Source organism: Chryseobacterium sp. BGARF1 (genome assembly GCF_001677955.1).
Taxonomy (GTDB): Bacteria; Bacteroidota; Bacteroidia; order Flavobacteriales; family Weeksellaceae; genus Chryseobacterium.
Genome location: NZ_LELA01000055.1, coordinates 1 through 115,343, shown reverse-complemented (window position 1 = coordinate 115,343; position 115,343 = coordinate 1). Strand labels below are relative to the sequence as shown.

General features: G+C 33.6%; 111 protein-coding genes, 5 tRNA genes and 1 pseudogene (1 of these 117 running past the window's edge). 68 read left to right on the top strand and 49 right to left on the bottom strand.

The window, feature by feature from the left end; all coding sequences use genetic code 11:
• From AB671_RS10855 to AB671_RS10720, 27 genes are all read left to right on the top strand, one after another.
• A protein-coding gene (locus AB671_RS10855; RefSeq protein WP_066679327.1) for a primase-helicase family protein crosses the window boundary here: on the top strand, window positions 1–2,359 show its 3' portion. The gene continues 605 nt to the left of window position 1, outside the view; the window shows 2,359 of its 2,964 coding nt (coding positions 606–2,964); its start codon lies beyond the left edge, outside the window; it ends in the stop codon at window positions 2,357–2,359.
• Window positions 2,359–2,754 carry a hypothetical protein gene (locus AB671_RS10850; RefSeq protein WP_066679328.1) on the top strand — a complete coding sequence of 132 codons (396 nt, stop codon included), beginning with the start codon at window positions 2,359–2,361 and terminating at the stop codon, window positions 2,752–2,754. The genes AB671_RS10855 and AB671_RS10850 overlap by 1 nt, the downstream gene beginning before the upstream one ends.
• A gap of 468 nt (window positions 2,755–3,222) precedes the next feature.
• On the top strand, window positions 3,223–3,681 hold the full coding sequence (locus AB671_RS10845; RefSeq protein ID WP_066679330.1) for a hypothetical protein: 459 nt from the start codon (window positions 3,223–3,225) through the stop codon (window positions 3,679–3,681).
• 27 nt (window positions 3,682–3,708) lie between these two features.
• Window positions 3,709–4,164, top strand: a complete 456-nt coding sequence (locus AB671_RS10840; RefSeq protein ID WP_066679332.1) for a hypothetical protein — start codon at window positions 3,709–3,711, stop codon at window positions 4,162–4,164.
• A 115-nt stretch (window positions 4,165–4,279) separates the two neighbouring features.
• Window positions 4,280–5,035: a S49 family peptidase gene (locus AB671_RS10835; protein ID WP_228390950.1), complete on the top strand. Its 756-nt coding sequence runs from the start codon at window positions 4,280–4,282 to the stop codon at window positions 5,033–5,035.
• Between the two features lie 3 nt (window positions 5,036–5,038).
• Window positions 5,039–5,482 carry a hypothetical protein gene (locus AB671_RS10830; RefSeq protein WP_066679336.1) on the top strand — a complete coding sequence of 148 codons (444 nt, stop codon included), beginning with the start codon at window positions 5,039–5,041 and terminating at the stop codon, window positions 5,480–5,482.
• A 2-nt stretch (window positions 5,483–5,484) separates the two neighbouring features.
• Window positions 5,485–6,501, top strand: a complete 1,017-nt coding sequence (locus AB671_RS10825) for a hypothetical protein (protein WP_157444188.1) — start codon at window positions 5,485–5,487, stop codon at window positions 6,499–6,501.
• Between the two features lie 9 nt (window positions 6,502–6,510).
• Window positions 6,511–6,939, top strand: a complete 429-nt coding sequence (locus AB671_RS10820; protein ID WP_066679339.1) for a hypothetical protein — start codon at window positions 6,511–6,513, stop codon at window positions 6,937–6,939.
• A gap of 4 nt (window positions 6,940–6,943) precedes the next feature.
• Window positions 6,944–7,519 carry a hypothetical protein gene (locus AB671_RS10815; protein ID WP_066679342.1) on the top strand — a complete coding sequence of 192 codons (576 nt, stop codon included), beginning with the start codon at window positions 6,944–6,946 and terminating at the stop codon, window positions 7,517–7,519.
• Window positions 7,520–7,522: 3 nt separating this feature from the next.
• Window positions 7,523–7,831 (top strand): hypothetical protein, encoded by a 309-nt coding sequence (locus tag AB671_RS10810; protein WP_066679344.1) that lies wholly within the window; start codon window positions 7,523–7,525, stop codon window positions 7,829–7,831.
• A 35-nt stretch (window positions 7,832–7,866) separates the two neighbouring features.
• On the top strand, window positions 7,867–8,547 hold the full coding sequence (locus AB671_RS10805) for a hypothetical protein (RefSeq protein WP_066679348.1): 681 nt from the start codon (window positions 7,867–7,869) through the stop codon (window positions 8,545–8,547).
• A 54-nt stretch (window positions 8,548–8,601) separates the two neighbouring features.
• Window positions 8,602–8,850: a hypothetical protein gene (locus AB671_RS10800; protein ID WP_157444187.1), complete on the top strand. Its 249-nt coding sequence runs from the start codon at window positions 8,602–8,604 to the stop codon at window positions 8,848–8,850.
• A 140-nt stretch (window positions 8,851–8,990) separates the two neighbouring features.
• Window positions 8,991–9,803: a hypothetical protein gene (locus tag AB671_RS10790; RefSeq protein ID WP_066679353.1), complete on the top strand. Its 813-nt coding sequence runs from the start codon at window positions 8,991–8,993 to the stop codon at window positions 9,801–9,803.
• Window positions 9,804–10,028: 225 nt separating this feature from the next.
• Complete coding sequence (locus AB671_RS10785) at window positions 10,029–11,342, top strand: DNA modification methylase (protein ID WP_066679355.1); 1,314 nt, start codon at window positions 10,029–10,031, stop codon at window positions 11,340–11,342.
• Between the two features lie 163 nt (window positions 11,343–11,505).
• The gene (locus AB671_RS10780) at window positions 11,506–12,429 is read left to right on the top strand and encodes an amidoligase family protein (protein WP_066679357.1); all 924 of its coding nucleotides are present in this window, start codon (window positions 11,506–11,508) and stop codon (window positions 12,427–12,429) included.
• A 28-nt stretch (window positions 12,430–12,457) separates the two neighbouring features.
• On the top strand, window positions 12,458–12,703 hold the full coding sequence (locus AB671_RS10775; RefSeq protein ID WP_157444186.1) for a hypothetical protein: 246 nt from the start codon (window positions 12,458–12,460) through the stop codon (window positions 12,701–12,703).
• Window positions 12,704–12,798: 95 nt separating this feature from the next.
• Entirely contained in the window at window positions 12,799–13,422 is a 624-nt protein-coding gene (locus AB671_RS10770) for a hypothetical protein (protein ID WP_228390951.1), read from the top strand.
• Between the two features lie 388 nt (window positions 13,423–13,810).
• Window positions 13,811–14,977, top strand: coding sequence for a hypothetical protein (locus tag AB671_RS10765; RefSeq protein WP_228390952.1), 1,167 nt, complete (start codon window positions 13,811–13,813; stop codon window positions 14,975–14,977).
• A gap of 387 nt (window positions 14,978–15,364) precedes the next feature.
• Complete coding sequence (locus tag AB671_RS10760; RefSeq protein ID WP_228390953.1) at window positions 15,365–15,670, top strand: hypothetical protein; 306 nt, start codon at window positions 15,365–15,367, stop codon at window positions 15,668–15,670.
• A gap of 3 nt (window positions 15,671–15,673) precedes the next feature.
• Window positions 15,674–17,005, top strand: coding sequence for a hypothetical protein (locus AB671_RS10755; protein WP_066679365.1), 1,332 nt, complete (start codon window positions 15,674–15,676; stop codon window positions 17,003–17,005).
• Between the two features lie 34 nt (window positions 17,006–17,039).
• Window positions 17,040–17,930 carry a DUF6712 family protein gene (locus AB671_RS10750; RefSeq protein ID WP_066679367.1) on the top strand — a complete coding sequence of 297 codons (891 nt, stop codon included), beginning with the start codon at window positions 17,040–17,042 and terminating at the stop codon, window positions 17,928–17,930.
• A 63-nt stretch (window positions 17,931–17,993) separates the two neighbouring features.
• A complete protein-coding gene (locus AB671_RS10745) occupies window positions 17,994–18,554 on the top strand; it encodes a hypothetical protein (RefSeq protein WP_066679371.1) in 561 nt (186 codons plus the stop codon).
• A gap of 3 nt (window positions 18,555–18,557) precedes the next feature.
• The gene (locus tag AB671_RS10740) at window positions 18,558–18,821 is read left to right on the top strand and encodes a hypothetical protein (protein WP_066679373.1); all 264 of its coding nucleotides are present in this window, start codon (window positions 18,558–18,560) and stop codon (window positions 18,819–18,821) included.
• A 6-nt stretch (window positions 18,822–18,827) separates the two neighbouring features.
• The gene (locus AB671_RS10735) at window positions 18,828–21,083 is read left to right on the top strand and encodes a hypothetical protein (RefSeq protein ID WP_066679375.1); all 2,256 of its coding nucleotides are present in this window, start codon (window positions 18,828–18,830) and stop codon (window positions 21,081–21,083) included.
• Between the two features lie 98 nt (window positions 21,084–21,181).
• A complete protein-coding gene (locus AB671_RS10730; RefSeq protein ID WP_082987282.1) occupies window positions 21,182–21,742 on the top strand; it encodes a phage holin family protein in 561 nt (186 codons plus the stop codon).
• The gene (locus AB671_RS10725; protein WP_185116240.1) at window positions 21,711–22,274 is read left to right on the top strand and encodes a hypothetical protein; all 564 of its coding nucleotides are present in this window, start codon (window positions 21,711–21,713) and stop codon (window positions 22,272–22,274) included. The genes AB671_RS10730 and AB671_RS10725 overlap by 32 nt, the downstream gene beginning before the upstream one ends.
• 8 nt (window positions 22,275–22,282) lie before the next feature.
• Complete coding sequence (locus AB671_RS10720; protein ID WP_066679379.1) at window positions 22,283–22,846, top strand: N-acetylmuramoyl-L-alanine amidase; 564 nt, start codon at window positions 22,283–22,285, stop codon at window positions 22,844–22,846.
• 63 nt (window positions 22,847–22,909) lie between these two features.
• Here the strand turns inward: AB671_RS10720 and AB671_RS10715 are convergent, their stop codons facing one another.
• Window positions 22,910–23,659: a hypothetical protein gene (locus AB671_RS10715; RefSeq protein ID WP_066679381.1), complete on the bottom strand. Its 750-nt coding sequence runs from the start codon at window positions 23,657–23,659 to the stop codon at window positions 22,910–22,912.
• 138 nt (window positions 23,660–23,797) lie between these two features.
• On the opposite strand from AB671_RS10715, the gene AB671_RS10710 reads away from it, so the two are divergent.
• The 12 genes from AB671_RS10710 (at window position 23,798) to AB671_RS10655 (ending at window position 36,243) form a co-directional block, all read left to right on the top strand.
• Window positions 23,798–24,574, top strand: coding sequence for a hypothetical protein (locus tag AB671_RS10710; RefSeq protein WP_066679383.1), 777 nt, complete (start codon window positions 23,798–23,800; stop codon window positions 24,572–24,574).
• Window positions 24,575–24,611: 37 nt separating this feature from the next.
• The gene (locus tag AB671_RS10705; RefSeq protein ID WP_157447952.1) at window positions 24,612–25,061 is read left to right on the top strand and encodes a hypothetical protein; all 450 of its coding nucleotides are present in this window, start codon (window positions 24,612–24,614) and stop codon (window positions 25,059–25,061) included.
• Window positions 25,062–25,163: 102 nt separating this feature from the next.
• Window positions 25,164–25,448, top strand: a complete 285-nt coding sequence (locus tag AB671_RS10700; protein ID WP_066679386.1) for a hypothetical protein — start codon at window positions 25,164–25,166, stop codon at window positions 25,446–25,448.
• A 3-nt stretch (window positions 25,449–25,451) separates the two neighbouring features.
• Window positions 25,452–26,006 (top strand): hypothetical protein, encoded by a 555-nt coding sequence (locus AB671_RS10695; RefSeq protein ID WP_066679387.1) that lies wholly within the window; start codon window positions 25,452–25,454, stop codon window positions 26,004–26,006.
• A gap of 238 nt (window positions 26,007–26,244) precedes the next feature.
• On the top strand, window positions 26,245–26,541 hold the full coding sequence (locus AB671_RS10690) for a hypothetical protein (protein WP_066679392.1): 297 nt from the start codon (window positions 26,245–26,247) through the stop codon (window positions 26,539–26,541).
• Window positions 26,525–26,776: a hypothetical protein gene (locus AB671_RS10685; protein WP_157444185.1), complete on the top strand. Its 252-nt coding sequence runs from the start codon at window positions 26,525–26,527 to the stop codon at window positions 26,774–26,776. Before AB671_RS10690 ends, AB671_RS10685 begins: the two co-directional genes overlap by 17 nt.
• Window positions 26,769–27,071, top strand: a complete 303-nt coding sequence (locus AB671_RS10680) for a hypothetical protein (protein WP_066679396.1) — start codon at window positions 26,769–26,771, stop codon at window positions 27,069–27,071. The genes AB671_RS10685 and AB671_RS10680 overlap by 8 nt, the downstream gene beginning before the upstream one ends.
• A gap of 159 nt (window positions 27,072–27,230) precedes the next feature.
• On the top strand, window positions 27,231–27,695 hold the full coding sequence (locus tag AB671_RS10675) for a hypothetical protein (RefSeq protein ID WP_066679397.1): 465 nt from the start codon (window positions 27,231–27,233) through the stop codon (window positions 27,693–27,695).
• Between the two features lie 71 nt (window positions 27,696–27,766).
• Window positions 27,767–31,900: a hypothetical protein gene (locus AB671_RS10670; protein ID WP_066679399.1), complete on the top strand. Its 4,134-nt coding sequence runs from the start codon at window positions 27,767–27,769 to the stop codon at window positions 31,898–31,900.
• Window positions 31,884–32,267 carry a hypothetical protein gene (locus AB671_RS10665; protein WP_066679401.1) on the top strand — a complete coding sequence of 128 codons (384 nt, stop codon included), beginning with the start codon at window positions 31,884–31,886 and terminating at the stop codon, window positions 32,265–32,267. The genes AB671_RS10670 and AB671_RS10665 overlap by 17 nt, the downstream gene beginning before the upstream one ends.
• A 1-nt stretch (window position 32,268) precedes the next feature.
• Entirely contained in the window at window positions 32,269–34,329 is a 2,061-nt protein-coding gene (locus AB671_RS10660; RefSeq protein WP_066679403.1) for a hypothetical protein, read from the top strand.
• A gap of 72 nt (window positions 34,330–34,401) precedes the next feature.
• Complete coding sequence (locus AB671_RS10655; protein WP_066679404.1) at window positions 34,402–36,243, top strand: hypothetical protein; 1,842 nt, start codon at window positions 34,402–34,404, stop codon at window positions 36,241–36,243.
• An 11-nt stretch (window positions 36,244–36,254) separates the two neighbouring features.
• Here AB671_RS10655 and AB671_RS10650 read toward each other — a convergent pair whose 3' ends face one another.
• The 6 genes from AB671_RS10650 to AB671_RS10625 form a co-directional block, all read right to left on the bottom strand.
• Complete coding sequence (locus AB671_RS10650) at window positions 36,255–37,430, bottom strand: site-specific integrase (RefSeq protein WP_157444184.1); 1,176 nt, start codon at window positions 37,428–37,430, stop codon at window positions 36,255–36,257.
• Window positions 37,431–37,580: 150 nt separating this feature from the next.
• Window positions 37,581–37,653 (bottom strand) — tRNA-Met (locus AB671_RS10645).
• Between the two features lie 38 nt (window positions 37,654–37,691).
• Window positions 37,692–37,764 (bottom strand) — tRNA-Met (locus AB671_RS10640).
• Between the two features lie 38 nt (window positions 37,765–37,802).
• Window positions 37,803–37,875, bottom strand: a tRNA-Met gene (locus tag AB671_RS10635).
• Window positions 37,876–37,908: 33 nt separating this feature from the next.
• Window positions 37,909–37,981, bottom strand: a tRNA-Met gene (locus AB671_RS10630).
• A 39-nt stretch (window positions 37,982–38,020) separates the two neighbouring features.
• Window positions 38,021–38,093, bottom strand: a tRNA-Met gene (locus AB671_RS10625).
• A 100-nt stretch (window positions 38,094–38,193) separates the two neighbouring features.
• Here AB671_RS10625 and AB671_RS10620 point away from each other — a divergent pair.
• The 5 genes from AB671_RS10620 (at window position 38,194) to AB671_RS10600 (ending at window position 44,066) form a co-directional block, all read left to right on the top strand.
• A complete protein-coding gene (locus AB671_RS10620) occupies window positions 38,194–38,805 on the top strand; it encodes an L-threonylcarbamoyladenylate synthase (RefSeq protein WP_066679406.1) in 612 nt (203 codons plus the stop codon).
• A gap of 13 nt (window positions 38,806–38,818) precedes the next feature.
• Window positions 38,819–39,526, top strand: a complete 708-nt coding sequence (locus AB671_RS10615; protein ID WP_066679407.1) for a CPBP family intramembrane glutamic endopeptidase — start codon at window positions 38,819–38,821, stop codon at window positions 39,524–39,526.
• On the top strand, window positions 39,523–40,281 hold the full coding sequence (gene yaaA, locus AB671_RS10610; RefSeq protein ID WP_066679408.1) for a peroxide stress protein YaaA: 759 nt from the start codon (window positions 39,523–39,525) through the stop codon (window positions 40,279–40,281). The genes AB671_RS10615 and yaaA overlap by 4 nt, the downstream gene beginning before the upstream one ends.
• Entirely contained in the window at window positions 40,281–41,129 is an 849-nt protein-coding gene (gene prmC / locus AB671_RS10605; RefSeq protein WP_066679409.1) for a peptide chain release factor N(5)-glutamine methyltransferase, read from the top strand. Before yaaA ends, prmC begins: the two co-directional genes overlap by 1 nt.
• A 438-nt stretch (window positions 41,130–41,567) precedes the next feature.
• Window positions 41,568–44,066: a T9SS type A sorting domain-containing protein gene (locus tag AB671_RS10600; protein ID WP_066680868.1), complete on the top strand. Its 2,499-nt coding sequence runs from the start codon at window positions 41,568–41,570 to the stop codon at window positions 44,064–44,066.
• Between the two features lie 185 nt (window positions 44,067–44,251).
• On the opposite strand, the gene AB671_RS10595 is transcribed toward AB671_RS10600, so the two are convergent.
• The 4 genes from AB671_RS10595 to AB671_RS10580 all read right to left on the bottom strand — a co-directional run bounded on the left by AB671_RS10595 (window position 44,252) and on the right by AB671_RS10580 (window position 49,908).
• Window positions 44,252–44,914 carry a rhomboid family intramembrane serine protease gene (locus tag AB671_RS10595; RefSeq protein WP_066764777.1) on the bottom strand — a complete coding sequence of 221 codons (663 nt, stop codon included), beginning with the start codon at window positions 44,912–44,914 and terminating at the stop codon, window positions 44,252–44,254.
• Window positions 44,911–47,496: a DNA gyrase/topoisomerase IV subunit A gene (locus tag AB671_RS10590; protein ID WP_185114081.1), complete on the bottom strand. Its 2,586-nt coding sequence runs from the start codon at window positions 47,494–47,496 to the stop codon at window positions 44,911–44,913. The genes AB671_RS10595 and AB671_RS10590 overlap by 4 nt, the downstream gene beginning before the upstream one ends.
• A gap of 3 nt (window positions 47,497–47,499) precedes the next feature.
• Entirely contained in the window at window positions 47,500–47,952 is a 453-nt protein-coding gene (locus AB671_RS10585; RefSeq protein WP_228390910.1) for a hypothetical protein, read from the bottom strand.
• A 72-nt stretch (window positions 47,953–48,024) separates the two neighbouring features.
• Window positions 48,025–49,908 (bottom strand): DNA topoisomerase IV subunit B, encoded by a 1,884-nt coding sequence (locus AB671_RS10580; RefSeq protein ID WP_066677191.1) that lies wholly within the window; start codon window positions 49,906–49,908, stop codon window positions 48,025–48,027.
• A gap of 173 nt (window positions 49,909–50,081) precedes the next feature.
• Here AB671_RS10580 and AB671_RS10575 point away from each other — a divergent pair, with 173 nt between their 5' ends.
• On the top strand, window positions 50,082–51,230 hold the full coding sequence (locus tag AB671_RS10575; protein ID WP_066677193.1) for a methionine aminotransferase: 1,149 nt from the start codon (window positions 50,082–50,084) through the stop codon (window positions 51,228–51,230).
• An 18-nt stretch (window positions 51,231–51,248) separates the two neighbouring features.
• Here the strand turns inward: AB671_RS10575 and cls are convergent, their stop codons facing one another.
• The 7 genes from cls to AB671_RS10540 form a co-directional block, all read right to left on the bottom strand.
• Window positions 51,249–52,718, bottom strand: a complete 1,470-nt coding sequence (gene cls / locus AB671_RS10570) for a cardiolipin synthase (protein ID WP_228390911.1) — start codon at window positions 52,716–52,718, stop codon at window positions 51,249–51,251.
• A gap of 81 nt (window positions 52,719–52,799) precedes the next feature.
• On the bottom strand, window positions 52,800–53,564 hold the full coding sequence (locus tag AB671_RS10565) for an SDR family NAD(P)-dependent oxidoreductase (RefSeq protein WP_066677196.1): 765 nt from the start codon (window positions 53,562–53,564) through the stop codon (window positions 52,800–52,802).
• 86 nt (window positions 53,565–53,650) lie between these two features.
• Window positions 53,651–54,589 (bottom strand): helix-turn-helix domain-containing protein, encoded by a 939-nt coding sequence (locus AB671_RS10560; protein ID WP_066677198.1) that lies wholly within the window; start codon window positions 54,587–54,589, stop codon window positions 53,651–53,653.
• Window positions 54,590–54,636: 47 nt separating this feature from the next.
• A complete protein-coding gene (locus tag AB671_RS10555) occupies window positions 54,637–55,737 on the bottom strand; it encodes a hypothetical protein (protein WP_066677200.1) in 1,101 nt (366 codons plus the stop codon).
• Between the two features lie 87 nt (window positions 55,738–55,824).
• Complete coding sequence (gene ychF / locus AB671_RS10550) at window positions 55,825–56,916, bottom strand: redox-regulated ATPase YchF (RefSeq protein ID WP_066677202.1); 1,092 nt, start codon at window positions 56,914–56,916, stop codon at window positions 55,825–55,827.
• Between the two features lie 155 nt (window positions 56,917–57,071).
• Window positions 57,072–57,623 (bottom strand): ferritin, encoded by a 552-nt coding sequence (locus AB671_RS10545; protein WP_066677206.1) that lies wholly within the window; start codon window positions 57,621–57,623, stop codon window positions 57,072–57,074.
• Between the two features lie 215 nt (window positions 57,624–57,838).
• The gene (locus tag AB671_RS10540; RefSeq protein WP_066677208.1) at window positions 57,839–58,543 is read right to left on the bottom strand and encodes a class I SAM-dependent methyltransferase; all 705 of its coding nucleotides are present in this window, start codon (window positions 58,541–58,543) and stop codon (window positions 57,839–57,841) included.
• 141 nt (window positions 58,544–58,684) lie between these two features.
• Here AB671_RS10540 and AB671_RS10535 point away from each other — a divergent pair, with 141 nt between their 5' ends.
• The 4 genes from AB671_RS10535 (at window position 58,685) to AB671_RS10520 (ending at window position 63,020) form a co-directional block, all read left to right on the top strand.
• Window positions 58,685–59,341 carry a hypothetical protein gene (locus tag AB671_RS10535; RefSeq protein ID WP_066677210.1) on the top strand — a complete coding sequence of 219 codons (657 nt, stop codon included), beginning with the start codon at window positions 58,685–58,687 and terminating at the stop codon, window positions 59,339–59,341.
• 135 nt (window positions 59,342–59,476) lie between these two features.
• A complete protein-coding gene (locus AB671_RS10530) occupies window positions 59,477–60,619 on the top strand; it encodes a vWA domain-containing protein (RefSeq protein ID WP_066677211.1) in 1,143 nt (380 codons plus the stop codon).
• Window positions 60,620–60,776: 157 nt separating this feature from the next.
• On the top strand, window positions 60,777–62,231 hold the full coding sequence (locus tag AB671_RS10525; RefSeq protein WP_066677212.1) for a sigma 54-interacting transcriptional regulator: 1,455 nt from the start codon (window positions 60,777–60,779) through the stop codon (window positions 62,229–62,231).
• A gap of 231 nt (window positions 62,232–62,462) precedes the next feature.
• Window positions 62,463–63,020 (top strand): DUF4956 domain-containing protein, encoded by a 558-nt coding sequence (locus AB671_RS10520; RefSeq protein WP_066677213.1) that lies wholly within the window; start codon window positions 62,463–62,465, stop codon window positions 63,018–63,020.
• A 198-nt stretch (window positions 63,021–63,218) separates the two neighbouring features.
• On the opposite strand, the gene AB671_RS10515 is transcribed toward AB671_RS10520, so the two are convergent.
• The 6 genes from AB671_RS10515 to AB671_RS10490 all read right to left on the bottom strand — a co-directional run bounded on the left by AB671_RS10515 (window position 63,219) and on the right by AB671_RS10490 (window position 71,920).
• Window positions 63,219–65,102, bottom strand: a complete 1,884-nt coding sequence (locus tag AB671_RS10515; protein WP_066677215.1) for a PEP/pyruvate-binding domain-containing protein — start codon at window positions 65,100–65,102, stop codon at window positions 63,219–63,221.
• Window positions 65,103–65,492: 390 nt separating this feature from the next.
• Window positions 65,493–67,085, bottom strand: a complete 1,593-nt coding sequence (locus AB671_RS10510) for a transporter (RefSeq protein ID WP_066677217.1) — start codon at window positions 67,083–67,085, stop codon at window positions 65,493–65,495.
• Window positions 67,086–67,195: 110 nt separating this feature from the next.
• Window positions 67,196–68,302 carry an HlyD family secretion protein gene (locus AB671_RS10505; protein WP_066677220.1) on the bottom strand — a complete coding sequence of 369 codons (1,107 nt, stop codon included), beginning with the start codon at window positions 68,300–68,302 and terminating at the stop codon, window positions 67,196–67,198.
• 289 nt (window positions 68,303–68,591) lie between these two features.
• The gene (locus AB671_RS10500) at window positions 68,592–69,902 is read right to left on the bottom strand and encodes a TolC family protein (RefSeq protein WP_066677225.1); all 1,311 of its coding nucleotides are present in this window, start codon (window positions 69,900–69,902) and stop codon (window positions 68,592–68,594) included.
• Window positions 69,903–69,994: 92 nt separating this feature from the next.
• A complete protein-coding gene (locus AB671_RS10495) occupies window positions 69,995–70,846 on the bottom strand; it encodes a helix-turn-helix domain-containing protein (RefSeq protein ID WP_228390912.1) in 852 nt (283 codons plus the stop codon).
• Between the two features lie 6 nt (window positions 70,847–70,852).
• Window positions 70,853–71,920 carry a DUF2891 domain-containing protein gene (locus AB671_RS10490; protein WP_066677227.1) on the bottom strand — a complete coding sequence of 356 codons (1,068 nt, stop codon included), beginning with the start codon at window positions 71,918–71,920 and terminating at the stop codon, window positions 70,853–70,855.
• 68 nt (window positions 71,921–71,988) lie between these two features.
• On the opposite strand from AB671_RS10490, the gene AB671_RS10485 reads away from it, so the two are divergent.
• On the top strand, window positions 71,989–72,906 hold the full coding sequence (locus AB671_RS10485) for a DUF4349 domain-containing protein (protein ID WP_066677316.1): 918 nt from the start codon (window positions 71,989–71,991) through the stop codon (window positions 72,904–72,906).
• A 148-nt stretch (window positions 72,907–73,054) separates the two neighbouring features.
• A complete protein-coding gene (locus tag AB671_RS10480) occupies window positions 73,055–73,393 on the top strand; it encodes a GxxExxY protein (protein ID WP_317040113.1) in 339 nt (112 codons plus the stop codon).
• 96 nt (window positions 73,394–73,489) lie between these two features.
• Here the strand turns inward: AB671_RS10480 and AB671_RS10475 are convergent, their stop codons facing one another.
• From AB671_RS10475 to dnaA, 3 genes are all read right to left on the bottom strand, one after another.
• Window positions 73,490–74,188, bottom strand: a complete 699-nt coding sequence (locus AB671_RS10475; RefSeq protein ID WP_066677235.1) for an SAM-dependent methyltransferase — start codon at window positions 74,186–74,188, stop codon at window positions 73,490–73,492.
• A 24-nt stretch (window positions 74,189–74,212) separates the two neighbouring features.
• Window positions 74,213–74,683: a low molecular weight protein-tyrosine-phosphatase gene (locus tag AB671_RS10470; protein WP_066677317.1), complete on the bottom strand. Its 471-nt coding sequence runs from the start codon at window positions 74,681–74,683 to the stop codon at window positions 74,213–74,215.
• Window positions 74,684–74,786: 103 nt separating this feature from the next.
• Window positions 74,787–76,241, bottom strand: a complete 1,455-nt coding sequence (gene dnaA, locus AB671_RS10465) for a chromosomal replication initiator protein DnaA (RefSeq protein ID WP_066677318.1) — start codon at window positions 76,239–76,241, stop codon at window positions 74,787–74,789.
• A 134-nt stretch (window positions 76,242–76,375) separates the two neighbouring features.
• Between dnaA and AB671_RS10460 the strand changes: the two genes are divergently transcribed.
• The 3 genes from AB671_RS10460 to AB671_RS10450 all read left to right on the top strand — a co-directional run bounded on the left by AB671_RS10460 (window position 76,376) and on the right by AB671_RS10450 (window position 79,611).
• Window positions 76,376–76,795, top strand: a complete 420-nt coding sequence (locus tag AB671_RS10460) for an acyl-CoA thioesterase (RefSeq protein ID WP_066677237.1) — start codon at window positions 76,376–76,378, stop codon at window positions 76,793–76,795.
• A gap of 65 nt (window positions 76,796–76,860) precedes the next feature.
• Window positions 76,861–79,062 (top strand): DUF2339 domain-containing protein, encoded by a 2,202-nt coding sequence (locus AB671_RS10455; protein ID WP_066677239.1) that lies wholly within the window; start codon window positions 76,861–76,863, stop codon window positions 79,060–79,062.
• Window positions 79,063–79,176: 114 nt separating this feature from the next.
• Window positions 79,177–79,611, top strand: a complete 435-nt coding sequence (locus tag AB671_RS10450; protein WP_066677241.1) for a hypothetical protein — start codon at window positions 79,177–79,179, stop codon at window positions 79,609–79,611.
• A 57-nt stretch (window positions 79,612–79,668) separates the two neighbouring features.
• Here the strand turns inward: AB671_RS10450 and AB671_RS10445 are convergent, their stop codons facing one another.
• Window positions 79,669–80,946 (bottom strand): replication-associated recombination protein A, encoded by a 1,278-nt coding sequence (locus AB671_RS10445; protein WP_066677243.1) that lies wholly within the window; start codon window positions 80,944–80,946, stop codon window positions 79,669–79,671.
• Between the two features lie 149 nt (window positions 80,947–81,095).
• On the opposite strand from AB671_RS10445, the gene yidD reads away from it, so the two are divergent.
• Together yidD and lgt are read left to right on the top strand one after the other, a co-directional pair.
• Window positions 81,096–81,338 (top strand): membrane protein insertion efficiency factor YidD, encoded by a 243-nt coding sequence (gene yidD / locus AB671_RS10440; RefSeq protein WP_066677245.1) that lies wholly within the window; start codon window positions 81,096–81,098, stop codon window positions 81,336–81,338.
• Between the two features lie 448 nt (window positions 81,339–81,786).
• Window positions 81,787–82,635, top strand: coding sequence for a prolipoprotein diacylglyceryl transferase (lgt, locus tag AB671_RS22775; RefSeq protein ID WP_066677320.1), 849 nt, complete (start codon window positions 81,787–81,789; stop codon window positions 82,633–82,635).
• A gap of 26 nt (window positions 82,636–82,661) precedes the next feature.
• Here lgt and AB671_RS10430 read toward each other — a convergent pair whose 3' ends face one another.
• Window positions 82,662–84,179 (bottom strand): bifunctional ADP-dependent NAD(P)H-hydrate dehydratase/NAD(P)H-hydrate epimerase, encoded by a 1,518-nt coding sequence (locus AB671_RS10430; RefSeq protein ID WP_066677247.1) that lies wholly within the window; start codon window positions 84,177–84,179, stop codon window positions 82,662–82,664.
• A gap of 126 nt (window positions 84,180–84,305) precedes the next feature.
• On the opposite strand from AB671_RS10430, the gene mscL reads away from it, so the two are divergent.
• Window positions 84,306–84,749, top strand: coding sequence for a large conductance mechanosensitive channel protein MscL (mscL, locus tag AB671_RS10425; RefSeq protein WP_066677248.1), 444 nt, complete (start codon window positions 84,306–84,308; stop codon window positions 84,747–84,749).
• A gap of 69 nt (window positions 84,750–84,818) precedes the next feature.
• Here mscL and AB671_RS10420 read toward each other — a convergent pair whose 3' ends face one another.
• Both AB671_RS10420 and AB671_RS10415 read right to left on the bottom strand, forming a co-directional pair.
• On the bottom strand, window positions 84,819–85,778 hold the full coding sequence (locus AB671_RS10420) for a D-2-hydroxyacid dehydrogenase (protein ID WP_066677249.1): 960 nt from the start codon (window positions 85,776–85,778) through the stop codon (window positions 84,819–84,821).
• A gap of 97 nt (window positions 85,779–85,875) precedes the next feature.
• Entirely contained in the window at window positions 85,876–86,280 is a 405-nt protein-coding gene (locus AB671_RS10415) for a phosphoheptose isomerase (protein WP_066677251.1), read from the bottom strand.
• Window positions 86,281–86,521: 241 nt separating this feature from the next.
• On the opposite strand from AB671_RS10415, the gene idi reads away from it, so the two are divergent.
• From idi to gcvT, 3 genes are read left to right on the top strand one after another with little or no spacing between them, the layout of a single operon-like run.
• On the top strand, window positions 86,522–87,031 hold the full coding sequence (gene idi, locus AB671_RS10410; RefSeq protein ID WP_066677253.1) for an isopentenyl-diphosphate Delta-isomerase: 510 nt from the start codon (window positions 86,522–86,524) through the stop codon (window positions 87,029–87,031).
• Between the two features lie 10 nt (window positions 87,032–87,041).
• Complete coding sequence (locus AB671_RS10405) at window positions 87,042–87,518, top strand: hypothetical protein (RefSeq protein WP_066677255.1); 477 nt, start codon at window positions 87,042–87,044, stop codon at window positions 87,516–87,518.
• A gap of 14 nt (window positions 87,519–87,532) precedes the next feature.
• Complete coding sequence (gcvT, locus tag AB671_RS10400) at window positions 87,533–88,609, top strand: glycine cleavage system aminomethyltransferase GcvT (RefSeq protein ID WP_066677257.1); 1,077 nt, start codon at window positions 87,533–87,535, stop codon at window positions 88,607–88,609.
• Window positions 88,610–88,821: 212 nt separating this feature from the next.
• Here the strand turns inward: gcvT and AB671_RS10395 are convergent, their stop codons facing one another.
• The gene (locus tag AB671_RS10395; protein ID WP_066677259.1) at window positions 88,822–89,028 is read right to left on the bottom strand and encodes a hypothetical protein; all 207 of its coding nucleotides are present in this window, start codon (window positions 89,026–89,028) and stop codon (window positions 88,822–88,824) included.
• Between the two features lie 195 nt (window positions 89,029–89,223).
• The gene (locus tag AB671_RS10390) at window positions 89,224–89,577 is read right to left on the bottom strand and encodes an arsenate reductase family protein (RefSeq protein ID WP_082987279.1); all 354 of its coding nucleotides are present in this window, start codon (window positions 89,575–89,577) and stop codon (window positions 89,224–89,226) included.
• Between the two features lie 79 nt (window positions 89,578–89,656).
• Between AB671_RS10390 and AB671_RS10385 the strand changes: the two genes are divergently transcribed.
• A complete protein-coding gene (locus AB671_RS10385) occupies window positions 89,657–90,124 on the top strand; it encodes an acyl-CoA thioesterase (RefSeq protein WP_066677263.1) in 468 nt (155 codons plus the stop codon).
• 89 nt (window positions 90,125–90,213) lie between these two features.
• Here the strand turns inward: AB671_RS10385 and AB671_RS10380 are convergent, their stop codons facing one another.
• From AB671_RS10380 to AB671_RS10345, 8 genes are all read right to left on the bottom strand, one after another.
• Window positions 90,214–90,405, bottom strand: a complete 192-nt coding sequence (locus tag AB671_RS10380) for a hypothetical protein (RefSeq protein ID WP_066677265.1) — start codon at window positions 90,403–90,405, stop codon at window positions 90,214–90,216.
• 142 nt (window positions 90,406–90,547) lie between these two features.
• Entirely contained in the window at window positions 90,548–90,736 is a 189-nt protein-coding gene (locus tag AB671_RS10375) for a hypothetical protein (protein ID WP_066677267.1), read from the bottom strand.
• 216 nt (window positions 90,737–90,952) lie between these two features.
• On the bottom strand, window positions 90,953–92,521 hold the full coding sequence (gene rny, locus AB671_RS10370) for a ribonuclease Y (protein WP_066677269.1): 1,569 nt from the start codon (window positions 92,519–92,521) through the stop codon (window positions 90,953–90,955).
• 226 nt (window positions 92,522–92,747) lie between these two features.
• Window positions 92,748–93,035 carry a cell division protein ZapA gene (locus AB671_RS10365; protein ID WP_066677271.1) on the bottom strand — a complete coding sequence of 96 codons (288 nt, stop codon included), beginning with the start codon at window positions 93,033–93,035 and terminating at the stop codon, window positions 92,748–92,750.
• Window positions 93,035–93,337, bottom strand: a complete 303-nt coding sequence (locus AB671_RS10360) for a hypothetical protein (protein WP_066677273.1) — start codon at window positions 93,335–93,337, stop codon at window positions 93,035–93,037. The genes AB671_RS10365 and AB671_RS10360 overlap by 1 nt, the downstream gene beginning before the upstream one ends.
• A gap of 137 nt (window positions 93,338–93,474) precedes the next feature.
• Window positions 93,475–94,257: a porin family protein gene (locus tag AB671_RS10355; protein WP_066677275.1), complete on the bottom strand. Its 783-nt coding sequence runs from the start codon at window positions 94,255–94,257 to the stop codon at window positions 93,475–93,477.
• Between the two features lie 3 nt (window positions 94,258–94,260).
• Entirely contained in the window at window positions 94,261–94,992 is a 732-nt protein-coding gene (ubiE, locus tag AB671_RS10350) for a bifunctional demethylmenaquinone methyltransferase/2-methoxy-6-polyprenyl-1,4-benzoquinol methylase UbiE (protein WP_066677280.1), read from the bottom strand.
• Between the two features lie 3 nt (window positions 94,993–94,995).
• A complete protein-coding gene (locus AB671_RS10345) occupies window positions 94,996–95,565 on the bottom strand; it encodes a hypothetical protein (RefSeq protein WP_066677283.1) in 570 nt (189 codons plus the stop codon).
• Between the two features lie 101 nt (window positions 95,566–95,666).
• Between AB671_RS10345 and AB671_RS10340 the strand changes: the two are divergent.
• Window positions 95,667–96,732, top strand: a pseudogene (locus AB671_RS10340) (3-oxoacyl-ACP synthase III family protein).
• A 74-nt stretch (window positions 96,733–96,806) separates the two neighbouring features.
• Window positions 96,807–98,012: a metallophosphoesterase gene (locus AB671_RS10335; RefSeq protein WP_066677287.1), complete on the top strand. Its 1,206-nt coding sequence runs from the start codon at window positions 96,807–96,809 to the stop codon at window positions 98,010–98,012.
• Window positions 98,013–98,151: 139 nt separating this feature from the next.
• On the opposite strand, the gene AB671_RS10330 is transcribed toward AB671_RS10335, so the two are convergent.
• Window positions 98,152–98,904 carry a polysaccharide deacetylase family protein gene (locus AB671_RS10330; protein ID WP_066677289.1) on the bottom strand — a complete coding sequence of 251 codons (753 nt, stop codon included), beginning with the start codon at window positions 98,902–98,904 and terminating at the stop codon, window positions 98,152–98,154.
• Between the two features lie 176 nt (window positions 98,905–99,080).
• Window positions 99,081–100,046, bottom strand: a complete 966-nt coding sequence (locus AB671_RS10325; protein WP_066677291.1) for an NAD-dependent epimerase/dehydratase family protein — start codon at window positions 100,044–100,046, stop codon at window positions 99,081–99,083.
• Window positions 100,047–100,136: 90 nt separating this feature from the next.
• Here AB671_RS10325 and ggt point away from each other — a divergent pair, with 90 nt between their 5' ends.
• From ggt to AB671_RS10310, 3 genes are all read left to right on the top strand, one after another.
• Window positions 100,137–101,816 (top strand): gamma-glutamyltransferase, encoded by a 1,680-nt coding sequence (ggt, locus tag AB671_RS10320; RefSeq protein ID WP_066677293.1) that lies wholly within the window; start codon window positions 100,137–100,139, stop codon window positions 101,814–101,816.
• A gap of 173 nt (window positions 101,817–101,989) precedes the next feature.
• The gene (locus AB671_RS10315; RefSeq protein WP_066677295.1) at window positions 101,990–103,270 is read left to right on the top strand and encodes a dicarboxylate/amino acid:cation symporter; all 1,281 of its coding nucleotides are present in this window, start codon (window positions 101,990–101,992) and stop codon (window positions 103,268–103,270) included.
• Window positions 103,271–103,281: 11 nt separating this feature from the next.
• Window positions 103,282–103,749 carry a VOC family protein gene (locus AB671_RS10310; protein ID WP_228390913.1) on the top strand — a complete coding sequence of 156 codons (468 nt, stop codon included), beginning with the start codon at window positions 103,282–103,284 and terminating at the stop codon, window positions 103,747–103,749.
• 152 nt (window positions 103,750–103,901) lie between these two features.
• Here AB671_RS10310 and AB671_RS10305 read toward each other — a convergent pair whose 3' ends face one another.
• The 5 genes from AB671_RS10305 to gyrB form a co-directional block, all read right to left on the bottom strand.
• Window positions 103,902–104,792 carry a diacylglycerol/lipid kinase family protein gene (locus tag AB671_RS10305; protein WP_410492658.1) on the bottom strand — a complete coding sequence of 297 codons (891 nt, stop codon included), beginning with the start codon at window positions 104,790–104,792 and terminating at the stop codon, window positions 103,902–103,904.
• Between the two features lie 5 nt (window positions 104,793–104,797).
• Entirely contained in the window at window positions 104,798–105,622 is an 825-nt protein-coding gene (locus AB671_RS10300) for a DUF3298 and DUF4163 domain-containing protein (protein ID WP_066677296.1), read from the bottom strand.
• Between the two features lie 75 nt (window positions 105,623–105,697).
• Window positions 105,698–107,635 carry a transglutaminase domain-containing protein gene (locus AB671_RS10295; protein WP_066677298.1) on the bottom strand — a complete coding sequence of 646 codons (1,938 nt, stop codon included), beginning with the start codon at window positions 107,633–107,635 and terminating at the stop codon, window positions 105,698–105,700.
• The gene (locus tag AB671_RS10290) at window positions 107,636–109,531 is read right to left on the bottom strand and encodes a DUF3857 domain-containing protein (RefSeq protein WP_066677300.1); all 1,896 of its coding nucleotides are present in this window, start codon (window positions 109,529–109,531) and stop codon (window positions 107,636–107,638) included. It abuts the gene before it with no gap.
• Between the two features lie 141 nt (window positions 109,532–109,672).
• A complete protein-coding gene (gene gyrB, locus AB671_RS10285; protein ID WP_066677302.1) occupies window positions 109,673–111,607 on the bottom strand; it encodes a DNA topoisomerase (ATP-hydrolyzing) subunit B in 1,935 nt (644 codons plus the stop codon).
• Between the two features lie 233 nt (window positions 111,608–111,840).
• Here gyrB and AB671_RS10280 point away from each other — a divergent pair, with 233 nt between their 5' ends.
• Together AB671_RS10280 and AB671_RS10275 are read left to right on the top strand one after the other, a co-directional pair.
• Window positions 111,841–113,184, top strand: a complete 1,344-nt coding sequence (locus AB671_RS10280; RefSeq protein WP_066677303.1) for a cytochrome ubiquinol oxidase subunit I — start codon at window positions 111,841–111,843, stop codon at window positions 113,182–113,184.
• A complete protein-coding gene (locus AB671_RS10275) occupies window positions 113,181–114,188 on the top strand; it encodes a cytochrome d ubiquinol oxidase subunit II (RefSeq protein WP_066677304.1) in 1,008 nt (335 codons plus the stop codon). The genes AB671_RS10280 and AB671_RS10275 overlap by 4 nt, the downstream gene beginning before the upstream one ends.
• 169 nt (window positions 114,189–114,357) lie before the next feature.
• On the opposite strand, the gene AB671_RS10270 is transcribed toward AB671_RS10275, so the two are convergent.
• Window positions 114,358–115,176, bottom strand: coding sequence for an OmpA family protein (locus AB671_RS10270; protein ID WP_066677306.1), 819 nt, complete (start codon window positions 115,174–115,176; stop codon window positions 114,358–114,360).
• Between the last annotated feature and the right edge of the window lie 167 nt (window positions 115,177–115,343).

Below are 115,343 nucleotides of genomic sequence, written 5' to 3'. Positions count from 1 at the left end.
ATACATGCCAAAAGGCAGTAAAAAATTATCTGATGACGGTAAAGATAGACGCTTTCGACATGTTGGGGGTCGTCCTAAAGGTTTTGTTTTTGGGTTAGAAAAAATTAGAAAAATCTATCTTGATAAATTTGAAGAAGAGAGACAGCGAATTGCAGATACTCAAAAGAAAAAAATTGAAGATGTAGATTCTAGGGATGTAAATTTCAAATTAGAAAGAATTTGTATTGCTACAGGTGGAAGCGACGGTTTGAATTTATTAAGTCTGGGCGAATTTGTTATTTGGTTTAATTCAGAAACTGAAAAAGTTGATAAATTCTTGATGAAAGAATTATTAAGCTTAGCACATGATGTTGTTTATATTCCGGATTCAGATGTCACCGGAAAGCGTGAAGGAAAGGAACTCGCGCTACAGTTCCTACCAATGAAAACCTTATGGCTTGATAAATATTTTAAATTCCCCGGACAAAAAGATGTTAAAGACTATGTTAGATCTAATCAAAGCAAAACTATTGAACAGCTCCGATATGAAATTAAAAAGATGTTAAGTCTTGCAATGCCGGCGCAGTTTTGGGAGGCTTCAGTGTCTGATAAAGGACGTGTGACCTACAATTTTCATCACATGTATGCATTTTATTTTTTGCGACTTAATGGGTTTTGTAGAATTGATGATCACTCTAGAAAAGATGGTTACTACTTTGCCCGGGTGCATGGCCATGTTGTCGAAGAATTGAAAACAACGCAGTCAATAAAAGATTTCTTTCGGAACTTTCTCCTGGAGAAGCAAGACCAACTTGGAGTGAGAGAAATCCCTTATGCTTTGCTAAATATGCTGATTACTTCTCAGAAAATCACAGACGGACATTTAGCCAATATGCACAACCGTACATTAGATTTCACAGATTTCACGCCCACAAAACAGTATTTCTTTTTAGGAAATCGAGCATTTAATGTTTCTGCAGATGGTATTAAAGAAGCCGGAACAGAACAGGAACCACATTTTGAAAATTATGTTCTGCAGTCTCAACTAATTGATAATTTAATTAAAGAAGAAACTGATCATGTAATCACAGCAAAAGAAATTAAAAACTTCAAAATCGATAATCCTTACTTCAAAATTTGGAAAACCGGAGACGGTCTCTATGATATTGAAATTTTATCAAAAGAATGTGATTTTTTAAATTATCTGATTCAGGTATCAAGAATTTATTGGGAAAAAGAAAGGACAAGTTACATCGACAATGGGTATAAAGAAGAGGTTTTCTTTGAACAAACGCTTTTCCAAATCACAAGTAAGTATTTGGATGATAACGAAAATACTGAGCAAAAACAGCATTTAATTAACAAAATTTTTGCTTTTGGTTATTCCGGACACAGATTTAAGGATCCTACAAAACCATGGGTATTATTTGCTGCAGATAATGCTGTGATTGAAGATGATGTTGCAGAAGGAGGAGCTGGTAAATCTTTGTTTTTCGAAGCAATGAGATATTTCATGAATCGTCATGACATTGATGGTAAAGGCGACATAGAAAATGATAAGTTCTTATTTGAAGGCGTGAATCAACATACTGATTTTATTCTTTTTGATGATGTTCGGAGGAATTTTAACCTGGAGAGTTTCTTTTCAGTCATCACATCTAAATTGACTGTTAATGAAAAGTTCGAGGCAAAAGTAAATCTCGCTTATAGGAACTCTCCAAAATTTGGAGTTTCAACAAATTATGCAATCAAAGATCAAAGAGGATCATCGACTCGTAGAAGATTGATTATGGGCTTTTCCGATTATTATCATGCTTCAAATGACGAAAGGGATAAGAGAGATCCAAAAGACGACTTTAACAACTCCTTATTCTTGGATTGGAAGACTGATCAGTGGTTTAAATTTTTAAATTTTGTCTTTCAATCAACAACTTTCTACATGCAACAGGATGTAAAAATAGAAGCTCCGGATGGTAACATTAAAATGAGAGCCTATTTAACAGATATGGGTCAATGGTTTAAAGAATGGGCTGATGAATTTTACCCAAATATTATTGGTCAAAAAATGATTAAGCAAGATGTTTTAGAAAAAGCAAAACTGAAGAACTTCAAGTATCTCGGAAATATGACATCCAATGCTTTCAAAAAGAAAACAAGCATTTGGTGTAAGGTTAATGGCTATCAGTTCGAAGAAAGAATTATGGAAAATCTCGACGAAAAAGATGAAAATGGAAATATTAAAATGGATATTAATGGAAAGCCTAAAAAGAAAACCACCGAGCATATTAAAATAATTGATCCTAATGCAATTGAAGAACTCACATCTTCTTTGCAAAAGAGTTTAAGATTTGATACAACTGACCCTTATGAAGTAAAATAATGAATACAAATCATGCTCAATTTCCTCCATTTAAATCTGATTTAATAAAACACTTTGGCTACCTCAGTTTTCATCTTAATCTGATCAATACTGATCTCATTGGGATAAGACTGGTTGCATCAGGAGAAATAATTGTAATCACCTATAGGGCTAACAGGAAGACTGGATTTATTTACGAAGGTGAAAAACTAAATTCACAGCAAGTCTTTCATGTCTATTGTGATGTTCCTGACACATTTAATGAGTTAGAAATTTATGAGAATCAATGTAATCAGGAAAAACAAAGAATTGAAGTTCTAGCTCCACCAAGAGATCAATATGTTTTCATTAATGAGACGGAAATTCGAAAAACCAAAATTAAAAGATTAGCTTCCACGATAATTAACCAGAAATAAAATTTTTTAGGCGATTCTCAGGCACTTTGGCTGACTCTCTGCCCTTACATACTTACAGAAAAAAATAAATAGGTCATCCCCGGGCGAAAGCACGGGGATTCCTTTTTTATATACACACGGGGAAGCGCTGCACCTCCCCCTCCTCTCCACCACTTTTTAAAATGATATTTGAAAATGTAATTCTGTAATGATATTGGCAAAGGTTTGATTATACATTTATTACACTTTTTTTTTAAAAGTGTAACTAGAAAAAGAATTACAGAATTATCTGTAATAAAATAAAGGTTTACACTTTCCAAAAAAATGGAAAATTGGCGTTACAGTTTGCTAAATCTCTCCAAACGCTTTATTGATGATGGGTTTACACAATTACAAAATTACATGTACATTTTAAGCATTATTTTTCTCAAAATTGTACTCCCACTGTAAGCAGATTTATTATTTATTTGCAGCCTATTAATCAACTGAATGCAAAAAATTACTTTCCAACTACCGGTTCCCCGGTACCTTAAAAAAATTCTAGAGATCAAATATGGAAATGAGTATCAAGCCAAAGAAACAACGCTGTTTGGAATGGTAGTGATCAACACTTTGCAAAAGAAGTCGGACCGAAAATATACGTTCGATAAAATGCAGAGTCAAAATGATTACTTCTCAATCACCCTGGGAATGGACAAGGCTCAACGAAATGGCTTCCAACATGGCCAAAAACGAGCTTTCCAATTGTCGCACCTGATTGAAAGAAATATAAGGGAGGAACTTTACAATGCATGTATTTTTAATCAGATCAATTATGGAATTGAATTTCAGACGACAATCCTTGATTTTCTTACTATGTATGACATTACCGAAGATGAATTATCCTACGAAACTCTGAGAAAAGATTTTAATCGTTACAAACTTAAAAATCTGCATAAGTTCAAATAAATTTATGTAGAAAATTGCGCCGAAAATATGGAAGAATTTAAAAATCAATCTGAGTCCTTTTTTAGAGAGGTAAGATCAATCGAAATTTACCGAGCCTCAGATGTTTCATACATCAATGTTTTTAATGGAGTTTTCCCAGATCCAATTAAAGTTCTTTATGTATTTCATTTAGTTCCGGAGAGATTATCCAGAAGTATTTCTTCAAAGAGAAGGCTGGGCAATGATTTTACTGCTGTAGATGTTAATTTTCCGCTGTTGGATTTGTCTTCAGAAAATATAAAAAAATGTGAAGAATACTTTAATCGTAAAGGATTCGCCATTATTGAAGTAACGAATGTCGATAAGATATTGTACGGAAATAGCCTGGAATCTTTGAAAATCGATTTCATTGACAATCGGTTAAATAATAATTCTGGAGACGATGAATATACCATTGCAATCTCTGGAGAGACTATTATCAAACCAAAAATTCAGAATTTGTAAACAAATACTGTCCTTTCTCAACCTTCAACATTAAAACAATTTTGTCCGTGAAATCAACAAGATGCACGGACTTAATTTTTTTAACACTCCCCTGGCAATAGATAAAAATTATCTAATGTCATTTTTAACTGAAATGATTATTGGCTTCAAAACCAATACTCTTGTTTCTGCAGAAAAAGTGCAGGAAAAATTCATCAAGTCTCTTGATCTTCAAATGAGCGCCAATTCTAATGGTGCTAGCAAATATCCAGTTGTATTTAACATTATCGGTCCGATTATAAAGTATTCAACATACAATATCCTCGGAACCTTGGACATGCAGAGTATTCTCCGAAATATTGATGCTAATCCAAACATCTCCGGAGTTCTTTTCAATATTGACTCTGGAGGCGGACAAGTTTCCGGAACTGCTGAGTTTGCAGACTTCATCAAAAATATGAAGAAACCAACCATTGCTTTCACTTCAGAAATGCAATGTTCAGCTGCTGAATGGATCGCTTCAGCTTGTGACCTAAAAATTGCCAGCCCTTTTGCGAGTCATATTGGTTCCATCGGAACTTATTTATCATTTCAGGACTTCTCAGCAATGTTCGAAAAATGGGGTGCGAAGATTTACGAAATCTACGCACCTCAATCCACAGAAAAAAACGCCGACATCAAAGAACTGATCGACGGTAACGAAGCGCCTTATAAAGAGCGCCTTAAAATAATTACAGACGAATTTATCTCGACCATCAAGGCCAATTACGGCGAAAAACTCACGGATGACGGTCATGTTTTCAAAGGAAAGACATACAACGCTACTGAGGCCCTAAAAATTGGCCTGGTCGACGAGATAATGACATTGGAACAAGCCCTTTTAAAATTTTAATTTATGAATAAACATACTGCAATTCTAGGTGTTTTAGGTCTTACTGTTTTGGAAACTCATTCCGGAATTATGTCTACTAAAGCACACGTTCGAATGACAGAGGAAGACTTAGATAAAATCGAAGCTCATCTGGAGGCCAATGATGTGAGTGGTCTTAATACTCAGATCACAAATTTGACTACAACTGTATCAGAAAATACAGCTTCTCTAGGCTCCATTAATTCTGCTATTGCTTCAGCATTTGAAACTAATGGATTGGAGCTTCCTGAAGGAACTTCTGCTGCTGACGCAATCGCCACACTTTCTACTAAGTGTAAAGAATATGGTGAAAAAACCAACACTCACTCATTCATTAAAAATGATGGAAAAGATAATGAGACTTTGTTGGAAGGTTACATGGATCCAAACGCCGAACACAATCAATTACTAACAAAATTATTTTCTTAAAAATGAAAATTGACGAAATCAAAATCGAAGTTTGGAGATATCTATTAAAGAATCCAAAAGTTTTACAAGCGGCCGTATTGTCGTCTTCAATCGCTCTTAATGCCCATGCAACCACGATCACAAAAGTAAGAGGTGAATATCCTTCTCTACACTCATTAATCGGACATGTTGTTCAAGGTTTTGACTCTAAAAAAGTAACTCCATTCGGAGAAGTACAGTTTAGAAAAAAAACTATGAAGAATTACCATCAAAAATTTGACTTCAGGTTAAATCCCGCCGAAATCATTGGTACGGTTCTTCAGGAAATGTACGATGAAACAAAAAGTTTGAAAGACAAATCAATTTCAAAACTTTCAATTGATTTGTTATTAAGCAAAATCATTGATGATGTGAACATTCTTTCGGTACAAGGAGTTTACAACGCTGCAAAAGTAGGACTTAACAGTCCTGAATTTGGTTTTTCTATGGATGGTCTTAATGAGATTATCAGAAAGCTTTTGCTAAACACTGAAAACCCGGCTTTCCTTATTCCTGGAGACGCGATCACTCAATCAAACATTGTTGATGTATTTACCAAATACGAAAGAGGTCTTCCAGAATTGATGAAATCTAAAGTGAAGAAAATTTTCACGTCTGTCACTGACGCTGAAGATTATGCGATTGCTTATGAAGATCAATTTGGTAAAAATACTATTTACAAAGATGGCGATAAGTTAGTTACCAGACTTGGAAAAAGAGAAATCGTAGGAATCGACGGTTTAACAAGAGGTACTATCATTTCTACTGTTGACAATGGTTTTGTAAAAATGGTAGATGCTATCGATAACCCTGCCACTATCACTTCTGTTCAGGAATCAGGAAGAGAATTAGATATTCTAGGAGAATTCACTTTAGGATATGACTTCGCAATTAATGAGCTTACGTACGTCCACACTCCAGATGCAACCAAAAACAGAGGTCTAAGGGAGGCAGAATTGAATAAGTTGTATTACCCATCAGAAAAAGGTTTAGTCGCTTAATAAAATTATATGTCTGAAAAAAATAAAAAAGTTCCTTTTGCTGAATTACCAGCAGAGGAGCTTCAGAAAGTAGCAATTGAGCTGCAGGAAAAAGAAATTCAACTTCAAGAAAAAGAAAAGTCTTTAGAAAAAAAAGACAATGATCTTGACGAACTGATGAAAAAAAACTTGGAGATGGCCGGAAATCTAGTAGAGAAAAGAGCTAATCTCGAAAAAAGAGAAGCTGCTGTTGCAAAAAAAGAAGCTTCTCCTAAAAGTTCAAAACCCGAACCAGGGTTAGAATTTGAATTCGATGGAGGCAATTATCAATTTAGTGATGATGCGCCTAAAACAATCTCAATTAACGGTAAAGGTTACACTCAAGAAGAAATTGCTGCAGATGAAAATCTAGCACTTGCTTTAATTGGAGGTAATAGTGGTTTAATCATAAAAAAATAAAACAATGCCAGAAGAATTAGATGAATGTTCTTTCAAAACTGTAAGAACCGAAAACATGGGTTATTGCCCAAATCAAGAAGTTGTAGGAGGTGTAAAAGCTGACTTCTATTATATTCCCATGGATCAGCTTAAAACTGTTACCAAACCTGTTGTTACTGTTAATACTTCTTACGAAGCAGGTGTAACACTTTTAGCTTTAGTTCCAGAGACTGACAAAGGATTCAAAAAAACCACCTGTATGATCGATGAAAATGAATTGAAAAACAATTTAGTCGGAACAGTAGGAAATATGAAAGACCAAGCTCAATTTGACGGAATGCTTCCCAACTTCATTAAAAAGAATGTTGGTTTCATTAAAAGACACAAAAACACTCCTATGTGTTATGTTGTAGTTGACAGTACAGGTCAGAAATGGGTTGTTCTGGATGCTTACATGACTAAAGCCGATGCTACAACTGCAAAAAAATATGAGGAAAATGCAGGTACAGCCTTTAACGTTACAGCTCGTAGCGGGCTGTATGCTTTTGACGGTGAAATTGTAGTAATTCCAGATACAGCTCCAACGCCGCAAACTCCTTAGCAAATGATTGCAAATGATAATTTTTTATTAACTGTTGCTGTTGGATCCATCATCATTGGATCCAACAACTCTCAGACGAAAATCACCGAAGTTCCAGTTAATGCTTTACAGCTTTGGGAAAATGGTAATCATGCGCTTTGCTTGAGGAAAAAAGGTATAGAACTGCTAAAAGATTATCCGAAGGAAAGAATTCAAAAATTAATTGAAATCAGAACTCCAATAAATTTCAAAGCAGAATTAGAGCTTTTAAAATCTTTGTTGAAAGCCAATGTAAAAAAAAACGCAGCGGATAAGCCGACAGTTACAAAATAAGATCAAAGCTCCTAGAAATAGGAGCTTTTTTATAAATGGAAAAGCATATACTTAATTTAGAGATTTATCTTACTTACGGAGGAGATTCAAAACTGGCGATAAGATATAAAGCTCCTACTTTAGAAAACCGGGCAAAGATTGCGTACCTAATTTCTCGGCTTCCGAAAACAGTTACTCCAGAAGTTTCTGAAAATTCTCCAATAACTTCTCCAGGAGAAAAGAAAGAAATACTTAAAAGAGAAAGACCAAAATTTATCGGTGTTATTGCACAGTATCCTCAGGAACTGCATAAAACTTATCAGCAAGTAGATTCTTTATGGTTTGAGTTCTGTGAGCTCAAGCTTGAACTTAACTCAGTTCCTGCAGATCAGAATGAAGATGCCTATGATCTGCAGAAAGACATTTTATCAGTGATGGAAAAATTCGATAGTCAGAAGAAAGTTTTAGATTATTATCTTGAGCATAAGCGAGTTTTACCGTTGGCTAGCAAGAAAGATTTTTCAAATATGAATATACTGCAGCTAGACCAAAAGTTTAAAAATCTTGAATCTCTTATCTGCAGAAGGAAACAAACCATTGTAAAAATGCAGAACGAATTACCTCCGGATGATGATCAGAATTATAGAAAAAAAGCTGCTGCAGTTCAGAGAAAAATTGAGCAGCTTCAGGAATATATTCTAGACCAGGAAAAGATTCAGGAATTGTTGTCTGATTAGCGGACAATTATTTTATTTGTTCCCATGAAAAAAGAAATACAAACTTTTTTAGAAATGTTAGGAGCTCATGTGAGTGATCATAGTCCTGAGATATACAGTTTCGTAGGTCAGAGAGAGATAGATGTTTATTTCGCTTTTTTTGAAGATAAATTATTCATCGACCTACAATACAACCCTCTTACTGAAAGACTTTATGACGGTAAAACGCCCAGTCTTAAGAAGTTTAAAAAAATAATTTCTGGTTCAAAACTCAATTATTTACTTGAACATTATTTAAAAAGAGATGAAAAAATTCTACAGTAGGAGACGATTAAAAAAAATGATTCGGTTAAGCCGGCGAAACGAAACTTCAGTGAGATTAATTATTATGCAAAAATTGATTGATATGATACAGGACGATTTTAATAAAATGTATGAGCTAACAAGATACAGCATTCATCAATATGACAAACAAAAAAAGGATCAGTAAACTTCTGAAGAAAAAATACAGACCTTCAGAAAGACCTAGAAAAGTAAAATATTTCAAAGATTTTAAATTTGGAATCGACTTTGGCAGCTTGAATTCCGATATGGCAGCGGCTTTTAATCAGCTTGCAGAGGTTGCGGCCGAGTTTACGACAATTGATTTACGTGGTTGGCAACCGCCGGTTATCCATCCAATCAAACCACCTTCTCCAATCTATATGCGGAATCCTTTTCTAGTTTACCCCGATAAACCAGAACCAACGCTTCCAGAGTTGAAAAGAAGAGTTGACGATTTAGAATATATATTAAAAAATACACGAGTTGGCACTGAAAGATGGTTAGAAAATTTAAGGCGATTACGAAAAGCAAGAATAGACTTTGAATCAATGTGGGAAAAGAAAGGAAAACCAGGAATAGCAGAAATGCTGAAAGATGTAACTGATAAGTTCGTAACCGATCTAGAGAGGTATAGATCAAAAATATTTGAATATAATTTTGAAAAAGAATATCTCAGTAGGCCGATACCAAAAAAACCTATAGTCGATATGCTGGAAAATTCTTTATTGAAAACAAAACAATATCGTGACTGGCGATATCCACGAAACATTTTTAAAGAAGGTCTAACAACTTTTGAAAAAAAAGGTGAAACGATGTCCGGGGATATTATCTACACTTGTAAATTAACTGAAGACGGTTTTCGTTATGAGATTGATTTTATAAATAAAATTCATCACACCGAAATAATTGGTGAACGGCGAATACGACTTCCAAAATATAAAGCATTTTGGTAAAACAGACTCTCAGCAATTGTTGAGAGTTTTTTTGTCCTTTACTCAGAGTGCTGATCTCACTTCATTTGAACAAATTCTCTAGGAGGAAAAAACGTCCTCCGCAAAATTCAAAAATCTCACCTTTCAAATATTGGATACAAAGACCCCATGCGGAGGACTATAAAAAGTCTTCTGTTTGGGGTTTTTGTGTATTTGAAAAGTGAGATGAGCAAATTTAGTTATAAAATGAGAACTGACAAGTTAAGTGATGAAAAAATTATTTCATCCCCGTTAGAATGGTACACCGTGCAAAGGAAGGTGTCCGAATTAATCCCTTGTGATTTTAATCCAAGGCAAATATCTGAAGAGGAATTATTACGGCTTAAAAAAAGCCTGGAGAAATTTAACCTGGTTGAAATACCGGTGATTGATTTCGATAATGTTTTACTTGCCGGACATCAGCGAGTCGCTGCTTTATTTATCCTGGAAAGAGGCGAAGAGCTGATCGATGTGAGAGTTCCAAACCGGAAATTATCTGAAGAGGAATTCAAAGAATACATGCTGAGATCAAATATTCACAATGGTGAATTCGACTGGAGTAAGATCGAAGAGTTTTTCCAGGATATTGATCTGGAAGATATCGGTATGGATTTAGGAGCATTTGAAGAATTTTTGAAAGACAATGCATTTGTTCCGGATGAAGAGGAACAAGACTTTAATCCGGAACCACCTGCAGTTCCCAAAACCGTGGAAGGTGATGTTTATGAACTTATATCGGTTCAGAAAGGAATAAAACATATTTTTACTTGTGGAGATTCTACACTTTCAGAAAATTACAAAAAGATTTTAGGTGAAGACAAATTCAACCTAATCGTTACAGACCCGCCTTACAACGTAAACTACGAAGGTGGAACAAAGGATAAATTGAAGATAAAAAATGATAATATGTCGAACGATGAGTTCTTCAGTTTCTTATATCTTTTCTATCAGGAATGTTTTATTAACGCCGAGCTTGGAGCACCAATTTATGTATTTCATGCAGATTCTGAAGGTGCTAATTTCCGAAATGCCCTGAAGCAATCCGGATATAAATTATCTCAATGCTTGATTTGGGCAAAGAATTCAATTGTGATGGGTCGTCAGGATTATCACTGGAAGCATGAGCCGATTCTGTACGGTTGGAAAGAAGGCGCTTCGCATCCATGGTTTTCGGACCGAAAACAATCCACAATCTTAGAATTTAACAAGCCGCTGCGCAATGCCGATCATCCAACAATGAAGCCTTTGGATATCGTGAGCTACCTGATTAAAAATTCATCAAAACAAAAGGATATCGTCGGAGATTCTTTCCTTGGATCCGGATCAACTTTGATCGCATGTGAAATGACCTGGAGACAATGCCGCGGAATTGAGTTGGATCCAAGGTTCGCAGATGTGATCGCCCGTCGTTGGATCCAGTACATGAAAGATAACAACCTTGCGTATGAAATCAGAAGAAATGGTGCAAAGCTCACAAATGAGCAAATTGACGAATTATTGACTCAGATAGTAGCAGAATAACTTGCTTCTGCACCTTATTTTATTTATCTTAGACATGGTCTTTAAGACAATCCGAAGCCTGACATTAGTCAGGCTTTTTTATTGAAAATAAAGCACTTATGACTTGCGTGTTTGACGGTTTAGAGCGTACTTAGACTTGTAAATAATTAGAAAACAATACGATATGACACGCGAAGAAATTTTAAACAGCAACTGGACAAAAACGAAAAAAGGAGAAGCATTATTCGACTTAGGCTTCACCAGACTTCAGGTCGCTGATTTAATTTGTAACGGTAACAGAGGCTTTTCTTACAACATCTGGAAAAAATGGAACGAAGCAAGAACCGCCAACCCACAACCAAGTGCACCGATAAATTTTGAATTTGAATTTACAAGAAAATTCGGAGTAGAAATAGAATTTTTCGGGGCAAATCCAAGCCTAACGCAAAACTTTAGAAATTCAGGCCTTGAAGCAAGAACCGAAAGCTACAACCACTCAAGCAGACCACACTGGAAATTTGTATCGGACGCTTCAATAAGAGGAATCAACGCTCAAGAAATGGTAAGCCCAATTTTACAAGGAAAAGAAGGCCTATCGGATTTTAGAAAAGCCTGCAAAGCCTTGAGACAAAGCAACGCTCAAGTAAATACAACCTGCGGAGTTCACGTTCACCTTGACGCAAATGATTACTCAATAGAAAATTTCAGAACACTTGTAAAAAATCAATTTTTCATTGAGGAGCAAATAGACAAAATAATGCCATCAAGCAGAAGAGCAAACGCCAATAGATACTGCAAAGGATTTAAAAGCCTTGGAAGAACAACGCTTTTTGCAAAAATAGACAACTGCCAAACGGTAAATCAAATGGCTCAATATTTCGGAAGCAGATACTATAAATTAAATTTACAAAGCTTTCAAAGACACGGAACGGTAGAATTTAGACAGCACGGTGCGAGCACTAATTTTTTGAAAATAAAAAATTGGATTTTGATTTGCGCTAGGCTTGTAGAATTTTCTAAGCAAAATATTTTAATAACCGACTTAAACCAAATACTAGATGAAAATTTACAGGAATTTTTCGAAGACAGAGAGCTTTCGCTTGCATAGTAAAAATGATTACCTTTACCCTCAGATTATGAGGGTAAAGATTATCACTGACGACAAAGAATTTACGGCAATATCAAATTATGATATCGTGCTTTTTCTTTGGCAGAATTCATTTCAAAAAGAAAAAACGATTGAAGAATTTATGGTTAATTATTCCCGTCGAGCAGTTTTGACAAATGATGAAAATATCAGAGCAAATTCGGTCACAGATTTTGTAGAGGATTTGATAAAAGAAAATCACATAAAAATTACCGAAACGGCTGGTCTTAACTAGAAGAGACCATGTCTAAGATAACACTATAAATTTGCAGTTGCAAGTTTAAATTCAATTATTTACACGCTGAAGCCTGACTCTTGTCAGGCTTTTTTATGTCCTTTAATTACCTGATTTGCGATGATATTTTCGCTGTCATGGATATTGTAAAATTTACCAAAGACAACACGTTTCAGAGAATTAAAGCCTGGTACATCGATGAAGATTCGGTGGAACTGACACCTGAAGAAATTCTCCGTAAAGACAGACTCGTCCACATCTGGAGTCTCCGACTTAATAATAAATATTCTCCGGCGCAATCTGTAAAGATTCTAATTCGCGACCACAATATATCACAGGCCACCGCTTATAGAGATTATTCTCTGGCAATGGAGCTATTTGGGTCGATTGATCAAATAAATCTCGCTGCAGAAAGAATGGTACTAGTAGAGAATTACTGGAATCTCTACCAGATGGCCTTAAAGAAAGGAAACGAAGAATCTGCACGAAAAGCCTTGGATTCTTACACCGCCCTATTCGACTTTGATCACAAAGAATCAACTGTTGATCCTAAAAAACTTGAAGCTTCAGTTTACAAACTTAATCTTCCAAGAGGTGCTAATAACATGCTTAAATCAATGTTTGAAGGTGGCGTTGTCGATTTTAACAAAATCGGAGCTGAAGATGTTTCCTGGAAGGAAGTTGATGAAAATGTAGAAGAGGCGGAGGACGATGAGTAATTTTTCAAAATACAATCTTCCGATTCGAGAAATTGAACTGAACCTCATGCAGGTTGCAGTTGATTTTGCAATTAATACGGTTAAGATTCCCAATATTACCGTCAAGGCAGCCAGGGGAACCGGAAAGTCTACAATTCTAGGCGATGCAATCATGACAGCTGTAAAATGGCTTCCTAGATCAACCGGCGTAATTGTAGGTGAAACCTTCGTTCAAATCAAGACAAGAACTCTTCCATCGACGAAAGAAGGGATGGAAATGTTCGGACTCTATGAGGGGATCGATTATGTTGTGGGGAAATGTGGTAAAGATTTAGGCTTCGAGATGCCTTTCCAAGCCCCGGACTCTTGGGGTAATGTTATTCACTTCAGCAACGGTACAATTGCAGTTATGGTGTCGCTCGATAACAAAGATTCTGGTCGTGGTATTAATGCTTATTGGGTGATTGGAGATGAAGCAGCGCTATTAACTTATGAGCGTCTCTACAACAACGTTATTACGACTAACAGAGCGAAGAAAGCAATTTTTAAAAACAGACCGATGTTGCACGCTCAAATCTTTGTAACATCGGTTCCGATGACAAAAAAAGGTGAATGGATTCATCATAGAGAAAAGCTTCACTTGGAGGAAGTGAGAAACAAAGTTCCGGTGCATTTGAAAAAACATTTGTTCATCAAAGCAAATGCTTATGTGAATGCTCACAACCTGAAGGACGGATGGATTAATGATATGGAGAAGGAAGCTTTATCCAAGACATTGTTTAATGCCGAGATTCTAAATATTGATCCTATTGGAGTCCAGGACGGATTCTATGCTCAGCTGAAGCCATCGCTGCACTATTATAATTACAAATATAATATTGAGATGGTTGGCTTGGAACTTAACGAAACATTCAAGCCGAGCTGTAAGTATGATGAAGATCTTGTACGTGGACAACCTCTCCAGGTCAATCTTGACTTTGGTGGAAAAATCAACTGTCTGACCGTATCTCAGTACCTGAAGTCTCAGAACAAAGTAAACTTTATTAAAGAATTCTTCCGGAAGAATCCTGATATTCTGGATGAATTGGTACAGGACTTCATTGACTACTACGAGCCACACAAGGCCAGCTCTAATGAGATTCATTTGTATTATGATAAGTATGGAAATAAGAAGGAAGCTAACTCAAAGACCACATTGGCCGAGGATGTTATGAATAAGCTACGAAAGGCCGGATGGAAGGTTATCAATAAGACTCCTAATACCAACAACCCAGCTCATGCAGATAAATATAAGCTTATCAACGCAATCTTATCTGAAACTAATATAATGCTACCATCTGTAAGAATAAATAGTGATAACTGTCCTAACCTGATTATATCAATGGAGAATGCACCTCTGAAAGGTAATGATGCATTTGAAAAAGATAAAGGTTCTGAGCGAAGTACAACTACGCTTCAGGAACATGCAACTCACTTCAGTGATACACTTGACTACTGTCTGTTCTGGCAGTTCTGGCATCTCATCAATCTGCGAAGGCAGTCATCATTCCCCATTACCAACCTGGTACTGAAATAAGCCTGCATAATGCAGGTTTTTTTGTGTCTCCGACATCAATGTCGAGGACATCCCCTCCTAGGGGTTCGAATTCAATGCAACCCAAACCATGGTTTTTGGCAAAAACGCCCCCACACGCTCTGTGAGGGCGTTTTTCAAGATTTTACCCTGGCATATTTCGTAAAAATCGAAAACTGCAATTGTAGAAAGGCATAAGGCGACTGTGTGGGTCAACCTCATTCAGTGAGAAAAAGCATTGAGAATGCCCCCTCAAAATTTTGCTAAAAAATTGAATTATTGATACTTAAAAAAAATTACCATGAGAAACCCAGGTGTAAATTCTCACTTTTAAATAGTGTCCTTTATTTCATCAGGTGTCAGGTTGATATTCGCAGTATGCAAAATGAGATGCTTTTGAGTGATGTTCTCAAGGAAATGAGGAGATTGGATGAACATAAAAATCCAGTTCCTTTTGATATTACTATCAGAACTTACAACAGTCAAAATAAATCCGGCGGTCGATTGGTCACTTATGAAAATGCAGTACTAATGCAACCACCGAAAAAGCCCGGACTTATTCGCTTATCGCAAAAAATTGATTTTAAAAATCCTAATCATTTTGCCAACCGTACCCGGAATCTTAAAACGAATGAAGGTATAAAGAAAATTCACATTTTATTCATCATTAAATTCAACGGCGTTGATGTCGTTTAGACTATGAAAATTTCTCAGGGAATTTATTCCGTTGGAGGGCGCTCTAATCAGACAGCAATTTTTTTTAATAAGGTCAAAGGCGAACCACAACACTCAAATTTAAAAATCACCAATACAGAAACCCTTATTGATAATAAGTGGTTGCCTTGGGGTGATAATAATTTGTATCCTCAAGAGTTCGCAGCCAAATTAAAAATGACCGGTGTTGCAGTTGGTGGTCTTGAAGTTCTCACAGCTGCTCACTTTGGAACTGGGTTTCGTCTTTACCAAGGTCAGGAAACTGAGGAGGCGATAATCTTTAAAGAAAGATTAGTGAGCTCTTTTCCGGATATTGCCGCTTTCTACTACCGTACAAAATTCGACATATTTAATTCTGAAATTATCACAGATTTTGAAACTTTCAGAGTCGCTTTTCCTGAATACCTACTTTCGCCTAATGGAGATAAAATAATTTCTGTTAGACGATTAAAAGCAGCCGAATGTCGTTTTGAAGTTCCTGATAAAAATGGGATTATCAATAATATCGGTGTTAATACCGACTGGGGAAATTATAAGACAGAAAATACTGCAGTAATTCCATGTTTTGGAGCTAACATACCTATCGAGGAAGTCAAAGCTTACTGTAAAGAAAAAGGAATTGTTCGATTCACAATTCCGGTTATTGATACTCTTCTTATTGAAAAATCTTATCCGTCCGTTGGGTGGCATGCCTCATTTAAAAACGGATGGGTTGATGTAGTTCTGGCGATTCCGGCTTTTAAAAAAGCAATGTTTGAGCAGCAGCTCAGTGTAAAATATCTGATTCATATTGCTGATGATTATTTCAAACATATCTATCAGGAAGATTGGGACGCCTTTTCACCACTGGAAAAACAGGCGAAACGTACTCAATTGGTCGATCTTATTGATTCGGAATTGAAGGGTTCTAAAGGTGGTGGAAAGTCTATTATCTCGCCATTCTTCCGAGATGAAAATGGAAAAGAAATCAAGGGTATTCAGATCGATGAGATTAAGCAGCCTCAAGGTAACGGTGATTTCCTTCTTGATAGTTCTGCAGCTAATTACGAGCTTCTAACCGCAATGGGTGTTGATCCATGTCTGATTACCGGTGGAGCTTTCGGAGGAAAAACATTATCCGGTTCCGGATCCGACAAGCGTGAAGCCTGGACAATTCTTTGCGCAAAACTTCCAATCAAACAAATTAGAACTCTTCAGATCTTTGAAAATATTAAGTTCTGGAATTCTTGGGATCCTACTGTTTTTGGAAAATTTCCAAATATAAATCTTACAACCTTGGACAAAAATAAAAACGGTCAAGAAAAAGTAGTTAATTAACAAAAAAACTTATGCAGAAAACTGCGCCGAAAATATGGAACATTATATAACCCCAGAAAATATAAATGAGTATCTGATTTTACCACAAAATTTTGACTGGGATCTAGTTGATCAAGAACTTGGATTCGGAGAAATTTTTGAGTTTATTCCTATGCAAATTTATCTAGAGCTTAAAGATTCAGAAGTTGCTGGAGAAGTTGAAATTTTTAGATTATTAACGAAAGCTGCTACTCACTACTCTTTCGCATTATCTATTCCAAAAATAAAAGTGCATATCACAAATTATGGTGTACAGCAAGTTAATGAAGATAAAACAAAAACAGCACCATGGTGGGACGTTCGTGATTTAGGGCTGTCATTACTGAAATTTGCCGACAAATTATTTTCTGAAGCAATCACCAAACTTTCATTTTTAGAAGCCTTAAAAGAAAGGATTCCATTTTTTGAGAATGTTTCTGGAGATATTAAAACTCCGGATGAATTTGAAAAGATTTATTCGATAAAAAATTCTCCAAAAGTTTTTTCATTACTGCAGAGTTTTTTGGAACAAGCTTATGCCCTCAATATTTTAGATAAAATTCAGCCAGATTGTTTAGATCAGATTAAAACAAAACCTAATCTTTACAAAATTTTAAAACAAGCGAATGTTTATTATTCGCTTTACTACGCCTCGCTACTACCAAATTTCGTTTTTCTTCAAAATGCTGTAGCAATACAATACGAGGAACTTCCGTGGCAAAAATCACAAGTTCTAAGCTTTGATGAGAAAGCGATGTCCGGAAAACAATTTCTGAAACTTGGAGACTCGACTGTAAAGGTTATTACTGATTATATAAAAACTCATATTGATGAATTCCCTTGTTATTCAGGTCCTATTCCAGATCGACAAATTCAGGCAAAAGCTTCAGGAATTTATTTAACATAAAACGTCCTTCTGAACAAATTTCTATAGAGGTTATTTTGTGAAATAATAAAAACTTTCGAAGGAATGAATATACAGAGTGTCAATGTTTATCCAAGTATGGAATATTATTCTGGGCTAAAAACAAAATTGTACTACGCTCCAGCATCATTTTTTCTCACAATTGATCTGCCAACTTCAAAAAATACATATCAAGAAGTAGTCACGATCAATAATGATATTAAGTTTAAAAGTGGTTCTTGGGAAAGTTTTGATATTCTTATTGATGAAAATGAATTGAAAGTTTTGCTTTCAGGAGCTTCTGGAAAAAAAAAAATAAAATCGGAATTGAGCATTTATATACTTGGTATGCGTCCTGAAATTTTAGGGTTTCTATCACTGCATTCTCAAACACCCTTTGTTTTTGCTTTTATTGATTCAAACGGCAATAACTGGATTCTAGGTAACTTAAGAAATAGAGCATTTCTTCAAGAAGCAGAAATTTCTTCAGGAAAAAAATATGAGGACTTATCTGGTGCGGCTGTTAAAATATCAAGTAATTCACAACTCTATTACTACCCAAAATCTATTAAAGAAATTGAGATTGGGGGATTTACAAAAGGGTTTTCAATAGGATTTAAAAGTTAATTTATGACTGAATTAGATAAGATATATGAGCTTATTCCCGATAATACGGAAGGAGCGGTTTCTGAAAAAGATTTGAGAGACTCTTTTAAAATTTCCTTTGATTATTTTGATAATTTAAATGAAACTAAAGTCGATGGAACGATGAAGGATTTTTTGGATGTATTCCAGGATGCAACAGATTCTGAAAAAGCGCAATTTAAAGACATTATTGGCATTGATGGAAATTTTAATGAAGCTAAAGGTTTCGATTTAACACTTATAGATTAGATTGATATGGCAAACACAAGAGTAGAAGCAGGAAGATTAATTGAAAATAGCGGATTTTTTAAATCCGTTGCAGTATTTGATACTGCAATAACTTCTGTAAGTGGTAATTTATATTTAGGCTTGTCAAATATAGCTTCTGCACCTAGTAGTTCAGATATCGTTTGGGGGCCTGCGCAGCCAATAACTGGTTTTGTGAATGGTCCTACTAATTATGCTTATTCAGGCGCAGATATTCCATGGGCAGATGCTTGGAATAAATATATATTTATTCGTTTTGATGGAATTATAGATGGCACTGCAGTAGATTCTAAACATGGATTTAATTTTGTAGGAAATGAAATAAAAGCTCCTCATGATAGACTTGCATCAAATTTAGGCAACGGATTATTCAAAGTTCCCATAGATTTTGAAGCTCAAATTTTTAATCCCGGTAACTTATTAAGCTATTCTTTTGTGTCTCGATTAGAGTGGCGTATTACCTACTATGATGGTGACGTACTTCATAATGTTACTAGGGTAATTAATCGAGGTCAGAATAACACAGATTACATGAATTTTCAAACAACGGATTACAATATAGTAATCAAGAAAATTGAAAGTGTAATTGTTGGTCCTTCAAATGAAGAAACGAAATTTGTTTATAATAAGAATTTTATAATATTAAAAAATCCAATTAAAGACATAGCGCTTTTGAATATTAAAAACTTATCATTATCAGGTGTTCATGGATCAACATTATTTAATGGATTTATATTTGGCAGTGCAAGAAATAAGGATGCTACAAATAATAATATTGTCAAGATATCTGCTACTGATTCAAGTAATATTACTTATTTAAGCCTTTTAGATACCGCAGGGGCTATAGCATATGGATTTGATCAAATAATCGAATGCTCAGGCTATCTATACGCTCTGGGTTCAAATGAACTTTTCCAGATTAATCCTACTACTTTAGAATATAGAAGTTTCAAGTTTACAGCATTTGGAAGTATTGCATTAAGCCCAATTTTAGGAGATCAGGAGTTCCTATATGTAGTAAGTACTACTAAAATTTGTAAAATAAGAGCGACTGATTTACAAAATTCTTTACCTGGTGTGACTGATATTATGCCGTATATTCTTTACAGCACATCATTAAGTCCGGCAATACCGGGAACACCCAACAACTATATTCACTCGGGCGTTGTTGATGATAGTCATGTTTTTATAGCGACAACAAGTGGATCCTCTAATAATCCATATAGTTTTGCTAAAATACTTAAAAGTAATTTAAGTATTTTAGGATCTGTTCAAGTGCCAAAAGCAACTGATGACATGACGCAAAACACAGAATTTTGTTATTTGGGAATTGAGTTAGGTCCTTCTGATACTGTTGGAATTGGTTATGGAACTTATGCTGTGAGAAAATCTAATTTAGAAGTACTACCATTGGGTGCGTTATCGCTGCAGGATTATGGTTCATACCCCCAAACTATAGTATCGTATGCTTCTTTATTTTTTGGTGATTTCTTATTTGACTTTAAAGTAAATCGGAAAATTTATCAATTGAATACTTTAACAACAAGTGACTGGACTTCCGAGAAACCAGGTATGGCGACCATTCAGCAGTATAATTATAATGCTGAGGGCATTATGAATGAGGTTTTGTTTGATCCGGACACGCAAACTTTTCATGCTTTTTTTTGGAAAAATAACGGAATAGCACGTTCTGATTATGCGACTTTCAAGATACCTGATTTAATAATTTTCACAAATCCCGTAATTGTAAGTTTGCCAATAACAACTTTAGATAATAATAATAATTATATTTTGAACGCAAGTATTACATCTTCAGGAGGTACACCGGTCACGGAAGCATACTTTGAAATTTTGGACCTTCAAAATAATCAAATTGAAACGATTCCTGTGTTCACTTCAAATGGTGCTAAATCAACCCCATATTCAAGTCAAACATCATTTAGATATAGATTTGTTGCAAAAAATTTGAAAGGAACTTCTACAACAGCAACTCAAACTGTTGTAATTGTGATTACTGAAATATACAAATTTGCAGGTACTGTTTTTTACGACGAATTACCCGCTTCAGGTGTGTCATTATTCTTAGTTGAAAAAAATAAAGATACTATTTTAAACACAACATTAACTTCACTTGATGGTGCCTATGAATTTTCAAACTTGGAAAAAGATAAGGATTATGCAATTTTTGGCTATAGAGGTAGTCAAAGAATCATAACGAAAATAAAAAAGCCTTTTTTGTCGTAAATAAACCTTGAAAGCAATAATAATGATATTGGCGGTCCTGCTTAAAACCAGGAGAAAGAAACTATTAGAAAACAATTTAAATTTTACTCTTTAAGGTAATGAAAACAATAAACTACTTTCTTCAACTCATGGGATTCCTGAATATTGAAGATTTTTTCGGAAAGTACCATCCGTTATTCGGAAGTATTTTTGCGAGCTCTCTTACTTTCGGAATTTTCTCCGGATTTATAGAAACTCACAGTGGAATTTCAATGTTACTGTGGGTTTTCTTTGCAGCGGGAACTGTTGTGGATCTACTTGTGGGTCTTTATGCAAATCTCGTCTACCTGGACCGAAAATTTGAAAGTGATAGGTTCTTCAGGGGAATCTTCAAACCTTTTGTGATGTTCACTGTTATTTTCCTAACAAACACTTTTAAAAGAGGTCTTGAAACGTCGAATATTGCTCCTGAATGGATAAAGGATATGACCGTCGGAACAGTAGCTACAATTCACTATTCTTTTGTCTTAACAATTGGAATCTTTATTCTTCTGAGCATTGCCGAAAATATGGCAAAAATGGAGATAAGAGCAGCTGTCACTTTTACAAAAATTTTAAACATGAAAATTAAAAAAATCGAAAAATTAAATGATGAAAACGATCTTAATAACGCTGCTTAGTTTATTACTCATCTCATGCGGTTCTGTAACAAAAAACAAATATAAAAACTCTGAAGAATTATCAGGAAAAACTATTCTGCAAAAAGATGAAAATTTATCTACAGCAACTCAATCTTTTGAAAATGGTTCTGTAAGAATTGAAAATAGTGGGTATAAAATTGCTGTAAAACCAATAGCCGGGCAAAACTCGTTTTTCAATTTTACGTCTCCAGATGGTCAGGTTTTTAAAGGCGAAACCAACGCAGAACTCAATTTTGAAAAAGTTGCGGAGAAAAAAGAAATTAGGATTGAAAAAATTTTTTTCTCTCAAATAATTTACAAAAGCCAAACGACCTATAAAAGCCATACAACTTACAAAACTGTAACGAAACATTCTGAAAAAGTGAAAATTTACAGTTCTTGGTACCTATTTTTAATTGCAGGTTTTTTACTCTCCTACTTATTAAAGTTATTTTGGAGTTGGGTTAAAAAAAGCAATTGGTTCACAATTATTTACAACCGTTTAAGTTTAAAAAATAAAACCGAATTTTAAAAACAACTATGATACAATTTTCTCCGTTAAGAACTTACCTTTCTGCAGGTCATAATAATGCAGATCCTGGAGCTGTAGCAAATGGCTACAAAGAAGCTGATATCACCAAGATTATTCGTGATTCTATTGTCGATCAAAGCGATGATAAAAATATTGTTTTAGATAAAGATTGGGAAACGAACAAACAATATCAGACTAGAATCAAGCCGGCTTCAGGATCGGTCGTTTTTGATATTCATTTGAACGCTGCAGTAAGTAGCACAACTCGTGGAGTTGAGTGTTATGTTAACAAAAAAGATTTTGAAAATAAGAATTCAAATTCATATAAGATGGCCAACGAGGTCAACGAATTTTTAAGTCAAACATTAGGAATTAAAAACAGAGGTGTAAAACCTGAAAATAATTCTCAGCATTCTCGTATTGGAATTCTCAATCTTGGATCTGGAATATCGGTTCTTGTAGAAGTTGATTTCATTACCGGAACCGGAGCTGTTGAAAGTATTCTTACAAATAAAGATATTATCGGGAATGGATTATCTAAAATTTTAAAGAAATTCGACGATTTAGTTTAAAACTAAAATAGGTATCAATTAATTTGATACCTATTTTTAGTAAATGATTTAAAAAAATTAAATCTACTCTTTTAAATGTCCGACTTTTACAGCAATAAATATAAAGAAAACTAACAAGAAACTACATAATAATACTCCTTCAGTAGCTGCGATATTCAAATATGCATTCCGTTTGAATTTTTCCTGTGTTTTATTAAATTCAATTTGATGCTTCTTATCCGCTTTTCGTTTTTGTAGATCTTTCAATAGTCTTTTATTACTGATTATAACAAAATCATTCATCTTCTTAGAGCTGAAAATATAATCATTTATTATGTTATTTATAGTTTTATCAACAATTGGATTTTCCTTAAGACTGCTTAAAATCTGTTTTTCCAATTTAAGAGCATCCTCAAGCTGTTTGTCCTCCTCCATTTTGTAGTCAGCAACAATTGCTGAATTTAATCCCGAATCAAGCAAATTTTGTTTGAAAAATTTATTCGCTTTCTCTCTATCAACAGATGTTAAAGTAAATGCATTATCTTGTTCAAACCTTTGTGATAATGAAATAATAAATTCTAATCTATTAGCAAAATTGTCAAACGTATTATCACCTGCCTCAAAATGATCACTAATTTTTGACATTTGGTCTATCTCTTTTTCTATATTCTCAATATGTTCAGCAAATTCATTTTCGATTTTCTGCTTTTCTGGAAAACTATCAAAAAGTATATATCCACCTAATGTAATTAATGCCCCGACTAAGGCTCCAATAATAGTTTTCGTAACGGTCTTTCCAATGTTGTCTTTATAAAGTTGTAAAAATGTACTCATTTAGTTTTTTTTGCAAAAATAATTAATTTTTTTTTTTAATTTTTCGCTTTAGGAAAACTGTTTTTTCTAAAAGCATCTAGTATTGTTTTGTCCTTTTATAGAAATGCTAGAAGGTGCATTTTGCTGTCAAATTAAAATATGGCAGAACATATCAGAATCGCAAAATCCTGGGACGAACTCAACGAATGGCAACTGCAGGAAATTGCACATTTATATCTAAATACCCCCATCGAAAATTTTCCTGAAGCTTATTTTCAGATGATTTTGATTGTTTATCAAAAATCAACTTCTCAAGCAGATTTATATAACTTTGACAAGCTTAGAAAAAATGTACCCATATCGGAACTGGGTAAATACACTAATTTTCTGAAGGATAAAGCAGACTACTACTCTTTTCCTGAAATCCCCGGACTTTTTAAGCCTGCCGATGCTCTCGGAAATATTACCGTTAGACACTTTTCGACAATTGACACCTATTTTTATTTATGGAATAAAGAAAGGTCGGTTTTAAATTTAAAGAGATTGGTAGCCTCTCTTTACCGAATCAAAAAAGAATTTGATGATTTAGATATCGCTGCAGTTGATGAAATCACTAGAAAGCTTCCAGTAAAACAAATGGAAGTAATTGCATTAGCATTTTTATTTACTCGTCAACAAATTTCTAAAACCTTCCCTGTTGTTTTTCCAAAACCGAAAGAAGAGACTGAAGAAAAAAAATTACAGCCAATTTTCACTAAAAAAGATAATCAATTTATCCCTTTCGATAAGATAATCATTGGGATGTCGATGGATGAGCTTCAGCCATTAGGAAAGAAACAGGACGTTAACCAGGTCCGAGTTTATGAATTCCTGAGCGTACTGTCAGAAAGTATTTTATATCACCGAGCAAAAGCCAAAGCAAATGAAAGAAAATAGTTATTTAGAAGTAAAAAATTACTTTGAAAATTTAGTAATGCAATCAACATTTCTCAATGATTTCGTTGGTTTTTTTGAACGTGAATGGAGCTCTAAAAAATCATCTGTAAAAGGATTAAAATCTCCCATTCTTGCTCTTTTCAGATATACTTTAGGCTTCGATGGTCAAGGTGAAAATTCGTTGGCTGTAAGAAAGATTGGGTTTGCTATTATGTTTAATAAAATTAAGCCCGGCGATTTGGATGCTCAATATCAGGCGATACATGATGCTGAGCAATTAGCCATTAAGATTATATCTCGTATGCGCTACGAGTCTTTTAATTCTGATCATTTTCTTTACAATGCATTTTTAAAAGATTCTGTAGAAATCAAACCTGTTGAGTTATCTTCAGGAGATTTTGGAGTAGATGTTTTATTTAATATGAAAAATAAGCAACCTCTCAAAGTAGATTTTTCTGACTGGAAAGACTTAGAAAGTACATGTTAACCCATATTAATAAACCACCTAACAAATAGTTTTTTTTGTTGGTTTATGGGTTCCCGTAAAATATAAACTTCGAATTTAATTATATTTGCCAAAAACCATAAAATGAGTAAAGTAGATCCTTATACTTTTATGTCGACCGAGTTCGACGGATTCCCAAAAACAAATGAGATAAAACCTTTAATGAGAATGGTTTTAACAAAATATAAACTATCTGAAAGCGATGATAATCTGCATCAAATAGGTACTACGTTAATTACTTTGAAAAGAGCTCACTTAGTAAAAGAACTAGATATTTTAAAGCATATTTCAGAAGCCGGAGACGCTTCTATTGATTTAAAAAAAATGGCTGTTATTTCGGCTATATATCTTTCAAAATATAAAAAATAGTATATGAAATGTTTATTATTTCTTCTACTGCCAATTTTTATCTTTTCTCAAAACTTCGAAAAAACTGATTTAGAGTTTAAAGAAGCTATGAGGTTGGCTGACTCTTTAAATTATAAATCAGATTCATTAAATTACAATTTAGAGATGATTAAAAAAGCTGATTTTTTCAAGGATAAATTGCTCATAAATGATAATTATAAAAGTAGTGAAAAGGCAAGTGATATTTTTAACGATTTTAGTAATCTAACAGGTAAACGATACAATTATTTAAAAATAAGTAGTGATGATAATTTAATTAAAAGATTTTTTAATTTACAAAAGGCTTTTTATCAAGTTCAAGTACAAAAAGAAGTCATCACTTTTTACTATGATATGAAGTTGGAGAATGCGGCAAATGATATGTTAAAAAAACATCTACAGAAAGAATCGGAAGAAAATAAATTAATTGAAATTTTGAGAATTGCTAAATTCCCGATTGAAAAATATAATAAGCTTACGGATGAAGAAAAAAATAAACTTTTAGATTCAATTTATCGAGGATATAAGTATCAAGAATGAAAATAATCCACCTTTTATTTGGTGGATTATTTTTTTTAGCTACTTTTGTAGTGCGAAACCCAATGACCTGAGGAAGTCTTAAAAAATCTTCAACTAACTTTTACGTATATTATAAAGACTTAGGTCTTGATGAGTATTGGATATCTTCTTCGGATGATTGGGTTTCGCGACTACCAAGAAAATCAAGGCTTTCTTTTTTTTCTTGGTTTATTTGAAAACAATTTTTAAATAAAATAAAATGCGAAACCCAATCAAAAACACTAAAAACAGAAGCGCTAGTAAGTTTTTAGGTCTACGAAGAAAATCAAGACTATTAACCGAAAGACCAATTCTATCAAAGAATTTCGACTTTCTAAAAAAAAACAAGGGAACAGTTTCATCAACTTATTTAGAGTCTGGTATTGTAAAATGTACCTTTAGTTCCTACTCTACCAAAAGAAAAGCTTTTGCTTTCGGTCCTACTTTCGACCTTGCGTATGTTAACATGATTAAAAAATTTAATGAAAAATATGCAGATCATGGCAAAGCAATTTAATCAGGCATTATCAGAGTGGTTAGATGATTTTCATTCCACAATGACCGTAGAAAAAAGAGCAGATATGAATGAGGTAATTGTGAATGTAGGATATGATAATCAGATTATCGAAAATCATGGAGATTTAATAAAAGTAAATCTTACAAATCTCGTTTCTTTGTACCATATTTTAAACCGATATCCAAAAAAGTTCAAGTCATTAATCGAATTATTAAAGCCTGAAGACAATGAATGATTATAAAGAAACAATGCAGAAAATACTTCTTGAATATTACTCAAATACTCCTGAAGGCAGTAAAATACAAATGCAAACATCTGCAGTGCTTTCATGGTTTAAAGGGGTAATTCCTAGTCAACCAGTGAATGAACATGATGTTTTTGAAGTCTTAACAGATCTCGGATTTAAGCACTCACAGAAAATTATTTATGAAAAAAATGTGATTAAAAAAGCGACAAAATGGGAGGAAGAAATATCTGAAGAAATAGAAGTAGGCAGAATTTTAGTTTGGAATTTATACGAAAGAATTTAGTTTACACTTTAAAAAATTTCAAAAAAAATACGATTACACTTTTATATTTTAGCTTATATCATTAAAAACCAATTAGTTTACAGAATTACACTTTAACACCTAACTCCGGAGTCCTTTACAGGTTTTTCCGGAGTTTTTATTTTCGTTCAAAATTCAATTATGTACAATAACGAAAAAGAAGTTGCTGAAAAAGCAGAGCAAATGCTTGAAGCTTCCTTAAGAAGTAAAACTTCATCTTTTGCGGACCATGTAAACCGAAGAGAAGGACAAGCTTCATTGAAAGATGCAGCTGCAAAATCTACCGTAAAAAAATACGGTACCGTCAGAGGCGGAAGTCAAAAGTTTTATCTGAGAAGCTTAGCGATTAAAATGACTAAGCACGGTTTTATTCAAAATTTCGGGGTTGATGGTGTAAGAGATGCCGGAACCAGGACTCGTCATCGCCCTCAGGAAACGACATATAATTTTAAATCTCATGTAATGAAAATGCAAGCGAGACCCTTTATTGATGAAGCCGTGGAAGCTTCAGGAGTAAAAGATTTTGTAATGAGCGAAATTACAAGATTGAGATCTGAAGCAATCATGGTCGATATTAGAAGAATAATTTCAAATATTAGCACTTAATCAAGTGCTTTTTTTATGTCCTTTCTCAAAATATTCCGGAGTAACATATTGCAGGAAATTCTTTCAGCAAAATGGCAGGAAATACCATCTCCACAACCGGAGTACTCTATATAAACGGAAATCAGGTACAAAATACCTTTCAGAATGTTCAGCGAATAACACGAAGTCTTGAGAGAGATCTACGTCGCCTTCCTGTTGGAACACGAGAATTTAATGCCACTGCAGCTGAACTGGTAAGAGCAAGAGCTCGCTTCCAGGAAGTAAGAAATGAAATCAATACACTCGATGGGGCTCTTAACAGATCTAGAGGATTTCTGGGATTGTTTCGTAATGGTCTATTGAGTTTCGGAGAAACATTTAAAGAGGTTTTTAGCGCCAATACAGCTTCTATGTTTTTTGAAAATATGATTTCAAAAGGCAAAGCAACCGTAGATCAGTTATTGAAAATTGCAGATGCAATGTCTGATGTTCAGAAAACCACTGGAATGTCAACTGATGAAGTTAAGAATCTGTGGACACAGTTTGACGAAATGGACACCAGAACAGCAAAGATTGAACGATTGAAAATTGCTGAAGTTGGAGGTCGATTAGGGGTTCCAATCGAAGAAATGAAAGACTTTGTTCAGGAAGTAGATAAGGCCTATGTCGCTTTAGGTGATAGTTTCGATGGTGGACTCGAAGGTGTCGTTGATTCTTTAGGAAAAATCAAAGGACTTTTTAACGGAACAAAGGAGCTTACATACGCAGATGCTATAAATCAGATTGGTTCGGCTCTTAACACATTGGCAGCTCAAGGAACAGCCTCAGAAGGTAATATTGCGAATTTTGCATTAAGGGTTGGAAATTTACCGGAAGCTTTAAGACCTGCAATTGATAAAGTTTTAGGATTAGGGGCTGCATTTGAGGAATCTGGTATTGATGCACAAATCGCATCTTCAGGAGTTTCGAACTTTCTTTCTACTGCAGGAGGTAATATTGAAGGGTTTGCAATTTCAATGCAAATGTCTGTAGCAGAAGCTGAAAAATTATTGAATACAAAACCTGAAGAATTCTTCTTACGATTCGCTCAGGGAATGAAAGGTGTTTCCGGAACTCAAACCTCAAAGATATTTGACAGTTTAAAACTTAACTCTTTAGAAGTTCAAAAAGTTATTGGTGCAGCTGCCAACAGAACAGATGATTTCAGAAAATCTATGAAAACAGCTGGCGAAGAGATGGAAAAGATGACCTCTCTTACCGATGAATTCAACACAAAAAACAACAATGCTCCTGCAATTTTAGAGAAAATTAAGAATGCATTTGGTGATATGTTTACGTCTACCAATGTCATCAATAAATTTGAAAGTCTAGTTCAGGCTGTTGGATGGTTAACTGGTGTGACGGATGAATCCGGAAACGGGATGATTATTTTCAAAGAACGATTAAGCCTGCTTTACAAACTATTTATTGTTGCTATTTCAGCTGTAATTGGCTACAATGCTGCTCTATTGATATTGGTTTTGACAACAAGAACTGTTGCTCGTGAGACTCTGATTTATAATGCCATCCAAAAAATAAAAGTTGCATGGGACACAACAGCAAGAGCTGCTACTCTACTTTATGCGGCAGCTAAAGCATATTTGACAGGAAATACAGTTCGAGCCACAATTGCGATGAGAGCTTTCAATACAGCAACAAAAGCAAATTTAATCGGCGTTTTGTTAGCTGTGATAACCGCGGTCGTTACTGCAATGGTCATGTTTTCAGACTCTATAGATGAAGCTGCTGAAAAACAAAAAGAACTTAATTCTATAAATAAAGAATCTGAAAAAGGAATTATTGCTCAGAAAAATGAGCTCAATCAGTTAGTAAAAATAGCTCAAAACGATAACTTCTCAAAAGAAACTAGGGCTAATGCGATTAAAAAATTAAATGCATTATCTCCAGAATATTTAGGTAATCTAACTACTGAAAATATAAAAACTCAAGAAGCTACCAATGCAATAAAAGCATATACTGACGCTCTTTTGAGAAACTCAAGAATAAAGGTTTTAAATAAAAAACTTGAGGAAGCTCAAGAGAAACAGCTCGATTTAGAAAATCAAGATATTAAAGATTTTGCAAAGCAAGGTGGAGATTGGATTGATAAGAATATGTCATTTTTATCTCCATCTGAATTAAAAAGATTAGACAAAAGTCAAATAAAGCAATTCTCAATCTGGAGGGAAAAATTTGGAGATGAATATGCTAAAAGTTTGATGGAGACCTATGGCTACATCTATGAAAAAAGAAATCAAGCGATACAAAGTGGTAATAATTATATCAATGCTTTAGGTGATGAGATTACAAAAGCTTCAACTATTGAAAATACAAATGAAATTGTTGGAACTCAAAATATAATTGCTCCTGAAAAACCTAAAAAAGAAAAAGACCTTGAAAAACAAAAAAATAATGATCTTGAAAAATCTCGAGATGCTATTACCAAATCTTTAGATGTTAAAAAAGAAACTGATAAAAAATACCTGGAACTTGAGCGATTAAAAAGAGAAGAGGAATTTAAGATTATTCAGGAAAGTAAGCAGAAAGAATTTGATTTAGAATTAGCAGATTATGAAAATCGTAAAAATGAACTTAATCAACAGACTGAGGATATAAAAGGGCAAATTCGAACGACTCAAAATGAAATAAAAAAGCTACAGCGGGATAGAAAAGAAACAAAATCTCCAGAAGCTGCGAAAAACTTTGATACGGCAATAGCTGGATTACAGGCAGCCAATGACAAGCGGTTGATACTTATCACTCAAAATAATTCAATCGAAGAACAAATTTTAAAAACCCATGGATTTAATCTCTTAAGAATTGAGGAACAGTGGGAAACATTGTCCTACGAAAAAAAGGTTGAAGCTCTCCAATCTAAAATTGATATTGAAAGAAATGCAGCTGAAGATACAATTAATGAAATAACTACAATGGATCAGGCTCGTCTTGCATTATCCCAAATGCAACACTTGAAGCTTACTGATCTTGAGCTTAGAAATATTACAACACTTGAAGATGCTAAGAAAGCCCTTCGTGAAAATGCTGATCGTGCTTATTTAAAGTCACAGTTGAAAATGTTGGAAGAACAACAGAAGCTTCTCAATCAGCTAATAAATGACCCTTCTCTTTCTTCTGAGGCTACCGAAAAACTTAAAAAGGATTTAGATGAATTAAACATCAAAATCACCGGGGTTAAGTCTGCAATGAAAGGTGGTGAAGAGACAGATAATAAAAAAGTAGTTGAAGAAAGTAGCGAGAAGAAAGGAAATATTGACATTCTTGGTTTTTCTGCAGATGAATGGGAGAAAACATGGAAGAATCTCAAAACTACAGAAGACAAGTTAAAAGCTGTACAGATGGTTATTAAGGCTTTAGGGAATGGTTTTCAGGCTTTCGCTCAGCTACAGCAAAACCTTGCTAATAAAGAAATGTCAAAGTTTGAAAAAGACAATTCTAACAAGAAAAAAGAACTTCTAAAACAACTTAATGAGGGCTTAATTAATCAGACCGAGTATAATAAGCAGGTTCAACTAATTGAAGCGGAAACGGCTAATAAAAAAGCAGCGATAGCCCACAAACAAGCTAAAGTTGAAAGAGCTCTTAAAATTGCCGAAATTATTGTAGCAACTTCTTTAGCTATTATGCAGTCCTATAGTCAGCTTGGCCCGATTGGTGGAACCGTTGCAGCGGCAATAATTGGAACTTTAGGTGCTGTGCAAATTGCTACGGTTGCGAGTACGCCTCTTCCTGATCAGCCTACATTTTACAAAGGAGGGTTTACCGGTAATGGTTTCGGTTCTCCTGATGAATCGGGTTCAAAACCTGCAGGAATTGTTCACGCTAAAGAATGGGTTGCTCCGGAATGGATGACTGCTCATCCTCGACATGCTAAAGTTATTGACTATTTAGAAAGTGTTCGACAAGGTAAAAATACTGGTTATGCTGAAGGTGGAATTGTAACATCTGAAAACACGAAAAAAGATGTCGCTCAATCACCAGCACCGACTCAAAACAATAGTGATTTTATTCAATATTTAGCAGTTTTATCTGATGTTAGAAGCTTACTGCAAAAATTAGATGAAGAGGGAGTAACTGCGGAAATGGTTGATAGTGAAATCAACGGTAAAATGTTCAAAAAAGCGATTAAAAAATTTGATAAATACGAAACCCGTGCAAGTAGAAAATAATTTTGAGGAGCTTCATATTTTTGAAGATAAGGATATGAATAAAGTTTGCGATGCATTATTCAATTTTGTAAAAAAACATTCTGGAGAAGAAATATCAATTTGTGGATCTATTGCTAAGATATTTTCAGATAAACTTCCCAGTATATATAAACCGAAAGATGTTGATTTTGTTGTGAGCAAATCTGCTTTTGTACAGCTTACAAGAATGAAAATAAACATGAATAATATAGTGACTATTGAAAAACAGCCGAATAGATTAATATTTTACACACTCGGATCAGCGTGTGTTGAATTATGGGCATTCGATAGTGAAGACGAAAACAAAGTAAAAAAATATTATAAAAATAAAATTTCTTATTTAATTTGATATGGCAATTAGATTTAAAGACGTTGAAGTATGCAATGCTTGGCAGCCTACTTCACAAGGAGGTCATGAATGTTCAGAATACATTTATGTTCAAGTTCCTATCGGTGATTGGAATGCGACCCCAATGCAGATAGTAGCTCCATCGTGGACTGTAGGAGCTGCTAATCCAGTTCCAATATCCCTTCAGATTATTTTTCCGGAATTGGAGTTTATTTATTCTGGTTTTACAAATTTTCGATATAAAATAAAAAAAACAGTTAATGGTGTAGATTTTATTAATATTACCGGTGCTGGGTTAACAGGTGATGTTTTTGATGATTTTAATATTAGAAATAAAACGGTTCAAATAAATTTTCAAAATATGGGAAATCTTTCGGTAGGTATCCACACTATTAATTTAATCATTGAAGCTTATAGTGTTGAAACTGACGGGACCGAAACTTTTAAAGAAGATTCTTCTATCCAAAATATTATTATACCTATAAAAATAACCGTATTGTCTGGAAATGGATTTAATACAGATTCAAATGTTTATCAACTTACTTATAATAAAGCTGACGATTCTCTTTCTGGTGATTCTAAAATAACAGTTTATTCTGCAGAAGCGGTAATGGCAAATGTGACAGATCCTTTTATTGAATTAATTCAAACATCGGGAGCAACAGAAAAGTATTTAACGTTTCAAAATAATGCTACTATACAAGGCAAGCCTGTTGGAAATTATTCTGGAAATGTAACTATTACCAAAGGAACTCAAAGTAAGACTGTAAAGGTGAATTTAGAAGTTATTAATGATTCTACACAATTTTACTTAAATCCTACAGCTTTTAATATTTCGCTTCAGAAAAACTTATCAGAGGCAAAAACGGTAACAGCTATCATTTCGAACCTAAATAATCTCAATATTTCAGCATATTTTTTCCCGTCATTTATTGAATCTGTTACTATTTTGAATAATGAAGTTACGATTCTAACAAAGAATTCAAGCAATTTAATATTAGGAAACTATTCTGGAGATATTATATTAAAATCTGGAAATGTTCAAAAAGTGATTTCTGTAAATCTCACCGTTTTACAGGGCATAAAACATGATTTTTCAGGAGCTTCTTATTATTTTGCCCTGGATAAAAATAAAGTAGTGGTGAATAAAACGAATGTAGAATCTGCCTATGTTAAAATGACTCTTAGCATGTATTTTAAGGGTTTTGGAAGTGAATATCAAGAAAATCAAACTTACACTTATCCATTTTTCAAAGGTTCAGCAGAAATTTATCCTGGAGAAGAAATTCAAGATTTTTTTATTAAGGCTAAAAATCCGTTAGCAGCACAAAACCCCAATTATCAATACGATTTGGCTTTAGTTTCGGTTACTTTTCAAGAAATGAGCGCTACGGATAGCATTGTAACAGCCTACACATTGGATAATCTTAGATTCGCTCCAGGAAAGAAACCAAAATGTTTTCCGTTTTTCACAGATTATTCTGTGAGAAAAACGTTTTCTGATTCATTAATAAAGCTTTCTCACGATTCTTTGTCAGAAAAAACAGAATCAAAAATTCTTTATGATCAGTATCTTTTGCCCAAACCAATATTCACTCCAAAATTTACTATCGATCAATATGTTTTTAACAGAAAAGAATTTAAAGCGGTTTATGAAAAAAATATTGTTTCAAATAATATTTTGCAATTCTTACCTTTCCCGAATCCTCAAAATGTCGTGCATATTGAGTGGGAAAATCAAAATTTAGTGTTTGATTGGTTTACGGCAGTTGAGACAATCAGAGAAACTTCAGAAATAGAATCAATCACTGGAGAATCTAAGTATTACAAGGAGGAAAAATTTGATAGCAGCTATTCTAAATTGCTTACTGTAAATTCCGGTTGGATTCTTGAGGAAGAAATTGATTTAATTACCGATTTATTAATGTCGAGACTTTGTTTTGTTACGATTAGAGAAAAAACTTACAAAGCTTTTCCGATTGGTAAAAAAAATGAACTGTTTGATACCGACAACAATAGTTATTCGATGGATTTGGAATTTAAAATCTTAATTGAAAAATAATATAAACCGCTTTTAAGCGGTTTTTTTGTCCTTTAAAACTTTTTATTAAGCTTTCATATTGCATGAAAAAATATGAAAGATAAGTTTGTTACGGAAAATTTCGAAATTGACTTAACCGGTATAAAAACGAATTTCACTGAAGAAAATCCAAGATTTAAAGATAGTATTTGGACAAAATATACTTTACCTGTAGATATCAATTATGATAGAAATTTTTTAAGTAAAGTAGCACAATATTCCTCCTTTTCCAATGCTAATTTACCCTTAATTCATAAAGGACAGCATGTCTTTGAGGGGCGTACAATGCAAGGAACTTTGACCTTTTCAGATTTTAGAAATAAAAGTGCAAAAATTCAGATTGAGTCAGGTTTTGAAGAACTTCCAAATTTTGACAAGATGCTTTCTGAACTACCATTAGAATATAAGGAAGTTTCAGATATCTATGATCACGCTAATGAAATTGTCACCAAAAAATATCCTGAAACAAATTACAATTTTCCGAAAATGTACACTGAAGAATTTGATCTTGAAAGTGAGGGATGGAAATATTTCGGATCATTTTTAAATGATAGAGTACGACCTGCAGGAAATTCCGTAAAAATATTCACAAGAAATGAGATTCAGGAAAATGCGAATGGGTGGGATTGTGTCAATCGAAATATTATTCATCCAGTACCTTATTTATTGCATGTTTTAAAGCAGGGTTTTTTAGATGCTGGGTTTAGATTGACTGGAGATATTCTTGAAGATCCAAAATTAAAACAAAGAGGAATTTATTCTTCTGAACAGTACTTTACGACTGCTGATCAGGAATATCAAAAGTCTTATGTTTATACTAATGAATTTTACGACAATCAGGATTATTTTGGACAACCGTTTGGGCGTTGGCAAAAATCGTTTACAATCGATGCACCAGGGAAATATAGAATTCTGGGAAAATGCTTCAACAACAATGATTCTAACTGCACATTACAAATAAAAAAAAACGGAGTTGTTTTGAATGTTTACGGAAGTGCTGGAACTCCTTATTTTAATTTTGATAAAGTTATTGAAATAGGAATAAATGAAGCTGAAACAAGTCCGGTAATTACACTTGAATATTTCGGACATGTTTTTAACGATCAGTTGGGTTCTGATAATATTAACATTGGAATTGCAGAAATCAACATTAATCCAATGCGACAAAATACAACTTCTGGAGATCCAATTCCTTTTATTTTTAACTTAAATCGTGTTAATCTCAAGCGAGCTGTTCCAGAGATGACATTTGGTGAACTCGTCAATATTATTAAAAACTGGAGAAATTACGATTTGACATTTGAAAATGGCATTGCAATTATGAATAGAATTGTGATTGACAAGACGAAAGAACCGGAAGATTTTCAGGAATTTGAAATAGAAGACCCATTTCGAAGTAAAAATGACAAGAAATATTTTAATCTCAAATTTCCTGAAGTTAAAGGAGTTAATATTGAAAATATTTTCTTCGATGAAAGCGGATATCAACTGAATGTTTCATCAGTTCCTAAAGACACTACCGAAATTTCAATCAATGGTTTTTGTTTACCAACTACAACATTCAGATCAAATACAACAGTAAAAGTCTTTGATGAAGGTGCCGCTTTAATGCTTATATATTACGATGGATTAAATAATAACGGCGATAATCATGCAAAGAATCCAGATGGAATGCACGGAATAGCACTTGCTGAAGAATTGAAAGATTATTTTTTATCCAGGTTGACAAATTTTATTTTCAAATGGGGGTTTATTGCCTTAAAATCAAAACTTAGAAAATTTAATATTCGTAGTGAAATTTATGCTTACAAGAAAAAACACTTTATAAAATCCTGGGTGAAAAATTCTTTATCTGACAAATATTATAGTGTTGAAATTGAAACGGAGACTTATTAATCTCCGTTTAATCATTGCATAAGCATCATACTACGAGCTGCAGTATCTTTGGCAACATGTACATATTTCATAGTTGTCATAATTTTAGTATGTCCCAAAATTGTCTGCAGGTTTTCAATTTGACCTCCTTTTATAAGATAGTTGGTGGCGAATGAGTGTCTGCCAACATGAAAATAGAGACGTTTTCTAATTCCACATGTGTTAGATATTTTTTTTAGATGCTTATTCATAGTAACTTCTGTCCAGAATGTCGAGAATAAATCCGTATTTGAATTTATGATATCGTGCACTTTGGGAATGAGAAAAAGTGTTAAATCTTTACCTCCCTTAAATGATACTACTCGAAGAAACTCCTCAAGCATTTCTTCTCTTTTCCTTGCTTTCACATCTGAAATTCGTAACCCTGTGTAACATGCAATTAAAAAATAGCCAAGGGAAAGTTTATAATTTTCAGGAATAAAGCTCGAAAAATAATATTCATGTAATTTGCTAATCTCCTTCTCATCCAGCCAAACGATTCTTCCTCCGGTATCACCAACCTGAACATCGTCTAAATCAAGACCTAGCTTAATTCCATACTTCTCAGCAAGTGATAAATATTTCTTCAGAACAGCCACATTTGAATTTATTGTTGACTGAGCATTTTTATATTGGGTTTTTAAGTGCGCTCTAAATTCATCAAAAAATTTATAATTGATATCTTGAAATGCAACAAGTGCTCTGAAATCCTTCAGTTTTTCAAACACCGAATCATGCTTCGCCAGTGTATTTTGTTTCATCGGTTGAATGTCCCGGATACTTTTATAAAATTGGCCAAAATCAACCGTAGAAGGAGCTGTTTTTAGCTGGTCCAAAAAAGATTGTAATGTCAATGGAACTTCAGAAAGACGATGCTTCATTCTTATAGATGTAATTTTTGCATCAATTTGTTTTAAAAGTAGATGCTCATCACGGCTTTCTGCAGTATCAATAATTCTCATATTTTTAGAATCCCAATACTTCTCTTCAATTTTTACTGCAGCAGGAATTCTCTTTCTCCGACCTCCTACATTAATATTAATGTAAACGGGCTTTCTCCCTCGCTTATCAGGTTCATTTTTTAAATAAAATGTATAATCCATAGGTGCAAATATGTTGTTAACATCTCTGCTCTTAATAAATGGTAATAATTGATTTTGTCCGATCATAAGTAGAATTTTATAACCGACTGTCACGACTTTTTTTTTAACGTGACGAGATTCGTGACAAAGAAAAAGAGAATAGATACATTTCTAATCAAAATTGTTTTGAAGCAAATCTTAATAGCGTTAATGTATTTATTCTCTTAAAAAAAATAGTAGCGGGGACACGACTCGAACGTGCGACCTCCGGGTTATGAGCCCGACGAGCTACCTACTGCTCTACCCCGCGATATATCTTTATAGTGCTAATCGACAGCACTTTATTAGTAGCGGAGACACGACTCGAACGTGCGACCTCCGGGTTATGAGCCCGACGAGCTACCTACTGCTCTACCCCGCGGTGTATCTTTATAGTGCTTACCGAAAGCACTTTTTTAGTAGCGGGGACACGACTCGAACGTGCGACCTCCGGGTTATGAGCCCGACGAGCTACCTACTGCTCTACCCCGCGATGTACCATTTTAAGCTTAAAAAAGCTTCGTAGTAGCGGGAACCGGACTCGAACCGATGACCTTCGGGTTATGAGCCCGACGAGCTACCTACTGCTCCATCCCGCGATATTTCTTTATAGTGTTTATCGAAAACACTTTGCTTAGTAGCGGGGACACGACTCGAACGTGCGACCTCCGGGTTATGAGCCCGACGAGCTACCTACTGCTCTACCCCGCGATATTGGATTGCAAATATACGAATATATTTGAAAATAGCAAGCAATCCTTTTAAATAAAGCACTTTTATGAAATTTATTTAAATATTCGTACATTTGTTTATGGCAAAAATTTTGAAAATTTATCCCGACAATCCTCAGGAAAACCTTATCAATGAGGTTATTAAAACCCTGAATAATGGCGGACTGATTATTTATCCGTCTGACACGATTTATGCTTTAGGCTGTAATATTTTTGATATCAAAGCCATGGAAAAACTGGCACAAATAAAAAAACAGAAACTGGAGAAATCAAAATTCTCGATTATCTGTAATGATTTGAGCCATTTATCAGACTTTACAAGACCTATTGATACTTCTGTTTTCAGATTTTTGAAAAGCCATCTTCCTGGTCCGTTCACATTTATTCTGGAAGCGAATAAAAGTTTACCTTTAGCATATAAGGGTCATAAAACGATTGGTATTCGTGTACCTGATCATTCAATTCCACAATTAATCGTTGAAAAACTGGGACACCCTATTGCATCAACTTCCATTAGAGATGATGATGAAATCCTTGAATACTCTACAGATCCGGAACTGATTGCTGAAAAATATGACCACTTGGTTGATATTGTAATAGACTCAGGTTATGGAGACAATATTGCCTCAACCATTGTAGACCTTACATCGGGCGAGCCGGAAATAATTCGTCAGGGAAAAGGAGAAATTTAGAACGATTGGTAAAATGAGTCTTAACGGAAGATATTCTTTAGGCATAATCCTTACTTTCGTATTGCTTGCCGCTTCAATGTTGTTTTCAATCCCAACAATTAATTCATTTTTGAATTATAAAACCTTAACGGTTGATCTTTTTTTTTACGACAGACTTTCTCTGTGGTTGATTTTAATTTTGGTTGTAGTCTATAATTTTTTTATTGAAAACAGGTCGTTCTTTGTTTGGGAAGAAAAGAAGTATCCCCCTTTATTTTATTTGGGTGCTGTAATCGCTTTATACTTTATTTGTGTATTTGGCGGAGCTTTTCTCAATGCAATTATTATTTTCTTAACCGAAGAAAAAGCAAGCAAAAGACTTCTAGAGTTCAAAATTTTATTTAATAACAACTATTTTCTCATCATTTTCACTTGTCTTACCGCTGGAGCTATCGAAGAATTACTGATGCGGGCTTACATTCAGCCAAGAATTGAAAAAATATACAACAGTCCGATGTTGGGTGTGGTTGTTTCAGCACTTTTATTTGGCATTTTACACAGCACTTACGGAACAATCGGTCAGGTTGTAATTCCTTTTTTTATTGGGATTGTATTTGCTTTATTTTATAAAAAATATTCAAACATTAAAATTCTAATTATCTGCCATTTCATGATAGATTTTATCTCGATGATGGTCATGAATTTTATTGATTCTAAACATTTATCTTTACTTACCTTATGAAAATCATAACTTCTCCTGCAAAATTAATGAACATAGAAAACTCAACAGATTTATTGAGAACTTCTACCCCAAGATTTATTGAAGAAGCAGAATTAATTCAATCTCATTTAAAACATAAATCGCCAAAATATCTTTCCGAATTAATGGAAATTTCGGCAAAATTAGCAGACGAAAATTGGGAAAGAAACCAAAAATGGAAATCTAAACCCACCGCAAAAGAATCTGCTCCCGCAATGTTTGCTTTTACAGGTGAAGTATATCGTGGTTTGGATGCAAAAACATTAGACAAAAATGCGGTTGATTATCTTCAGAAAAACTATAGAATACTTTCCGGTCTGTATGGTTTGTTGAAACCTTCAGATAAAGTAATGTTGTACCGTCTTGAAATGGGAAGGCCATTTGAATTTGAAAATTACAAAAACCTTTACGGATTCTGGACAGAAAAAGTGACTGAGTTACTTAATTCTGAAATGAAAAAGAACGAAATTCTTCTGAATTTGGCAAGTAACGAGTATATAAAAGTGGTTGACCGAAAAAAACTCAATCATCAGGTTGTCGATTTTGATTTCTACGAAATAAAAGAAGGCAAACTGAAAACAATCGTTGTTTACACAAAACATGCAAGAGGCTTGGTCGTAAGATTTTGCGCCGAAACCAATGCAAAAACTTTGAATGACGTGAAAACATTCAACTATGAAGGTTACAGAATTGATGAGGAAAAATCGACAGATACTAAACTCGTTTTCACAAGATAATGACGCTATCACAACTTAAAAAGCATTTTTCAGATTCACTTTCGGAAGTTTATACAGGTCCTGAAAGTGTTTTTATATTTCAGATCTTTGCTGAAGATATTTTAGGCTTAAATAATTTTCAGCAAAGACAATCCGCAAATCTAGAATTGTCTGATGAAAACGAAAACAGATTCCTGCAAATCATTTCAGAATTAAAAACAGGAAAACCTTATTTACAGATCTTAGGTGAAACCGAATTTTATGGAATGAAGATTTTTGTTGATGAAAATGTGCTTATTCCACGCCCTGAAACTGAGGAATTACTTGAAATTACGATTCAGAAAATCTCAAATCTCAAATCTCAAATCTCAAATCTCCAAGTTTTAGACATCGGAACCGGAAGCGGAATTATTCCTTTGGTTTTAAAGAAACATTTCCCAGAAGCGGAAGTTACATCGATTGATTTTTCGAAAAAAGCTTTAGAGGTTGCCAAAAAAAATGCAGATCTTCACCAGCTTGAAATCAATTTTATTCATGCTGATTATTTGAGTTTGGAGTTAAATAAAAACTTTGATATTATCATATCAAATCCACCCTATATCGGGATTGATGAAGAGAAAGAGATCGCAAACTCTGTAAAGGGATTTGAGCCTACGATGGCACTATTTTCTCCCACCTCTGATGCTTTGATCTTTTACCGAAAAATTGCAGAAGATTCTAAAAAACATTTAAATAAAAACGGTTTGCTGTTCTTAGAAATCAATCAGAAATTAGGACAAGAAACTTTAGCATTATACAAAGACTTTTCTCACAGTGAGCTTATTAAAGATCTCAGCGGAAATGACCGTTTTATTTTTGGTATAAAATAATATCTCAACAAATTTTAAGTATTGGTTAAAAAGCATTGCAGATAATCATTTAAAAAGAAAAATTTCTAATTTTCATGATTATCTGTCTAAATCCGTAACATTAAATTAACATCCTTTAGAAAAAGCAATTACATTATTTATTATTTTCAAACAAATCTATTCATAAATAGATAAAAAGAAAAATTTTTAATAAAGCTATAAATAATTAATTTTCGTTGCAATACAAAACATTCAATACAGATAAAAACTATTTTATCAATTAAATCATTTCAAAAATAGAAAAACCGATTCAAAACAAAGGTTATTAAAAACTTATTATAACAAGTATTTTTTAAGTTATTAATAATTCAATTAATTGTATTAATTATTTATATATATTTAGTGCAATCGATTACATTTTATCATATTAATATGCTATTAACTTAAACTATTAACGTCATGAAAAAAATTTTAACTTACTTACTGTGCTTTTTCAGTTTTCTGAAAATAGCAGCACAAAACACAACTATTACGCAAGCAACAGGCTGGATGGAGACCGCCTATATTAAATGGACACCCGTAATTGGGGCCGATAGCTATAAAGTCTATTATACCGGTGGAAATTTTACTGATCAAATTATCGACACACAACTGATCCGTAATTATGGATCATATTACAGAGCAGATGCATTAGGACTCAGCCCAGGAGTCTATACCATGAAGGTGGTTCCTGTCATCGGGAACGTAGACGGGCCAGCGACCGTATCGGCACCAATAACCGTAACAGCACACGATAGAACCGGATTTGCACATCATAACGGAAGAGTACCCGGAGCATACAATCTTGATGGAACATTAAAGGCGAATGCTGTCGTTTTATACATTACTCAGGATACCAAAAATACTGTTTCGATGAATGTTACAGGAGCTAATTCTAATCCCTGTGTTGGTTTACAGTCTATTTTAGATGGATTCAAGAAAGGTTTAGATTTCCGACCACTCGTTATCAGATTAATTGGGAATGTTACAGATCCCAACTATATGCTCAATGGAGATATTGTGATTGAAAACAAAAAAATTGCAGCAAGCTCTATCACTTTTGAAGGGGTTGGTTCTGATGCGCTGGTAAACGGCTGGGGGATCAGAATAAAAACAGCAACGAATATTGAAGTTCGTAACTTAGGATTTATGCTTACTGATGCTTCTGAGGGAGATAATCTTAGTTTGCAACAAGACAATACTTATATATGGGCTCACAATAATGATCTCTTTTACGGTGCACCAGGATCAGATGCCGATCAGGCAAAAGGTGATGGCGCCCTTGATGCAAAAAAATCTACGTATGTAACATTTTCATATAATCACTTTTGGGATAATGGGAAGAGTTGTCTTTTAGGTTTAAGTGAGGGTACCACTGCAGATCTATACATTACTTACCATCACAATTGGTTTGACCATTCAGACTCTAGACATCCTCGTGTACGTTTCTTTTCAGCCCATGTTTATAACAATTATTATGATGGAAACTCAAAATATGGTGTAGGATCTACATTAGGTTCGTCGGTATTTGTAGAGGGTAATTATTTCAGAAACTGTAAATATCCTATGTTGATTTCTAAGCAAGGTACAGACATTGCAGGAGGTGCACCCGGAACTTTTTCTAATGAGAACGGAGGCATGATCAAAGCTCACAACAACTATATGACTGGCCAGACCGCTTTTATTCCATACAGTTCAACGGCACTTACTCAGTTTGATGCTTATGTTGCAACAAGCAGGAACGAAGTTTTGGGAAGTAGTATCACTGCTGTACAAGGGGGTGCCACTTATAACAATTTTGACACTAATCCTTCATTATATATTAATTCTTTGGTTGTAGACAGCCCTGTTGTAGCAAGAGATAAAACGATGCAATATTCAGGAAGAGTTTCTGGTGGTGATATTAGCTGGACATTCAACAATGCAGGAGATGATACAAGTTCTGCAGTCAATTTAGGATTAATGGCATTATTACAGAATTATACATCATCTCTTATTTCAGTTCAGGGAATCGCTTCACCTACAGTAAGTTCACAGACATTAAGCATACCTTCTAATAATGACCAAACAGTGATCACTGCCACAGCAATGGCACCGATGATATTTACATGGGGCGGAACAGCCACTGATGTAACAGTATCTGGATTGCCTGCTTCAGGAGTAAATTTCGTGAAAAATACGACCAATAAAACAGTGACGATATCTGGAAATCCTACTGACGATGTGAGTTTCACTGTAAATACTGTCGGATCAGCCGGAACATCAGTTTCAGGAACTGGCAGTATTAGTGTGATTGCGCCGGGAACCCCTCAAGGTAACGAAATCCATAATTTTACTACATCTGCTTTAAACAGTACGTTCTATACATTCACATCAGCAAACATGAACTCTACCGACGGATCTGCAACCTATGATGGAGCAACTCTAACAAAACGTTTAAAATTAGAATCAGCAACATCCATAACGTACAGCACTTTACAAACTTCTACTTTAACGTTAGTTCTGGACCCCACTTTTAACGGCACTGTAAAATTTGACAATGTAAATTATACTGCTACAGCAGGTATTATAACAATTCCGAATATTGCTCCCGGATCACATACTATAACAAAAGGAAGTGTTGCCAATCTATTTTATTTTAAAACAGTATTTAATACTGCAGGAGTTTTAGCCACCCAGGAAAACAGATTAGAAACATTAAATGTTTATCCAAATCCTGTCAATTCTATACTTACTATTTCTACACCAAAAAACAGTTCAGTTGAGCAGGTAATTATATCAAACTCAGTCGGACAAGTTGTTAAAACAATAAATGAAAACATTTCAAAAATTGATATGACAAGTTTAAAAAGTGGTGTTTATTTCTTACAGGTCAAAACTAAAGAAGGAATATTCAATCAAAAAATCATGAAAAAATAATAACTAGTTTTTAAAATTTATTTGATATCCGTCTCGCAATTGTGAAGACGGATATTTTTATTTAATCATAAAATCCCAAGAATTGTTCGAATGATTACAATCTATTTTGAGACGATATTTTGACAAAAAAAACAAAACCAATGAAAATATCCATTGGTTTTTAGTATTTAAGAATTTAGAAATTTCTAGCCAATTCTTTTCCTTATAAATATTTCGTACGCCAAATAAATCAGTGGAAGTGACATGATGAGTAGGTAAAACATATTATGAATTGCATCTTCAGGATAAATAATTACGGTATAAATCAATCCAAAGAAAGCACCTCCTAAATGAGCAGCATGTCCCACGTTATCATTTGACCTTGGTTTTAGCATACTGTAAACAGAATATCCAAAATACAGTAAGCCGAAAAGATACCCCGGAATACTAAGAAAAGGAATAAATATAATTCCAATTTTTGAAAATACTGGATTCAGAGAAACGCTTGCAAAAATAATTCCGGCAACACCTCCACTGGCTCCAATTGCAGAATACCAAGTTTGATTTTTATAAATTAACAAAGAAAAAAGATTTCCCAGCAAAATAGAGGCAATGTATATGATTAAAAACCCAAAAACTCCAAATGCAGCAATTATCGGCGGATAAAACATATAAAGAACGTACATATTAAGCAATAAATGCATGAAATCTGCATGCAGAAAACCAGCAGTCAAAAGTCTGAAATATTCTCTTCTATGCAGAATTGCTCCCACATTAAATTTATATTTCTCAAACATTCTCATATCATTTAAAGCTAAATAGCTAATGATACAGGTAATTGCAATTATAATGATAACTATTGTATTCATTCTGTAGTATTTTCGTTATCATCACTTCCAAACAAATTTCCGATTGTTCCATCATCGTTTGAAGCAGTAAAATCTGGTTCTTCATACACTTCAGGCTCCTCTTCTTCAGGTTCAGGAATAGTGATATTAATGTTTTTAACCTTGAATTTTGTAAACTGGTTTCCGATGGCTTTAATTCCTTTTACAGCAATAAATTCATCGATATTTACAGTTTCAGATTCTCGGTCTTTTCCTTTATCTTTTGCAAAAATAATTTCGGCTGTCGTATTATTAGCGACAATAATTCTTTCAATAAATGATTTAGGATGCTCTGATGGCATAAAAGTTTGGGGATTGGTATTGTTTTCAAGCAAAAATCTTTTGATGAAATACATATCCTTTTCCCCGTCGTAATAAATACAAGTTACCGGCTGATGAGGACGCCATTTTTCAAGAATAATATATTCGTCATCAAAACGATTTCCTAAATCAAAGCTTACCAGTTTTGCTTCACCCTGAGCATTAATGATTAAGATTTTATCGTCCCCTTTAAAACTTCCCAATAAAGTGCCTCTTGCATCTGCGTTGAGTCTTCTTACGGTTTCATCAAACCATATTTTTCTCGGAGCTAAAGTAGAAACACCTTCTTCTTTCAGGTCGACTTTCTTTACAGAATATTTGGTCACCAAATTTCCTCTTGAATCTCTGCCTTTAATGGCTAATTCAGAGAAATCGATTTCCATTTTATTTTTTCTGATTCTAGGATTGGGCTTCAATAAAACAGTTACCACTTCAGCTTCACCATTCGGGTTTGCCGAAAAATAAAGCATATCAGAACCTCTTTTATCAGAACCTAAAGCATAATCTGTATTTCTGGTAACCGCAGTTACCGAAAAACGTTTCATATAATAGGGGCCATCTCTTCCTTCACGGTAAATCATGTTGTAGACGGTGCGTTTATCATTCTTTTTCCAGATAGCAACGTGTTGAATATCTTTTCCGATGAAAGTTTTAGCTTCCACTTTTACGACTTTCATGCTTCCGTCTTTTCTGAATGTAATAATATCATCAATATCCGAACAGTCAAATAAATATTGGTCTTTTTTCAAAGAAGTTCCAATGAAACCTTCTTCAAAATTAGCATAGAATTTTTCGTTGGCAACGGCTACTTTTGATGCATCAATAGTATCAAAAATTCTTAATTCCGTTTTTCTTTCTCTGTCTTTTCCGTATTTTTTCTGAATATTCAGATAATAATCAATCGCATAGGCAATAAGGTTGGCCAAATGGAATCTTACCTGCTCTATTTTCCCTTCTAAAGAAGCTATATTTTCTTTAAATTTATCTAAATCGAATCTTGAAATTCTTTTAATTCTTATTTCGGTTAGCCTTAAAATATCTTCTTCGGTAACTTCTCTTAAAAGATGGGCAGTGTGAGGTTTTAAACCTGCATCAATTGTTTTCAGAACTTCTTCCCAGCTTTTTACCTCTTCAATGTCGTGGTAAATCCTGTTCTCGATAAAAATTCTTTCCAATGATGAAAAATGCCAGTTTTCCTGCAATTCATGAAGTTCGATTTCCAGTTCTTTCTTCAACAAAGAAACTGTATGATCAGTATTCATTTTAAGAATGGTAGAAACATCCAGGAACATTGGTTTGTCTCCAACAATTACACAGGCATTTGGCGAAATGGTAACCTGACAGTCGGTAAATGCATACAAAGCATCAATCGTTTTATCTGGCGAAACTTCGTTGTGAAGATAGATTAGAATCTCTACTTTATCTGAAGTATTGTCTTCAATTTTTTTGATTTTAATCTTCCCTTTTTCATTCGCTTTTAAAACAGAGTCAATTAAGTCTGTTGTCGTTTTAGAAAAAGGAAGCTCAGAAATCATCAACGTATGTTTATCAACCTGAGAAATTTTGGCTCTCGCTCTTACTTTTCCTCCTCTGTGGCCATCATTATATTCTGAAACATCAAGAAATCCTGCTGTAAGAAAATCAGGAAAAACCTGAAAACTCTTTCCGTTTAAATAAGCAACAGAAGCCGAAATCAGTTCGTTAAAATTATGCGGAAGAATTTTAGTCGAAAGCCCCACTCCGATTCCTTCAACCCCTTGTGCCAAAAGCAACGGAAATTTTACCGGTAAATCTACAGGTTCGTTATTTCTCCCGTCATAGGATTTAGACCACTCTGTAGTTTTAGGATTAAAAACTACTTCCAAAGCAAAGGGTGTTAATCTTGCCTCAATATATCTTGCTGCTGCTGCAGAATCTCCTGTATAAATGTTTCCCCAGTTTCCCTGAGTATCAATCAGCAATTCTCTCTGCCCAATTCCCACCATTGCATCGGTGATTGATGCATCACCATGAGGGTGATATTTCATCGTGTTTCCTACGATATTAGCTACTTTATTGTAGCGCCCATCTTCTAATTCTCGCATAGAATGCATGATTCTACGCTGCACAGGCTTTAAACCATCATAAACAGATGGAATGGCTCTATCTAAAATTACATAAGATGCATAATCCAGAAACCAGTCTTTGTATAGTCCTGAAACTTTTTTTAAGCTTTCGCCTTCGTGAGAGTTGTCTTCTATCATTACTTATTCTTGATGTCTTTTCTCTTTATTAGCTATAATTATTTTGTTGAGAGATGTCTTTAAGTCGTTGACTTCTTTTCTCGTTAAATATGAAATTTCATATTTTAAGGTTGTTGTACCAGAATTTTTGCTTGAAATGGTTATGTAAAGTCTTTTGAAAAACAAAACAGAAAACACATCAAATTTTACCAGTTTATATTTTGGAAATTCATCACTTTGAGGTTTATTTAAAAAAGGAATAATATTTCTATTTCTAAAATGAATCGCTTCCCCTTCACTGTCATATTCAAAAATCTGTCTCCCATGTAAATGAATAACAATCAATAATATAATAGGAACAATGATTAAAAAACAACTTTTTTCATCTAAAATATTAAACCTTATCTTATCTACAATAAAACCGATGCATCCGCCCAATAGTATCATCAATAATATGATATTAAAAAAACGATACAAAGGCGTTTTTTTCTTATTACTTAGCCTTATCATATTTATTTTAGTTTTGTACAGGATTAATTTTTATATTTATTAAACCCCTGCTTCATCCAAAATCTCTTTTTTGTTAATATCCTGATCTTCAACTACCAAATTTTCAAGAATGAATACTTGTCGATCAGGTGTATTTTTACCCATATAAAATTCTAAAAGCTGCTCAATCGTCTGATCTTTTCCTAAAACTACGGGTTCTAAACGGATATCTTTTCCAATAAAATGTTTGAACTCATCTGGTGAGATTTCTCCCAGCCCTTTAAATCTGGTAATTTCAGGGTTTTTGCCCAACTCATTTAAAGCTTTCACTCTTTCAAGCTCAGAATAGCAATATCTCGTTTCTTTTTTATTTCTAACTCTGAATAATGGAGTCTGAAGAATAAATAAATGTCCGTTTTTAATTACATCCGGAAAAAACTGAAGGAAGAATGTAATCATCAAAAGCCTGATGTGCATACCGTCGACATCGGCATCGGTTGCGATAATCACCTGATTGTAACGTAAATCTTCAAGACTTTCTTCAATATTTAAAGCAGCTTGCAGCAAGTTAAATTCTTCATTTTCGTACACCACTTTCTTCGTTAAACCATAGCAGTTTAATGGTTTACCTTTTAATGAAAATACAGCTTGCGTATCGACATCTCTTGATTTTGTAATTGATCCAGATGCAGAATCTCCCTCGGTTATAAAGATTTGGGTTTCTGCTTTTCTTTCTGCTTTTTGGTCATTGTAATGCTGTCTGCAGTCACGAAGCTTTTTATTGTGAAGCGATACTTTTTTTGCTCTTTCTCTTGCCAGTTTTTGAATTCCCGAAAGTTCTTTTCTTTCTCTTTCTGAAATTAAAATTTTTCTCTGAATCGCTTCTGCAATTTCAGGATTTTTATGCAAGAAATTATCTAATTTATTTTTTAAGAAATCAATGATAAACGTACGAACTGTTGGCCCGTTTGGCCCCATATCATTCGAACCTAATTTTGTTTTCGTCTGAGATTCAAAAACCGGTTCTTCAACGTTAATCGAAATCGCTGCAACAATTGATTTTCTTATATCAGAAGCATCAAAATTTTTATTAAAAAATTCTCTGATGGTTTTTACATATGCTTCACGGAAAGCATTCAAATGCGTTCCACCCTGCGTTGTATTTTGTCCGTTAACGAATGAAAAATACGTTTCTGTCTGCGATTTATCGGTATGTGTAATCGCTACTTCAATATCATTATCTTTCAGGTGAATAATCGGGTAAAGTGTTTCGTTTTCAAGCTCTTCATCCAACAAATCTTTCAAACCGTTTTCGGAATAGAAAGTTTCGCCATTAAAAATAATTTTCAATCCCGGATTCAGGTACGCATAATTGCGGAGCATTCTTTCGATATACTCTTTTCGATATTTATAGTGAAGAAAAATTTCAGAATCAGGAGTAAATAAAATTTCAGTCCCGTTTCTGTCTGAAGTTTCTTTTTCTTCGTATTCTTCGGTTATTAAACCTCTCGAAAATTCTGCAATTTTCATTTTACCGTCACGGAAAGAACGCACACGGAAATAATCTGAAAGTGCATTCACTGCTTTTGTGCCGACACCATTTAAACCAACAGATTTTTTAAACGCCTTGCTGTCATATTTACCTCCGGTATTCATTTTTGAAACAGCATCGACCACTTTCCCTAGAGGAATTCCACGACCAAAATCTCGAATCATTACTTTTCCGTCATCGACTTTTATTTCAATTCTTTTACCCGATTTCATTCTAAATTCATCAATCGAATTATCCAGAATTTCTTTCAGTAAAATATAAATACCATCATCAGCAGACGAGCCATCGCCAAGCTTTCCGATATACATACCGGGACGCAAACGGATATGTTCCTGCCAATCGAGGGTTCTGATATTATCTTCAGAATAGATAGGTTGTATTTCTTGTGACATATATTATTTCAGCAAACATACAAAAGTACAAAAACGCCGAAAAATATCCGAATTTTTAAGTTTCTATTTATTATTATTTTTTACTAAAGTTTAAAAATTGAGCTACACATTTTTACTCATTTAATCTGAATATTTGAAAATTTGCTTTAATTTAGATTCATAAAGAATTTTAAATGATACAACTTCCTTCTTCGAAACTTCCCAATGTGGGAACAACTATATTCACCCAAATGTCTCAATTAGCTAATCAACATCAGGCAATCAATCTTTCACAGGGATTTCCGGATTTTGAAACTGATTTTGAATTACTGAATTTAGCAAATGATTTCATCAAAAAAGGGTTTAATCAATACTCACCTTTGGGAGGAATTATAGGTTTAAAAGAAGAAATCGCTAGGAAAATAGAGAACAGCCACAGTGCAATTTACCACCCCGAATCTGAGATCACAATTACCGCGGGCGGAACTCAAGCGATCTTCACAGCAATTGCCACTTTCGTACAAAAAGATGATGAAGTGATTATTTTTGAACCAGCTTATGATTGTTACGAACCAACCGTAGAACTTTTTGGTGGAATTGTAAAACGTTTTCAAATGAAAGCTCCAGATTACGAAATCGATTGGAATGTTGTAAGAAATTTGATTTCAGAAAAAACAAAAATGATCATTCTGAACAACCCGAACAATCCTTCAGGAAAGATTTTAAAAGAAAATGACATTCAGGAATTAATTAAAATAGTAAAAGACACCAATATTTTAATCTTAAGCGATGAAGTCTACGAAAACATTGTCTTTGACGGAAACCAACATTTAAGCATTTGTAAATATCCTGAACTCAAAGAAAGAAGTCTATTAGTTGCCTCTTTCGGGAAATTATTCCACATCACAGGTTGGAAAATAGGATATTGTGCCGCACCAAAAGCTTTGACCGATGAATTCAGAAAAGTACATCAATACAATGTTTTTTGCGTGAACACTCCTCTTCAGATGGCTTTAGGAGAATACATGAAAAATAACGAACACTACAATCAACTGAATCAGTTTTTCCAGAAAAAAAGAGATTTTTTAAGACAAGGTTTAGCTCAAACTTCTTTTGAACTCCTCGGTTGTGAAGGAACTTATTTTCAGGCGTTGAAATATGATAAAATTTCAGATAAAAATGATTTTGATTTCGCTACAGAATTAACGATTGATTACAAAGTGGCAAGTATTCCGTTTTCGGCTTTTTATAAAGATAAACTCAATGAAAATGTAATCAGACTATGTTTTGCAAAAAAGAATGAAACTTTAGAAAAGGCGATTGAAAATTTAGCTAAAATTTAATTTCAAATTCTATTTAAATCAGATGAGTGGAGAAAGCAGTCTCGCCAAATGTTCGAAGAAAACTTTATATTTTGACCGTTTTTTCCATTCATTCAATATAATTTCATCACAATCATCAATATCTCCGAGAAATACACTTTGTAGTTTCTGATTAACTTCTTTATCAAAAATAAGTGTATTTACTTCAAAATTAAGTTCCTGACTCCGAACATCCATATTGGCAGTTCCCACACAAGAAAAATCATCATCTATTACCATTGTTTTAGCATGAATAAACCCTTTTTTGTAAAAGAAAATACGAACATTATTTTCGAGCAATTCTTCATAATAAGAGTAAGCAGCTGCGTTTACAATCACAGAATCTCCTGATTTCGGAACCATTAATCTCACATCGAGACCAGAAAGAGCAGCTTGTTTTATTGCATTCAAAACCGTTTCTACAGGAATAAAATAAGGTGTCACGATATATACTTTTTCTTTAGCCGAAAGAATGGCCGAAGTTGTACTCAGCATGATAGAAGGTTTTGTATCGGGTCCACTGGCTGCAACCTGAACTATTTTATTTTCCGAACCTAAATTTTCATATTTAAAATATTCCTGTGATAATTTGGGGATCTTTTCAGTAGCAAAGGTCCAGTTACTTAAGAATAAATACTGAAAATAAAAAGCACCATTTCCCTTAATATACAAATGAATATCGCGCCAATATTGTTTGGAATTAGGATTAATATACTTATCCGAAACATTGATACCACCCGTAAAAACCTCTTTTCCGTCTACAATAATAATTTTTCTGTGATCTCGATAATTTACTCTGTTGGCAAAAACTCGAAAAGTAATTTTATTAACGGGAGAAGTTTCTACACCCGCTTCTTTTAATCTGTTTAATAACTTTTTCCCTATTTTCCCACTGCCCATATCATCATAAAGAAAACGAACGACTACTCCATTCTTTGCTTTTAGCACAAGTAGATCAGCCAGTTTATTTCCAATATCATCATTTTCGTAGATGTAATATTCTAAATGGATGTGATGTTTTGCCTTTTTGATGACCTCAAACACTTTAGCAAACTTTTCTTCTCCATTCACCAATACTTCCACTTCGTTTTCCTGCGTTAAAGGCGAAAACCCAGAATGATAAAGAAAATTAATCGTGGTTATAAAATGATCCAGCTCGTCTTTCCGACTGTTTAGTGTTGCGTAATGAGTTTCTTTAACATATTGTAAACCTCGTCTGAAAACTTCATCATTCCCTTCAATTTTAAAAGTGTAAAATTTATTCTTTCGATAATTGACGCCAAATACAAAGTAGATGATAATCCCTACAAAAGGAAGGAAAACAATCAGCATAAGATAAGCCAGCGTCTTACTCGTGGTCTTTGTATCTATAATAATTTTAGCTGCAAGAAAAAAAACACCTGCAAAGTATAAAATTTCAATCCCAACCAAAATATAAGGAAACTGATCTAAAAACTCTTTAATCATCATAAAATTATCGCTGAATCTAATGTCATTTCATCTATTAAAGATAACAAAAAGGAGCCAATATTTTCGACTCCTTATATTATTTTAAAAAAACATTCCGCCGGAAGCTTCAATTCTTTGAGCCGTAATCCAACGTGCATCTTCGGTGCATAAAAATGCAACCACTCCGCCAATATCATCGGGAAGCCCTGCTCTGCCTAAAGCTGTATTGTTTGCCACCAATGCATTCATATTTTTATCGTCACGGGTTCTTCCGCCTCCAAAATCAGTTTCAATAGCGCCCGGAGCGACCACGTTTGCTTTAATTTTTCTTGAGCCCAATTCTTTTGCCAGATATTTAGTCATCATTTCGACTCCAGCTTTTAACGAACCATAAACAGATGAACCCGGCAAGGCAAATCTCGCCAAGCCTGAAGAGATATTTACAATTCCGCCATCATCATTAATGAAAGGCAAAAATTTCTGAGTTAAAAAGAAAACTCCTTTGAAGTGAATATCCACCATTTCGTCCAACTGTTCTTCCGTAGTATCTGTGATGGGAGCATATAAAGCGGTTCCGGCATTATTAATTAGAAAATCTATATTTCGGCTTCCTGTATTTTTCTCCAAATGATCACCTACATTCTTTACAAATTCCTCAAAACTTTTTGTATTTCTTGTATCCAATTGGTATGCGATTGCTTTTTGACCTAAAGCTTCAATTTCTGCCACCACTTTTTCAGCTTCTTCCTTGTTGCTGTTGTAAGTAATGATTACATCAAGACCTTTTTGTGCAATTTTTAACGCTGAATTTTTTCCTAATCCACGACTTGCTCCTGTAACAAGGGCAATTTTTGTTCTGTTTTCCATAATTGATTTTTTTTGATGGTACAAAGTTGAGTCAATTTCAGATTTATTTATTTACTCCAATCAATCTGAAATTTGCAAAATTCAAATCACGCCCTAAATTCCATGGGTGTAAATGCAGTTTTCCGTTTAAAGAAATTAGAAAAATGAGCAATCTCTTCAAAACCTAAAGCGTAAGAAATTTCGGAAATATTCCAATTGGTTTGTTTTAATAATATTTTAGCCTCCTGAACCAATCGGTCTGCAATAAATTCGGTGGTCGTTTTTCCTGTATTTTCTTTTAAATTCTTATTTAAATAATTGACATGAATGGATAATCTTTCTGCAAAATCATTGGCTACTTTCAGCTGAATTCTTTGACTGGGAGATTCGATTGGAAACTGTCTTTCTAACAATTCGATAAACAGAGAAACCACTCTCACTGCTGCATTGTGTGAATTTCCCACTTTTTCTGCAGGTTGTAATTTTTGTCCGTAATGAATCAGTTCTGAAACATAATTTCGAATTAAATCATATTTAAATTCATAATCAGAATCTATTTCTTTTTTAATTTTCGAAAATAGAAAATCAATTTCATCCGCCATCGCATCCTCAATTTCAAAAACAGGAATCGTACCCGGCTGAAACAAAGGCAAGTCTTCAAGAATATTTTTCGAAGCATTTTTAGTAAAAAAATCCGCTGTAAAAACACAAAAATTTCCTGACTGATTCTCGTCTTCTGGCACATAATGATAAGGAACTTTCGGGGTTGCAAAAAGCAAAGCATTCTTTTTTATGGAGATTACTTTATCTGCATATTCTGCCCTATTTTTTCCTCTAATTAAACTAATCTTATAATATTTCCTTCTGTTGTAAGGCATTTCGGAGGTCTTTTTAACATTGGCAATGGTCTGCGCAATATCAAACACATTAAAATGGCCAATATCTTTGTGAAGACCTTTCGGAAAGATACTTTCCATATCCTTTCCCAATCCTTTAGTCATTTCAAGATAAAAATCTTCCAGAGAAGCATGAGCTAATTTTTCCATAATGCGGAATTTGTATAATTCAAATATAGGAATTTATGAAATATAAGTTAAGTTACATATCCTCCAGCAATTTCTAAAATCCATTTTCCATTTTTATATTCGGCAGAATAATCCGTAGAGCTACTGTTTCCCCACTCTTTTATATAAAAAATATTAGGATTATTTTTATTTCTTTTAATTTTTCCTATTCCGTGTGATGAGACATCGGTAACTTTTAAAAAATCAGTTTTTGATTTTGAATCTTCAGGACTAAACAAAACATGATATTTAGGGCTTATTTGATGAAAATAATCACAATCACTAATGAAAATTTCAAAATAGTAGTTTTTATTACTAAGATTTTCAGATTGGTAATCAGGTAACAACGTTTCATAAAGCTGGGTAAACTTATTCTTTTCAGATTTAAACATTGGATTCAAATCATTAAAATCATCCATTCCATCTCCATCGGTATCTTTATTATTAGGATTTAAACCAAAGCTTTTTTCAAAAATATCGTTATAACCGTCGTGGTCAGAATCTTTTACTAAATCTTCTAATTTTATTTTGAATAGTTTTCCATCTTCAATTGCTGAATAACCATCATAACCTGGCAAACCTGGAACTTTTACGATTTTAACAAAACTTCCTTCAAGCTCTAAAAAACCATTATTAACAATCGGCTTTTCCTGAATTTCATTAATATAATAATGACTAAAGCTTAATCCTAAAAAATAAGCAGAAGGTTTTTCATTTTCTATTTTACAAAGCCAAAATCCGAGCTGGTTTCTACCAAAAGCATACATTACATTTACGATTTTTTGCTGATTAGAAAAAGTAAATTGTTCTGAAAATTTATTATTAAATGTTTTGAATTCCGAATCATATTCTTTCCATCTCTTTTCCATAATCTCTTCCGATTTCGATCCTAGACTGTCTTTTTTAAAGCTTCTAAATTTTTTGAGATTAACAACCTGCAAATAATCCGGCTTTTCTGCAATAATCTTTTTTACATCATTTTTCTGTACTTGCATATCGTGATTATCAATTATTAGATTTTCATCATTTTTAAAATGTTTAGCCCAATGATTATCAGAAGGTATAAAACACCTTTCTTCCAAGCTTTTTGAACACGAAACAATTAGAAGTAAGAAAAATAAATATCTCATAAAATGTTTTTACTAATATATAAAAAAAACGCTCCCAAATTCATGGAAGCGTATTTTAAAATACTATATAACTAACTTTTAATATTTTTAAACATTAAATCTGAAGTGCATGATATCACCGTCCTGAACGATGTATTCTTTACCTTCTACAGAAAGCTTTCCAGCTTCTTTTACTTTTGCTTCAGAACCATACGTTACATAATCATTGTATCTGATTACTTCTGCACGGATGAAACCTTTTTCGAAATCTGTGTGAATTACTCCTGCAGCTTGAGGAGCCGTCCAACCTTGTCCAATCGTCCAAGCTCTTACTTCTTTTACACCTGCTGTAAAATACGTTTGTAGCTTTAATAAATCATAAGCTTTTCTAATCAAACGGTTTACTCCAGGCTCTGTAAGACCTAATTCTTCCAAGAAAATCTCTCTTTCTTCGAAAGTTTCAAGTTCATTAATATCAGCTTCGATTTGAGCTGCCAAAACTACTGTTTCAGCACCTTCACCTTTAGCCATTTCTTCAATCTTTGCAATCCATTCGTTTCCGTTTTTAATAGAATTTTCATCCACATTACAAACGTAAAGAACTGGTTTATTAGTTAAAAGTTGAACTTCACCAATTACCGACTTTGCAAAATCATCCATTGCAAATTCTCTTGCATTTCTACCGTCTTCAAGATGTTTCTGAAGATTTTGAAGTGTTTCGTAGGTTAATAAATCTTCTTTCTTACCAGATTTGATGAATTTTTTCGCTTTTTCAACAGCTTTACCCACTGTTTCCAAATCTTTTAACTGAAGCTCGATATCGATAATATCTTTATCTCTCAAAGGATCTACTGAACCTTCAACGTGGATAATATTTCCGTTTTCAAAACATCTTAAAACATGAATAATCGCTTCACACTCACGAATGTTTGCCAAGAATTGGTTTCCTAAACCTTCTCCTTTACTCGCTCCTTTTACAAGACCTGCAATATCTACGATCTCTACAACAGCTGGCAAAACTCTTTCAGGATTTACCAATTTTTCAAGCTCAAATAATCTCTGATCCGGTACAGAAACCGTTCCCAAGTTAGGCTCGATAGTACAGAAAGGATAATTAGCTGACTGCGCTTTAGCATTGCTTAAGCAGTTAAAAAGAGTTGATTTACCTACATTCGGTAAGCCTACGATTCCACATTTCATAACGTTAGATTCAAAGTTTAAGGTTTAAAGCTCAAGATGATATTACCTTTCGCTTTCAGCCTGCAAATATAGTGATTTTACGGTGGAATTCATAATAAAAAAATCCGCCAATAATTTGACGGATCTTCAGAAATATTTTTTTTTGCTATTTGCATTTATGGATTGGTTCCCGTTGCATCCTGAGCCAGCGGAACATCATTCGGAGCTGATGCCATTGCACTGTCTAAGTTGAATAATGATTCATCTGTAGCTCTGTCACCACCCGCAATTTTCAGTTTATCTATTAAATTGGAAGCTAAAGTTTCTTCTTCGATTTGTTCCTGAACAAACCATTGCATAAAATTCCATGTTGCCCAGTCTTTTTCTTCCAAAGCCAAATCTACAAGCCTGTAAATAGAGGTCGTATTATCTACTTCATGTTGAAAAACACCATCGAAACAAGCCGATAAAGTTTCCGGATCTGCAGGCGGAGCCGGAATGGCATCCACTTTTGGTTTTCCACCCCTGTTTAAAACGTACTCCATAAATTTTATGGAATGATTTCTCTCTTCCTGCGAATGACGGTATAAAAAATTGGCAATTCCCTGATAACCTTTATCATCTGCCCAAATTCCGTACGATAAAAATGTGTGTGAAGCGTGAATTTCTTTATTCATCTGGTCGCTCAATGCTTTTTCCAGCGCAGGTGAAAGTCTGTTGGTATTCATAATTGTATATTTAAGTGTGATTATAGTTATAAATACAAAAATGATTCCGTGAAAAGTTCAGTTCTTTACTCTTAAAAAAAACTACAATACAATCAATTATAAATCAATTGATTAAAAACACAATTTGGATTTAATCTAAAATAAAAAGTCAAAACCTCATCGGAATTGACTTTCAATTTATTGTAAAAATAAAGACTTATGATTTAAAAATCAAATTATTTCTTCGTCAGTTTTGCCAGATAAGAATCTTCATCCTGAATAACTTTTTCTATTTTAAAACCGTTATTTTCCGCAGCATTTTTTAAAGTATTAAAATCAAGATACAGCCATTTGATAGGATCTTCAGACTCCCCTTTGTAATGAACAATATAATCCAATTCACCATAATATCCTTCTGCAGGAATGTAAACTCCGCCGTCTTCATCGGCATCGAACATATAGAGAATATCGGTACTGTCAATAAGAATTTGTCCGTTTTTATTTAATAAAGAATGAAGTTTTTTAAGATAAATATCAATTACTTTCAAACTTTGAAAAATTCCGGTTCCATTCATTAATAAAAGAATTGTATCAAAAGTTTCACCAGAAAACTCAAGCATATTCTGAGCAACCGCCTTTTGAATTCCTCTTGATTGACAAACCTCAATTGATCTTGGCGAAATATCTAAAGCAGTAACCTCTAAATTTCTTTCATTTTGAAGATATAAAGAATGTGAACCCGCTCCTGCTCCGATATCTAAAACTTTTCCGTCAGCTAGTTTTAAAGCTTTCTTTTCGATTTTATTCATTCCTTCAAAATCTCTGAAAAGATATTCTACCGGAAGCTCATCGAGTTCGGAAATTGAAGTTTCAGTCTGCAGATCTTCAGGATTTTCATTGTGAAAATAATCCCAGATTGCGCGTCCCATTAAGTCTTTCATGCTGAATTTTAATGGGGCAAAGATAAGGGTTTTGGAATTTACAAATAGACTTCCTTTATATTTAATTCTAAAACCAAAACTATTTAAATTCGTTTCAATGGCTCGAAATGTTTGTATCTTTGAATTTAAACTTTTAGAATAATGAATCTTCAAAAAGAAATAATTGAAACAATAAAAAGTGATAATTTCATAGAACTAATAAGCGAAATTGGTGATATCACTTTCGAAAATTTTCTTGAAAATGATTCTTTTAAAGATATTCCTATTTTAGGATTTTTAATTAAAGGGAAAAATATAATTAATGAGATTCAAGATAAATTATTTGCAAAAAAAATTCTCTCATTTTTAAAACAATTGGAAGGCACTTCAAACCAATCAAGATCAAAACAAATTAATAAGATTGAACATGATTCCGAATACAAAATCAAAGTTGGCGAGAAATTACTCTATTTATTGAATGATGCGGAAGATTATGAAAAATCAGAATATATTGGTAAATTATTTAAATCATTTCTTGAAGAAAAAATTGAATACAATGATTTTTTAAGATGTGTTAATAGTATTAATAGAATAAACATTGTAGATTTTAAAGACTTTTTAAAAAGAGGGATGAGTAGAAGTGATAGAAGTACTGATTCTTATCTTAACTCTGGACTTATTACATTTGAATTTACAAAACCACAATATATTAGAGGAAGTCACATGAGTGGTGATTATGGAATTGAATTTAAAATTTCTAAAATTGGTACTTTAATTTTAACATGTTTGAAAGATGGTGATATTTATAGTAGCTACTAATAATCATTCAATCTTTCATTAAGCTTTATTGAATATCATTTACAAATCGCCATCATCCATATTTTCTATTTTTAAAACCATTCCATTCCTTCAAAATTTCCCTAACTTGTCTTTTCTAAAAACGAGATTCATCTCATGACAGATAAACATTTAAATTTTCAACAGGGATTTACATTCAGCAAATACATTCCGGAAGATATTTCGCATTTTGACCGGGTTTTTGATGTGTTTAAAGATTTGCTGACCCACACTTCCGGAGATATTGAGGAAGCTTTTGAATGGCTCGATATGCTCGATAAAGAATACGATATTTTCACCGACGAATATACGCTTGAAGATTTTGAAGAAGACCTCAGAAAGCGAGGTTACATCAAAAAAGAAGACGATTCCGAAGACGGAAATTCTGGAAAAGGAAAAGGTAAAAACATTCTTACCGCCAAACTGGAAGCCGCCTTACGAGAATATGCCTTAGATCAGATCTTCGGAAAGCTTAAAAAAAGCGGCATCGGAAATCACAGAACCAACAAATCTGGAGTCGGTGATGAGCGTGATGGCGAAAACAGAAACTTCCAATACGGCGACGATCTTTCTACCGTCAATATGACCGAAAGCTTGAAAAATGCACAGATCAACAACGGAATTTCAGATTTACGAATGACCGAAGACGACCTCATCGTAGAAGAGACCAAACATAAAGCTCAAATGAGTACGGTTTTGATGATCGATATCAGTCACTCGATGATCTTGTATGGTGAAGACCGCATCACACCCGCCAAAAAAGTGGCAATGGCTTTAGTGGAATTAATTAAAAGAAAATACCCAAAAGATTCCATCGATATTATCGTTTTTGGAAACGAAGCATGGCCAATAAAAATCAAAGACCTTCCCTATTTGCAAGTTGGCCCGTATCACACCAATACCGTTGCAGGATTAGAATTGGCAATGGATATTCTTCGTAGAAAAAGAAATACCAACAAGCAGATTTTCATGATTACCGACGGAAAACCGAGTTGCCTGAAACTTCCAACCGGTGAATATTACATGAACAGTGTAGGTTTAGACCAGAAAATTGTAACCGAATGCCTCAACAAAGCGGCACAAGCCAGAAAATTGAAGATTCCAATTACCACTTTTATGATTGCCCAAGATCCTTATCTGCGACAATTTGTGAATGCATTTACCGCTCAAAATAAAGGAAAAGCTTTTCTTACAGGACTTTCAGGTTTGGGACAAATGATTTTTGAGGATTACGAGAAGAATAGAATTAAGAGAATATAAAGCTGGGTGATGGAAGTTGGATGTTGGGTGTTTGTAAAGTTTGCAGTTCAATATTTGGCAAAATTTCAATAAAGTCATCAATTGATTTCTTAATTAGTTTAACTTCCAGCTTCAATCTTCCAACACCCAACCATTAATAACAACATCATTACAAAAAATGAAAAACGATACAACATTCAAAGAATTAAAAAAATCAGGATATACAGATAAAACCATCAGTCAGGAAATCCAGGCGAATTTGATTGCAAAAATTAAAGCAAAAGAACCCGTTTTTGAAGGACTTTGGGGGTATGAAGATTCTGTAGTTCCACAATTGAAAAAAGCAATTTTAGCCGGACATCATATTAATCTTTTGGGATTACGCGGACAGGCAAAAACCAGAATCGCAAGAAGCATGGTGAATCTTTTAGATGAATATATGCCGATTGTAAAAGGTTCTGAAATTAATGACAATCCTTTCAATCCAATTTCAAAATTTGCGAGAGATCTGATTGCTGAATTGGGTGATGAAACTCCAATTTCTTGGGTTCACCGTTCGAATCGTTTCTTTGAAAAACTGGCAACTCCGGATGTAAATGTTGCCGATTTAATTGGCGATATCGACCCTATTAAAGCCGCAACTTTAAAGCTACCCTATTCCGACGAGCGCGTTTTACATTACGGAATGATTCCGAGAGCGAATCGTTCGATTTTTGTGTTGAATGAATTACCCGATCTACAGGCTAGAATTCAGGTTTCTCTATTTAATATTTTGCAGGAAGGTGACATTCAGATTCGTGGGTTTCAATTGAGAATGCCTTTGGATATTCAGTTTGTGTTTACGGCAAATCCAGAAGATTATACCAATCGTGGAAGCATTGTCACTCCGTTGAAAGACAGAATCGGATCGCAGATCTTTACGCATTATCCAAAAACCATTGCGCTTGCTAAACAGATTACCGAACAGGAAGCTCAGGTTTCTGCAGAAGATAAATCAAAAATCCAAATTCCTGATCTGGCAAAAGATCTTTTGGAAGAAGTGGCTTTTGCAGCCCGTGACAGCGAATATGTAGATGCGAAAAGTGGCGTAAGTGCCCGTTTGACGATCAGTGCAATGGAAAACTTGGTCGCAGCAGCAAAATTACGATTAATAGAAACCGGAACCGATAAAACTACTGTTCGTCTGCTTGATTTCATGTCGATTATTCCATCAATTACCGGAAAGATTGAATTGGTCTATGAAGGCGAACAGGAAGGCGCAGATTATGTTGCCAAAATATTAATTGACAAAGCCGTTATGGTACAGTTTGAGAGTATTTTTCCACGCATTTCAAAATTAGAAAAAGAAGGCATCAAAACTCCGTATACCGATTTAATCAAATGGTTCAACAAAAATCATTTGGAGCTCAATTATACCGATACCGACGAAGAATTTTATAATAAACTCAACAGCATTACTCCATTGACAACCGTTATTGAAGAAAATGCATCAGAATTGAGCCAAGAAGACAAAAACTTCTGCAAAGAATTGGTTTTATGGGCTTTGACGATTAGCAAAAAATTAGATAAGTCTGAAAACAGTGCAACTTATACTTTTGATTCTGCAGATGTAAGACAGTTATTCAGAAATTAATTTTTAAAACAATAATTAAAGAAATATAATTACTCAATAGTTTGAGAATTTATATTTGTCTTTTTCACCTGCTCCGATGGAGCAGAATCTGTGTAGAATAAATTGATACAATTACAAAGTGGCGCTCCGTAGGAGCGCTATCTTTATTTTCAACCTAAAAATAACAACATTATTTTTTTCTAAAAATCATTCATTCTAAATTGTATATTTGCCAAAACTAAAAGCACAATTTTGGAACTACAGGAACTTTTTGAACGTTTAGCGATACTTTGTATATCGATCTTTACTCTTTATTATTTTTCAAACAGAAACCGTAACATCAGATTACATCCTCTTTTGGGATTGATCAGTGTCTGTACATTTTTCATGTGTCTGGTTTTTACGAAAGCAGAATATAGTCTCGGGGTTGGTTTTGGCCTTTTTGCCATCTTCTCAATCCTGCGTTTCAGAACGGAAACCTTTACTATTCAGACGATTGTTTTCCTTTTTGTTTCAATTACACTTTCCCTGTTAGACGGTCTTTTGCCTATTAAAAATCTTGAAATCCTTTTAGGTATTAACATTTCGATTGTTGTGATTTATTTAGTTTTAAATTATTTAGAAAAGAAATCACCTATCGTTTCTGAAAAAAATTCAATTGAAGTTATTTCTTCTTTAGATTTCCTTCAACTGGAAGAAGCAGAACGCAAAAGAGTTTTAACCGAAAAAACTAAATTGAAAAACTTCAGCTATAATATTAAAAGTATTAATTTGAATGATAATATTGTGATTTTAAAGGTTTCACATTAATGATTTAATAACGCAAAATTTTAATAAAATTGCATCACATTTAAGAAGCAAAGAATAGCAAACAAATTGCTTAAGCGTAAGAAATATGCATAAGCTTTATAGATCAATTTATTGATTCATCTTTGCTCCTTAAATTATCATAAAGAAACATCATCTTTGCGTTTATTATAAACTTTGATAATTAAATATTAAAAAAATTCAATCCATATAAGCTCTTGCCTGCTTAATGTACAACTGCTTTTCGTCTCCCAAATATTTGAATTCAATATCTAAAGGATAGCTTCTTTTTGCCATTTTCCGTTTCTGCCAAAGAAGATATAGTTTTCGTTCTAACACAGGAGAAATATCAAATAACTTTTTAATTTCTGTTTCTGTAAGAATCGGTTTTCCACTGTTTAGGCTTGATGTAGAACGATAATCAACCACAAACGAACCAAATCCGTTGAAATTATGACAATAAAATTCGTCACAGGTTACGCCAGACTCAGGTTTCACTACAGATTCTTCTCCTAATTGAACATTTACGGTAATTCCTGCATATTGATTACGGTACAAATTTCTGGTGACCAAAACCCCATTGGCTTTTTCGTCTGGGAAAGAACGGTGTACCAAAACTCCCATTGCACAGCTTTCATGATCGATTCCAAACAAATCGCGTTCCTGAAACGCACGGAAATTCCAGAAACTTGACCAGACTTCCAAAATAGCTTTTTCTACAGTTTTTTCAGTGTCTCCAATGATTGCAGTTTTAGAATCGTATAATCCAGCCCCATTGAACCCTTCCATATCTTCAGCATTGGTTGAAGAACGGAATCTAAAGTTTTTAAAATCATTTTGAGCATTGAGCTTTTCTTCTATTTTCTTCAAAAGTTCAGGATTCACTTTAGAATTTTTCACTGTTTTTCTAAATGCTTTTAATTCCTTTTCCAGAAGTTTCACAGAATCTTTAGGAATCGCATATAATGCATTGATTTTATCCTGAAAATGATTATCCTTAATATGCTGATCAAAATAATAAAACGGAATTGCAAAAGCATATTCCGGAGTTTTATAGGACTTTAATTCTTTTTGAATCTGTTTTAAAAGTCCAAGATTTGTAGCTTTTGAACCGATAGAATTGACAATATTTAAAGGAGTGACGGTTTCAAGATCGACTAAATCGGTTACCGAAAGGTCTCTTTTCAGAATAATTTCTTTCACCGCTTTCTTAACTGGAATTGGTTTTTGTGAAGCTTTTAATGAATATGAATTTTCTTTTGTAATCAACTCTACTTTCTTACCTAAGAGATTATTAACTGATTGCTTTTCCCAAACTTTTGTATCTACATACACCGGAATATTTCTGTTTTTTGCCAGCAAAACCAAATGACTTAAAGGGGTTTGAAGTTCTGTAATAATAATTCCTCGAACGGTTGGAATAAACTCAGGAGTTGTATTAATGATGATAATTTCATCAGATTTAGGATTGAAATCTTCCTTTTTCTGTAAATCATATTTTTTAAGAATCCCAATACTGGAAGTATTTTCAATCGACTGTTCTGTAATTCTTTTAAAAATAAAATCTGAGAAAACTGCTGGTATTTTTAATGCTTTTTTTGAATGTAAGCCAATTACATGCGGAGAATTCAGATAAAACTTCAACTTATCTTTGAAAAACACATTTTTATTTACTTCATTAAAAAAGAAATTGATCAAACCTGCATTCATCTCGTCTGAAGCAGCCAACTCCATCACCCAATCATCAGAATCTTCTAAATAATTGATATTGGCAAGAAGATAAGTTCTCTTGTTGGTAGGATTGTAAGATTCTTTATTAAACTCACCAATTTCTTGGCTATACCCCAAAACCTGCACGCAGAAATCGTAATGATAGGTATACCTTGTACTGTTAAAGAAGTATATTTTTTTCGCACCGTAATCATAAACCACTTTTACAGATTTCATATTGGTAAACTTATCGGTAAGCGGTTTCCCGGAAAGATTGAGAAACTGTTGTTTCTTGGTTATAGAGTGCACATAATTATCCTGCGAATACGATAAAAGTGAGAAAGTGAGAAATAAGAATAATAAAATATTTTTCATGTTTTTGTGAAGATTACCTCACAAATGTAGAAAATATCCTGAATGTGGCAAATAGTAATAAATTTGGTAACATTTTGAATTCCCCTCCTTTGGAGGGGTGGATTCTACCAAAGGGAGAAGACGGGGTGGTTTTAGAATATTTTTTTTTTTTAATAGGGAGTTATTTTTGATATACTTCTACTTTCTAGCCCCGATAAAAACGGCATCCTTTTGTGGAGCGAAGCGGAACAAAAGATATAGTGGATAGCGGGAAAAAGCTACAGAAAACAGGAGTAATTGGCAATGATCAATAAGTAATAATTCTACTTATTTTTGATGGTGATTGTTCTCCAAAAGCAAAGTCCCGTTTTGAAAATAAAACGAGACTTTACAAGTAAAAACAAGGTATCTTTAGATGACCGGTCCGGTTGCATCTTTTATATCTTCTAATAATCTTTTGCGTTCTTGTAATCTTCTTCTGGCAATGACCGATTTTCCGCTGATGAGTCTTATCAATCTTGGGTATTTGAATTTTTCTTCCCCAAAATGATGCGTAAAAACAAACAGTAAAATTCCGAAACCTACAACAATGATATAACCGAAAATTTTCTTGTTGGCTGAAAGAATTGCATTGAGCTGAATGCTTTTTAAATTGGCCGAAAGATTTTGTGAAGTAAGCGTCATTCCATCTAAATAAACCGCTAAATTACCCAAACTCTCAATCTGAAACTGATATTGAAACCACGAAAATAAAGCTGAGAAAAATCCTACCGCAAGAAATGTACGCCAAACCAAAACCAATCCGATCGCAGCCAACATATCATCGAGTTCCAACTTATCTAAAGTATAATACCACACTGAAATAAAGAGCGATCCCATCCCAAAACCTTTTAAAAACATCGGTAAGTACCAACTTTCATAATTGAATTCGAGCACCATTGAAAAGTACATGATAATCGTATACCCTATCATCGCAGAAAATCCTGAAAAGATGAACATTTTGAGAGGCTTTTCTTTTTTAAACCAGTAAACAGCGACAATTCCGGCAAGAATTAATCCGGGAATCATCATCAGATTCAGTTTGGCATTGGTCAATTGATCATATCCTAAAATACCGACCGAAAAGATATTCTGAATGGAAGCTGTTCCTAAGAACATCCCTAAACAAAACAGTAAAAATAATCCGTTCTGAACATTGCTTCGGGAGAAAATTTTGAAAGATAAATAAGGTCTTTTCAAAGTCATCTGACGGATTGCCAACAAAGCAAAGCTGACAAATGCCGCAATACTCGCATTGATAATCCTTGTAGAATTCAACCAATCCTGCTGTTTTCCAAATGAAAAAACATAAGCCGAAAACATGAAAGTAGAAACAAATAAAAGAATACTCAACCAATCGATATAATGCAACGGAACTTTTAAAGCAAAATATTTATTATGCATAAAAATCCAGCAAATTAAAGCCATCACGAAACACTGGAGCGATGCGATGATGAAAAATTGCTGCCAATTATAGAGCATCGAAATTTCTACCGCATAGTAACCGGAAATCTGCGTCAAAGTTAAAACGAATGTATAAAATACTCCGTAGAAAACCCCTCTTCCACCCATGATGACCATCAAAGGAAGAAAAAGTTCAATAGTAATCATCATTTTTAAAAATCCAATAACCAAAGCACTTACAATGATAATTGCAGGTTCCATTGTAGTCCCATTAATGTAACTTAACAAGCCTAAAAGCACCAATAAAAGCACCACTTTATCACGCACTTTATATCTCATTTTAAATCTGAGAACAACCGGCATACAAGCTCCCATCCCAATAGTTGTGGCATAATTTGCCCACATAAAATATTCAGTAAGATGACCGGTTCCGCTCGTCATAAAGCTGATATTCCCGGCATAAACACCTCCTAAAGGCATTACGACCACAAGCATCAAAACTATAAGTAACAGCTGAACAGGCTTTGGAACCCAATCGCTGAAAAGACCTTTGTTATACATTTTTTTATAGATATTAGATTTCAGATATTAGACATCAGATTTCCAGCATTCTTCATTTTTTCATACACCAAGTCTGGAATCTGATATCTGAAATCTTTTAGTCGTTAATTTTAATTAATTGAAACATTCATATTCATCCCTGCGCTAAGTTTAGCGATATCTTCCTTTTTATTGGATGCTGTAAACTCAATTCTTACGGGAATTCTCTGCTGTACTTTTATGAAGTTACCGGTAGAGTTATCAGTCGGAACACTTGAATATCTAGAACCCGTAGCTGCAGAGACCGCCGTTACTGTACCTTCAAATTCTTTTTTACCTAAAGCATCGGCTGTCATTTTTATTTTTTGTCCGATTTTAATATTGGGCATTTGGCTTTCTAAAAAGTTTGCAGTTACCCATTTTTGATTATTCAAAACAATTGTTCCTACTTGTTGACCCGGCTGAATCAGTTGTCCTTCAGCAATCAATCTTCTTCCCATCACTCCATCGTAAGGCGCAGTAATTACGGTATAAGAAAGATTGATTTTAGCCATTTCCAATGCAGATTTTGTTCTTTTGATTTCCGCATCGTTAATTCCTAATTTGCTTTTTACTTCAGTTGTAGAAAGATTAGCGGTCTGCTTCTGATTAACCAAGGTTTCGTACGCCGCTTTTTGAGCATCATATTCTGTTTTCACCTGGTCAAATTGTTGTTTTGTAACTGCTTCCGAAGCTAAAAGATTTTTGTATCGGTTTAAATTCTGTTCGGCATTCCAAAGTCTGGCTTTTGCTCCGGCAATATTAGATTCCATAACACTTACGTTGTTCGAAACCGTGTTTACCGATGAACTTGTTGCTGATTTTTGCGCTAAAGCATTTTGATAAGCCGCTTCAGCCTGACCCAATTGAGTAAGAATTTCTCTCTTGTCTAAAATCACCAAAGTATCTCCTTTTTTTACCGTTTGATGTTCGATAAATCTAATTTCATTGATATAAGCCGAAACTCTAGTATTGATTGGATTAATAAATTCCTCCACTTGAGCAGCTTCGGTATATGTTTTATCACCAATATGAAAGTATTCACGAATTAGCCAGAATAAACCCAAACCAATCACCAGAAAAACGATGATATTTGAGATGATGGCTCTTATTTTATTCTTTCTATTTTGCTTTTTCTTAGCTTCTGTATTTGAAACTGCAGGTTGTTTATCTTGAGTATTTTGTTCCTTGTTTTCCATTGTTTTGATGTATGTTTTTGAACACGAAGTTCACAGAGTTTTTATTATTAAATTCTTTTTAATTTTCACAAAGCCGTTTCGCTTAAAAAAGATTTCCGTTTTGATTTTTTAAACGCAAAGATTTTATTCTGACACATGAGATTCTAAGTCTGCAAAGGCAAATAAATTTGCTTCGCAAAGCTTATGCAGGAGCTTTATAAAATCAACTTGTTGATTCATCTTTGCCCACTTTATTTATTTTCATGAATCTTAAAACTTTGCGTTTAAATTTTTCTATAATTAAAAATTGCTAAAGCGTTCCTGTTGATTTCAACAGATTATAATATTGATATAGAACATTGATTTCGGCATTCGCCAAATCCAATTCCGACTGTAGTTTTTGAAGTTGTGCATCAATCATTTCAGCTTGTACAGCCAATTGATTAAGATATTTAGCTTCTGTAATTTTGTAGTTTTCATCGGCTAAACTTTTAGCATCATTCAGAATTGCAGTTTGCTGGATCGCTTCCTGATATTTTGTGTACGCTGCATTCACAGACATATCAAGATTCTGCTGCACCAAGGTCATTGCATCATTGGCCTGATTTTTCTGTAGTTCACCAAGCTTCACCCTTTTTTTGGTTTTATATAAATTATCAATATTGTAACTCAAAGAAACACCACCTTGCCACCCGCTAGAATACATATCCAAAACAGGATTTCTTGTGGTAATTGGTCTTTGCAAAGTATATCCTCCAAAACCTGAAAGTGTCGGCATTTTATCAGTTTTAATGATTTCTATGTTTTTATCAGCAACGGCAATATTGGTTTGTGCAGATCTCATTTGTGGATTGCTGTCGTGAGCCAAATTCAGATAATGCTCCATCCCGATTCCGGTTTCTTTATTGCCTAAATTTTCTACGGGAATAATTTGAGTATCAGAATTTAATCCTAAAGCGATATTCAGATTATAATTGAGAATCTTTCTGTTGTTGACTAAAGTTAACATTCCCTGCTCTAAATTTTTAATCGCCAATTCACCACGAATCACTTCATTTCTGGTAACCATTCCTTGCTGATAAAACTTCTGAATATTTTTCAGCCTTTCCTGAGCCAGTTTTTTATTGTTTTGAATAACAACTTCCTGATTTAAAATTTTATAAATATCTAAATAATTAGAAATTACCAAAAACTTGATATCCTGTTTTCTACTTTCAAAATCTAATTCTGAAAGCTGTTCACGAAGTCCCGCTAACTCAATAGATTTATTCACCAAACCTCCTTTGAAAATGAGTTGAGTCGCCTGAACACCATACGAACTTCCGTAATGCGGCATCGGAATCGTGGTTGAGTTGGAAAAATCTTTATCGATTGCCATTACGTTTCCCAAATAGAATTGGCTTGTTGAAGCAGTAATCGTAGGAAGTTTCTGAAGTTTGGTAATATCTTTCTGCTGTTTGGCAATATCGATATTCTGAGCTGAAACTTTAAGTTGCTGATGATTTTGAATTGCCAATTGGGCAACTTCATCCACTGTCATCTGTTTTATTTCTTGTGAAAAAAACAGCGCAGGAAAAAGACTTATCAGAACTGATAGAGCTGTTTTTATGTTTTTTACCATTTTACCTTGCTTTACAGATGCAAAGTTAGGCGAAGCATAGGTTCAAACAAATGTTTGAATTTTGGAAAAAGATGTTCAAATGTAGGATTCGGCTATTGATATTGTTGTCTGTACTGACTCGGGCTCAGCTCTAAATGTTTCTTAAAAAAGTGTGAAAATGAATATTGATCACTGAAACCAAGGATTGTAGAGATCTCTGAAATAGGCATTTTAGAAGAATTCAAATACACTTTTGCTTCATTGATAACTATAGAAGCAATGATTTGGCTTGCTGACCTTCCTGTCACCGATTTTACTACTGATGAAAGATGTCTGGTTGTAATCGACTGCCGCTCGGCATAAAACTCCACCGTTCTGTTATTCAAATGATGAGACGAGAGATCATTCAGAAAAACAAAAACAATTTCTTCCTGTCTCGACATTTGATTCATTGCGCTGTTGTCTTCATTAGAAATAATTCCTGCAATCTGATAGCAAAAAACTGAAAAAAGATGCTCTACAATCTCTTTTTTGTAAGTCATTTCAGTTTCAGAATCTAAGATAGATTTTAAGAAGTTAACGCTTTTCCAAATTAAATCTAAATCATCTTTAGAAAAAGGAACCCCCACATTCATTTGCTGACGGAAATATCGATACGTAATCAACCTATTGAATTTCAACGACAAAGCAGAAATAAATTCACGCTTATAAGAAACCATTCTCGACTGGAAATCATCACTCACAGAAATCATCTCATAAACCGTTTGTGGATCTGTTACCATAAAAGTATTTGCAGTAAGCTCAAGATCATTGAAATGTTGACGAAGCTTTATAGAACCGCTTTTAATGAATATAAAAGCCGGATTATCGGGACGAAAGGGTTTATCCACAGATATTCTTTCGAAAATATTATGCTGCGTAAAAACATCAACTCCAAATTTTTCTAAAGCAGTCATTTTATCCATATCAATTTAATCTTCCAAAGCATACACTGCAAAACTTGCCAACCAATGATCTCCACCATAATTCCCTTGAAACAATAGCGGAAGTCCGTTGTTTAAAAAGATATTTGCTGTTTTTTGAAATTGTTTTTTCAACGGATGATTATCTGGGAGAGACTTTGCGATGCCTTTCATACACCAGGCTTTTGTAAAAGATAAACCTACTAAATGCACAGTCTGATAATCGCTCAAATCGCTTACTACAGGAATTTTTTCGATATTTTCGACACTTCTTTTCTCATAAAATTGGTCAAGCCATTTTACAAACTCTTTCTGAGGAAGAATTCTTCTCATCAAATCTGCAATTTCTAAACTCGGAGAAAAAAAATCTGAACCATCCGGTTCTAGATATGCCGGAGTTTTGGTATTATTTAAATAGAAATATTTAGCTTTTTCAATCAATTCGTTTTCAAAAGTTTTATCACCTGTTGCTCTTGCCCAATCTAATGCAAAAACCATTGCAAAAGCTGTGTTTGGATGAACTCCCGTTCTGTTGGGATACGTTTGTTTTGGAAGATAGGTTTTCCAGGAGCTTAAAATTTTATCCGTTAAGGGTTTCAGATTCTGATGCCAGCTTTTTGCTTTCGGATGATTCCAGGTCATTAATTCTTCATCTAGCTTTAATAACCAAGCCCAACCGTAAGTTCTTTCGAAAGTTGTTGTTAACTGATATTTTGAAAAATAATCAGCTTCAGTTTGTAGATTTTCTTTTGTAAATGAATTGTCTAATATTTTTTCAATGTCTTTAGCAACTGATAAATTGGGTTTTGTTTTCAACAATCGAACCAACATCCAATGACCATGAACAGAGCTGTGCCAATCAAAACACCCATAAAAACTTGGGTGCAAATCTTTCGGCGTCAAAATTACTTCATTGGCATTATTAATAATATGTGCCGTTTTATTCGGATATTCTTGATTAATGCAATGAAGCGGTTTTTCGGATAACTTTATCGCCATTTCATCCGTCAGTTTCGGACTTTCCTGAGCGAAATTGAATATCGGTAAAAATGCCAATGCTAAAAGACTTTTTTTCATTCAATAAAAATATAAAAGTAATTCTAGATTTTAAGCATAGTTTTTGCTCAAATTCACAAAATCAATCTATGAATAAATTATTTATCCCTTTATTTCTCTTAATCCTTATTAACTGCAACAAATCCGGTAATCAGCAAGAAATAAAGTCTGATCTAGTTGAGATAATCTCAGAAGATAAAGCTACGAGCTATGCAGCAGATATGGATGAACCGCCGCCACCACCGCCGCCTCTTCAAGAAGTACCAGTTAGTGGAATTTCAGCAAAAGCTGTTAATCTACCCTCAAATATTTCAACATCACAAAATAATGTTATTGTTAAGAAAATTATCAAAAATGGCGATCTTGATATTCAGGTTGGTGATATTAAAAAAGCCCATCAACAAGTCAATGAAATTGTAAAAAGCAACAACGCTTATATACAAACTGAGCGTTTTAACAATACTGATATTGATGAGAAACATTTTTTCACCATCCGTGTTCCACACAAAAATTTTGATGCTTTAATTAATTCTTTTTCAAACGGAATTGGGTTAGTTTTATCTAAAAATATTGCTTCCGATGATGTAACCGAGGAATATACCGATGTTTCAATAAAATTAGCCAACAAAAAGATTTATCTTGAAAAATACCGCGATATGCTTCGAAGTGCAAAAACGACGAAAGATATGCTGGAAATTCAGGAAAATATTCGCGAGCTTGAAGATGAAATTGACGTTGCGGAAGGTAGACTTCGTTTCATTGATGACAGAGTAAACTACAGCACTTTGAATCTAATGCTATACAAAGAAAAAGTAAGGAATTCTGCAACCTCAAAAATTGGTTTTGGAAGCCGATTTGGAGATTCTTTCACAGAAGGCTGGAACAGTTTTGTAGCATTTTTCTTAGGAATTATTTCTCTTTGGCCATTCTTTTTATTAGTTCCAGTTGTTATTTTGATATGGAAAAAATGGAGAAACAGAAAGAAAAAATCTACAGATAATAATTAATATTTTTTTCTCTTGCAGATTTTGCTGATAACGCAGATTTTAAACTTTAAAATATTTCTATTAGTGATTTTAATAATCTGTGAATTTTTATTATTTTCATAAAAAAACAAATGGATGAAAACGAACTTTCTTATTTGATAAGAAATGCATTTTTAATGTTTACAATACTTTAGGTCCGGGATTACTTGAATCTGTTTATCAAAGAATTTTAGTCTACGAATTACAAGAAAATGGTCTTAATGTAAAATCAGAGCTGTTATTACCTGTAAAATATAACGACAAATTATTTGATATAAATTTTAGAATTGATATCCTTGTGGAAGATAAGGTAATTTTAGAGTTAAAATCAGTGAAGTCTATTGAAGATATTCACTATAAACAACTTTATACTTATTTAAAGCTTTCAGATAAAAAATTGGGACTACTTGTTAATTTTAATACCACAAATATTTTAGATGGAATTAAAAGAGTAGTTAATAATTTATAATGTTTTTCTCTCGCAAATTTTGCTGACTACGCAGATTTTTTAATAAATAGAAATCTGCTCTATTTGCTTAATCTGCGAGAGATTATATAGCATCAATTATTTTCCCAAAACAAAAACTGCAGGAATTTTATGTAGTTCCGGTTTTTGTTTTTGCCAATCTTTTATTGTTTTTGTTTTGATAAATTCATGCTCAGGATCATTGATATTTGCAGCGATACAAAGCTTTGTATTGGGTGATAAAAATTTAGTTAGATCTTCTAAAAGCACATTATTTCGATAAGGTGTTTCCATAAAGATCTGAGAATATCCTGTTTTCTGAACCATCGATTCCAAATGCATGATTTGCTTTTTCTTTTCGCTTTTGTCAATCGGCAAATATCCGTTAAAAGTAAATTCCTGGCCGTTAAAACCACTTGAAATCAACGCTAAAATAATCGATGAAGGTCCTGAAATAGGAACTACTCTGATATTTTTTTCGTGACACCATTTTACGATTAAATTTCCGGGATCGGCAATACATGGTAGTCCGGCTTCAGAAAGCAGTCCAAAATCCTGTCCATTAAGCATTCTATCCTGAGCTTCTTTAATATCTGCGTTTTCAGTATATTTATCTAATAGGAAAAGTTTTAAATCAGACTGTTTTTTTTCCGGTGCAAAAAACTTAACGACTTTTCTTGCTGTTTTTTCATTTTCAACAAAAAAATAATCGGTCTGCATAATGTAATCTTTTATGACAGGCGAAAAATGGCTGATTGAAGTATTTTCTGAAAGATAAGCGGGAAGTAGAAAAAGCATTTTTGGTAAGTTATGAGTTGTAAATTATGAGTTTTGAGTTTTCGAAATGAGAAGTTTTTTCGCAATTTTTTCGCAGGCTTCATCCAGCTGATGATAGACTTGTTCAAAACCATCTAGCTCGCTCCAATAAGGATCAGGAACTTCTCCTGAAGCGTGATCAAGATCTGCAGCTTCCATTAATAATGAAATTTTGCTTCGTTGCTCTTCATTTTGAGTTAAAGAAATCACATTTTTTAAATTACTCAAATCCATACAGTAAATTTTATCAAAGTGATTTAAATCTTCTGTAGTAATCGGTCTTGAAAGTTGTTTTGAAATATCGATCCCGTATTTGGCAGCGATTTTTATAGATCTTTTATCAGGATTGCTTCCCTGATGCATATCGATAGTTCCTGCTGAATCTACGATAAAATCTTCAGGAAGTTTTGAGCGCATAATTCCTTCAGCAAGGGGGCTTCTGCAAATATTTCCAAGGCAGACCATTAAAATTTTCATCTCAATATCATTTAAAAATTTAATTAATAATATTTCTTCAAACAAAGCTAAATAAAAAAGGAGAATAAGCCTATTCTCCTTTCTATAAATATTTTGTACAGAATTAATTTTTGATTTTTTCTGTCAAGTCTTTTACGTATTTCTTAATTTCTTTATCTATTTTAGAAACATCTTTAATGGTATCGCAAGCGTACATAACCGTTGAGTGGTCTTTACCTCCCATTTCTTCACCAATTTTACTAAAAGTAGCATTAGTATATTCTTTTGAAAAATACATTGCCAACTGTCTCGGAAGTGCAATTTCTCTTTTTCTTGTTTTAGATAAAAGCTGCTCTTTTTTAATTCCGAAATAATCGCAAACTACATCCTGAATATAAGGAATGTTGATCACTTTTTTCTGGTTAGCTGCAATCTTACTGATGGTTTCTTTTAATAATTCTAAGCTTAAATCTGATTTATAAATCGTAGAATAAGCGATAACAGAATTAATGATACCAATTAATTCTCTTACATTGGTTTTTGCTTCTGCAGCAAGGAAATCAAGCATATCATCAGTAAGAACGATACCGTCTCTGCTTAATTTAGCTTGAATAATCTGTTTACGTGTATTTAAATCCGGAGATTTGATCTCTGCAGAAAGTCCCCATTTGAAACGGGAAACAATTCTGTCCTGAATATCCATAATATCAACCGGAGCCTTATCAGAAGTAAGGATAATCTGTTTTCCATTTTGATGCAAATAATCAAAAATATGGAAGAAACTGTCTTGAGTCGCTGATTTTCCAGACAAGAACTGAATATCATCAATAATCAGAACGTCTACCATTTGATAAAAATTAGCAAACTCGGTTTGTTTATGAGCTTTCGCAGCAGAAATAAATTGTTGAATGAATTTTTCTGAAGATAAATAAAGAACTACTTTATCAGGAAACTGACTTTTTACTTCCAGACCTACAGCTTGACCTAAGTGTGTTTTACCAACTCCATAACCTCCGTATAAGAACAAAGGGTTAAAAGCAGTTGCTCCAGGTCTTTTAGCGATTGATCTAGCAACCGTAGAAGCAAATTTATTGCTCTCCCCTTCTACATAGTTATCAAAAGAAAAATCTGCTTTAAGATTAGAATCAATATTTACTTTTTTGATTCCCGGAACAACAAAAGGATTTACAATATTCCCAGAAAATCCCTGAGGCATAGTCTCTTGAACTTTCGGTGTAGGAACAGATTTCCCTTTCATATTCATGGTAACAGCTTTTTCTAAACCGCTAGGTTTATTTTCCATTACCGAATACCAAAGTTTTACCCCTTTACCAATATTTTTCTTTAGGGCAGCGGAAAGCAATGATAGATAATTATCTTCAATATATTCCTTGTAAAAATCACTCGGTACCATCAACGTAAGATTATTATCAACCAATGAAATTGGTTGTATTTTGTCGAATAGTAAATCGAAAGATTTTTCAAGTTTTTTAAGATCAGAATTATCTTCAGCTGCGTTAAGATTGTCACGCATAAATTGAAGACACTTCTGCCATATCATCATTAAATTTTCGTTCATTTTTATGCCCTGATTAATTCTATTAGTGAGTCTTTTTAGGAGGACAACAAAGGTCTCATATTTTATTTTCATAAAAAAATATTCCCATATTGATTATTTAAAAATATATTTGTATGTATAATTAAGACTTAAAAATGATACACTCAACACACTCAATAAGAGTACGTTACGCAGAAACAGACCCCATGAAATATGTATATTACGGTAATTACGCAACGTATTTTGAGCTGGGCCGCGTTGAACTTTTTCGCAGCATCGGAGTCTCTTATGACGAGATAGAGAAGCAAGGAATTTGGCTTCCGGTTTCTGATTATAAAATTAAGTATTTAAAACCAGCACTATACGATCAAAAATTAGAAATTCACACTTTTATGAGAAAAATTCCGGGAGTGAGAATTGAATTTGAATACGAAATTTATAACGAAAACGGAATTAAAATTACCGAAGCTTCCACTACTCTATTTTTTCTAAATTCAGAAACCCAAAAAGTAATTAAATGTCCGGATTTTTTAATGAAATTAATAGAAGAAAACTGGAAAGAAGAAGAGCATTAGATCTTGCTTAAGGTTTTTCAAAGGTTAAACTTTCAAATCACTATATTTGGCAGTAAATCAAATGAATGATCTACGCACTCATCACCATACTCATTATATTGATTGTCTTAGTTTATCAAAAACTGAACAGAAAAATCCAAATTCTGGAACAGAAAATTTCTGATTTATCAAAAGACAAAGCCAAGATTGAAAAACAAGAACAGACTTCCACGGAGACTATTAAGTCTGAAACTTTACTCAATAATGGAAATGAAGTTGAGCAAAAACCAATTCCTGAAACCATTGAAGATAGTTCTGAACCTGAAAAGGATTGGCTTACTCCGCTTTTTAATTTTATAAAACAGAACGTCCTTACCATTATCGGAATCTTTACTTTGGTTTTGGGAATCGGCTATTTTGTAAAATACGCCATCGATAAAAACTGGATTGGGGAAAGAGCAAGAATGGGAATTGGTTTTCTGTCAGGATTTATTCTTATCGTCTCCGCTCATTTTATTAGGAAAAATTACAGTATTTTCTCATCTATCATTATGGGTGGCGGAGTTGCTGTACTCTATTTTACCACGACCATTGCATTCAGAGAGTATCATTTATTTACACAGAACATGGCATTTGCAATTACCTGCGCCATTACTCTGCTTTCAATTTTCCTTTCTTACCGTTATAACAGTGAAACGTTGATTATTTTTTCATTGTTCGGAGGATTTCTAGCACCACTGATGATCAGCACCGGACAAAGCAACTACATTTTCCTTTTCACTTATTTATCTCTTTTAAATATCGGAATGTTGATTACCGTTTATTTGAAAAACTGGAAAAGTGTAGGTTGGATTGCCTTTATTTTCACAGCAATCTATCTTTATTTCTGGACAGTCGAGAAAACTGATTTTATCAGTATTCTGTTTTATATCATTACCTATATTATTTTTTACGCTTTTGCGCTTCAGAATTATTTTAAAACCACTCAGCTTTCCAAGCTTGATATTTTGATGTTGGTTTTAATAAATTTTTCAAGTATTATCGGATTGGTTTATATATTTAGTACTTTAAGATATGAACCGCTGAGTATTTTCCCTCTTATTTTTGCGTTGGTGAATGCATTTTTTACATTCAGAGAATATCAGAATAAAAAGTTTGAAAGAAATTATTCGGTTTTTGCAGGAATCGGAATCAGTCTTTTGACTTTAGCTTTTGCCTTGCATTTTAAAACTCATCTCATCACGAGTGTTTGGGCAATTGAAGCGGCTCTTCTATTATATATATGGAAAAAAACAAGTCACAGTATTTTCAAAATCTTTTTTTACCTGCTGTTTCCACTTGTTATTTTATCTCAGATAATGACCTGGACTGAATATATAAATGATGCAAAACATTTGACTATCGTTTTCAATCCTGTTTTTCTGACAAGTTTAGTGGTTATTGCGAGTTGTTTTTTCAATTTAATTTTATTGAAAAAAGAATCTAAAGAAAAAAGTGATACCGATTTTTTTGAAAATGCTTTTAAAGTTTTATGTTTTGGTGTGATTTACCTTTCTGTTTTATTTGAATTGATTTATCAGCTTTCGTCATTGCGTCTTGTCATTATTATTACCTATAGCTTTCTGTACAGTATTGTTTTTATAAGTTTATTATTAATCTTAAAAAAAATAGTAGGCATTCCGAAAACCTTAGAAAACATATTGATTTATGTCCTACTCCTCTTATATATAGCACATATTTCAAGCTCACAAATTGTTTATGCAGTAATTAACCGAGAAATTGGTTTAGGATTGTATGGGATTTACTTACTTTATTTAGTTCCGCTATTTTATTTAATTATAAAACTGGTTCCACAATCTGAATTTTTAAAAGAGAAAATCAGCTATTGGATTATTTCATTGGTCTGCATTCTTTCTATAAGTTTTGAGTTATACCGAATTTATATTTTCTTAAATAACACAACTTATCAAAATATTTTTCAGCTACAAGAACATTTCAGCATTCTGTATCTTCCTATTATTTGGGCAGTTTTATCTTGCGGATTTATTTTCGCAGGTTTGAAAAAGAACATTCCTGAACTCAATAAAATTGGTTTTGGCTTACTCGGCATTACCATTCTCAAATTATATCTTTATGATGTTTGGCAAATGGATAACGTTTCAAGAATTATCGCTTTTATTATTTTAGGAATTATTTTGTTGCTGAGTTCATTCATGTTTCAAAAATTTAAAAACATGCTTAAGAATTTGGTAGAAAAAAATGAAAATTCTATAGATGAAGATATTTAGAATCGCTCCAAAAACTATTATCCATCAATATTTTACAATTAATTTAAAATTTCCCTTGATATTTTACAAAAAGTAAGTATATTTATCACGTTTTTAACACTTATATTATTAACTATGAAAAAAATTCTATATTCTCTATTTATTTTTGCATCTGCAACATTATTTGCTCAGAAAAATACAAAGGTAAAATTTGCTGTTTTAGGAGATATGGTGGGTACAACAACATTGTTTGAAAACCAAAAAGAATATGTACAAAGTAAGCAGGCATATAAAGCGGCTAATTTACCTCAAAAACTTAAAAAATTCAGCTTTATTGCAGACCAAGGCCTTACTGAGGTTAAGTTTAAAAACAATGTAGGTCCTTTAGATAATGTAAGCTTAGCGCAATATAACGAGCAGCACAATCTTCCTAAAGATACTCCTGTAATCATTGAAGGATATGAGTTTAAAGATACCAATATGAGAATATATGCTGAAATTGCTCAGCAGGTTGAAGTTAAAGATTATAACGGTGTAAAATCGGTATTTATTACGACTACAGCAAAATAATAAAATCAAATTATATTTAAAAACGGATGCTCTTTTGAACATCCGTTTTTTTTATGACTAATATTTGTTATTCCATTTTTTCTTAAGTTCTTCGTAGATTTTCTTTTCGGTGGCATTATTTCCGGGCTCATAGAATTTGGCATCTTTTATTTCTTCCGGCAAAAAATCCTGATTTACAAAATTCCCTTCAAAAGAATGGGCATATTTATATTCTTTACCATAATCTAAATCTTTCATCAACTTTGTCGGAGCATTCCTCAAATGCAAAGGAACAGGAAGATTTCCGGTTTTCTTCACAAAAGCCAAAGCATCATTAATTGCCATATAAGCTGAATTACTTTTGGGTGAAACCGCAAGATAAATCGCCGTTTCACTCAGTAAAATTCTCGATTCTGGATTTCCAATAACGTTAATCGCCTGAAAACAATTATTCGCAATTACCAAAGCATTCGGGTTCGCCAAGCCAATATCTTCAGAAGCAAGAATAAGCATTCTTCGAGCAATAAATTTAATATCTTCACCACCTGCAATCATTCTTGCCAACCAATACACTGCTCCGTTAGGGTCACCTCCACGCATTGATTTAATGAAAGCTGAGATAATATCATAATGTTGCTCACCATTTTTATCATAAAGCGCCATCGTTTCCTGAAGAACCGACATCACATCGTCATTGGAAATTTCTTTATTATCAGAATTTTTAAACTGATTGAGTACCAACTCTACAGAATTAATCAGCTTTCTGCCATCACCACCAGAATACTGAATGAAAGCTTCTTTTTCTTTAATCTTAAAATCAGTTCCTTCATCTTTATTAAATCTATCTGATGCAATATCAATAAGCTCCTCCAGTTTTTCGTGGCTCAAAGCTTTTAATATGTAAACCTGGCTTCTTGAAAGCAATGCTGAAACCACTTCAAAGCTTGGGTTTTCGGTAGTTGCACCAATAAGAACCACCCAGCCTTTTTCTACAGCGTGAAGTAGAGAATCTTGTTGAGATTTATTAAAACGGTGAATTTCATCAATAAAAAGAATCGGAGATTTTCCTGAAAAAAGGTTTTGCTTTTTTGCATCTTCTATCACATCGCGCACATCTTTTACGCCTGAGGAAACTGCTGAAAGTTTAAAAAATTTCCTTCCTGATTTTTCCGAAATAATTTCTGCCAAAGTCGTTTTTCCGGTTCCCGGAGGTCCCCAAAGAATAAGAGAATTTAAGGCGTCATTTTCCAGCATTTTCCGGATGGTGCCTTTCTCACCGGTAAGATGCTCCTGCCCTAAAACTTCATCTAAGGTTTTTGGTCTTAATCTTTCTGCTAAAGGAGTGTTGTGATTCAAGATTTTATCTATTTGAATTTTAAATATTTGATGAAAATAAACAGAATTGATAAAGCGATTAATTTATCCGACCAATCATCTGTTTACAGTCTGAAACTTCAAACAAATTTAAACTAAATTTCAATTTTTTACCCTACTTTTGCAATGTTTTGAAACTTTCATTTAACAAAATCATCACTTCACCTTTGGTAATTCTTATTAAATTTTACCAGTGGTTTATTTCGCCCTTACTTCCCAAGAATTGCCGATACGAACCTACCTGTTCACATTATATGGTAGAATCTCTGCAGGTTCATGGTATTTTTAAAGGATTTTGGCTGGGTGTAAAAAGAATTTCAAAATGTCATCCTTGGGGTGGAAGCGGTTATGACCCTGTTCCTCCAAAAAAATAAAATATTCAATAATAAACAAATAAAAATGAGTAATATTTTCTTTCGAATTTATTTTGTGCTATTCGCATTGGTTACCCAATGTTTTTTTGCCCAGAATCATCAAGACAGCTTATCTGACGGAACATTAAAAATTAATTCTGCAGAATTACCTGTAAAAATTTATGCCAGTACAGAATTTAGAAACATTAATAAATTTGCTGATGTAGTGACCAATGACAATACCTTGGTTATTTTCACCAAAACCAATGTTGAAGCAGACCCATATCATTCTAATGCAATTCTTATCAATAATTATAAGAACGCAAACTATCAGTTTTTTGATAAAGATTTTAAGCTTGTAGAAAATTCAAACATCTCTGAAGATAAAATTGAAACACTGAAATATGCGGTAAAAACTAAAAAACCGATAGCTCCAAGCGACACTGTTTCATTAGAAACTCCATTTAAAATTTGGGATATTACTCCCGGAATTCAATTGGGGCCTTTTACACTGCACTTTTATAGTTTGATGTTTATTTTCGCATTTGGGATAGGCTATATTTTAATGACAAAGATGTATCAAACTGATAATGTAAACCTGAAATATGTAGAGCCTATTTTTACCTGGACATTAATTGGTACTATTCTGGGAGCAAGAATGGGGCACGTTATTTTTTATCAGCCTGAATTATTTAAAGAAGATTTCTGGAGTGTTTTCTTACCAATCAGTACAAAAAATGGTTTAAAATTCACCGGTTTTTCCGGATTGGCAAGTCACGGAGCTACAATTGCTGTAATTCTAACGACTCTTTATTATTCATTTAAAATCATCAAAAAAAATCCGTTTTGGGTTTATGACAGATTAGGAATTGTAGTTGCGATAGGTGGAGCTTTTGTAAGAATGGGGAATTTTTTCAACTCTGAAATCATTGGTAAACCAGTTGATCCTAGTTCACCATTTGCAATTCTTTTTCCACAACAAAGCAGTGAATACGGTGTAACAATTCCACGTTATCCTACTCAGTTATTTGAAGCGGTAGGTTATGTTTTATTGTTTATTTTACTTTGGACTTTATACAGAAAAACTGACAAAAAATACCAGCAAGGATGGTTATTTGGTTTATTCTTCATTATTCTATGGGCAATCAGATTCTTTGTAGAATTCCTGAAAGAGCCTCAAGGTGACGAATTTATTTCTTTTGCAGGATTAAATACCGGACAGATTTTATCGATTCCGTTCATGATTGCAGGATTTATCATTATGCTTTATTCTAAAAATTTAAAAATTACAGAAGCTGAAAATGCTAAACCTGAATAATTTTTAAAACATATAAAATCTGAAAGTCACAACTGAGTTGTGGCTTTTTTGTTTAAATACAGAAACACATTTCCAAGCTCATTAATAACATCTGTAGGTTGCATCGCTTCTTTGGAATGTTTTTCGGCGGCAAAATCAGCCGCTTTTCCGTGAAGCCAAACCCCAAAGATTGCGGCTTCTTCTTCAGAATATCTTTGAGCTAAAAGTGAAGTAATAATTCCGGTAAGAATGTCTCCGCTTCCTCCTTTTGCCAAGCCTGAATTTCCGGTGACATTGTAAAAAACTGCTCCTTCTGGAGTTACCACTTGCGTATGGTGATCTTTTAAAACGATATAAATCCCCAACTCTTTAGCCTTTGTTTTAGCTAGATCTAACCTTTCAAATGAGTTTTCAGTTTTTCCGAAAAGTCTTTCAAATTCTTTCGGATGCGGGGTAATAATTGATCTTTTAGGAATTAATTTTAAATAGCTCTTATCTTTAGAAATAATATTCAAAGCATCTGCATCCAAAATTAAAGGAGATTGATGATTTTCAATAAACTCCAGCAAAGCTTTTACCGTTTCTTTCTCTGTTCTTAAACCAGGACCAATTCCGTAAACAGCATTTTCTACCTCTTCAATTTGATTGATAAATTTCTCCCCCCCATCCATAAACATTGCTTCTGGAACACTTGTCTGCAGAATTTCATAACCACAATTCGGTGCCAAAACAAATGTTAACCCTGAACCCGTTTTTAAAGCAGATTTAGTCGCCAGAACCACAGCCCCTATTTTCCCATAACTTCCGCCAACAATAATTGATCTTCCATAAGTGCCTTTATGGGTAAAATCTTGTCGTACTTTAAAAATATTAAGAATAACTTCATCATCAATTACAAAATCATCAGTTTGAGTATTTTCAATAAATTCCTTAGCTAAATTGATATCTAAAACAATAACTTTTCCGATAAAACTTCCAGTTTCAGGATGAAGAAAACTTTTTTTCCAAAACTGAAAAGTCAATGTGTAATCAGCTTTAAATATAGTTGAGTTTTCATCATTCATCTGATCCGCAAATAGTCCTGACGGAATATCAATCGAAATTTTAGGATTATTTTTTGAATTTAAAACTTCAATCACCGTTTTAAAAATCCCTTCGGGACTTCTTGATAATCCGGTTCCGAAAAGTGCATCGATAATTACTGTTTTTTCATCAAAATTATATGTTGAAACATCATGAAAATCGATTAATGAAATACCAAAAATATCTTTCAATCTATTATAATTGATCAAAGCTTCATTAGAAAATTTCAACTGTTCTTTATTGATAAAAACATCGATATCAAAGCCTTTCAGATACAGCATTCTCGCAATGGCAAAACCATCACCCCCATTATTTCCGTTTCCGCAAAATATTGCAAATTTTGTATGATGTTTACAATTCGAAAAGATCCATTCTACGCAAAGTGAAGAAGCTCTTTCCATCAATTGATCAGACGAAATCGGCTCATTCTGAATCGTATATCGATCCGCCAATCTGATATTTTCTACCGTAAAAATTTTCATTCTGATTGTTTTTTTTCAATTTAATGATAATTTCTGATAATTTAAAGCAAAAAAAAATACCCAAAACATTTAAGATTTATTATTTTTAAATGATACTTTTGTTTAAAACAATTAAAAATATAAATTATGGGATTTATTAAAGAATTTAAAGAATTTGCCGTTAAAGGGAATGCTTTTGACCTGGCAGTCGGTGTAATTATCGGTGGTGCTTTCGGAAAAATTGTAACGAGTATGATTGATGATTTGATTATGCCTATCGTCGCGGCAATCGTTGGAAAACCAGATTTCAGCAGTATTTATTTCGCAATAGGAAAAGGTTCTGAAAATATTCCTGCAGGATCTACGCTTGCAAAAGCTAAAGAACTTGCTCCTGACGCAGCTATTTTCGCTTACGGAAACTTCATTACGGTAGCGATTAATTTTATACTTCTTGCATTGGTTGTTTTCATGCTTGTAAAAACAATCAACAGAATGAGAAAAGCTGAAGTTGCAGCTCCCGAAGCTCCTGCGGTACCAACAGCTACAGAGCAATTGCTTGTTGAAATTCGTGATGAATTAAAGAAGAAATAATAAAAATTTCATATAAAAAAATCCGCTGCAACGTAAAGTTACAGCGGATTTTTTATTGTAGCACTATTTTTAGTGTACTTGAAAAATACTTGTAATCTGCTCTGCCAAAGAAAGTCCGATTCTATCCTGAGCTTCCAGTGTTGATGCACCGGTATGTGGAGTTACCGAAATTTTAGAATGTGTAATAATATCTTTTGAAGGAGTCGGCTCATTAATGAAAACATCAAGACCTGCAAATCTTACTTTTCCTGAATCTAAGGCTTCAATTAAAGCAGTTTCATCAATCACGCCACCTCTTGAGCAGTTAACAATAGCAACACCATCTTTCATCATTTCAAACTCAGATGCACCAATCATATAACCTTCTTTCTGAGCCGGAACGTGAAGCGTAATAAAATCTGAATGTCTTAAAACTTGTTCCAAAGGTTCAGTTTCGATCTCAACATTGATGAATTGATTGTTGTAGAAAGTTACTTTAATACTTGCTTTCCCAACCATATTATCAGCAGCAATTACTCTCATTCCTAACCCTAAAGCGATTTTAGCAACCTCCTGACCGATTCTTCCCATCCCAACGATTCCGATGGTTTTTCCTTTCAATTCAATACCTGCAGCATAAGCTTTTTTTAGCGAAGCAAATTCTGTATCACCAACCAAAGGCATTTTTCTGTTTGAATCCTGCAAAAATCTAGCTCCCGAAAACAAATGAGCAAAAACCAATTCTGCAACCGATTCTGAAGAAGCAGAAGGCGTATTGATCACATGAATTCCTTTTTCTCTTGCATAATCTACATCAATATTATCCATCCCAACTCCACCTCTTCCGATGATTTCCAGCGACGGACAATTATCAATAATATCTTTTCTTACCTGTGTCGCACTTCTCACCAAAACTGTACGAATCTTGTGCTCGTTGATGTAATCTAAAAGAAGCTCCTGCGGAACTTTTGTAGTAATTACTTCAAAGCCTTTTTCAGTTAATGCATCAATCCCAGATTGATCTAAACCGTCGTTTGCTAAAACTTTCATAACTAACTTATAATCTATTTAAAATGTAAAAAGATTTAAAAATTAAAAGAATTTTTGGTTTTCACCTTTCGTTTAATCTTTAAATCTCTTCTATGATTTAATCTTCTTTAAAAACTTCTATTGTTACCTGCTTCTCTACCAAGTCGGTAAATTTGCCTTTGTATCTTGTAGCTCTTACCAAGTGATTATCGATCCAGTGATAATTTCCGCCTCTTGGTTTTCCGCACAAAACGCTGTGATATTTGAAACCGTGTTTATCTAGCCAATCAATGGTAATTTGTTTTAAATTTTCAGTTCTTGAAGTAAAAAAACAAATCTGATGACCCTCGTCATACCATCTATTAACGGTTTCTAGTGCATCTGGAAAAGGCTCGCAAGTCACCATTCTTTCCGGCTCTTCGTTGGGAACATCTTCTGTAATTGTTCCATCGATATCGATAAGATAATTTTTAATTCCGTCTTTTAGAATCGGACTGATATGCTCAATATAATCTAGTTCCATTGCTTCAAAATTTTAAAGTGCAAAGTTACACTTTCTCATCCAAACAGTCATATTAATCTTAGTTTATGTTAAAATTTTAACACAAAATCAAATTTAAAATCAACGAAAACCATTACTTCGTTACATTTTTCATAAACATCATTGGTATTTAATGTATTCAAAAAAGCTAAAATTTCATAAATAATTAAAAAAACTAAACATTTATTTTACAAAATCACGTTTTAAACTTAAATTTGTAGGAATGGAAGAATTCGTAGTATTGGTAAATCCTCAAGATGAAGTTTTAGGTTTGATGGAAAAACAGCAAGCTCATGTAAATGGCTTACTTCATCGGGCTTTTTCAGTTTTTTTATTTAATCAAAACGGTGAAATGCTGTTGCAGAAAAGAGCTGCAGAAAAATACCATTCTCCTCACCAATGGACCAATGCAGTTTGTTCGCACCCCAGAATTGAAGAAACCTATCTTGAAGCAGCAAAAAGAAGATTAAATGAAGAACTGGGAATTGATGCCGAACTTTCAGAAAAATTTCATTTTATCTATAAAGCAGACGTTGGAGGTGGACTCTGGGAGCACGAGCTCGACCATGTTTTTACCGGAACTTATCATTCAGAATTTAATTTAAATAAAGATGAAGTTGAGGAAGTCCGTTATATTTCGTTAGAAAATTTAGATAAAGAAATTTCTGAACATCCTGAACAATTTACAGAATGGTTTAAGATCATTCTGGAAGAATATAAACATCATTTTTAAAAACACACCGATGAAAAAAATTGTATTAATGACCACATTTTTACTGAGCGTTTATTCGCATGCTCAGAAATTGGGAACTGAGCTTTATGAAAGCGAAAATTATTCAATCATCATGCCCGATACCTGGAAGGCAACCAATGATGATGGAATTGTAAACATCTTCCCCACCAATGAAATTGGTGCAATTACCATTTCAGAATATCGTGATTTGAATCTACCAAAAGTAGAGGTGAAAAAATTTATTCTGGCGTTGTATAACTCTCAAGATGACGAAAAAAAAGTAAAAATTACAGGCAGTAAAAAAGGATATACAGAATATCAGTATGAATATTTTGATGAAAAAGAAAAACTTTTCTGGTTTACAAAATTATATCAGAAAGATAAAAACTTTTTTCTTGTAAGCATCAATTGCCAACAAAAACACTGGAACGGAAACTACATGAAAGTTTTTAACGAAACTTTTGAAAGTTTTAAAATAAAAAAATAGAAATAAATCTACCTATGAAAAAAACAGCATTGTACGACAAACACGTTTCTTTAGGAGCGAAAATAGTACCTTTTGCAGGATTTGAAATGCCTGTACAATATTCCGGAGTAACGGAAGAACACTTTGCAGTAAGAGAAAAAGCAGGATTATTTGACGTATCTCACATGGGACAGTTTTTCATTGAAGGTGCAGGTGCAAAAGACCTTTTGCAGTTTGTGGGAACCAACAATGTGGATGTTTTAGAAAATGGAAAAGCTCAGTACTCTTGCCTTCCAAACGAAAACGGAGGAATTGTAGACGACCTTATCGTTTACAAAATGGAAGATGAGAAATATTTTGTAGTGGTAAATGCTTCAAACATCGATAAAGACTGGAATCATATTTCAAAATACAACAGCTTCGGTGCAAAAATGACCAATGCTTCAGACGAAATGTCTTTATTGGCTATTCAAGGACCAAAAGCGACTGAAATTCTTCAGAAATTAACAGAAACTAACCTTTCAGAAATTCCTTATTACAACTTTACCGTGGGTACCGTTGCTGGCGTTAGTGATGTGATTATTTCAAACACTGGATATACAGGAAGTGGTGGTTTTGAAATTTATTTCAACAACGAATCTGCAGAAAAATTGTGGGACGCTATTATTGAAGCGGGAGCTGAAGAAGGAATTATTCCTTGCGGATTGGCTGCTAGAGACACTTTAAGACTAGAAAAAGGATTCTGTTTGTACGGAATGGATATCGACGATACAACCTCTCCACTTGAAGCGGGATTAGGCTGGATCACAAAGTTTGACAAAGACTTTGTTTCTAAAGAAATTTTCGCAAAACAAAAAGAAGAAGGTATTACCAGAAAATTAGTTGGTTTTGAATTGACTGATAAAGGAGTTCCAAGACACGATTACCCTGTGGTAGATGCTGAAGGAAATGTAATTGGGAAAGTAACATCAGGAACGCAGTCTCCGATGAAAAAAATCGGTTTGGGATTAGCGTATGTTGATAAATCGCACTTCAAATTAGGTACCGAAATCTTTATTCAGGTAAGAAATAAAAACATTCCTGCAAAAGTGGTGAAAACTCCATTTATTTAAGGAAATTTAAATATTTTAAAGACCGTTTTGTATTTTACAGAACGGTCTTTTTTTTAGGAGCTTAATCCTGCTTTCCGTTGCAATCTTTTTTTTCAAAAAAGGATTTTCACTGCAATCAGGGCTAAACCTCAGTCAATTATACTTTACTTCTCCTCGATTCATAGTTTCCGTAAAAGTTATTTGGTTGCAAAACACTCGTTTTGTGACTTCCGTCAACTGTGTTTTGTTTCCTGCAGTTGATTTGAAACTTCCTGCGATTTCATTTTGTTTCCCACAATCTGTTTAAGACTTCCTGCAATTGTGTTTTGTTTCCCACAGTTTGTTTGGAACTTCCCGCAATTGAATTTTGTTTCCCACAATCTGTTTGAGACTTCCGTCAACTGTGCTTTGTTTCCCGCAGTTTGTTTGGAATCAAACAACTTTTACTTTTGTTCCAAACAAGCTGTTAAAATTCTAAAAATCTTTTTGGATGAAGCACACAAAAAACCTCACACGTTTTAAAAACCTGTGAGGTTTAGATTTATAACTCTTCATGCGAAAAAATCTGTGTAAATCTGCGTAATCTGTGGGATAATTATGCAAATATCTTGAAGTTTGTGAATTTCGTGGCAGGCTTACTCCACTCCAAAAAATATCTTCAAAGCCTCTACGTTCTTCTTGTCATTTCCTACAAAAATTTCTTTATCTGTAATAAAAACCGGACGTTTTAAGAAAGTATAATGATCTAAGATCAAATCTTTAAAATCATTTTCTGTTAAAGACTTTACATCCAATTCTCTCAATTTGATTTGAGTAGATTTCTTGCTAAATAATGCTTCATAAGACTTTGTAAGCTTATACATTTCCTCCAGCTCTTCTTTGGTAATCGGCTCTTTTCTTATTTCTCTTTTTTCCCAATCTGACAAATCAAACTGTGCTAAAATCTTTCTGCAAGTGTCGCAGGTATTAAGATGAAAAACTTTTTTCATAATTAAAATTTAATCTTCAAAAGTAAGGCTAAATATAAAATTCTGAAAATTATTAAATACCTTTATTAAAATTAAAAAAATGGATAACAAACCTGTTACTTTTCAGTTTATCTCTGAACCTTCAGATGTAAATTACGGTGGAAATGTACACGGCGGAAGTGTAATGAAATGGATCGACCAAGCCGGATACGCATGCGCAACAACATGGAGTGGAAATTATTCTGTAACAGTTTATGTGGGCGGAATACGTTTTTACGAACCTATTAAAATCGGAGAAATTGTAAAAGTGGAAGCGCAGGTAATTTATACGGGTTCTTCGAGTATGCATATTGCGATCAATGTTTTCTCAAGAAATTTGAAGCAACCTACTTTTGATAAGAAAACGCATTGCATCATTGTATTTGTAGCTGTAGATGAAAATGGTAAAAAACTCCCTGTTCCGAAATGGATTCCTGAAACTGAAGAAGAAAAACAACAGGAAAAGTACGCTAAACGTCTTATGGATTTGAGGACTCAAATCGAAGATGAAATGAAACCTTTTTTGTAGATGAGTAAACATGACTACAAATATAAATTTGAATGTAAATAAAAAATCCGCCTCAATTGTGAGGCAGATTTTTTTATTTTAATAGCTTTCTAGTATGCTTCGTTGCAAGTATACACTTGTGGGCAAGCAATATAATCTGGACAATATTCTGGACCTGTAACAGCTCCTGAGCAGCTGCATCCACAAAGAGATAAATCAGGTTTTCCTCCTTTAATTCCTCCAACGATGTTTTTAAGATCAGCTTGTTTTAATTTTTTCGCGTTTTTCAAAATGTTTGTCATGTGATTTGTTTTTTAATTAAAAAATATAGTTTGATGATTAAATTTAAATAGTATTTATAAATAGAACGTCAATAAAATATAGCATTGAAAAATAAAGAGTCTACCTCAAAATTGAGGCAGACTTTTTATTTTAATATCTAAATTAATATACGTCTTTGCAAGTATACACTTGTAGACAACCGATATAATTTCCACAGTATAAAGGACCTGTAACAGCTCCTGCGCAATCGCATCCACAAAGAGATAAATCAGGGTTTCCACTTACTCCTCCTACGATGTTTTTAAGGTCAGCTTGCTTTAATTTTTTCGCATTTTTCAAAATGTTTGTCATGTGATTAGTTTTTAAATTTAAAATTATAGTTTGGTCACCAAATTTAAATATTATTTATAAATAAATCACCATAAAACAATAAATATTATCAAATATTCACACTTGCTTTAATTTAAACAAAAAAGTTCATAAAAATAATCTTATCGTAATAAGTCTTCAAAAAAAAGACCTTTCAATTTCTTGAAAGGTCTTTTGTATTATTGATGAACAATTATATTATCTCGCGATATTTACCGTTCTTGTTTCTCTGATTACCGTAACTTTTACTTGTCCCGGATATGTTAATTCATTTTGAATTTTCTCAGAAATATCATAAGAAAGCTGAGAAGACATTTCGTCGTTTATTCTACTGCTTTCTACCATTACTCTTAGTTCTCTACCTGCCTGAATTGCATACGCTGAAGAAACTCCTTCAAAGCTTAAAGCTGCAGCTTCAAGATCTTTTAGTCTTTGGATATAAGATTCTAAAACCTGTCTTCTTGCTCCTGGTCTTGCTCCTGAAATTGCATCGGCAACCTGAATAATCGGAGATAATAAAGAGGTCATTTCTACTTCGTCATGGTGAGCACCAATAGCATTGATAACTTCTGCATTTTCACCATATTTTTCAGCCCACTGCATTCCTAAAAGCGCGTGTGGAAGCTCAGATTCCTGCTCAGGAACTTTACCGATATCGTGTAAAAGACCTGCTCTTTTCGCTAGTTTTACGTTTAATCCTAATTCAGCAGCCATTGTTGCAGCAATATTGGCAACTTCTCTTGAGTGCTGTAAAAGGTTTTGTCCGTATGAAGAACGGTATTTCATTCTACCAACAATCTTCACTAATTCAGGATGCAAACCGTGAATTCCTAAGTCGATAATCGTTCTTTTACCAACTTCGATAATCTCTTCTTCGATTTGTTTTCTTGTTTTTTCTACAACTTCTTCAATTCTTGCAGGGTGAATTCTACCGTCTGTAACCAATCTGTGAAGTGATAGTCTAGCAATCTCTCTTCTTACCGGATCGAAACATGAAAGAAGAATCGCTTCAGGAGTATCATCAACGATGATTTCTACGCCAGTCATTGCTTCTAAAGCACGGATGTTTCTACCTTCTCTACCGATAATTCTACCTTTTACTTCGTCAGATTCAATATTAAATACCGAAACTGAGTTTTCAATTGCCTGTTCGGTACCAATTCTTTGAATCGTCTGAATAACAATCTTTCTTGCCTCACTTTTAGCATTCAATTGAGCCTCTTCCATAATACTCTGAACGTGCGCCTGAGCTCTGGTTTTTGCTTCAGCTCTCATGGTTTCTACCAATTCAGCTTTGGCTTCTTCTGCCGTATAGTTTGAAATTTTCTCCAACACTTCAACTTTTTTAGCAGTTGCCTGCTCCAAGTCATTTTGCTTTTTCTCTAAAATTTCATTTTTCTTAGCATAATCAGCGATTTGTCTGTCTAAATCCTTTTCTAATTTTCCAGCTTTACTAAGTTCGTCATTCAGCTTATTTTCTTTGTCTTTCGTTCTTTTTTCAGCATCCTGCATTTTCTTTTCGCGAGACTGAATATCTGAATCATGCTGTGACTTTAGTTCTAAGAATTTTTCTTTAGCCTGAAGGTTCTTTTCTTTTTTTATGGATTCAGCTTGTACATTAGCTTTTTCTATAAGGTTTTCAGCGTTCTTTTTTGCATCATCTACAATGAATTTAGCTTTTGTATTCAGTGAACTTTTAGAGAAAAACATCCCTGCTACGGCACCGATTACTAAGCAAATAACGCCTACTATTATGGCTGTTGTCATATATATATTGAGTTTTTAATTGTCTTGTTAATTTAAAATAAAAAACCCACAGCAATTCATAGATTTAGAGTAAACTCCTGATCTCCACGATTTGATCTGATTCCTTCTCTCTGTAATCTGCGTAGTGCAGCACGCCATTGAAAAGACTTTCGAACATTAATTGTTTAGTGTTGAGTTTACCTTAATGTGTTAGAATTACTGTAGGCAGTTTTTCCGGAAAAAAATTCTATTTTCCTATATCATCCAGCGACTGATTGATTTTCACTAATCTTTCGTTGGTAGATTGTATATTTTTATCATGATTTAGAGCTACTACTTCTGCATTCGTTCCCAATTTTAAGGCACACATTGCCAAAGCATCTTGTTTATCTCTTACATCAAAATTTTGTTCAAAATCTTTAATCATATTTTCAATTTGCTTCCCCACTTTACGCAGTGTTTCTTCTTCTGCTGCGGGTACATTTAGCGGATACACTCTTCCTGCAATGTTGATGGTTATTCTCCTTACCTCCATTATAATCCACTATTTTGAAGCTGTGCAATACAAAAGTCTACTTCTTTCACCAATCGGTTGATGTGGTTTTTCATGAGTCTGTTGTGTTCAGGATTTCCTGATATTGCTGAATACAATTTTATATTTTTCTGTTCTTCTGCCAGTACCTGATTTTTTTTTCTTTCCTCATCATATTTCGCCTTCAGCTCAGTATGCTCTTTACTTAATTCTAAATATTTTTCAGATAAATTTTGATGGCTTTTTTGAAGTCCCAAAATTTTTTTTTCTATTTCTGAAAAATTATTTTCTAATTCTTGAAGCATTTCAGGTTTATAAATTTTCTAACTATTAGCAAAAATAGGAAAATATTAGTACCGACGAAAATAATAATCTCTATATTTTGACAAAAATAAAAAAGGAGATGCCAAGCACCTCCTTTTTATATTAATTTTACATTATATTATTCAAACTTCAAAACAAACATAATTGCTCTTGTTTGCAATGTGGAAACCGCTGCAGACCAATAAGGAGGCGTAGTAGCGTTATCCGCAACCATCTCGTTATTCATAAAGAATGTTCCTCTTACTGCTGGAGTTAATTTAAATTTATTAAAATAGAACTGAATTCCCATTTCTGCAGACCAAGCAAAATTATGCGTTGTAGATCTGAAAACCTGCTGCATATTGTCATCTGGAGAGTCTGAATTTGACTGTAGATTAACAATGTAGTTTACCCCTGCTGCAACATATGGTCTTGAGTTGTACCATCTTTGCCCGTGTAATTCTAACATCACAGGAATATCAATTAAAGTAGATTTAATTTCTCTTATTCTGTCTTTATCTGTTAAAGCGATAGGAGTAAATGGAGCGTTAGTCAAACTTCCATCCTTATACATTGAATTAGTATCTGTATTAAAAGTTAATTCTCTTTGAGCAAACTGCAAACCCGGCTCTACTCTTACGTCTAAATAATCATTCAATCTAAACTTGGCAATAAGACCTGCTCCGAAGCTAGTGCTTTCTTTAGAAGATACAAGATTATGATTTTCAAACATCCCGTATCGAGGGTCAAACACAATTTTGTAGTCTATCATATTTGCATTCAAATAGAAACCCCAGCTGACTGTTTTTTGGTCAAAGTCTTCCAACTTGTCCATCCTGTTACGGGTTCTAAATTGAGCATCTGCAAAGAATGCAATATTAACTGAGGTTAAAACCAGAGCTTTTAATAGAAATTTATTCATAGGTTATTTTGTTGCTTTATAAATTGTGGCTATACCTAAACTTAATTTTTTGTATTCTACTTTTTTAAATCCTGTATCTAAAAGAATTTGTCTCATCTTTTCACCAAACGGAAATGCATTTACAGAATCGGGAAGATAACTGTATGCTCTATTGTCTTTAGATATCAATCTACCGATTGCCGGCAATATGTTTTTGAAATAAAACATATAAAATGGACCTAAAAACCCCTCTACTTTAGAAAACTCAAGAATATAAACACTTTTATTTTCTTTAACCACTCTTCTCAGCTCTGCCAAACCTTTGGTAAGGTTCTCAAAATTTCTCACTCCAAAAGCAACAGAAACAGCATCAAATCTATTATCCTCGAAAGGTAAATTTTCTGCATCGCCCTTTTGCATGGAAATTTTGCCGTCTAAATTAAGTTTTTTTATTTTAATAATGCCAACATTTAACATTTGTTGCGACAAATCTAATCCCACTACTTTTGCACCGGTTCCTTTTTCTACGGCAATGGCTAAATCACCGGTTCCTGTAGCGACATCCAATGTTTCTTTTGGAGCATCATGATTCATCCATTTTACTAATTTATTTCTCCAAAGCACATCTATTTTCATAGACAATACATGGTTTAGTAAATCGTATTTAGGCGCAATGTTGTCGAACATATCCTCTACCTGACTCTTTTTACTAGATTCAGAATTGTAGGGCGTTACTTGGTTGATATCTTTTGTCAAAACTTAAAACTTATAGTATTCTTTATAATAATTAAGATAATCCTGCTTGCGGAAGATCTTGGTACGGGATTCTACTTTCTGAATATTTTTGATCATCTGATCATAATCTTCATCTACATTATAATAAAAATCTTCTGTGTAGAGTTTATTAAAACGTTTAGCACCCCCATAATATTGTTTTCCATCAATGATGGTTTTATCTAACGCCAAAAGTAATGAATCTTTTTTAAGATTGTACCCATAATATTGCTCATTGATATAATAATCTTTATGAGCGATATTTAAAAGACCACGAACCTTATTGACCTCAAAAGCAGAATCATAAAGCATCTTCTTATTTTGATCAAAAACTTTAATAGAATTTTTTCCTTTTTGTAAATCTACCTTTACAAACTGACCTGCCGAAATAACCCCTTCAGAGCCATTATTAATTTTAAAATAGTACGTATTGGGAGTAGGATTATCTACAAGATAATAGTTTTTCTTTGCCAAAAAGAAGTTGTATACGGCAAAAGCACCGATAAATACCACAGCAGCAATAATTAAACCTTTTAAAGATGGATTGTTTTTCATAGATTGGCTGAAACAATTTTTGCAAATTTAATAATATTTTTAATTCTTTCTTATTAATATTAATTATTAACTTTGCCTCTTTAAAAAAATTACATACGCGAATGCCAAATACGATCATTATTGGTTCCGGATCTTATCTTCCGAATAGAGTAATTGGAAGGGATTTTTTCTTAGATTCAGAGTTTTATACGGACGAAGGAGTAAAGATTGACAAACCTGTTGAAGAAACTATTGCAAAATTTGTTGAAATTACAGAGATAGAAAACAGGAGATTTATTGATGAAGATCTTTCAAATTCACAAATCGGTTTTGAAGCTGCAAAAATTGCTATTGCTGATGCAAATGTAGATCAGGAAGAGCTTGATTATATTATTTACGCCAGTAATTTTGGTGAGGTTACCACCAATGGTTATGTAGATTTTATGCCAACCATGGCAGCAAGAGTTAAAAACAAATTAGGTATCAAAAACAGAAAATGTATTACTTACGATATGATTTTCGGTTGCCCTGGATGGGTTGAAGCCATGATTTTAGCAGATAACTTAATTAAAGCTAAAGTTGCCAAAACAATTCTTGTTATCGGTGCTGAAACTTTAAGCAGAGTTACCGATCCTTATGATAGGAACAGGATGATTTATAGATGGAGCGGGAGCTGTAGTAGTACAAGCCACTGACGAAGAAAATGTAGGGATTATCGCTCACAATACAATTTGTGATAACGGACCTGAATTGAATTATCTCGCAAATGGACCTTCAATTAATGAAGAATCAGATCAGACTCGTTTATTCGTAAGAATGCAGGGAAGAAAAATTTATGAGTATGCTCTTAAAAATGTTCCTGGAGCTATTAAAGAAACCATTGAAGATGCAAAATTATCTATTGAAGACATCGACAAAATATTGATCCACCAAGCGAATGCTAAAATGGATTATGCAATGATAGACAGGCTTCACAAGCTTTATGATGTAAAAGATTATGATCATTCTGTATCTCCTATGACCGTTCAGGACTTAGGAAATACCTCGGTAGCAACAATTCCTACCATGTTTGATTTAATAATTAAAGGAAAAATGGAGGGTCATACGTTTAAAGATAAAGGTAACATTGTGATGACTTCGGTTGGAGCCGGGATGAACATTAATGCTATTGTATATAAATTTCCTTAAATTTTAAGTTATTTAATAAAATATTGAAGCACAAAAGGAAATTTTTCTTTTGTGCTTTTTTATAAAATTTAGTTATGCAAAGAAATTTTTTAATTATTGCCGGCATTTTTCTAGTGATGGAAATCTATATTTATCAGGCAATAAGAACACTCACAGATAATTTTTGGGTTAAATTAGGCTACATCATTCTATACTTAGGAGTTTACGGTTTACTTATCTATGAAGTCCTGAACTTTCAGAGAAGTGATAAAGGTTCGCATTCACCGCAATTAATCAGTATTTTATTTTTAGTTTTCATTCTTCCAAAAATATTCGTTGTACTGTTTCTTTTAATTGATGATATTTTTCGAACAGGAGGTTATTTGGTAGGATTAATGAGGCCTACGGAGAATTTTTTCCCTGAAAGAAGGAAGTTTTTAAGCTTAGTGGGATTAGGTTTAGGTGGTGTACTTTCGGCTTTGTTTATTGACGGGATTACCTTTGGGAAATACCGTCACACCGTAAGAAGAGTAAAAGTAAAATTTGCCAATCTTCCTAAAAGCTTTAAAGGATATAAAATCATTCAAATCTCTGATGTTCACAGCGGAAGTTTTTCTGATCCAAATAAATTGCAGCATGCCATTGAATTAATTAATGAGCAAAATCCAGACTTAGTTTTGTTTACAGGAGATATGGTGAACAATGTTGCAGATGAATTTAAACCATTTATTCCTTTATTTTCTAAAATTAAAGCAAAAGACGGGAAATTTGCAGTCTTAGGAAACCATGATTACGGCGATTATGTAAAATGGAATTCTAAGGATGAACAAAACAAAAATCTTGAAACCTTAATTGATTATCAAAGACAAGCCGGATTTGACATGCTTCGTAATGAAAACAGAATTATCGAAAAAAACGGAGAGAATATCTATATTTTAGGTGTTGAAAATTGGGGATTAAAACCATTTCCACAATATGGAGATATTGATAAAGCTCTGGAAAACGTTCCGCAAAACGCCACTAAAATATTAATGAGCCACGACCCTACTCATTTTGATTACGTAGTGAAAAAACATCCTAAAGACATTCATTTAACGCTTTCAGGACATACCCACGGAATGCAGTTTGGTTTAGATTTAAAAAATATAAAATGGTCTCCCGTTCAGTACAAGTATCCGAAATGGGCAGATTTATATGAAAGTGAAGGAAAAATGCTCTATGTAAACAGAGGTTTCGGAGTTTTAGGCTACCCAGGAAGAGTTGGTGTTTTACCGGAAATTACGCTTTTTGAGTTGAGTTAGAGATGCGAGCTGCGTGTTCCGAGATTCGCAATCATGATTGATTCGAATTTCGAGGTTTTTAGTTTCAGGTTTAAATCTCGAATTTCAATCCACGAATCTTTAAACTCGAATCTCGAAACCCGAAACCCGAAACCCGAAACTAAAAAATATAATCCTTCATTCTTGAAGTAGCCAATTCTTTTTCATTAATCCATGAAAAAAAGGCTTCCAGTTTATCTTCCATTTTTTTTCCTAAATAAAACCTTCGATAAAACGGAAGTTTAAACTGATATTTATTGAGGTCGGTAAACTGCCAGGATTCAAGATAAATTAAGACAAAATCATCATTTTTCAAGGTTTCAAAAACCATATTCTGATAATACTGCATCGGCAAAATCTGGAAAACAAAGTCATTATAAGGCAACTGACTGTACGGAGAAATGCTTTCCGGAACAATGCTTAACCCATTGTCTTCGATAATTTCAGAAGTTCTTTTTAATCGTTTAAAAGGAAACAAAATGTCAGCATGATCGATGTTTGAGATATAATTAAAACCGATTGATTTTAATTCTTCTAAAGAAAACTGGTTGTCTTTCTGCCGAATTCCTTTGATTTGTTTTTCAAGAAATTCCTGAATCGATTTTTTTACTTGATCGATCTTTTCGAGACTCGAATCTTTATTATAAAAAGCAATTTCATGCCCTTGAGCAGAAATTGCTTTTAGTAAACTCTGAAGTTTTTCTGCAATAGAGATTTCTACAAAAAAACTTGCTTTTATATCGTGAAGGTCTAAAATCCTAAGAATTGCTTTGGTATTACTTTCGGTAATTTTCAATCTTTCATCATCAGAAATAACGATGCTGTTTTTGGTTCCAGCCTCAAAGTTTATGATGTTAAAAGTGAGCAATATCATTCAATAGATTTTAGATGAAATTTATAATTAATAAACATGATATTTTTTTCCACAAAGAGTCAAAAGAAATGTAAAACTTTCATTTATTACTAATTTTGTGTGCTTTTGAACAGCTTACTCCGTAATAAAATCTTTTGCTGCTTTTGCGGTTTAAAAAATATTCTATATTATCTTAATTAATTTTTATTCAATTTTACTTTTAAGTTTTTGATCATATCTTTCGACATCTCAGAAATTCCGAAATCATAAGATAATCCCCAATCTTTTTTAGCGACAGAATCATCAATTGAAGCTGGCCAAGAATCTGCAATTGCTTGTCTGAAGTCTGGTTTGTAATCAATTTCGAATTCAGGAATCTCTTTTTTAATTTCAGCTGCCAATTCTGCTGGAGTGAAAGACATTCCACCTAAATTATAAGAAGAACGAACGGTAAGGCTTTCTTTTGGAGCATCCATTAACTGTAACGTTGCATTGATCGCATCATCCATATACAACATCGGCATTCCTGTATTTTCAGAAATAAAACTTGTATATTTTCCTTCTTCAATCGCTTCGTAGAAAATTTCAACGGCGTAATCTGTAGTTCCTCCACCTGCAGGAGTTTTCCAAGAAATCAAACCAGGATAACGGATACTTCTTACATCTACTCCATATTTATCAAAATAATATTCGCACCATTTTTCTCCCGCCATTTTAGAAATACCATAAACGGTTGTAGGATTCAAAACAACATCCTGACCTACATTTTCTTTTGGAATTCCTTTCCCGAAAACAGCGATAGAACTTGGCCAGAAAATCTTTTTAAGCAAACCTTCTTTTGCAAGCTCACAAAACTGAAGAAGTGGCTCAAGATTTAATTTCCATGCGAAAATAGGCTGCTTTTCTGATGTTCCTGATAGAAGAGAAGCCAAATGATATACTGTTGTGATTTCGTAATCTTTGATGACCTGTCTTACCAATTGCGTGTTGGTAACATCCATTCTTTCGTAATGTCCGGCAGAAGTAAGACCTTTTTGCCATCTGTCAAGACCCGAAGCAACGACATTATCAGCTCCATGTATCTCTACCAATCTGTTCGTCAACTCAGTTCCGATTTGCCCTAAAGCCCCTGTAATCAATATTTTTTCCGTATAAGACTCCATTTTACTTTTTATTATTATGATAAAAGCAAAAATAGAAATTTTAGACCCTATTTTAAAACAAAATTGTAAATTCGATTACAATTTTTACAAATGAAAAAAATTATTATTTCCTTCATTCTGCTTTCTTGCTCGCTTTCAGCACAGTACACTGATATTAATATTGTAAAAGAAGTTAAAGTGAAAAATAAAGGAGTTGTAGTTTCTGCGCATCCTTTAGCAAGTGAAGCTGGGGCAAAAATTCTTAAAATGGGCGGAAATGCTTATGATGCAGTGGTCGCAACACAATACGCTTTAGCTGTTGTTTATCCTCAAGCAGGAAATATTGGCGGTGGCGGATTTTTGGTGGGTGTAAAAAATAACGGAGAAAAATTCACACTCGATTATCGCGAAACAGCTCCTAAAAACGCTTCCAAAAATATGTATCTCAACAAAAACGGAAAAGCCAATACAGATTTGTCTCAAAACGGAAGATTAGCGGTTGGAATTCCTGGAAGTGTGGCTGGATTTTTTTCAACTTTAAAGCATTGCAATCTTCCGATGGAAAAACTGATTCAACCTGCCATTGATTTAGCAGAAAAGGGATTTGCAATTACTGAACAGGAAGCCAGATTATTAAATTCCCATAAAGAATATTTTCAAAAATATAATAAAACTTCCAATGCATTTGTAAAAAATGAGGTTTGGAAATCAGGTGACATTCTGATACAGAAAGAATTGGCAGAAACTTTAAAATTAATTCAAAAATCAGGATTAAAAGGATTTTATGAAGGAAAAACTGCCGAACTTCTGGTTTCAGAAATGAAAAAAGAAAACGGAATAATCACTTTAGAAGACTTGAAAAACTATAAAGTTGCCGAAAGAAAAGCACTTGAATTTGATTACAAAGAAAATAATATTGTTTCGATGCCTTTACCTTCAAGCGGCGGAATTCTTTTAGCACAAATGTTAAAGATGTCGGGTTATGAAAATCTAGAAAAATATCAACAAAATTCTACGCAGGCAGTTCAGATTATGGTGGAAGCTGAAAGAAGAGCTTTTGCCGACAGAGCTGAATATATGGGTGACCCCGATTTTATTCAGGATAAAACAGCCTATTTAATTTCTGACGATTATTTGAAAAACAGATGGAAAAGTTTTAGTTTTAGTAAAGCTACGCCAAGTTCGGAAGTAGTTATTAACCAACCCAAAGAATCTACGGAAACCACACATATTTCAGTGATTGACAAAGATGGAAACGCAGCTGCTGTTACCACAACTTTAAATGGTTTATATGGAAGTAAAGTTGTTGTTTCGGGAGCTGGTTTTTTCTTAAATAACGAAATGGATGATTTCTCAATAAAACCAGGTGTTCCCAATATGTTTGGTGCAGTTGGAGGCGAAGCAAACGCAATTCAGCCTAATAAAAGAATGCTTTCTTCGATGACTCCAACCATTGTTTTGAAAAACGGAAAACCTTATATGGTTGTAGGAACTCCGGGCGGAACGACCATCCCTACTTCTGTTTATCAGTCGATTGTGAATGTGATTGATTTTAAACTGAATACCAATATGACTGTTAATTCTCCAAAATTCCATCATCAATGGCTTCCTGAAACAGTATCTTTTGAAAAGAATTTTCCGGAAACAACGATCAAAGATTTAGAAAAATTAGGGTATAAAGCTGAAAGAGTGAATCAATTGGGAAGAACGGAAATGATTGTCATAGACGATAACGGAAATATTCATGCTGTTGCAGATGGTCGTGGTGATGATTCTGTTGCGGTAGAATAAATTTTATTTGAGGTTCGAGGTTTGAGATTCGAGATTCGAGATTCGAGATTTGGGAAATTAGGTGACAATTTCAGTGGAAGCTTTTAAATTTAATTCAACTTTTCACCAATTTAAATTAAATTTTTTCTCAAATTTTCCTATTTTTCGTTCTTAAAAAAGTAAACTCATCTCTTTTGAAAGCAAAAAAATTCTATCAGCAACTCTATTTTCAGGTAATTGTTGCCATTACTTTAGGAATTCTCTTAGGAAATTTCTACCCCGAATTAGGCGAAAAAATGAAACCTCTAGGTGATGGATTCATCAAATTGGTTAAAATGATCATTGCCCCGGTCATTTTCATTACGCTTACTTTAGGTATTGCTCACATGACAGACCTGAAAAAGGTAGGTCGTATTGCCATAAAAGCAATGCTTTATTTTTTCACCTTCTCAACATTAGCATTGATAATCGGTTTAATTGTAGGAAATATTATTCAACCCGGAGCAGGTTTAAACATTGATCCAGCAAGTTTATCAGGCGATGTTTCGCAATATCAACAAAAAGCACACGACACGACGCTCACTGGATTTATCATGAATATTATTCCGGAAACACTATTCAGCCCGTTGATTGGAGACAATATTCTTCAGGTACTTTTGGTGGCTATTTTAATGGGAATTGCTTTGGTTTTAACGAAAGAAAAAAGCGGGAAAGTCACAGAATTTTTACAGATTTTAGCTGCTCCTATTTTTAAAATCGTTCATATGCTGATGAAACTAGCGCCAATCGGAGCTTTCGGAGCAATGGCTTTTACGATTGGAAAATATGGTTTGGCTTCCGTTTTAAATTTAATTTTTCTTGTAGGAACTTTCTACATCACTTCTATCCTATTTGTTGTTTTGATTTTGGGAGCCGTAGCTTGGTACAATGGTTTTAATATTTTTAAACTGATGTACTACCTAAAAGAAGAACTTCTGTTGGTTTTAGGAACAAGCTCTTCAGAATCTGCACTTCCCGGAATTATGGAAAAGATGGAAAAAGCAGGCTGCTCCAGAGCGATTGTAGGTTTGGTAGTTCCTACCGGATATTCTTTTAATCTTGACGGCACCAATATTTATATGACGCTCGCCTCATTATTTATTGCACAGGCTTTAAATATTGACCTTTCCATTGAAAAGCAACTGATGCTTCTTTTGGTGGCAATGCTGAGTTCTAAAGGAGCTGCAGGTGTTACAGGAGCGGGTTTTGTAACTTTAGCAGCAACTTTAGCCGTTGTTCCAGAAATTCCAATTGCTGGAATGACTTTGATTTTAGGGATTGACAAGTTTATGAGTGAATGTCGTGCTTTAACGAATGTCATCGGAAATTCTGTAGCAACCGTAGTTGTAGCCAATTGGGAAAAGCAATTAGATAAAAAACAGCTTCAATATTGCCTGGAAAACCCGAATGAAATCGAGAAAAAACTGGAAGTTTAAAGATTGTTTTAATGAAAATTTTAGCAAAATTCATAATATTATTTATTGCAGGAATTTGTTTAGCCTGCAACGAACAAAATAATAACAAAAAGATGAATGGAAATAATCCGGTAGTATATTTTGAAATTCCTGTTACCAATATTGAACGGGCGGAAAAATTTTACACGAATGTTTTTAATTTTAAATTTGAGAAAGAAATTATCGACGATTATGAAATGATGCTTTTTCCTTTTGAAGAAAACCAAAGCGGAATTTCCGGGGCTTTGGCAAAAGGAGACGTTTATAAACCAACTAAAGATGGAGTGATTATTTATTTTAAAACCAAAAATATTGATTCTACATTAAAAAAAGTTTTAGAAAACAAAGGAAAAATTCTTTATCCAAAAACGATTAATGAGAAACATGGTTTTGCGGTTGCCGAATTTGAAGACAGTGAAGGAAATCGAATTGCCCTACACGAAACAATTAGTAATAGGTAATAAAATTAAGTTTTTTTAATCTATATGATTAAGACCATAAAAATATAAGCTATAAGTACTTACCTTTAAATACATTATTATCGTAATGATAATTTTTTCATCATTTGTGTTTTAGCCTTCTTTACGGAAGGCTTTTTTATTTCACAATGATTTTAGATTAAAATATTCAGGCTTGAAGGCTGAACTTTCACATGAATTGGGGATTTTATTTTATTGTATTCCCCATCAAGATGCCAGTTTTTGGTATTGACTTTAAATTCGATTTCTGAAACCGGAAGATAAGTGATATAATCGTCTTGTTTTAACTTTTTAGTAAACATTCTGAAGGCAAAAAGTGGTGAATAGGTCAGTGGGAATTTTTTCACTAAAACCATATCTACCAAACCATCACTTTTACTCGCCATAGGAGCAATATAAGCGTTGTTGCCAAACTGACGGGTGTTTGCAATATTAACCATCAAATATTTCCCGTTGTACTGCTGGTAATTTTCGTCAAAAAACTTCAGTTTAATGGGTTTATAATTGAAGAAAGTTTTTAAAGAAACTTTGATGTAGTTTTTAAATCCGCGGTTTGTTTTTTCAAATTCTTTAACGACCTTTCCGTCAAAACCTGTTCCTGAAACATTGATTGAAAGTCTGTCATTTACCGTAAAAGTATCTATTTTACGAGATTTTTTTGCTTTTAATTTATCTAATAATTCATCTAAATTTTTGCTGAATTGTGTTTCATTAGAAAAACCATTTCCCGATCCTGCAGGAAAAATAGCTAATACTTTTTCGGTATTAATGAGTTGTTTCGCGACCGTAGAGATCGTTCCGTCGCCTCCGATGGCAACAAAAAAATCAACCTCATCGAAGTGTGTTTTGATAAAATCATCAGTTCCTAAAATAGACTCGGAAATATAATACAGAGGATCCTGTACCTTATTTTTAAGTTCGTTCAGAAAAGGCTGATAATTTTTCTTTGCCGAAAAAGGATTGATGATAAAAGCTACTCTTTCCATTGCCACAAAAGTAAAAAATGCTTCCTGATTTGGAAGCATTAATATTAGTTAATTTTCATTCTCTTTTTAAATTCCGGATCAATTGTTCCGTCGAGCTCTTTCCAAGAGACAGGAATTACAATATCTCCGGCTGCAAAAGCTGCAATTTCATAAGGACTGTAGTGAAAATATAAATTCTTTTCATCAAAATAAAAATCTTTGTTTGCCGGAATTACATCCACCAAAAGCATATCTGAATTTTTAACCGGACCATCAGTATCGGTGGTTCCGCTCGGAAGTTTATCAATATTATTCATTAAAAGCTCTTCCAGTTTTGCTTTAGGTATTGTGGTGATATCTTTTAAATCTAATTTTTTTTTGTTTTTTAAATCGAAAACTCTTGTATCGAAAGAATAATTACCATGCGCTCCACCCTGGTAAGAAGTATGTAAGTATTCGATCTGAAGAAAATCATCGTTTTGTGAGATCAGTTTCATAAACGAGCCAGCTTCCCAGTTTTGCGGATTCTGAATATCGGAGATCCATTCTTTACTGTCTTCTTTTACCGATGAAACAAACTCAGCTTTATCTTTATTTAAAAAATTTTGTAATCCTTGTTTTGAGTAATCAGTAATTCCTGTTTTATCGTAATAAATACTGTCTAAAAGGGCTTTATCTTTTAAAGTAGGGAACACCAATACTTTTGAAGCATAATTTACAGACAATTTATCGGTGATCTTCAAAGAATCATTTACTTTAAGAGAATCTATTGTAAATTTTTCAGGACTTTTATTCTCAGTTTTTGTATCAACTTTATCTGATCCTGTTTTTTTGCAGGCAGTCAAAAGAAAAGTTATTGAGAACAAGATCAATACAGCTTTATTTTTCATAATAATTATTTTTCGACTAGAATGCAAAAACCATTCACAAAATGAATGGTTTTAAAAATTAGTATAAACAATCGTTTATTTTTTGATCAAACTCATGACCTGACTTTCAGAATCTGAAATCGTTTTCCAGATCTTTTTGAATGCAGGATAATATTCTTTCGGATAATTTGCACTTGCAATATTATATTCTGAAATTGTTATGATCCTGTTATCTTTTTTCTCTACAGTGTAAGAATAGCTAATTTCTTTATCTTCAGTAACGATTTTTTTACTTTTTGGTAGATCGGCTACTTCATATCCCTCAGGAATTTCTATTTCTACAACCTTAGTTTTACTTATTGGCGAAATAAAATCGATCATATATCTTCTTTCATCCTGCTGATCAAAATCATTTTTGGTCTGATGCAGAAATAAAAGAGGGTTCAGGATCATTTTCTTACCTAAATTATCGATCATGTTGTTTGAGGAGAAACTCATAGTAGAGCGAAACTCCCCCCCATCCAAAGTTCTAGAATTAATATTGGCAAAATCTACTGAAAAGTTTTCTTTATATTGTTTTTTATATTTATCTGGATTTTCATCAAAACTTTCTTTTGCATTCATCGCCATCATCCCTTCATCCTGATCTTGATAAACACCAGAAACGGTACCATCGGTATTTATTTTTGCTTTGGTTGTGTGGCTATTATGGCTTACTTCAATGTTATTAAGCGAAATAAGTTCTGCTTTGCCATCTTTCACAAAAAGTCCATTGTCATTCCATACTCGTGATGGTAAAAGATTAGGCTGTGACTGCTTCGACGTTGCATCAAAAAGATAGACTTTTTTGTTGATCTCGGCTCCTACGATCACATAATTAAAATTACCTAAGTTTGGAAATGTTAAATTTACGTTTCCATTTCTTACAGTAGAAATAAGAATAGGATATGCGTTAATGTTTGCGCTTCTGAACATTGCCGTCAACATCAAATTAAGGTCAGCATCATTTCCTGTCTTATTTTTGATAAGATCTCTGATCCCGTTTTCTGCATAGATACCATTATTCTGATTCCATGTAAAGTTGGTCTTTACGTGATCTAAAATTTTATTCGTTTTAGAGAGATCATCTTTTTCATCAAGAATTCCTGCAGGGATCAATTCTTTTACCAATCTATCTTTTTTGTATTGCGATCCAAAATCCTCATGGTCCCATAATTTTTTTCTGATATCTTCCCAAGTAGAAGTATACATTTTAAGATTATTGCCAAAATAGGTTGAATGTAGCTCTGCTCTTATTTTCGTTCTGTAATTATCATTATTTTTCACATACTTTTCAGTCTTAAAACCTTTTAGATTGTCGTAGCCGAATCTATACGTTTTATGTTGTGATCCATACATATCGTCTTCTTTCATGATCTTATATTTAGGAAATAAACTTCCTGTAAAATCGACACTGTAAGACATTTGTATTGGTGTATCAAAAACATATTCAGTATAAACCGAAGGAGTATCTAACTCTATATAAATTAATGGAATTTCATATGCAAACGGTGACAAAACTTCATAATGATACTCTATAATAGAGCCATTTTTTATAGTAGGAAAAGCATATTTACTAACGGTTATATATTTATTTTCTTTGGATTTAAATTTTGAGCTTTTGTCAACTTTAGTTTCGATTACATTATCTCCTTCAAGGTTGTATACCAAAGCTTTCATTTTGGTTAAGACTTCACGATCTCCGGAATTGTTCTCATAAAGAGAAATCTCCAAATTGTGCCAATCCTCAGATTTGTCTTTTTCGTAAATTTTCACACGGTAAGTATATTCTTTTATAAGATTTCCACTGCTATTATCTATACGATAATGTATAGAGCGATACAAGATTTCGGCAGGAGCTTTCGAATCAATTGCTGATTTTTCTTTTTTAAGATCATCTTTATTGAATTTAGGCATCTTTAAGAACTTTTGATCCTGTGCAAAAAGAGCTGTACTTATACAAAATACAGAAAATACGGTTATTATATTTCTCATTTATGATTTTTTTGAAATTAAAATTTTAGAGTTATCAGCATTCATTACTTTTTTTCTGAAACTTACATAGTCATTGTATTTATCCTTAAGATGAAGTCCTTTTTTCATTTGGAAAAACCTCTTTACAATAAGTTTATCGTCTTTTTTTTCAAAAGAAATTTTATAAGTACCAAATTCTGAATTTACATTTCCGTTTTCCGGCATTTCTTCAATAATATATCCTGCAGGAAGCTTATAAACTATCTCATATTCGTCTTCATAAGAAAAGCGATTTTCAAAAGGAAGATCTCTACTTTCATCCTTATGATAAATTGCATTCGTGTAAATAGGAACTGCTCTGAAAATATAGCTAGAACCTACCATTTTTGAATAATTAATAGCTTTAAAATTAAGATCAAAATCGATTATTGCTAAATCTCTGTTATTATTAAAACCAGACATTTCTACTTTCTCGAAATCTAATGTAGAAAGTTTATTCTTTATTGTATTATTTTTTTCAGTCTGTCCTAATCCCCCAAATACTAAATTAAAATCATATTGATTCCCTGTATAGGTAAACTTGCCATTTCCCGTAATTGTTTTATCAGGATGCAGTTGAATATTTAAGATTTGTTTTTCTTTACTTTGTTGCGAAGAATAGCTTGGAGTTTCCATGATCTCAATTCCGTCAGGTTTTACAGCCAAAACATTTCTATCAGTTGTACTGAAGCTTAAATGATTATAAGCCATGTCCTGAGATGTATTTTCCAGCCAAATATCCCCTTTCTCTGTTGGAATAACCAATATCACATGGTTTCCTCCCATTTTTGGAAAATCAGCATCAAAGCTTATCGGCGAAGAATTAGAGTTAATAATTGCATAGTAAGATTTTATCCCCGCTTCATCAAGCAGTGTTTTCATATAATTGGTAAGACCTTTACAGTCTCCGTACCCCTTTTTCTGAACTTCATCCGGCATCATAGGCTGCCAGCCCCCAATTCCTAAAGCCACGAAAACATATCGTGTTTTACTTTGCATATACTGATAAATTTTCTTTACTTTCTCTTCCGTAGATCCAAAAAGATCAAGCGCAGCAATTTCAGATTTTATTTGCGGAGTAGAAACCGAAACAGGTGTCAAAAGATTGTTATAATACCATAACCCGAAGTCTTTCCAGGTAGTGATATTTCCTTTTTTTCCAACTAAATTAAATTGATCCAAAGAAAAAATTACTTTTGGAGCTATTTTTTTAGGACTTGGAACCATATCTTCCTGATCCATAGCCGGAACATTTTCGTAAGTATATAATTTTCCACCGTCTTGATCTAAAACTTTTACAGAAGCAAATCCGAATGGTGAATCATACGTCTTAGATCGTAAATTGATCCCCGATTTATTGATAATTTTAAAACTACTTTTCTGTAAAGAAATATTAAAATCATTGTAAGGTGTAAAATCAGGAATAAAGACCGTATTCTGGTCTTTTTGGTCGTAGCTAAACTCAATGGTATAAGGATAGTTTGTAGGAGTGTAAGACAAGTACATCATTCTGTTATCAGAATAAAATGAGCCTTGAGAATTGGCAGCAACGTCTGTAAAATCACTCTTAGAATAGCTTTTTATTTTTGCACCCTTCTCATCATACACTGTTACTTTGATATTCGAAACCGAATTTCCTTTTTCATAATATATTTTTGGAAGCGAAAAGCCAACCGCATCTTTATTGATTACTGTAATAGCTGAAGAGTTTCGATAAACAATTTCGTCAATTTTATTAATTTCCAAAATCGTGCTTTCGTTTCGGATGACAGCACTTGCATTTTTCTTTAATACATCGCTGATTTCAGATACCGGATAATTCTGTGCGTAATAAATAGATGCTAAGGAAAAAGCACCTAAACAAAGAAATTTCATCATCGTTATTATTTTCCGCAAAAATATAAAAAATCTTAAGAAAATGTTAAAATAAAATCATGAATATGAGAATTATTAAATTTTAATAACAAAAAAAAGACTCCATATAAAATGGAGCCTTTGAAATATTATTTAAAAAGATGATTAAACATCGATTTTAGCATATTTTGCATTTTTCTCGATAAATTCTCTTCTCGGCGGTACCTCATCTCCCATCAACATTGAGAATACATTATCTGCTTCTACTGCATTGTCAATCGTAACCTGCTTTAGAATTCTATGTTCCGGGTTTAGAGTCGTTTCCCAAAGTTGCTCCGGGTTCATTTCCCCAAGACCTTTATAACGCTGAACTTCTACTCCTTTTCCGTCCGGAGACATTTGTAAAGTTATCTCTTCACGCTCTTTTTCGTTGTAAGCATATATTTTTTTGTTCCCTTTCTTTAATAAATATAAAGGAGGTTGTGCAATATAAATATATCCGTTTTCAATCATTTCTTTCATGAATCTAAAGAAGAAAGTAAGAATCAAAGTAGAAATGTGAGAACCGTCAATATCAGCATCGGTCATAATTACTACTTTATGGTATCTTAACTTCGCCATATTTAAGGCTTTGCTATCTTCTTCAGTTCCTACAGAAACTCCAAGAGCCGTATAAATATTTTTAATTTCTTCGTTATCGTACACTTTATGAAGCATTGATTTCTCAACATTCAAAATCTTACCTCTTAACGGAAGAATAGCCTGGAAGTGTCTGTCTCTACCCTGTTTTGCAGTTCCACCTGCCGAGTCTCCCTCGACTAAGAATAATTCAGATTCTGCCGGGTCTTTTGATGAACAGTCAGATAATTTCCCCGGAAGACCAGAACCTCCCATCGGAGATTTTCTCTGAACCATTTCACGAGCTTTCTTTGCAGCCTGTCTTGCTTTTGCAGCTAAAACAACTTTCTGTACAATAAGTTTTGCTTCGTTAGGATTTTCCTCAAGGAAATTAGTAAGCATTTCACCTACAATTTTATCAACAGCTCCTGAAACTTCAGAGTTACCCAATTTAGTTTTTGTCTGTCCTTCAAACTGAGGCTCCATAACTTTTACAGAAACTACAGCCGTTAAACCTTCACGGAAGTCATCCCCCGTAATTTCTACTTTTTCTTTAGCTGGAATTCCTAAATCATCAGCATATTTTTTAAGCGTTCTCGTCAAAGCACGTCTAAAACCAGCTAAGTGAGTTCCTCCTTCATGTGTATTGATATTATTAACATAAGAGTGAAGATTTTCACTGAATGAAGTATTGTAACGCATTGCTACTTCAATAGGAATATTTTCTCTTTCACCTTCCATGAAAATAACATTCTCCATGATTGACTCACGGTTTCCGTCGATGAATTCAACGAATTCCTTCAAACCACCTTCAGAATGGAAAACTTCAACAGCAAATGACCCGTCTTCATTTTCTTCTCTTTCGTCTATAAGAGTAATAGTGATTCCTTTATTTAGGAAAGATAATTCTCTTAATCTTGCAGCAAGAGTATCATAGTTATACACTAATTCCTGGAAAATAGTTCCGTCTGGCTGGAAGAAAACTTCAGTTCCTCTTTCGTCAGTGGTACCAATTTCAGCAACATCGGCTAAAGCTTTTCCTTCAGAATATTTTTGTTGATATAATTTACCGTCACGGCTTACTGTTGCAATCAATAAAGTAGAAAGTGCATTCACACAAGAAACCCCCACACCGTGAAGACCACCAGAAACTTTGTAAGAATCTTTATCAAATTTTCCACCCGCTCCAATTTTGGTCATTACAACCTCTAAAGCCGATTTTTGTTCTTTTTCGTGAAAATCTACAGGAATACCTCTACCATTATCTTTTACAGAGATACTTTCACCTTTGTGTATTGTAACTAATATCGTATCACAATGACCTGCAAGAGCTTCGTCAATAGAGTTATCTACCACTTCATAAACCAAATGATGAAGACCTCTTGTTCCTACATCTCCAATGTACATAGATGGTCTTAGTCGAACGTGCTCCATCCCTTCTAAGGCTTGGATACTACTAGCTGTATATTGTTTTTGACTCATATAAATTTAAATATCTTTGCTTAATACAAAGACCTACAAATATCGTGATTTTTTTCGACTTATGAAAGTAATTCCCATCATAAAGTATCAGAATTTATCCTAAAAAATCAAGCTTGTTTTAAAGAAAAAAAACAATAAAGTTACAATCCAGATTTGAATTGATTGTAATGTTTTAAATCATATAAAGTTACCGTGATTTTATCCGTAACTTTAAACTTGAAAAATTAAATTTTATGGATGATTTTATTGCTGCACGCGCCCAAATGGCGCTTTCTTTAGGTTTTCATATCATCTTCGCCTGTGTTGGAATGGTTATGCCTTTTTTAATGGCATTTGCCCATTGGAAGTACCTCAAAACCGGAAACGAAATTTATAAAGGGCTTACCAAAGCGTGGAGCAAAGGAGTTGCTATTCTTTTTGCTACCGGTGCGGTTTCCGGAACGATGCTTTCGTTTGAACTAGGGTTACTCTGGCCAGGTTTTATGAAACACGCCGGACCTATTTTCGGAATGCCGTTTTCTCTTGAAGGAACAGCATTTTTTATTGAAGCGATTGCCATTGGCTTTTTTCTTTACGGTTGGGATAAATTCAACAAATGGTTTCACTGGTTTTGCGGATTTTTGGTGGGCTTAAGCGGTTTAGCTTCAGGAATTTTAGTAGTTGCGGCAAATGCATGGATGAATTCACCAACCGGATTTGATTATATTAATGGACAATACCTCAATATAGACCCTATAAAAGCAATGTTTAATGACGCTTGGTTTCCGCAAGCACTGCACATGACGGTTGCCGCTTTTTGTGCAACAGGATTTGCGGTTGCGGGAGTTCATGCCTTTTTAATTATGCGAAAGAAAAATGTGGAGTTTCATACTAAAGCATTTAGAATTGCTGCTGCTTTCGCAATGATTGGAGCTTTCGGTGCACCTTTAAGTGGCGATGTTGCCGCAAAATCTGTTGCCGAAAGACAGCCTATAAAATTAGCCGCAATGGAAGCTCATTTTGAAACTGAAAAAGGAGCAGCTTTCGTAATAGGCGGAATTCCAGATGAAGAAAAAGGAGAAATTAAATATGCTATAAAAATCCCAAAAGTTTTAAGCTTTTTGGTGAGTAATGATTTTAATGCTGAAGTAAAAGGTCTGAATGATTTCCCGAGAGATGAATGGCCACCTGTTGCGGTTGTACATTATGCTTTTCAGATTATGATTTTCTTTGGTGTTGTGATGATTTGTATTGGAAGTCTGTATCTTTATGCTTTCTTTTTCAAAAAAGATTGGTTGAATAAAAACTGGCTTTTAAAAATATTTCTTTTTGCCACGCCTTTCGGATATATTGCTTTGGAAGCAGGTTGGACAGTCACAGAAGTCGGCAGACAACCCTGGATTATTTATGGAATAATGAAAACCGTTGATGCTGTTACACCGATGCCGGGAATTCAATATTCATTTTATTTTTTCACAGCAATTTTTATTTCATTGTCATTAATTATTATATTTCTTTTGAGAAGACAGATACAAATGGTTCCCAAACTTTACGATCCTACAGACCCTCAGTTTAATTCTAAAAACAAAAAATCATGATCTACGTTGTAATTGGTTTTCTATGGCTCTCCGTATGTCTTTATGTGATTTTGGGTGGCGCAGATTTCGGAGCCGGAATCGTAGAATTGATGACCAAAAAGAAAAACAGAAAGTACACCGAAAAAATAATGTACGAGTCGATTGCTCCTGTTTGGGAAGCCAATCACATGTGGCTCATCATTGCCATTGTTATTTTATTTGTAGGATTTCCTGAAATATACACTACGCTATCTACTTATCTTCATATTCCTTTAGTATTAATGCTTGTCGGAATTATTGCAAGGGGAACAGCATTTACGTTTAGACATTACGATGCGGTAGAAGACCGATGGCAGATCATTTATACGCAGATTTTCTATTATGCAAGTTTGTTAACACCTTTTTTCTTGGGTTTAATAGCGGCTGCAACCGTTTCACAATCGATAAACCCTGATGCAAATAACTTTTTAGATTTATATGTTTTCAGCTGGCTCAATTGGTTCGGCGTTGCGGTGGGATTGTTTACCGTTTCACTTTGTGCCTATTTAGCGTCTATTTTTTCTTTACGGGAAACCAGCGATAGATTAGAATTAGAATTAATGATTCACAAATCACATCAAACAATGATTTTTGTAGTTATTACGGGATTATTGGTGTTTTTAGCAGCCTATCTTTCTGGTATTCCTTTAACAAAATGGATTTTCTCAAAATATCTTGGAGTGATGTCTATTAGTTTTGCAACCGTTGCTTTAGGTTTAATTTTAAGAGCGATGCATAAGAAAAAATTACTTCCAGTAAGAGCTTTGGCTGGATTTCAGATTATTATGATTTTAGTTGCAGCAACTTATCAGCACAACCCTGATATTATTTTATTAGGAAACGGGCAGCATCTTTCATTATTAGAACATGTTGCTTCACCAAAAACCATTTCCGCTTTAGGATGGGCTTTGTTATTGGGTTCCCTATTTATTTTACCTTTTTTATTTTATCTGATGTTTTCATTTTCAAAAGCATCAAAAAAATAATTTAAACATGTTTTTATTTTACCGCAAAAGCATTAAAAGATTTTAGCATATTATTAGCTTTTCAAAAGCTGAAAAAATAGGAGATAAAATATTTTGTAACCTTTTAAATTTCTATTCTTTCAATCATTTCTTTTGATGCTTTTGTGGTAAAAAATAGATAATCAGAATATTACCTCTTAATTAAAACCAACTCGACTCTCCTATTCTTTATTTTATCCAATTCCGTTTCTTCGGGATATGCGACAGGATTGAGATGACCGAGACCTTTTGCAGTAATTCTGCTGGAATCAATTCCATTTTTCAATAGAAATTCTTTGATTGCATTGGCTCTGGTAAAAGAAAGATTGAATGTTTTTAAATCTAAATCTTCACCATCAAAATTTTCATAATCACAGCAAATATGTCCCTGCAATTCGATTTCTAATGTAGGATTTTCTTTTAATTTTTTTAAAAGTTTTACAATCTCAGATTGTCCTTTCGGAAGCCAAACATGACGACCTCCAACAAAATTGACATTCGGAAGCGCAAAAGTATCTTTTACTTTCATCTGAGAAATTTCCGTACTTAAAAAACTTGGCAAAGCATTTTTTGAAATTTTCTCTCTCGAAACAAAAGTTTTTTCAATAAAAATATCAACCCTTCGGTTTTTTCCACGCAGTTCGTCGGTACTGTTGTCATTGATTTGTTTTTCTTCACCCAAACCAACAACACTGATGAGTTGTATATTTTCTGAAATTTTATCCTGAAGATAATTACGAACTGTATTTGCACGGTTTTCCGAAAGTTTACTATTATATTCATTCGTTCCAGAAGGATCGCAGTTTCCAAAAATTTTGAATTTTAGCCTGGTTTTTAATTGTGCTAAACTATCCAGTTTTTGTTTAGATACAGGATTTAGCTCGTAAGAATTGTGTGCAAAATAAACAGAAATCATCATTTGCGCATTCAATCCTGTTGAAATTAAAAAGAACAAAACAAAGTATTTCATCGGTTTTGAGTTTTCTTTACAACGGAAAAATGTTTAATTATTGTTTCATAAAATAAAAAATTCCTGAAAGTATTTCAAGAACTAAGAGCCTGTTTAAAAAATGAATAATAAAAAAGAGTATGGGCTAAAAACTGGCTAAAAATTGTCATTTTAGAGTTGCAAAACAA

Excerpts from the sequence above, each read along its gene's own strand:
- AB671_RS10850 (WP_066679328.1), top strand. The coding sequence starts at position 2,359 with ATGAATACAAATCATGCTCAATTTCCTCCATTTAAATCTGATTTAATA.
- AB671_RS10845 (WP_066679330.1), top strand. The coding sequence starts at position 3,223 with ATGCAAAAAATTACTTTCCAACTACCGGTTCCCCGGTACCTTAAAAAA.
- AB671_RS10840 (WP_066679332.1), top strand. The coding sequence starts at position 3,709 with ATGGAAGAATTTAAAAATCAATCTGAGTCCTTTTTTAGAGAGGTAAGA.
- AB671_RS10835 (WP_228390950.1), top strand. The coding sequence starts at position 4,280 with ATGTCATTTTTAACTGAAATGATTATTGGCTTCAAAACCAATACTCTT.
- AB671_RS10830 (WP_066679336.1), top strand. The coding sequence starts at position 5,039 with ATGAATAAACATACTGCAATTCTAGGTGTTTTAGGTCTTACTGTTTTG.
- AB671_RS10825 (WP_157444188.1), top strand. The coding sequence starts at position 5,485 with ATGAAAATTGACGAAATCAAAATCGAAGTTTGGAGATATCTATTAAAG.
- AB671_RS10820 (WP_066679339.1), top strand. The coding sequence starts at position 6,511 with ATGTCTGAAAAAAATAAAAAAGTTCCTTTTGCTGAATTACCAGCAGAG.
- AB671_RS10815 (WP_066679342.1), top strand. The coding sequence starts at position 6,944 with ATGCCAGAAGAATTAGATGAATGTTCTTTCAAAACTGTAAGAACCGAA.
- AB671_RS10810 (WP_066679344.1), top strand. The coding sequence starts at position 7,523 with ATGATTGCAAATGATAATTTTTTATTAACTGTTGCTGTTGGATCCATC.
- AB671_RS10805 (WP_066679348.1), top strand. The coding sequence starts at position 7,867 with ATGGAAAAGCATATACTTAATTTAGAGATTTATCTTACTTACGGAGGA.
- AB671_RS10800 (WP_157444187.1), top strand. The coding sequence starts at position 8,602 with ATGTTAGGAGCTCATGTGAGTGATCATAGTCCTGAGATATACAGTTTC.
- AB671_RS10790 (WP_066679353.1), top strand. The coding sequence starts at position 8,991 with ATGACAAACAAAAAAAGGATCAGTAAACTTCTGAAGAAAAAATACAGA.
- AB671_RS10785 (WP_066679355.1), top strand. The coding sequence starts at position 10,029 with ATGAGAACTGACAAGTTAAGTGATGAAAAAATTATTTCATCCCCGTTA.
- AB671_RS10780 (WP_066679357.1), top strand. The coding sequence starts at position 11,506 with ATGACACGCGAAGAAATTTTAAACAGCAACTGGACAAAAACGAAAAAA.
- AB671_RS10775 (WP_157444186.1), top strand. The coding sequence starts at position 12,458 with ATGAGGGTAAAGATTATCACTGACGACAAAGAATTTACGGCAATATCA.
- AB671_RS10770 (WP_228390951.1), top strand. The coding sequence starts at position 12,799 with ATGTCCTTTAATTACCTGATTTGCGATGATATTTTCGCTGTCATGGAT.
- AB671_RS10765 (WP_228390952.1), top strand. The coding sequence starts at position 13,811 with ATGGTGTCGCTCGATAACAAAGATTCTGGTCGTGGTATTAATGCTTAT.
- AB671_RS10760 (WP_228390953.1), top strand. The coding sequence starts at position 15,365 with ATGCTTTTGAGTGATGTTCTCAAGGAAATGAGGAGATTGGATGAACAT.
- AB671_RS10755 (WP_066679365.1), top strand. The coding sequence starts at position 15,674 with ATGAAAATTTCTCAGGGAATTTATTCCGTTGGAGGGCGCTCTAATCAG.
- AB671_RS10750 (WP_066679367.1), top strand. The coding sequence starts at position 17,040 with ATGGAACATTATATAACCCCAGAAAATATAAATGAGTATCTGATTTTA.
- AB671_RS10745 (WP_066679371.1), top strand. The coding sequence starts at position 17,994 with ATGAATATACAGAGTGTCAATGTTTATCCAAGTATGGAATATTATTCT.
- AB671_RS10740 (WP_066679373.1), top strand. The coding sequence starts at position 18,558 with ATGACTGAATTAGATAAGATATATGAGCTTATTCCCGATAATACGGAA.
- AB671_RS10735 (WP_066679375.1), top strand. The coding sequence starts at position 18,828 with ATGGCAAACACAAGAGTAGAAGCAGGAAGATTAATTGAAAATAGCGGA.
- AB671_RS10730 (WP_082987282.1), top strand. The coding sequence starts at position 21,182 with ATGAAAACAATAAACTACTTTCTTCAACTCATGGGATTCCTGAATATT.
- AB671_RS10725 (WP_185116240.1), top strand. The coding sequence starts at position 21,711 with ATGATGAAAACGATCTTAATAACGCTGCTTAGTTTATTACTCATCTCA.
- AB671_RS10720 (WP_066679379.1), top strand. The coding sequence starts at position 22,283 with ATGATACAATTTTCTCCGTTAAGAACTTACCTTTCTGCAGGTCATAAT.
- AB671_RS10715 (WP_066679381.1), bottom strand. The coding sequence starts at position 23,659 with ATGAGTACATTTTTACAACTTTATAAAGACAACATTGGAAAGACCGTT.
- AB671_RS10710 (WP_066679383.1), top strand. The coding sequence starts at position 23,798 with ATGGCAGAACATATCAGAATCGCAAAATCCTGGGACGAACTCAACGAA.
- AB671_RS10705 (WP_157447952.1), top strand. The coding sequence starts at position 24,612 with ATGCAATCAACATTTCTCAATGATTTCGTTGGTTTTTTTGAACGTGAA.
- AB671_RS10700 (WP_066679386.1), top strand. The coding sequence starts at position 25,164 with ATGAGTAAAGTAGATCCTTATACTTTTATGTCGACCGAGTTCGACGGA.
- AB671_RS10695 (WP_066679387.1), top strand. The coding sequence starts at position 25,452 with ATGAAATGTTTATTATTTCTTCTACTGCCAATTTTTATCTTTTCTCAA.
- AB671_RS10690 (WP_066679392.1), top strand. The coding sequence starts at position 26,245 with ATGCGAAACCCAATCAAAAACACTAAAAACAGAAGCGCTAGTAAGTTT.
- AB671_RS10685 (WP_157444185.1), top strand. The coding sequence starts at position 26,525 with ATGGCAAAGCAATTTAATCAGGCATTATCAGAGTGGTTAGATGATTTT.
- AB671_RS10680 (WP_066679396.1), top strand. The coding sequence starts at position 26,769 with ATGAATGATTATAAAGAAACAATGCAGAAAATACTTCTTGAATATTAC.
- AB671_RS10675 (WP_066679397.1), top strand. The coding sequence starts at position 27,231 with ATGTACAATAACGAAAAAGAAGTTGCTGAAAAAGCAGAGCAAATGCTT.
- AB671_RS10670 (WP_066679399.1), top strand. The coding sequence starts at position 27,767 with ATGGCAGGAAATACCATCTCCACAACCGGAGTACTCTATATAAACGGA.
- AB671_RS10660 (WP_066679403.1), top strand. The coding sequence starts at position 32,269 with ATGGCAATTAGATTTAAAGACGTTGAAGTATGCAATGCTTGGCAGCCT.
- AB671_RS10655 (WP_066679404.1), top strand. The coding sequence starts at position 34,402 with ATGAAAGATAAGTTTGTTACGGAAAATTTCGAAATTGACTTAACCGGT.
- AB671_RS10650 (WP_157444184.1), bottom strand. The coding sequence starts at position 37,430 with ATGATCGGACAAAATCAATTATTACCATTTATTAAGAGCAGAGATGTT.
- AB671_RS10620 (WP_066679406.1), top strand. The coding sequence starts at position 38,194 with ATGGCAAAAATTTTGAAAATTTATCCCGACAATCCTCAGGAAAACCTT.
- AB671_RS10615 (WP_066679407.1), top strand. The coding sequence starts at position 38,819 with ATGAGTCTTAACGGAAGATATTCTTTAGGCATAATCCTTACTTTCGTA.
- yaaA (WP_066679408.1), top strand. The coding sequence starts at position 39,523 with ATGAAAATCATAACTTCTCCTGCAAAATTAATGAACATAGAAAACTCA.
- prmC (WP_066679409.1), top strand. The coding sequence starts at position 40,281 with ATGACGCTATCACAACTTAAAAAGCATTTTTCAGATTCACTTTCGGAA.
- AB671_RS10600 (WP_066680868.1), top strand. The coding sequence starts at position 41,568 with ATGAAAAAAATTTTAACTTACTTACTGTGCTTTTTCAGTTTTCTGAAA.
- AB671_RS10595 (WP_066764777.1), bottom strand. The coding sequence starts at position 44,914 with ATGAATACAATAGTTATCATTATAATTGCAATTACCTGTATCATTAGC.
- AB671_RS10590 (WP_185114081.1), bottom strand. The coding sequence starts at position 47,496 with ATGATAGAAGACAACTCTCACGAAGGCGAAAGCTTAAAAAAAGTTTCA.
- AB671_RS10580 (WP_066677191.1), bottom strand. The coding sequence starts at position 49,908 with ATGTCACAAGAAATACAACCTATCTATTCTGAAGATAATATCAGAACC.
- AB671_RS10575 (WP_066677193.1), top strand. The coding sequence starts at position 50,082 with ATGATACAACTTCCTTCTTCGAAACTTCCCAATGTGGGAACAACTATA.
- cls (WP_228390911.1), bottom strand. The coding sequence starts at position 52,718 with ATGATGATTAAAGAGTTTTTAGATCAGTTTCCTTATATTTTGGTTGGG.
- AB671_RS10565 (WP_066677196.1), bottom strand. The coding sequence starts at position 53,564 with ATGGAAAACAGAACAAAAATTGCCCTTGTTACAGGAGCAAGTCGTGGA.
- AB671_RS10560 (WP_066677198.1), bottom strand. The coding sequence starts at position 54,589 with ATGGAAAAATTAGCTCATGCTTCTCTGGAAGATTTTTATCTTGAAATG.
- AB671_RS10555 (WP_066677200.1), bottom strand. The coding sequence starts at position 55,737 with ATGAGATATTTATTTTTCTTACTTCTAATTGTTTCGTGTTCAAAAAGC.
- ychF (WP_066677202.1), bottom strand. The coding sequence starts at position 56,916 with ATGAAATGTGGAATCGTAGGCTTACCGAATGTAGGTAAATCAACTCTT.
- AB671_RS10545 (WP_066677206.1), bottom strand. The coding sequence starts at position 57,623 with ATGAATACCAACAGACTTTCACCTGCGCTGGAAAAAGCATTGAGCGAC.
- AB671_RS10540 (WP_066677208.1), bottom strand. The coding sequence starts at position 58,543 with ATGAAAGACTTAATGGGACGCGCAATCTGGGATTATTTTCACAATGAA.
- AB671_RS10535 (WP_066677210.1), top strand. The coding sequence starts at position 58,685 with ATGAATCTTCAAAAAGAAATAATTGAAACAATAAAAAGTGATAATTTC.
- AB671_RS10530 (WP_066677211.1), top strand. The coding sequence starts at position 59,477 with ATGACAGATAAACATTTAAATTTTCAACAGGGATTTACATTCAGCAAA.
- AB671_RS10525 (WP_066677212.1), top strand. The coding sequence starts at position 60,777 with ATGAAAAACGATACAACATTCAAAGAATTAAAAAAATCAGGATATACA.
- AB671_RS10515 (WP_066677215.1), bottom strand. The coding sequence starts at position 65,102 with ATGAAAAATATTTTATTATTCTTATTTCTCACTTTCTCACTTTTATCG.
- AB671_RS10510 (WP_066677217.1), bottom strand. The coding sequence starts at position 67,085 with ATGTATAACAAAGGTCTTTTCAGCGATTGGGTTCCAAAGCCTGTTCAG.
- AB671_RS10505 (WP_066677220.1), bottom strand. The coding sequence starts at position 68,302 with ATGGAAAACAAGGAACAAAATACTCAAGATAAACAACCTGCAGTTTCA.
- AB671_RS10500 (WP_066677225.1), bottom strand. The coding sequence starts at position 69,902 with ATGGTAAAAAACATAAAAACAGCTCTATCAGTTCTGATAAGTCTTTTT.
- AB671_RS10495 (WP_228390912.1), bottom strand. The coding sequence starts at position 70,846 with ATGGATAAAATGACTGCTTTAGAAAAATTTGGAGTTGATGTTTTTACG.
- AB671_RS10490 (WP_066677227.1), bottom strand. The coding sequence starts at position 71,920 with ATGAAAAAAAGTCTTTTAGCATTGGCATTTTTACCGATATTCAATTTC.
- AB671_RS10485 (WP_066677316.1), top strand. The coding sequence starts at position 71,989 with ATGAATAAATTATTTATCCCTTTATTTCTCTTAATCCTTATTAACTGC.
- AB671_RS10475 (WP_066677235.1), bottom strand. The coding sequence starts at position 74,188 with ATGCTTTTTCTACTTCCCGCTTATCTTTCAGAAAATACTTCAATCAGC.
- AB671_RS10470 (WP_066677317.1), bottom strand. The coding sequence starts at position 74,683 with ATGAAAATTTTAATGGTCTGCCTTGGAAATATTTGCAGAAGCCCCCTT.
- dnaA (WP_066677318.1), bottom strand. The coding sequence starts at position 76,241 with ATGAACGAAAATTTAATGATGATATGGCAGAAGTGTCTTCAATTTATG.
- AB671_RS10460 (WP_066677237.1), top strand. The coding sequence starts at position 76,376 with ATGATACACTCAACACACTCAATAAGAGTACGTTACGCAGAAACAGAC.
- AB671_RS10455 (WP_066677239.1), top strand. The coding sequence starts at position 76,861 with ATGATCTACGCACTCATCACCATACTCATTATATTGATTGTCTTAGTT.
- AB671_RS10450 (WP_066677241.1), top strand. The coding sequence starts at position 79,177 with ATGAAAAAAATTCTATATTCTCTATTTATTTTTGCATCTGCAACATTA.
- AB671_RS10430 (WP_066677247.1), bottom strand. The coding sequence starts at position 84,179 with ATGAAAATTTTTACGGTAGAAAATATCAGATTGGCGGATCGATATACG.
- mscL (WP_066677248.1), top strand. The coding sequence starts at position 84,306 with ATGGGATTTATTAAAGAATTTAAAGAATTTGCCGTTAAAGGGAATGCT.
- AB671_RS10420 (WP_066677249.1), bottom strand. The coding sequence starts at position 85,778 with ATGAAAGTTTTAGCAAACGACGGTTTAGATCAATCTGGGATTGATGCA.
- AB671_RS10415 (WP_066677251.1), bottom strand. The coding sequence starts at position 86,280 with ATGGAACTAGATTATATTGAGCATATCAGTCCGATTCTAAAAGACGGA.
- idi (WP_066677253.1), top strand. The coding sequence starts at position 86,522 with ATGGAAGAATTCGTAGTATTGGTAAATCCTCAAGATGAAGTTTTAGGT.
- AB671_RS10405 (WP_066677255.1), top strand. The coding sequence starts at position 87,042 with ATGAAAAAAATTGTATTAATGACCACATTTTTACTGAGCGTTTATTCG.
- gcvT (WP_066677257.1), top strand. The coding sequence starts at position 87,533 with ATGAAAAAAACAGCATTGTACGACAAACACGTTTCTTTAGGAGCGAAA.
- AB671_RS10390 (WP_082987279.1), bottom strand. The coding sequence starts at position 89,577 with ATGAAAAAAGTTTTTCATCTTAATACCTGCGACACTTGCAGAAAGATT.
- AB671_RS10385 (WP_066677263.1), top strand. The coding sequence starts at position 89,657 with ATGGATAACAAACCTGTTACTTTTCAGTTTATCTCTGAACCTTCAGAT.
- AB671_RS10380 (WP_066677265.1), bottom strand. The coding sequence starts at position 90,405 with ATGACAAACATTTTGAAAAACGCGAAAAAATTAAAACAAGCTGATCTT.
- AB671_RS10375 (WP_066677267.1), bottom strand. The coding sequence starts at position 90,736 with ATGACAAACATTTTGAAAAATGCGAAAAAATTAAAGCAAGCTGACCTT.
- rny (WP_066677269.1), bottom strand. The coding sequence starts at position 92,521 with ATGACAACAGCCATAATAGTAGGCGTTATTTGCTTAGTAATCGGTGCC.
- AB671_RS10365 (WP_066677271.1), bottom strand. The coding sequence starts at position 93,035 with ATGGAGGTAAGGAGAATAACCATCAACATTGCAGGAAGAGTGTATCCG.
- AB671_RS10360 (WP_066677273.1), bottom strand. The coding sequence starts at position 93,337 with ATGCTTCAAGAATTAGAAAATAATTTTTCAGAAATAGAAAAAAAAATT.
- AB671_RS10355 (WP_066677275.1), bottom strand. The coding sequence starts at position 94,257 with ATGAATAAATTTCTATTAAAAGCTCTGGTTTTAACCTCAGTTAATATT.
- AB671_RS10345 (WP_066677283.1), bottom strand. The coding sequence starts at position 95,565 with ATGAAAAACAATCCATCTTTAAAAGGTTTAATTATTGCTGCTGTGGTA.
- AB671_RS10335 (WP_066677287.1), top strand. The coding sequence starts at position 96,807 with ATGCAAAGAAATTTTTTAATTATTGCCGGCATTTTTCTAGTGATGGAA.
- AB671_RS10330 (WP_066677289.1), bottom strand. The coding sequence starts at position 98,904 with ATGATATTGCTCACTTTTAACATCATAAACTTTGAGGCTGGAACCAAA.
- AB671_RS10325 (WP_066677291.1), bottom strand. The coding sequence starts at position 100,046 with ATGGAGTCTTATACGGAAAAAATATTGATTACAGGGGCTTTAGGGCAA.
- ggt (WP_066677293.1), top strand. The coding sequence starts at position 100,137 with ATGAAAAAAATTATTATTTCCTTCATTCTGCTTTCTTGCTCGCTTTCA.
- AB671_RS10310 (WP_228390913.1), top strand. The coding sequence starts at position 103,282 with ATGAAAATTTTAGCAAAATTCATAATATTATTTATTGCAGGAATTTGT.
- AB671_RS10305 (WP_410492658.1), bottom strand. The coding sequence starts at position 104,792 with ATGCTTCCAAATCAGGAAGCATTTTTTACTTTTGTGGCAATGGAAAGA.
- AB671_RS10300 (WP_066677296.1), bottom strand. The coding sequence starts at position 105,622 with ATGAAAAATAAAGCTGTATTGATCTTGTTCTCAATAACTTTTCTTTTG.
- AB671_RS10295 (WP_066677298.1), bottom strand. The coding sequence starts at position 107,635 with ATGAGAAATATAATAACCGTATTTTCTGTATTTTGTATAAGTACAGCT.
- AB671_RS10290 (WP_066677300.1), bottom strand. The coding sequence starts at position 109,531 with ATGATGAAATTTCTTTGTTTAGGTGCTTTTTCCTTAGCATCTATTTAT.
- gyrB (WP_066677302.1), bottom strand. The coding sequence starts at position 111,607 with ATGAGTCAAAAACAATATACAGCTAGTAGTATCCAAGCCTTAGAAGGG.
- AB671_RS10280 (WP_066677303.1), top strand. The coding sequence starts at position 111,841 with ATGGATGATTTTATTGCTGCACGCGCCCAAATGGCGCTTTCTTTAGGT.
- AB671_RS10275 (WP_066677304.1), top strand. The coding sequence starts at position 113,181 with ATGATCTACGTTGTAATTGGTTTTCTATGGCTCTCCGTATGTCTTTAT.
- AB671_RS10270 (WP_066677306.1), bottom strand. The coding sequence starts at position 115,176 with ATGAAATACTTTGTTTTGTTCTTTTTAATTTCAACAGGATTGAATGCG.